At 64.3% G+C, this 113094-nt stretch carries 105 protein-coding genes and 10 pseudogenes (2 of these 115 cut by a window edge); 41 read left to right on the forward strand and 74 right to left on the reverse strand.

Annotated features, from left to right (window positions below; genetic code table 11):
* A protein-coding gene (locus ABS761_RS06780; RefSeq protein ID WP_350407402.1) for a 23S rRNA (adenine(2030)-N(6))-methyltransferase RlmJ crosses the window boundary here: on the forward strand, positions 1–290 show its end. 589 nt of this gene lie to the left of the window's left edge; 290 of the gene's 879 nt are visible here — the last part of the coding sequence; the start codon falls outside the window, past its left edge; it ends in the stop codon at positions 288–290.
* On the opposite strand, the gene ABS761_RS06785 is transcribed toward ABS761_RS06780, so the two are convergent.
* Positions 263–994, reverse strand: coding sequence for a pseudouridine synthase (locus ABS761_RS06785; protein ID WP_350407403.1), 732 nt, complete (start codon positions 992–994; stop codon positions 263–265). The genes ABS761_RS06780 and ABS761_RS06785 overlap by 28 nt on opposite strands.
* Positions 995–1002: 8 nt before the next feature.
* On the reverse strand, positions 1003–1341 hold the full coding sequence (locus ABS761_RS06790; protein ID WP_350407493.1) for a P-II family nitrogen regulator: 339 nt from the start codon (positions 1339–1341) through the stop codon (positions 1003–1005).
* 100 nt (positions 1342–1441) lie between these two features.
* On the opposite strand from ABS761_RS06790, the gene argH reads away from it, so the two are divergent.
* A complete protein-coding gene (argH, locus tag ABS761_RS06795) occupies positions 1442–2860 on the forward strand; it encodes an argininosuccinate lyase (RefSeq protein ID WP_350407404.1) in 1419 nt (472 codons plus the stop codon).
* On the opposite strand, the gene ABS761_RS06800 is transcribed toward argH, so the two are convergent.
* From ABS761_RS06800 to surE, 6 genes are read right to left on the reverse strand one after another with little or no spacing between them, the layout of a single operon-like run.
* Positions 2857–4068, reverse strand: a complete 1212-nt coding sequence (locus ABS761_RS06800; RefSeq protein ID WP_350407405.1) for an MFS transporter — start codon at positions 4066–4068, stop codon at positions 2857–2859. The two genes, argH and ABS761_RS06800, sit on opposite strands and share 4 nt — an antisense overlap.
* 23 nt (positions 4069–4091) lie before the next feature.
* Positions 4092–5414, reverse strand: a complete 1323-nt coding sequence (rlmD, locus tag ABS761_RS06805) for a 23S rRNA (uracil(1939)-C(5))-methyltransferase RlmD (RefSeq protein WP_350407406.1) — start codon at positions 5412–5414, stop codon at positions 4092–4094.
* Positions 5407–6186 carry a 3'-5' exonuclease gene (locus ABS761_RS06810; RefSeq protein ID WP_350407407.1) on the reverse strand — a complete coding sequence of 260 codons (780 nt, stop codon included), beginning with the start codon at positions 6184–6186 and terminating at the stop codon, positions 5407–5409. The genes rlmD and ABS761_RS06810 overlap by 8 nt, the downstream gene beginning before the upstream one ends.
* A complete protein-coding gene (locus ABS761_RS06815; protein ID WP_350407408.1) occupies positions 6183–6998 on the reverse strand; it encodes a peptidoglycan DD-metalloendopeptidase family protein in 816 nt (271 codons plus the stop codon). The genes ABS761_RS06810 and ABS761_RS06815 overlap by 4 nt, the downstream gene beginning before the upstream one ends.
* Positions 6999–7008: 10 nt before the next feature.
* On the reverse strand, positions 7009–7797 hold the full coding sequence (locus ABS761_RS06820) for a protein-L-isoaspartate(D-aspartate) O-methyltransferase (RefSeq protein WP_350407494.1): 789 nt from the start codon (positions 7795–7797) through the stop codon (positions 7009–7011).
* Between the two features lie 35 nt (positions 7798–7832).
* The gene (surE, locus tag ABS761_RS06825; protein WP_350407409.1) at positions 7833–8579 is read right to left on the reverse strand and encodes a 5'/3'-nucleotidase SurE; all 747 of its coding nucleotides are present in this window, start codon (positions 8577–8579) and stop codon (positions 7833–7835) included.
* Positions 8580–8699: 120 nt separating this feature from the next.
* Between surE and plsY the strand changes: the two genes are divergently transcribed.
* Entirely contained in the window at positions 8700–9338 is a 639-nt protein-coding gene (plsY, locus tag ABS761_RS06830) for a glycerol-3-phosphate 1-O-acyltransferase PlsY (RefSeq protein ID WP_350407410.1), read from the forward strand.
* A gap of 64 nt (positions 9339–9402) precedes the next feature.
* Here plsY and tsaD read toward each other — a convergent pair whose 3' ends face one another.
* Positions 9403–10446 (reverse strand): tRNA (adenosine(37)-N6)-threonylcarbamoyltransferase complex transferase subunit TsaD, encoded by a 1044-nt coding sequence (tsaD, locus tag ABS761_RS06835; protein WP_350407411.1) that lies wholly within the window; start codon positions 10444–10446, stop codon positions 9403–9405.
* Between the two features lie 91 nt (positions 10447–10537).
* Here tsaD and ABS761_RS06840 point away from each other — a divergent pair, with 91 nt between their 5' ends.
* Together ABS761_RS06840 and trxA are read left to right on the forward strand one after the other, a co-directional pair.
* Positions 10538–11830 carry an NCS2 family permease gene (locus ABS761_RS06840; RefSeq protein WP_350407413.1) on the forward strand — a complete coding sequence of 431 codons (1293 nt, stop codon included), beginning with the start codon at positions 10538–10540 and terminating at the stop codon, positions 11828–11830.
* Between the two features lie 211 nt (positions 11831–12041).
* Entirely contained in the window at positions 12042–12413 is a 372-nt protein-coding gene (trxA, locus tag ABS761_RS06845) for a thioredoxin (RefSeq protein ID WP_350407414.1), read from the forward strand.
* 43 nt (positions 12414–12456) lie between these two features.
* Here trxA and ABS761_RS06850 read toward each other — a convergent pair whose 3' ends face one another.
* The 10 genes and pseudogenes from ABS761_RS06850 to recC all read right to left on the reverse strand — a co-directional run bounded on the left by ABS761_RS06850 (position 12457) and on the right by recC (position 29729).
* On the reverse strand, positions 12457–13059 hold the full coding sequence (locus ABS761_RS06850; protein ID WP_350407415.1) for an IMPACT family protein: 603 nt from the start codon (positions 13057–13059) through the stop codon (positions 12457–12459).
* 7 nt (positions 13060–13066) lie between these two features.
* Entirely contained in the window at positions 13067–14668 is a 1602-nt protein-coding gene (locus ABS761_RS06855; protein ID WP_350407416.1) for an ABC-F family ATPase, read from the reverse strand.
* 125 nt (positions 14669–14793) lie between these two features.
* Entirely contained in the window at positions 14794–15771 is a 978-nt protein-coding gene (locus ABS761_RS06860) for an LD-carboxypeptidase (RefSeq protein ID WP_350407495.1), read from the reverse strand.
* A 126-nt stretch (positions 15772–15897) separates the two neighbouring features.
* Positions 15898–16413: pseudogene (gene tadA / locus ABS761_RS06865) on the reverse strand (tRNA adenosine(34) deaminase TadA); the annotation flags it as partial.
* Positions 16406–17254 (reverse strand): HAD family hydrolase, encoded by an 849-nt coding sequence (locus ABS761_RS06870; protein WP_350407417.1) that lies wholly within the window; start codon positions 17252–17254, stop codon positions 16406–16408. The gene ABS761_RS06870 and the pseudogene tadA, both read right to left, overlap by 8 nt.
* Before the next feature lie 5 nt (positions 17255–17259).
* Positions 17260–18750 carry an NAD(P)H-hydrate dehydratase gene (locus ABS761_RS06875; protein ID WP_350407418.1) on the reverse strand — a complete coding sequence of 497 codons (1491 nt, stop codon included), beginning with the start codon at positions 18748–18750 and terminating at the stop codon, positions 17260–17262.
* On the reverse strand, positions 18747–20393 hold the full coding sequence (locus ABS761_RS06880; RefSeq protein WP_350407419.1) for an acyl-CoA synthetase: 1647 nt from the start codon (positions 20391–20393) through the stop codon (positions 18747–18749). Before ABS761_RS06880 ends, ABS761_RS06875 begins: the two co-directional genes overlap by 4 nt.
* A gap of 74 nt (positions 20394–20467) precedes the next feature.
* Positions 20468–22507 (reverse strand): exodeoxyribonuclease V subunit alpha, encoded by a 2040-nt coding sequence (gene recD, locus ABS761_RS06885; protein ID WP_350407420.1) that lies wholly within the window; start codon positions 22505–22507, stop codon positions 20468–20470.
* Positions 22504–26166: an exodeoxyribonuclease V subunit beta gene (gene recB, locus ABS761_RS06890; protein WP_350407421.1), complete on the reverse strand. Its 3663-nt coding sequence runs from the start codon at positions 26164–26166 to the stop codon at positions 22504–22506. Before recB ends, recD begins: the two co-directional genes overlap by 4 nt.
* Complete coding sequence (recC, locus tag ABS761_RS06895; RefSeq protein WP_350407422.1) at positions 26163–29729, reverse strand: exodeoxyribonuclease V subunit gamma; 3567 nt, start codon at positions 29727–29729, stop codon at positions 26163–26165. Before recC ends, recB begins: the two co-directional genes overlap by 4 nt.
* A 175-nt stretch (positions 29730–29904) precedes the next feature.
* Here recC and ABS761_RS06900 point away from each other — a divergent pair, with 175 nt between their 5' ends.
* The gene (locus ABS761_RS06900; RefSeq protein WP_502881394.1) at positions 29905–30699 is read left to right on the forward strand and encodes a YggS family pyridoxal phosphate-dependent enzyme; all 795 of its coding nucleotides are present in this window, start codon (positions 29905–29907) and stop codon (positions 30697–30699) included.
* A gap of 31 nt (positions 30700–30730) precedes the next feature.
* A complete protein-coding gene (locus ABS761_RS06905) occupies positions 30731–31240 on the forward strand; it encodes a C40 family peptidase (protein WP_350407424.1) in 510 nt (169 codons plus the stop codon).
* Positions 31241–31361: 121 nt separating this feature from the next.
* On the opposite strand, the gene ABS761_RS06910 is transcribed toward ABS761_RS06905, so the two are convergent.
* The 3 genes from ABS761_RS06910 to ABS761_RS06920 all read right to left on the reverse strand — a co-directional run bounded on the left by ABS761_RS06910 (position 31362) and on the right by ABS761_RS06920 (position 34101).
* Entirely contained in the window at positions 31362–31856 is a 495-nt protein-coding gene (locus tag ABS761_RS06910; protein WP_350407426.1) for a Spy/CpxP family protein refolding chaperone, read from the reverse strand.
* Positions 31857–31996: 140 nt separating this feature from the next.
* Positions 31997–32713 (reverse strand): response regulator, encoded by a 717-nt coding sequence (locus tag ABS761_RS06915; RefSeq protein WP_350407427.1) that lies wholly within the window; start codon positions 32711–32713, stop codon positions 31997–31999.
* Entirely contained in the window at positions 32710–34101 is a 1392-nt protein-coding gene (locus tag ABS761_RS06920; protein ID WP_350407428.1) for an ATP-binding protein, read from the reverse strand. The genes ABS761_RS06915 and ABS761_RS06920 overlap by 4 nt, the downstream gene beginning before the upstream one ends.
* 35 nt (positions 34102–34136) lie before the next feature.
* Here ABS761_RS06920 and ABS761_RS06925 point away from each other — a divergent pair, with 35 nt between their 5' ends.
* From ABS761_RS06925 to tenA, 3 genes are read left to right on the forward strand one after another with little or no spacing between them, the layout of a single operon-like run.
* Positions 34137–35069 (forward strand): ABC transporter ATP-binding protein, encoded by a 933-nt coding sequence (locus ABS761_RS06925; RefSeq protein WP_350407429.1) that lies wholly within the window; start codon positions 34137–34139, stop codon positions 35067–35069.
* Entirely contained in the window at positions 35066–35827 is a 762-nt protein-coding gene (locus ABS761_RS06930) for an ABC transporter permease (protein WP_350407430.1), read from the forward strand. The genes ABS761_RS06925 and ABS761_RS06930 overlap by 4 nt, the downstream gene beginning before the upstream one ends.
* A gap of 58 nt (positions 35828–35885) precedes the next feature.
* Entirely contained in the window at positions 35886–36572 is a 687-nt protein-coding gene (tenA, locus tag ABS761_RS06935; protein ID WP_350407431.1) for a thiaminase II, read from the forward strand.
* Between the two features lie 33 nt (positions 36573–36605).
* Here the strand turns inward: tenA and ABS761_RS06940 are convergent, their stop codons facing one another.
* From ABS761_RS06940 to ABS761_RS06950, 3 genes are all read right to left on the reverse strand, one after another.
* Complete coding sequence (locus tag ABS761_RS06940; RefSeq protein WP_350407433.1) at positions 36606–37547, reverse strand: DMT family transporter; 942 nt, start codon at positions 37545–37547, stop codon at positions 36606–36608.
* Positions 37548–37583: 36 nt separating this feature from the next.
* Positions 37584–38711, reverse strand: a complete 1128-nt coding sequence (locus ABS761_RS06945) for an aminotransferase class V-fold PLP-dependent enzyme (protein ID WP_350407434.1) — start codon at positions 38709–38711, stop codon at positions 37584–37586.
* A 73-nt stretch (positions 38712–38784) separates the two neighbouring features.
* Positions 38785–39720 (reverse strand): LysR substrate-binding domain-containing protein, encoded by a 936-nt coding sequence (locus tag ABS761_RS06950; RefSeq protein WP_350407435.1) that lies wholly within the window; start codon positions 39718–39720, stop codon positions 38785–38787.
* Between the two features lie 120 nt (positions 39721–39840).
* On the opposite strand from ABS761_RS06950, the gene ABS761_RS06955 reads away from it, so the two are divergent.
* Positions 39841–40452: an FMN-dependent NADH-azoreductase gene (locus ABS761_RS06955; RefSeq protein ID WP_350407436.1), complete on the forward strand. Its 612-nt coding sequence runs from the start codon at positions 39841–39843 to the stop codon at positions 40450–40452.
* 97 nt (positions 40453–40549) lie between these two features.
* Here ABS761_RS06955 and ABS761_RS06960 read toward each other — a convergent pair whose 3' ends face one another.
* Positions 40550–40975 carry a VOC family protein gene (locus ABS761_RS06960; RefSeq protein ID WP_350407437.1) on the reverse strand — a complete coding sequence of 142 codons (426 nt, stop codon included), beginning with the start codon at positions 40973–40975 and terminating at the stop codon, positions 40550–40552.
* Positions 40976–41152: 177 nt separating this feature from the next.
* Between ABS761_RS06960 and ABS761_RS06965 the strand changes: the two genes are divergently transcribed.
* Positions 41153–42451, forward strand: a complete 1299-nt coding sequence (locus ABS761_RS06965; protein WP_350407438.1) for an amidohydrolase — start codon at positions 41153–41155, stop codon at positions 42449–42451.
* Positions 42448–43257, forward strand: a complete 810-nt coding sequence (locus tag ABS761_RS06970) for an outer membrane protein (RefSeq protein WP_350407439.1) — start codon at positions 42448–42450, stop codon at positions 43255–43257. The genes ABS761_RS06965 and ABS761_RS06970 overlap by 4 nt, the downstream gene beginning before the upstream one ends.
* Before the next feature lie 38 nt (positions 43258–43295).
* Here the strand turns inward: ABS761_RS06970 and ABS761_RS06975 are convergent, their stop codons facing one another.
* A complete protein-coding gene (locus ABS761_RS06975; RefSeq protein WP_350407440.1) occupies positions 43296–43862 on the reverse strand; it encodes an NADPH-dependent FMN reductase in 567 nt (188 codons plus the stop codon).
* Positions 43863–44019: 157 nt separating this feature from the next.
* Here ABS761_RS06975 and ABS761_RS06980 point away from each other — a divergent pair, with 157 nt between their 5' ends.
* From ABS761_RS06980 to ABS761_RS06990, 3 genes are read left to right on the forward strand one after another with little or no spacing between them, the layout of a single operon-like run.
* Complete coding sequence (locus ABS761_RS06980; protein WP_350407441.1) at positions 44020–44919, forward strand: EamA family transporter; 900 nt, start codon at positions 44020–44022, stop codon at positions 44917–44919.
* Positions 44920–44954: 35 nt separating this feature from the next.
* Positions 44955–45101, forward strand: coding sequence for a cupin domain-containing protein (locus ABS761_RS06985; RefSeq protein ID WP_350407442.1), 147 nt, complete (start codon positions 44955–44957; stop codon positions 45099–45101).
* 17 nt (positions 45102–45118) lie between these two features.
* Positions 45119–46036, forward strand: a complete 918-nt coding sequence (locus ABS761_RS06990) for a DMT family transporter (RefSeq protein WP_350407443.1) — start codon at positions 45119–45121, stop codon at positions 46034–46036.
* 55 nt (positions 46037–46091) lie between these two features.
* Here ABS761_RS06990 and ABS761_RS06995 read toward each other — a convergent pair whose 3' ends face one another.
* Both ABS761_RS06995 and ABS761_RS07000 read right to left on the reverse strand, forming a co-directional pair.
* The gene (locus tag ABS761_RS06995) at positions 46092–47960 is read right to left on the reverse strand and encodes a DNA/RNA helicase domain-containing protein (protein ID WP_350407444.1); all 1869 of its coding nucleotides are present in this window, start codon (positions 47958–47960) and stop codon (positions 46092–46094) included.
* 21 nt (positions 47961–47981) lie between these two features.
* Complete coding sequence (locus ABS761_RS07000) at positions 47982–48365, reverse strand: nucleotide pyrophosphohydrolase (RefSeq protein WP_350407445.1); 384 nt, start codon at positions 48363–48365, stop codon at positions 47982–47984.
* A 328-nt stretch (positions 48366–48693) separates the two neighbouring features.
* Here ABS761_RS07000 and ABS761_RS07005 point away from each other — a divergent pair, with 328 nt between their 5' ends.
* Both ABS761_RS07005 and ABS761_RS07010 read left to right on the forward strand, forming a co-directional pair.
* Positions 48694–49392 carry a glutamine amidotransferase gene (locus ABS761_RS07005; protein ID WP_350407446.1) on the forward strand — a complete coding sequence of 233 codons (699 nt, stop codon included), beginning with the start codon at positions 48694–48696 and terminating at the stop codon, positions 49390–49392.
* 41 nt (positions 49393–49433) lie between these two features.
* Positions 49434–50312, forward strand: a complete 879-nt coding sequence (locus ABS761_RS07010; protein WP_350407448.1) for a lipid A biosynthesis lauroyl acyltransferase — start codon at positions 49434–49436, stop codon at positions 50310–50312.
* A gap of 54 nt (positions 50313–50366) precedes the next feature.
* Here ABS761_RS07010 and ABS761_RS07015 read toward each other — a convergent pair whose 3' ends face one another.
* The 4 genes from ABS761_RS07015 to ABS761_RS07030 form a co-directional block, all read right to left on the reverse strand.
* Complete coding sequence (locus tag ABS761_RS07015) at positions 50367–51269, reverse strand: LysR substrate-binding domain-containing protein (protein ID WP_350407449.1); 903 nt, start codon at positions 51267–51269, stop codon at positions 50367–50369.
* Between the two features lie 131 nt (positions 51270–51400).
* On the reverse strand, positions 51401–52753 hold the full coding sequence (locus tag ABS761_RS07020; RefSeq protein ID WP_350407450.1) for an FAD-dependent oxidoreductase: 1353 nt from the start codon (positions 52751–52753) through the stop codon (positions 51401–51403).
* Positions 52754–52931: 178 nt separating this feature from the next.
* Complete coding sequence (fdxA, locus tag ABS761_RS07025) at positions 52932–53291, reverse strand: ferredoxin (protein ID WP_350407451.1); 360 nt, start codon at positions 53289–53291, stop codon at positions 52932–52934.
* A gap of 130 nt (positions 53292–53421) precedes the next feature.
* Entirely contained in the window at positions 53422–54621 is a 1200-nt protein-coding gene (locus ABS761_RS07030; protein WP_350407452.1) for a cytochrome P450, read from the reverse strand.
* 245 nt (positions 54622–54866) lie between these two features.
* On the opposite strand from ABS761_RS07030, the gene ABS761_RS07035 reads away from it, so the two are divergent.
* Complete coding sequence (locus ABS761_RS07035) at positions 54867–55550, forward strand: DNA-3-methyladenine glycosylase I (RefSeq protein WP_350407453.1); 684 nt, start codon at positions 54867–54869, stop codon at positions 55548–55550.
* Between the two features lie 72 nt (positions 55551–55622).
* On the opposite strand, the gene ABS761_RS07040 is transcribed toward ABS761_RS07035, so the two are convergent.
* The 8 genes from ABS761_RS07040 to ABS761_RS07075 all read right to left on the reverse strand — a co-directional run bounded on the left by ABS761_RS07040 (position 55623) and on the right by ABS761_RS07075 (position 62748).
* A complete protein-coding gene (locus ABS761_RS07040; protein ID WP_350407454.1) occupies positions 55623–56084 on the reverse strand; it encodes a methyltransferase family protein in 462 nt (153 codons plus the stop codon).
* A gap of 12 nt (positions 56085–56096) precedes the next feature.
* A complete protein-coding gene (locus ABS761_RS07045) occupies positions 56097–56807 on the reverse strand; it encodes a Crp/Fnr family transcriptional regulator (protein ID WP_350407455.1) in 711 nt (236 codons plus the stop codon).
* A 112-nt stretch (positions 56808–56919) separates the two neighbouring features.
* Entirely contained in the window at positions 56920–58824 is a 1905-nt protein-coding gene (locus tag ABS761_RS07050) for a heavy metal translocating P-type ATPase (protein ID WP_350407456.1), read from the reverse strand.
* A 72-nt stretch (positions 58825–58896) separates the two neighbouring features.
* Positions 58897–59118: a heavy-metal-associated domain-containing protein gene (locus ABS761_RS07055; RefSeq protein WP_350407457.1), complete on the reverse strand. Its 222-nt coding sequence runs from the start codon at positions 59116–59118 to the stop codon at positions 58897–58899.
* Positions 59119–59292: 174 nt separating this feature from the next.
* Positions 59293–60123 carry a GntR family transcriptional regulator gene (locus tag ABS761_RS07060; protein ID WP_350407458.1) on the reverse strand — a complete coding sequence of 277 codons (831 nt, stop codon included), beginning with the start codon at positions 60121–60123 and terminating at the stop codon, positions 59293–59295.
* A gap of 258 nt (positions 60124–60381) precedes the next feature.
* Positions 60382–61644 carry a 3-isopropylmalate dehydratase large subunit gene (locus tag ABS761_RS07065; RefSeq protein ID WP_350407459.1) on the reverse strand — a complete coding sequence of 421 codons (1263 nt, stop codon included), beginning with the start codon at positions 61642–61644 and terminating at the stop codon, positions 60382–60384.
* Entirely contained in the window at positions 61641–62141 is a 501-nt protein-coding gene (locus ABS761_RS07070) for a 3-isopropylmalate dehydratase small subunit (RefSeq protein WP_350407460.1), read from the reverse strand. The genes ABS761_RS07065 and ABS761_RS07070 overlap by 4 nt, the downstream gene beginning before the upstream one ends.
* Positions 62142–62151: 10 nt before the next feature.
* Positions 62152–62748: a carboxymuconolactone decarboxylase family protein gene (locus ABS761_RS07075; RefSeq protein ID WP_350407461.1), complete on the reverse strand. Its 597-nt coding sequence runs from the start codon at positions 62746–62748 to the stop codon at positions 62152–62154.
* A 158-nt stretch (positions 62749–62906) separates the two neighbouring features.
* Between ABS761_RS07075 and ABS761_RS07080 the strand changes: the two genes are divergently transcribed.
* The 4 genes from ABS761_RS07080 to ABS761_RS07095 all read left to right on the forward strand — a co-directional run bounded on the left by ABS761_RS07080 (position 62907) and on the right by ABS761_RS07095 (position 65505).
* The gene (locus ABS761_RS07080) at positions 62907–63791 is read left to right on the forward strand and encodes a fumarylacetoacetate hydrolase family protein (protein WP_350407462.1); all 885 of its coding nucleotides are present in this window, start codon (positions 62907–62909) and stop codon (positions 63789–63791) included.
* Positions 63788–64504, forward strand: a complete 717-nt coding sequence (locus ABS761_RS07085) for a molybdate ABC transporter substrate-binding protein (RefSeq protein ID WP_350407463.1) — start codon at positions 63788–63790, stop codon at positions 64502–64504. The genes ABS761_RS07080 and ABS761_RS07085 overlap by 4 nt, the downstream gene beginning before the upstream one ends.
* A gap of 41 nt (positions 64505–64545) precedes the next feature.
* Positions 64546–64944: a RidA family protein gene (locus ABS761_RS07090; protein WP_350407464.1), complete on the forward strand. Its 399-nt coding sequence runs from the start codon at positions 64546–64548 to the stop codon at positions 64942–64944.
* Positions 64945–65058: 114 nt separating this feature from the next.
* Complete coding sequence (locus tag ABS761_RS07095; protein WP_350407465.1) at positions 65059–65505, forward strand: hypothetical protein; 447 nt, start codon at positions 65059–65061, stop codon at positions 65503–65505.
* A gap of 439 nt (positions 65506–65944) precedes the next feature.
* Here ABS761_RS07095 and istB read toward each other — a convergent pair whose 3' ends face one another.
* From istB to ABS761_RS07125, 6 genes and pseudogenes are all read right to left on the reverse strand, one after another.
* Positions 65945–66745 carry an IS21-like element helper ATPase IstB gene (gene istB, locus ABS761_RS07100; RefSeq protein ID WP_350407466.1) on the reverse strand — a complete coding sequence of 267 codons (801 nt, stop codon included), beginning with the start codon at positions 66743–66745 and terminating at the stop codon, positions 65945–65947.
* Positions 66742–67770, reverse strand: a pseudogene (gene istA / locus ABS761_RS07105) (IS21 family transposase). Before istA ends, istB begins: the two are co-directional and overlap by 4 nt.
* 72 nt (positions 67771–67842) lie before the next feature.
* The gene (locus tag ABS761_RS07110; RefSeq protein WP_502881395.1) at positions 67843–68151 is read right to left on the reverse strand and encodes a TrbJ/VirB5 family protein; all 309 of its coding nucleotides are present in this window, start codon (positions 68149–68151) and stop codon (positions 67843–67845) included.
* A 191-nt stretch (positions 68152–68342) separates the two neighbouring features.
* A complete protein-coding gene (locus tag ABS761_RS07115; protein ID WP_350407467.1) occupies positions 68343–68768 on the reverse strand; it encodes a type II toxin-antitoxin system VapC family toxin in 426 nt (141 codons plus the stop codon).
* Positions 68765–69013, reverse strand: a complete 249-nt coding sequence (locus ABS761_RS07120) for a FitA-like ribbon-helix-helix domain-containing protein (protein ID WP_350407468.1) — start codon at positions 69011–69013, stop codon at positions 68765–68767. Before ABS761_RS07120 ends, ABS761_RS07115 begins: the two co-directional genes overlap by 4 nt.
* 294 nt (positions 69014–69307) lie before the next feature.
* Positions 69308–69484: pseudogene (locus ABS761_RS07125) on the reverse strand (conjugal transfer protein TraJ); the annotation flags it as partial.
* Here ABS761_RS07125 and ABS761_RS07130 point away from each other — a divergent pair.
* Positions 69483–69608 (forward strand): annotated as a pseudogene (locus tag ABS761_RS07130) (IS3 family transposase); the annotation flags it as partial. The pseudogenes ABS761_RS07125 and ABS761_RS07130 overlap by 2 nt on opposite strands.
* Here ABS761_RS07130 and ABS761_RS07135 read toward each other — a convergent pair.
* The 4 genes and pseudogenes from ABS761_RS07135 to ABS761_RS07150 form a co-directional block, all read right to left on the reverse strand.
* Positions 69605–70604 (reverse strand): annotated as a pseudogene (locus ABS761_RS07135) (tyrosine-type recombinase/integrase); the annotation flags it as partial. The pseudogenes ABS761_RS07130 and ABS761_RS07135 overlap by 4 nt on opposite strands.
* A gap of 321 nt (positions 70605–70925) precedes the next feature.
* Entirely contained in the window at positions 70926–71210 is a 285-nt protein-coding gene (locus tag ABS761_RS07140; RefSeq protein ID WP_156173867.1) for a hypothetical protein, read from the reverse strand.
* A 12-nt stretch (positions 71211–71222) separates the two neighbouring features.
* Complete coding sequence (locus tag ABS761_RS07145) at positions 71223–72167, reverse strand: nucleotidyl transferase AbiEii/AbiGii toxin family protein (protein ID WP_059412797.1); 945 nt, start codon at positions 72165–72167, stop codon at positions 71223–71225.
* The gene (locus ABS761_RS07150; protein ID WP_050449712.1) at positions 72160–72771 is read right to left on the reverse strand and encodes a hypothetical protein; all 612 of its coding nucleotides are present in this window, start codon (positions 72769–72771) and stop codon (positions 72160–72162) included. Before ABS761_RS07150 ends, ABS761_RS07145 begins: the two co-directional genes overlap by 8 nt.
* 232 nt (positions 72772–73003) lie before the next feature.
* On the opposite strand from ABS761_RS07150, the gene ABS761_RS07155 reads away from it, so the two are divergent.
* Together ABS761_RS07155 and ABS761_RS07160 are read left to right on the forward strand one after the other, a co-directional pair.
* Complete coding sequence (locus ABS761_RS07155) at positions 73004–73837, forward strand: WYL domain-containing protein (protein ID WP_050449711.1); 834 nt, start codon at positions 73004–73006, stop codon at positions 73835–73837.
* The gene (locus ABS761_RS07160; protein ID WP_350407469.1) at positions 73819–74778 is read left to right on the forward strand and encodes a Wadjet anti-phage system protein JetA family protein; all 960 of its coding nucleotides are present in this window, start codon (positions 73819–73821) and stop codon (positions 74776–74778) included. The genes ABS761_RS07155 and ABS761_RS07160 overlap by 19 nt, the downstream gene beginning before the upstream one ends.
* 1092 nt (positions 74779–75870) lie before the next feature.
* Here the strand turns inward: ABS761_RS07160 and ABS761_RS07165 are convergent.
* From ABS761_RS07165 to ABS761_RS07265, 21 genes and pseudogenes are all read right to left on the reverse strand, one after another.
* On the reverse strand, positions 75871–76791 hold the full coding sequence (locus ABS761_RS07165) for a nucleotidyl transferase AbiEii/AbiGii toxin family protein (RefSeq protein WP_054666124.1): 921 nt from the start codon (positions 76789–76791) through the stop codon (positions 75871–75873).
* Positions 76788–77525 carry a type IV toxin-antitoxin system AbiEi family antitoxin gene (locus ABS761_RS07170; RefSeq protein WP_054666126.1) on the reverse strand — a complete coding sequence of 246 codons (738 nt, stop codon included), beginning with the start codon at positions 77523–77525 and terminating at the stop codon, positions 76788–76790. Before ABS761_RS07170 ends, ABS761_RS07165 begins: the two co-directional genes overlap by 4 nt.
* A gap of 127 nt (positions 77526–77652) precedes the next feature.
* The gene (locus ABS761_RS07175) at positions 77653–77880 is read right to left on the reverse strand and encodes a DUF2274 domain-containing protein (protein ID WP_054666128.1); all 228 of its coding nucleotides are present in this window, start codon (positions 77878–77880) and stop codon (positions 77653–77655) included.
* Positions 77877–79145: a TraB/TrbI/VirB10 family type IV secretion system protein gene (locus ABS761_RS07180; RefSeq protein ID WP_350407470.1), complete on the reverse strand. Its 1269-nt coding sequence runs from the start codon at positions 79143–79145 to the stop codon at positions 77877–77879. The genes ABS761_RS07175 and ABS761_RS07180 overlap by 4 nt, the downstream gene beginning before the upstream one ends.
* Positions 79146–79147: 2 nt before the next feature.
* Positions 79148–80152: a P-type conjugative transfer protein TrbG gene (gene trbG, locus ABS761_RS07185; protein ID WP_350407471.1), complete on the reverse strand. Its 1005-nt coding sequence runs from the start codon at positions 80150–80152 to the stop codon at positions 79148–79150.
* Positions 80149–80853 (reverse strand): conjugal transfer protein TrbF, encoded by a 705-nt coding sequence (gene trbF, locus ABS761_RS07190; RefSeq protein WP_054666135.1) that lies wholly within the window; start codon positions 80851–80853, stop codon positions 80149–80151. The genes trbG and trbF overlap by 4 nt, the downstream gene beginning before the upstream one ends.
* Before the next feature lie 17 nt (positions 80854–80870).
* Positions 80871–81812 (reverse strand): annotated as a pseudogene (locus ABS761_RS07195) (type IV secretion system protein); the annotation flags it as partial.
* Positions 81812–82363, reverse strand: a pseudogene (locus tag ABS761_RS07200) (conjugal transfer protein TrbE); the annotation flags it as partial. The pseudogenes ABS761_RS07195 and ABS761_RS07200, both read right to left, overlap by 1 nt.
* Before the next feature lie 15 nt (positions 82364–82378).
* Positions 82379–82651: a VirB3 family type IV secretion system protein gene (locus ABS761_RS07205; protein WP_054666156.1), complete on the reverse strand. Its 273-nt coding sequence runs from the start codon at positions 82649–82651 to the stop codon at positions 82379–82381.
* Complete coding sequence (locus ABS761_RS07210; RefSeq protein ID WP_350407472.1) at positions 82648–83040, reverse strand: TrbC/VirB2 family type IV secretion system protein; 393 nt, start codon at positions 83038–83040, stop codon at positions 82648–82650. The genes ABS761_RS07205 and ABS761_RS07210 overlap by 4 nt, the downstream gene beginning before the upstream one ends.
* On the reverse strand, positions 83037–84092 hold the full coding sequence (gene trbB, locus ABS761_RS07215) for a P-type conjugative transfer ATPase TrbB (RefSeq protein WP_054666162.1): 1056 nt from the start codon (positions 84090–84092) through the stop codon (positions 83037–83039). Before trbB ends, ABS761_RS07210 begins: the two co-directional genes overlap by 4 nt.
* Entirely contained in the window at positions 84089–84553 is a 465-nt protein-coding gene (locus ABS761_RS07220) for a ribbon-helix-helix protein, CopG family (protein WP_123676506.1), read from the reverse strand. Before ABS761_RS07220 ends, trbB begins: the two co-directional genes overlap by 4 nt.
* Positions 84550–86559 (reverse strand): conjugal transfer protein TraG, encoded by a 2010-nt coding sequence (locus tag ABS761_RS07225; protein WP_350407473.1) that lies wholly within the window; start codon positions 86557–86559, stop codon positions 84550–84552. The genes ABS761_RS07220 and ABS761_RS07225 overlap by 4 nt, the downstream gene beginning before the upstream one ends.
* Positions 86560–86802: 243 nt before the next feature.
* Positions 86803–87030: an EexN family lipoprotein gene (locus ABS761_RS07230; RefSeq protein WP_013519655.1), complete on the reverse strand. Its 228-nt coding sequence runs from the start codon at positions 87028–87030 to the stop codon at positions 86803–86805.
* Between the two features lie 13 nt (positions 87031–87043).
* Complete coding sequence (locus ABS761_RS07235; protein WP_013519656.1) at positions 87044–87970, reverse strand: LysR family transcriptional regulator; 927 nt, start codon at positions 87968–87970, stop codon at positions 87044–87046.
* 191 nt (positions 87971–88161) lie between these two features.
* Positions 88162–90144, reverse strand: coding sequence for an esterase/lipase family protein (locus ABS761_RS07240; RefSeq protein WP_350407497.1), 1983 nt, complete (start codon positions 90142–90144; stop codon positions 88162–88164).
* 115 nt (positions 90145–90259) lie between these two features.
* Positions 90260–91294: pseudogene (locus ABS761_RS07245) on the reverse strand (bifunctional enoyl-CoA hydratase/phosphate acetyltransferase); the annotation flags it as partial.
* Positions 91227–91790 (reverse strand): universal stress protein, encoded by a 564-nt coding sequence (locus ABS761_RS07250; protein WP_013519659.1) that lies wholly within the window; start codon positions 91788–91790, stop codon positions 91227–91229. The gene ABS761_RS07250 and the pseudogene ABS761_RS07245, both read right to left, overlap by 68 nt.
* 68 nt (positions 91791–91858) lie before the next feature.
* Positions 91859–92605 (reverse strand): acetoacetyl-CoA reductase, encoded by a 747-nt coding sequence (gene phbB, locus ABS761_RS07255; protein WP_013519660.1) that lies wholly within the window; start codon positions 92603–92605, stop codon positions 91859–91861.
* A 10-nt stretch (positions 92606–92615) separates the two neighbouring features.
* Positions 92616–93059 (reverse strand): hypothetical protein, encoded by a 444-nt coding sequence (locus ABS761_RS07260; protein ID WP_350407474.1) that lies wholly within the window; start codon positions 93057–93059, stop codon positions 92616–92618.
* 107 nt (positions 93060–93166) lie between these two features.
* Positions 93167–94924 (reverse strand): PHA/PHB synthase family protein, encoded by a 1758-nt coding sequence (locus ABS761_RS07265; RefSeq protein ID WP_350407475.1) that lies wholly within the window; start codon positions 94922–94924, stop codon positions 93167–93169.
* Between the two features lie 322 nt (positions 94925–95246).
* On the opposite strand from ABS761_RS07265, the gene ABS761_RS07270 reads away from it, so the two are divergent.
* The 15 genes and pseudogenes from ABS761_RS07270 (at position 95247) to ABS761_RS07340 (ending at position 112235) form a co-directional block, all read left to right on the forward strand.
* Positions 95247–95855: a TetR/AcrR family transcriptional regulator gene (locus ABS761_RS07270; RefSeq protein ID WP_010792667.1), complete on the forward strand. Its 609-nt coding sequence runs from the start codon at positions 95247–95249 to the stop codon at positions 95853–95855.
* A gap of 68 nt (positions 95856–95923) precedes the next feature.
* Positions 95924–96343, forward strand: a complete 420-nt coding sequence (locus ABS761_RS07275) for a hypothetical protein (RefSeq protein ID WP_350407476.1) — start codon at positions 95924–95926, stop codon at positions 96341–96343.
* A 26-nt stretch (positions 96344–96369) separates the two neighbouring features.
* Positions 96370–97410 carry a secretion protein HlyD gene (gene hlyD, locus ABS761_RS07280; RefSeq protein ID WP_350407477.1) on the forward strand — a complete coding sequence of 347 codons (1041 nt, stop codon included), beginning with the start codon at positions 96370–96372 and terminating at the stop codon, positions 97408–97410.
* A gap of 1 nt (position 97411) precedes the next feature.
* On the forward strand, positions 97412–99184 hold the full coding sequence (locus ABS761_RS07285) for an ATP-binding cassette domain-containing protein (RefSeq protein WP_350407478.1): 1773 nt from the start codon (positions 97412–97414) through the stop codon (positions 99182–99184).
* Positions 99181–100350 (forward strand): ABC transporter permease, encoded by a 1170-nt coding sequence (locus ABS761_RS07290; RefSeq protein ID WP_013519667.1) that lies wholly within the window; start codon positions 99181–99183, stop codon positions 100348–100350. The genes ABS761_RS07285 and ABS761_RS07290 overlap by 4 nt, the downstream gene beginning before the upstream one ends.
* A 4-nt stretch (positions 100351–100354) precedes the next feature.
* Positions 100355–101473 (forward strand): ABC transporter permease, encoded by a 1119-nt coding sequence (locus ABS761_RS07295; protein WP_350407479.1) that lies wholly within the window; start codon positions 100355–100357, stop codon positions 101471–101473.
* On the forward strand, positions 101470–103119 hold the full coding sequence (locus tag ABS761_RS07300; RefSeq protein WP_024539902.1) for an efflux transporter outer membrane subunit: 1650 nt from the start codon (positions 101470–101472) through the stop codon (positions 103117–103119). The genes ABS761_RS07295 and ABS761_RS07300 overlap by 4 nt, the downstream gene beginning before the upstream one ends.
* On the forward strand, positions 103116–104267 hold the full coding sequence (gene yiaY / locus ABS761_RS07305) for an L-threonine dehydrogenase (protein WP_013519670.1): 1152 nt from the start codon (positions 103116–103118) through the stop codon (positions 104265–104267). Before ABS761_RS07300 ends, yiaY begins: the two co-directional genes overlap by 4 nt.
* Positions 104268–104320: 53 nt before the next feature.
* Positions 104321–104530 carry a YgaP family membrane protein gene (locus ABS761_RS07310; protein ID WP_013519671.1) on the forward strand — a complete coding sequence of 70 codons (210 nt, stop codon included), beginning with the start codon at positions 104321–104323 and terminating at the stop codon, positions 104528–104530.
* Between the two features lie 7 nt (positions 104531–104537).
* Complete coding sequence (locus ABS761_RS07315) at positions 104538–105950, forward strand: MBL fold metallo-hydrolase RNA specificity domain-containing protein (protein ID WP_066708194.1); 1413 nt, start codon at positions 104538–104540, stop codon at positions 105948–105950.
* Positions 105947–106813 (forward strand): LOG family protein, encoded by an 867-nt coding sequence (locus ABS761_RS07320; RefSeq protein ID WP_013519673.1) that lies wholly within the window; start codon positions 105947–105949, stop codon positions 106811–106813. Before ABS761_RS07315 ends, ABS761_RS07320 begins: the two co-directional genes overlap by 4 nt.
* Positions 106814–106866: 53 nt before the next feature.
* A pseudogene (locus tag ABS761_RS07325) lies at positions 106867–108009 on the forward strand (lipid A deacylase LpxR family protein).
* A 60-nt stretch (positions 108010–108069) separates the two neighbouring features.
* Positions 108070–108531 carry a cytochrome c gene (locus tag ABS761_RS07330; protein ID WP_024539904.1) on the forward strand — a complete coding sequence of 154 codons (462 nt, stop codon included), beginning with the start codon at positions 108070–108072 and terminating at the stop codon, positions 108529–108531.
* A gap of 39 nt (positions 108532–108570) precedes the next feature.
* Positions 108571–109779, forward strand: coding sequence for an acetate/propionate family kinase (locus tag ABS761_RS07335; protein ID WP_013519676.1), 1209 nt, complete (start codon positions 108571–108573; stop codon positions 109777–109779).
* 83 nt (positions 109780–109862) lie between these two features.
* Positions 109863–112235 carry a phosphoketolase family protein gene (locus ABS761_RS07340; RefSeq protein ID WP_350407480.1) on the forward strand — a complete coding sequence of 791 codons (2373 nt, stop codon included), beginning with the start codon at positions 109863–109865 and terminating at the stop codon, positions 112233–112235.
* Positions 112236–112326: 91 nt separating this feature from the next.
* On the opposite strand, the pseudogene ABS761_RS07345 reads toward ABS761_RS07340, so the two are convergent.
* Positions 112327–112717: pseudogene (locus ABS761_RS07345) on the reverse strand (DUF3363 domain-containing protein); the annotation flags it as partial.
* 30 nt (positions 112718–112747) lie between these two features.
* A protein-coding gene (locus ABS761_RS07350) for a hypothetical protein (protein WP_013519678.1) crosses the window boundary here: on the reverse strand, positions 112748–113094 show its 3' portion. 133 nt of this gene lie beyond the right edge of the window; only the last 347 of its 480 coding nucleotides appear in the window; its start codon lies beyond the right edge, outside the window — the gene reads right to left on this strand; its stop codon occupies positions 112748–112750.

Consider the following 113094-nt stretch of genomic DNA (forward strand, 5'->3'; position numbering starts at 1 on the left):
ATATGGTCTGGTACCCGCTGGTGCAGCGCACCCAGGCCCACGAACTGGCCCGCGCCCTCGAACGGCTGTCCGTGGACTGGGTGCACGCAAGCCTGACCGTACGCAAACCCGCCGCCGATGGCCTGGGCTTGCATGGCAGCGGCATGTTCGTCATCAACCCGCCCTGGACACTGTATGAGGAACTGCAAGCGGCGATGCCCTGGCTGCGCGACAGGCTGGCGCAGGACGAGCACGCACGCCACACGCTGACGCGCGGCGAGGCTCAGAAACGCTCGCCCTCGCGCAAGTAGCGCCACTGGCCCGGCGGCAGGTCGCCCAACACCACGCGGCCCATGCGCACGCGCTTCAGGCCGACCACCTTGAGGCCCACCAGCTCGCACATGCGGCGAATCTGGCGCTTGCGGCCCTCGCGCAAGATGAAATGGAGTTGATCCTGGTTCTGCCACTCTACCTGGGCGGGCCGCAGCGCCTGGCCGTCGAGGACCAGTCCGTGGTTGAGCTGGGCCAGTCCCTTGGGGCTCAGGCGCCCCTCGACGCGCACGAGATACTCCTTTTCCAGGTCGGAATCCTCGCCGATAAGCTGGCGCGCGATCCGGCCATCCTGGGTCAGCACCAGCAGGCCCTGGGAATCGATGTCCAGGCGCCCGGCGGGAGCGAGGCCCCTCAAGTGAGCGGGATCGAAGGCCGGACCGCCGCGCTCGGCATGGTGCTGGGTGCGCGCCTGGACCAGCGAGGCCGCCGTGCGGTAGCCCTTGTCGGACTGATGGGAAACATAGCCGACGGGCTTGTTGAGGATGATGGTGATCTTGCCGGTCTGGCGGCGTTCGGCCTGGCGCTCGAGCGAGATGCGGGCCGTGGGCGCGGCCTTGCTGCCCAGTTCGCGCACGATCTCGCCATCGACACGGACCCAGCCGCGCTCGATGTAGGCGTCGGCCTCTCGACGCGAACACAGGCCGCGCTGGGCCATCAGCTTGGAAATTCGGACGGGTTCCATGGCTGCGGCTACAGGGCTTCGATGCCGTTTTCCCCGGTGCGGATGCGCACCGCCTGCTCGACCGGTGTGACGAAAATCTTGCCATCGCCGATCTTGCCCGTGTGCGCGGCCTTGATGATGGCCTCGATCAGGGTCTCGACCTGGTCGGCGGCCACCACCACGTCGATGCGGATCTTGGGCAGGAAGTCGACGACATACTCGGCCCCGCGATAGAGTTCGGTATGGCCTTTTTGGCGCCCGAAGCCCTTGACCTCGGTGACCGTGAGGCCGTTGACGCCAAGCTCGGACAGCGCCTCGCGCACTTCGTCGAGCTTGAACGGCTTGACGATCGCGGTGATCTGCTTCATGTCGTACTGTGCCATCGTAGTACTCGCGCCCCTTTGGAAAACTTCAAATATAACGCACAGGCGCCCGGTCCCTGTCCGGGACCTTTATAATTCCGCCACTATGCAAAATACTACGCCTCCCGCCAACCAGAACCAGTTCGACAACAAATCGCAAGCCTGGTCCGCGCGATTCTCCGAGCCGGTTTCGGACCTGGTCAAGCGCTATACCGCCTCGGTCGGATTCGACCAGCGTATGGCTGCCTTCGACATCCAGGGTTCGCTCGCCCACGCCGAGATGCTGTCGTCCATCGGTATCATCGATGCCCAGGACCTGGCCGACATCCAGCGCGGCATGGCCGCCATTCTCGAGGAAATCCAGGCCGGACGCTTCACCTGGTCGCTGGACCTCGAGGACGTGCACCTGAACATCGAGAAACGCCTGGTGGAGCTCATCGGCGACGCCGGCAAACGGCTGCACACGGGCCGCTCGCGCAACGACCAGGTGGCTACCGACATCCGCCTGTGGCTGCGGCACGAGATCGATCTGTCCACCGGCCTGCTGCACGCGCTGCGCCTCAAGCTGGCCGAACTGGCCCTAGAACATGCGGGCACCATCCTGCCCGGCTTCACCCACCTGCAGGTCGCCCAACCGGTCACCTTCGGCCACCACCTGCTAGCCTACGCGGAAATGTTCGGCCGCGATGCCGAGCGTCTGGCCGATTGCCGCCGCCGCGTCAACCGCCTGCCGCTGGGCGCCGCCGCACTGGCCGGCACGAGCTACCCCATCGACCGCGAGCGTGTCGCCCGCGCCCTGGGCTTCGACGAGGTCTGCCGCAACTCGCTCGACGCCGTGTCCGACCGCGACTTCGCCATCGAGTTCTGCGCGGCCGCGGCGCTGATCATGACGCATATTTCGCGCTTGTCCGAGGAGCTCGTGCTGTGGATGAGCCCGCGCGTGGGCTTCATCGACCTGGCGGACCGGTTTTGCACCGGCAGTTCGATCATGCCGCAAAAAAAGAATCCGGACGTCCCCGAGCTCGCACGCGGAAAAACCGGCCGCGTCAATGGCCACCTGGTGGCCTTGCTGACCCTGATGAAGGGTCAGCCCCTGGCCTACAACAAGGACAACCAAGAGGACAAGGAAGGCCTCTTCGACACCGCCGACACCATCCGCGATACGCTGACGATCTTCGTGGACATGATCGGCGGCGTGCGCGTCAAGGCCGATGCCATGCGCAACGCCGCGCTGCAGGGCTATGCCACCGCCACCGACCTGGCCGATTACCTCGTCAAAAAGGGCGTGCCTTTCCGCGATGCGCACGAGACCGTGGCCCTGGCCGTGCGCACCTGCGAGGCGCGCGGCTGCGACCTTACCGACCTGAGCCTCGAGGAATTGCGCGGCTTTCATGCCTCCATCGACGAGGATGTGTTTCAGGTGCTGTCGCTCGAAGGCTCGGTGGCCGCGCGCAAACATATCGGCGGCACTGCGCCCGAACGGGTGCGCGCCGAGGCCCGGCGCATCTTGGACGCGGCCCCCTAGCCGACGGCCGGCCCTTTCGGCCGGCCCATGGCCACCAGGCCCAGCAGGGCCACGGCCGCAAAGGCGGCGCCCACCAAAAAAGTCGCGGTCGGCCCCCAGAATTGCCACAACCAGCCGGCGAGCACGCTCGCCAGCAGCATGCACACGCCGCTGGCGAGATTAAAGATCCCGAAGGCTGTCCCCTTGAGGCCCGCGGGCGTCGCATCGGCAACCAAAGCCGTCAGGATGCCCTGGCTGAACCCCATGTGCAGGCCCCACAGCGCGGCGCCGGCCAGCAGAAGCCACACGCCGCCCTCCCCGGCGGCGAGCGCAAGGTCTGCAGCCACCAGCAGCACCAGCCCGGCCGCCAGTACCGTGGTGCGCGGCACACGATCCGAGAGCCAGCCCGCCGGATAGGCCGACAGCGTGAAAAACAACGCCATGACGATCATGACGATCGGCGCCCAGGCGGCGCTCAAGCCCATGTCCAGGGCTCGCAGAACCAGGAAGGCCTCGCTAAAGCGCGCCAGCGTAAAGACGCCGCCAACGACCACGACCCGCCAGTAGGCCGCGTCGAAAGACTGGATGGCGCGCCAGTCGATGGGCGAGCGAAAGCGCCGCTGCGGCCGCGGCGCCGTGGCCGCGGCGGGCTCGCGCACGCCCCAGAAAAGCACGCCCATCGCAATGGCGGAAGGCACCACCGCGAACCACAGAACCCAGCGGATGTCGGACCATGCAAGCATCAGGAGGACGGCCAAGGCCGGGCCGAGCACGGCGCCCACCGTGTCCATGGACTGACGCAGGCCGAAGGCTGCGCCCCGGATGCCGGGCGGCGTCACATCGGCCATCAAGGCATCGCGCGGCGCCCCCCGGATACCCTTGCCGACACGATCGACGAAACGGGCCGCGAAGACCATCCCCGCCGTATCCGCCAGGGGAAAAAGCGGCTTACTCAAAGCGGCCAGGCCATAGCCCGCCAGCAGGAGGCCCTTGCGCCGCCCCAGGGCATCGCTGATCGCGCCGGAGAACACCTTGATGACCAGTGCCGTGGCCTCGGCCACGCCCTCGATCACGCCCACCGCCAGAACGCTGGCCCCCAGCCCGGATACCAGGAAGATCGGCAGCAAGCTGTGGATCAGCTCGGAGGACAAGTCCATGAACAGACTGACCAACCCCAGCATCCAGACGGTGCGCGGGATGGCTCCGTTTTTTGCATCCGAGCCACTCATCGGGCAATCCCCATCGGCATTCGTCAGGGTTCGAATACGGCGATCGATTCCACATGCGCCGTGTGGGGAAACATATTCACCGCGCCCGCGGCCCGCAGCGTCCAGCCGCCCACGTGATGCAGGATGCCGGCGTCGCGCGCCAGCGTGGCGGGATTGCAGGACACGTAAACCATGCGCCGGGGACGTTCTTGAGGCGCCAGCGTAGACAACGCCTGGGCCAAGGCCAGAGCGCCTTCGCGCGGCGGGTCGATCAGCATCCGCTCAAAATACCCCAGGCCGCGCAACCAGTCGGCATCGATCTCGAACAAGTTCAACTCGGCGAACGAGACCCGGTCCGCCAGGCCCTGGCGCGCCGCATCGTCGCGGGCGCGCCGCAGCAGCGCGGCGCTGCCCTCGATTCCGACGACCTCGCGGGCCGCCATCGCCAGAGGCAGGCTGAAATTGCCCAACCCGCAGAACATATCCGCCACGCGGTCGCCGTCGCGCACCTCAAGCAGGCTCAAGGCGCGCGAGACCAGGGCCTGATTGACGGTGGGATTGACCTGCGTAAAATCAGTAGGCTGGTAATGCATGCGCAGGCCATAGGCCGGCAAAGCATAGGCCAGCCGATCCCTATCGTCGGGGTCGAGGGGATGGGCCGACTCGGGGCCTTTGGGTTGCAGCCACCAGATCACCTGGTGCGTCCGCGCGAACGCGCGCAGGTGCTCGAGGTCCCGATCGAGGAGGGGTTCGAGGTGGCGCAAAGAGAAAACCGTCGCCTCATCGCCCACCGCGACTTCGATCTGCGGGATGCGGTCCGGGCGCGACAGGCTTTCGACGAGAGCACGTAAAGGCAGGAGCAGTGCGGACACGTGCGGCGGCAGCACCAGGCACTGCCGGATATCGGCCACGTAACTGCTGTTGCGTTCCCGAAACCCGACGAGCACGCCGCCTTTCTTGGGCACCAGCCGTACGGACAGGCGTGCGCGATGGCGATAAGCCAGGCTGGGCCCCTGCATGGCGGGCAGGATTTGATGCGCTCGGACCTTGCCGATATGCGCCAGGGCGTCCTCGAGGGCGCGCTGCTTGATCGCCATCTGGGCCGCGGGTTCGATGTGCTGCATGGCGCAGCCCCCGCAGGTTCCGAAATGCGGACAAGGCGGCTGGGCCCGCTGGGAGGAAGCCTTGACGACGCGCTCGATGCGCGCCTTGTCGAAAGAGGGCTTGCGGCGCACGACGCGGGCGACGACGCGCTCGCCCAGCAGGGCACCCTCCACGAAGGCGACCTTGCCCGCGTGGTGGGCTACCCCCTGCCCTTCGAGGTCCAGCGATTCGATGTCCAGCAACAAGGTCTGGGAGTCACGCATGATCCCAGGCCGCAAGGTATTCATCCCAGTGCGCGGCGCCGCTCTCGCGCAAGGTCTCGCGCACCAGGGCCAACTCGGCCTCATAGGCCGTGACATCGAGTTCACCCTTGATAAGGCGGTAGCGGCAATACACCAGCCAGGTGTTCACGACGTCGGTTTCACAGTAAGCGCGAACCTCGTCGCGGCGCCCCTCGTGCCAGGCTTGCCAGACTTGTCCGCCATCCATGCCGAGCTTGCCCGGAAAGCCGCAGAGCTTGGCCAACTGGTCCAGGGGCGCATTGGCGCGACCGTTGAACTTGGCCAGCACGTCCATCAGATCGATATGGCGATTGTGGTAGCGGTTGAGGTAATTGTTGAACTTGAACTCGCGATCGTCCTCGCCCGTGTCCCAATAGCGCGGCGCCGCCACCCCGTGAATGAGGCTGCGGTAATGCAGCACGGGCAGGTCGAACCCCGAACCGTTCCAACTCACCAGGGTCGGCGTGTAATGGCCGATGGTCTTGAAAAAACCAGTGATCAGCGCATCCTCGGGATCCTCGGCGCGACCCAGGGTCCTGACCCGGAAGCCCTGGTCGTCGCGGAATACGCAGCCCACCACCGCGATCTTCTGCAGATGCAGCGGCAGAAAGTCGTTGCCGTGGGATTCGCGCCTGGCCGCCAGAGCCTGCTCGATCAGGGCCGTGTCGTCGAGCTCAGACCATTGCGGATTCAGGCGCCGCAGGCCCTCGGCATCAGGGATGGTCTCGAGATCGAAGACCAGGGTCGGAATCATCGGGCCGGCAGATACGACAAGGGGTTGACCGGCGTGCCGCGTCGACGAATCTCGAAGTGCAGGCGTGGCGAACTGGTATCGCTCTGGCCGACTGTGGCGATCTTGGCGCCTTTCTTGACCACCTCTCCGGTCTTGACCAGCAGCGACTGATTGTGCGCGTACGCCGTGATGAAGCCGTTGCTGTGGCCGAGCAGAATCAGATTGCCCAGACCCCGCACGCCATTGCCCGCGTACATGACTTTGCCCTCGGCGGCCGCCTGCACCGGCGCGCCGATCGCACCCTCGATGTCGATGCCCTTGGTAGTGCTGTTGAAACCCTGGATGATCTTGCCGGTGGCCGGCCAGGCCCACGAGATGAGGCTGGCATCGCTCGCGCGCGCGGCCGTGCCGGCCGTGGCGGCTTCGCCCGCCGGCGGAGCCTCTACAGGCGTCACGGGGATCGGCGTGGCCACGCTGCCCTGGGATGCGCCCGCTGGCGGCATGGGCGTGCCGCCATCCAGACGCAGCACCTGCCCGATGGCCAGTTGCGACGGGTTGGTAATGTTATTGAGCTGGCTCAGCCGGGCGACCTCCATGCCATGGGCCTGCGCGATCTTATAGAGCGTATCGCCGGGCTTGACCACGTAGGTGCCGCTGGCCTGCTGCGAGGCGGCGGCCGTGCTGGACTGATCCGCAACCGGCGCACGTTCGGTCCGCGAGGCGCAACCGGCCAACAGAGCCGTTGCAAACAGCGCCGTCAGCACGAGCGGGCGAATGCCGCGGCGCCGGGTGTGGATGAGCGGAGCGCCTGTTGCAAACGTCCCTACATGCATAAAAATCTCCTTAGGTCTGCGTGCCAGGACGCAGCGGTACGAATCGGACATCCTCGAGCTCTTGGCGTCGCCATGCGGCCAGACCGGTGCGCTCGATCAGAATGAGCCTCTGCCTGGCCGAGCCCTCGGGTGCGATCAGGCGCGCGCCGACGGCCAGCTGGCTCAACAGAGTCTCAGGGATTTTAACCCCGGCGGCGGCCACGACAATGCCATCGAAAGGCGCATGGCGCTCGAGCCCCTGCATGCCATCGCCGAACGACAAGCGCACGCGGCCACGGGCGCGCGTATGCGCGAGGTTCAAGCGCGCCTGCTCGTATAGCCCGCGCACCCGCTCGATCGCAAAGACCTCGGGCACGAACTGGGCCAGCACCGCCGCCTGATAGCCGCAACCCGCGCCCACCTCGAGCACCCGGGCCGGTTCGCGCCCGAGGCACATCACCGACAGCATATACGCTACCACCCAGGGCTGTGAAATCGTCTGGCCGAATCCGATCGGCAAGGCCGCGTCCTCATAGGCTCGGCTGGCGAGGCCCTGGTCCACGAAATCGTGCCGCGCCACCGCCTGCATCGCCGCCAGGACCCGGGTGTCGGCGATGCCCTGCTCGCGCAGGCGCTGGACCATGAGGGCCCGCAGCCGCTCAGAATTGAGCCCGAGGTTCGGCGGCGGGGCGGTGGCGGACGCGGCCGCCGGCGCCGGCACGGGCAGCGTGAACGGCCGTGGCCCCTGAATCCGGGTGTTGCTGTTGGCCGGGGTATAGCCCGGGCCCGGCGCGGACCCGGCCGACGCCCGCCGCGGCATGCCTGCCGGTTTGCCGAGTGGGTGCTTGGCCTTGTTCATAGGCGCGATGTCCAGTCGCGGATCGCCGCGAGCTGTTCGTGGTGCGTCAGGTCCAGGCGCAACGGCGTCATCGACACGGCGTTGTCCTCGATCGCACCGAAGTCGGTGCCTTCGAGCCCATCGCGGGCACGGCCGACCGGCCCGATCCAATAGACCGGCTCGCCGTAGGGCGTGGTGCTGCGGATGACGGGCTCGGCCGGATGCCGGCGGCCCAGGCGGGTCGTCCGGAACCCCGCGAGCGCCTCGTAGGGCACCGGCGGGATGTTGACATTCAGCAGCAGAGGCTCGCGCCAGGGTTCGCGCTGGAAAAGCGCCACCACCTCGCGCGCGACGCGCGTCGCGCAGTCCAGGTGCCGCCATTCGCGCTGGACCAGCGAGAACGCGAGCGACGGGATACCGAACAGAAAGCCCTCGGAAGCCGCCGCCACCGTCCCCGAATACAGGGTGTCCTCGCCCATGTTGGCGCCGTTGTTGATGCCCGAGACCAGCAGGTCGGGACGGAAGTCCAGCAGGCCCGTCAACGCGACGTGCACGCAGTCCGAGGGCGTACCGTTGATGAAGTAGAAGCCGTTAGGCGCCTGCCGCACCGAAAGGGGGCGGCGCAGGGTCAGCGAGTTGGAGGCGCCGCTGCAATTCGTCTCGGGCGAAACCACGGTGACCTCGCCGAAATCCCGCAAGGCATGGGCCAATGCTTCGACACCCGGTGCGTTGTAGCCATCGTCGTTGGAAACCAGAATCCGCATTACGCCCTTCCATATTTATGAACTAGACCAGACGTAGCGGATTGTACCCGTGGATGATGGCGGTTTGGATGACCGCCGGTTAGAATGGCCGCGATATCCTAGACCGCCCGCCGCCCATTCATGTCCAGCCTTTCCGCCATTGCCGCCACCGCCATCGTCCTGATCCTGGCATACCTGATCGGCTCGACCTCCTTCGCGGTGCTGGTCAGCAAATCGATGGGCCTGCGCGATCCGCGCAGCTTCGGCTCGGGCAATCCAGGGGCCACCAACGTGCTGCGCAGCGGCAACAAGACCGCCGCCATCCTCACGCTGCTGGGTGACACCGCCAAGGGCTGGGCCGCCGTTGTGCTGGCCGCCTGGGCAGCCGGCGCGGGCCTCGCGCCCGAGGCGGCCGTGCCCTGGGCGGGCCTCGCGGCGTTCCTGGGCCATCTGTATCCGGTGTTCCTGCGCTTCAAGGGCGGCAAGGGCGTCGCCACCGCGCTGGGCGTGCTGCTGGCGCTGCAGCCCTGGCTGGCCGTCGCCACCATGGCTACATGGGGGATCGTCCTGTACGTCACGCGCTACGTGTCGCTCGCCTCGATCGCCGCGGCGGTGTTCGCGCCCTGCTACTACATCCTGGGCGGCAAGGTGGCCTGGCGCATGGACGCCATGACCACAGTGGTGATCGCCGCGCTGGCGGTGCTGCTGATCGTGCGCCACAAGGCCAACATCTTGCGTCTGCTGGCCGGCAAGGAAAACCGCTTGGGCCGCAAAAAATAGCAAATAGAGGCGGCCTGTCTCGCCTCGGCGGCTAGTGTCCTGTTCGGTGACTCCGTACAGGACACTAGGGCGCGCAGACTGCCCGCAAGTCCCAACGCGGATGCACTGCAAAGGACCCTTCATGCACGCTCAGGTCGGCCAGGCCGGTCCGCACCCGTTGGGCCGCCGCCCAGGCGATCATGGCGCCATTGTCGGTGCAGAGTTCCAGCGGCGGGAAAAAGACCTCGCCGCCCAGAGCCGGCATGGCGTCCATCAGGCGGCGGCGCAAAGGGCGATTGGCGCCAACGCCGCCGGCCACCACGAGGCGGCTCAGGCCCGTCTGGCGCAGTGCCGCCAACGACTTGGCGGCCAGGACATCGATGATGGCCGCTTCGGTGGCCGCGGCCAGGTCGGCGACGGCGCCCGGATCGGGCGCCCCCCCGCCAGCGCTCTCGATGGCCTTCATGCGTGTGAGGACCGCGGTCTTCAGGCCGCTGAAACTGAAGTCCAGGTCGCCGCTATGCAGCATTGGCCGCGGCAACGCCTGGGCACGGGGGTCGCCGCGCTCGGCCAGGCGCGAGAGCTCGGGCCCGCCGGGATAGCCCAGGCCCATGAGCTTGGCGCTCTTGTCGAAGGCTTCGCCGGCGGCATCGTCCAGCGTTTCCCCGAGCAGCTCGTAGCGCCCGACGCCATCGACCCGCATGAGCTGCGTATGCCCGCCCGACACCAGCAATGCGACAAAGGGGAATGCAGGGGCCGGGTCGGCCAGCAGGGGCGAGAGCAGGTGACCCTCGAGGTGGTGGATGGGGATCGCCGGCACGCCGCGCGCCCAGGCAAACGCGCTGGCAAAGCTCGCCCCCACCAGCAGCGCGCCTGCCAGGCCGGGCCCGGCCGTATACGCGACGGCGCCGAGATCGTCCATGCCCAGCCCCGCCCGTGACAAGACCTCGCGAGTCAGGGGCGCCACGCGGCGAATGTGGTCGCGTGAAGCCAGCTCGGGGACCACGCCGCCATATTCGCGGTGCATGGCGATCTGGCTGTGCAGGGCATGCGATAGCAAGCCGCTCTCGGTGCAGACGGCCGCCACGCCGGTTTCGTCGCAGGAGCTCTCGAATCCGATGATAATCATGCGCGCAGTGTACAACCGTTAGCCAAACGGTTTTAGAATCCAGACTGCGACAACAAGCAAACAACAACCACCCGCTAAAGGAAGGAGCATCATGCTAGAGAAACTGTTCCGGCTTTCAGAACACGGGACGACGACACGCACGGAAATCGTGGCCGGGCTGACCACTTTCCTGACGATGTCGTACATCGTCTTCGTCAACCCCGACATCCTCTCCAGCACCGGCATGGACCGCAATGCAGTATTCGTGGCCACCTGCCTGGCTGCCGCCCTGGGAACGCTGATCATGGCGTTCCTCGCCAACTGGCCGATCGGCATGGCGCCCGGCATGGGCCTGAACGCGTTCTTCGCCTTCACCGTCGTCGCCCAGATGGGCTATAGCTGGCAACAGGCGCTGGGCGCGGTGTTCATCTCGGGCGTGGTATTCGTGATCCTGACGGTGACCGGCATCCGCTCCTGGCTGGTGGCCGGCATCCCGCCCTCTTTGCGCTCAGCGATCGCCGCCGGGATCGGCCTGTTCCTGGGCATCATCGCGCTGGGCACCGCCGGCATCGTGGTCGCCAACCCGGCGACCAAGGTCGGCCTGGGCGACTTGACCCACGTCCCCACGTTCTATGCCATCCTGGGATTCTTCCTGATCGCGGCTCTGGACGCCCTCAAGGTGCGCGGTGCCATCCTGATCGGCATCCTCGCGATCACCATCCTGTCCATCCTGACGGGTTACACGGAATTCCAGGGGGTGTTCTCGGCGCCGCCCAGCCTGGGGCCGACCTTCTTCCAGCTCGATATCGCGGGCGCCCTGAATACCGGCTTCTTCCACGTGATCCTGGTGTTCGTCCTGGTCGAGGTCTTCGATGCGACCGGCACCATGATCGGCGTGGCCACGCGCGCCGGCCTGATCCAGCCCGGCAAGCCCAACCGCCTGGGCCGCGCCCTGCTGTCGGACAGCACGGCCATCGTCGCCGGCTCCATACTGGGCACCAGCAGCACCACCGCCTACATCGAAAGCGCCTCGGGCGTGCAGGCGGGCGGCCGTACCGGGCTGACCGCACTGGTCATCGCCGTGCTGTTCCTGCTGGCCCTGTTCTTGTCGCCGCTGGCCGCGATCGTGCCAGGCTACGCCACCGCACCCGCCCTACTCTACGTGGCCTGCCTGATGCTGCGCGAACTCGTCGACGTGCAGTGGGACGACATCACCGAGGCGGTCCCCGCCGCCATCACCGCCATGGCCATGCCGCTGACCTACTCCATCGCCAACGGCCTGGCCTTCGGCTTCATCAGCTACGTCGCGATCAAGATCCTGACTGGGCGCTTCCAGGAAATCCACTCCGCGACATTGCTGGTGGCCGTCCTGTTCATCATAAAATACGCCCTGTTTCCGGGATGAGACAGGACACGGAACAGTCCCTGCGGACTGTTTCGTGCCTGTCGAATCCGAGCCGCATGCAGGCGGCGAGGTGGGGAGGGGCCTGTCGAATCCGAGCCGCATGCAGGCCATTACTCCCCAAGCTTGCGGAAATCCGAAGCCGCCCCCATATGTCCTTCATGCGAGGGTGCGTCCGAAGGACACCCTGTCGTTTCCCAACCGAGGAGCCTCCATGAGCACCGTCGAACTGACCCAAGACACTTTCCAAGCCGCCACCCAGGCCGAGCAGCCCCTGATCGTCGACTTCTGGGCACCGTGGTGCGGCCCCTGCCGCAGCTTTGCACCGGTCTTCGAGTCCGCCGCCGCGCAGCACTCCGACGTCACCTTCGCCAAGATCAATACCGAAGAGCAACAAGAACTGGCCGCGGCGCTGCGCATCCGCTCGATCCCCACGCTGATGGTGTTCCGCGAAAACGTCTTGCTGTTTCAGCAGGCGGGCGCCTTGTCGGCATCCCAGCTCGAAGAACTCGTCACCCAGGTCAAGGCCGTCGACATGACCCAGGTGCACGCTGAAATTGCGGCCCAGGAAAGCAAGGCCGAATAAATCCGCGACTTCCGGGCGGCATCGCGGCCGGACACCGCGCGACTCAACCCCGCGAGTCCCCGTCCAGCAGTGTCCACACGCCACGTCCGCGCGTGAGGTTCATATAGAGGGTCTCCAGGTCCGCGCAGCGCGTCGCCTCGATGGCCAGCGTCCAGGTGACGCCATCGAGGCCGTAGGCTTCGTCCTCGATGCGGGCGCCGGCCTCGGACAAACGGGCGCGCACACGGTCCAGGTCGCCAAAGGCGCAATCACACCGGACCCGGCGCTCCTCGACCCACGGGGCCTTGTCCGCCAGGCGCAGGCATTGCGCCACCACGCCGCCATACGCCCGCACAAGACCGCCCGTGCCCAGCTTGATGCCGCCGAACCAGCGCGTCACCATCACGACGACCCGATCACAATCCTGTCCTTCGATCGCCTGCAAAATCGGCCGCCCCGCGGTCCCGCCGGGCTCGCCGTCGTCGTGGAAACGATAGGCCTGCCCGATGCGCCAGGCCCAGCAGTTGTGGGTGGCCTGGGGCTGGCGTGCGGTCTCTAGAAAGGCGGCCGCCTCGTCGGCACTGTGCGCCGGTGCCGCCACCGCGAGAAAGCGGCTCTTGCGAATGTCCTCCTCGTATCGCGCAACGCCGCCGAGCAGGAACGCCATGCCGTCCTCAGGTCTCAATGCCCCTGGACGACAGGTATTCCTCGTATGTCCCCGGATAATCGATGATCCCGCCGTCGGGCAGGATTTCGATCACACGGGTCGCCACACCCGAAACGAACTGCCGGTCGTGTGACACGAACACCAGCGTGCCCGGGTATTGCTCAAGGGCATATTGGAGGGATTCGATGGATTCCATGTCCAGGTGGTTGGTCGGCTCATCGAGCAGCATCACGTTGTGGCGGCCCAGCATCAAGCGGCCAAAACTCATGCGATTCTTTTCGCCGCCCGAGAGCACGCGCACCGCCTTCGAGATCTCATCGCCGGAAAACAGCAGGCGCCCCAGCACCGAACGGATGGCCTGGTCCTCGTCCCCGGCCTGGCGGTAGTCCGTCAGCCAATCGAACAGATCACGATCGGAATCGAACTGGTCCGACACATCCTGTGCCATGTAGCCGATATCGGCATTCTCGGACCAACGCACCTTGCCTGCGTCGGGCATCAGGTTCCCGGCCAGCAGGCGCAGCAGCGTGGTCTTGCCCACACCGTTGGCGCCGATGATGGCGACCTTCTGGCCCGCCTCGATCATGGTCGTCAGTCCGCCGATGATGGGCCGGTCGTAGGCCTTGGAAAGCTCCTCGACGTGTGCGGCCTGGCGGTGCAGGACCTTGTTGACCTCGAAGCGGATGTAGGGATTCTGGCGCGAAGAGGGCTTGACGACCACGGTCTCGGCCTTGATCCGGTCGATCTGCTTGAGCCGTGAGGTCGCCTGGCGCGACTTGGATTTGTTGGCTGCGAAACGCCGCACGAAGTCCTGCAGTTCGGTGACGCGTTCCTTGGCGCGCGTATTGGCCGCGACCTGGCGCTCGCGCGCCTGGGTCGACGCCAGCATGTAATCGTCATAGTTGCCGGGATAGACGCGCAACTCGCCGTAATCCAGATCCGCCATGTGGGTGCAGACCTGGTTCAGAAAGTGGCGATCGTGGCTGATGATGATCATCGTGCTGTCGTACTCGTTGAGCACATTCTCGAGCCAGCGGATCGTATTGATGTCGAGGTTGTTGGTCGGCTCGTCGAGCAGCAGCACGTCCGGATTCGAGAACAGCGCCTGGGCCAGCAGCACACGCAGCTTCCAGCCCGGGGCGACCTCGCTCATCGGCAGCCCGTGCTGCTCGACCGGAATCTCGAGCCCCAGCAGCAGCTCCCCCGCGCGCGCCTCGGCGGTGTAGCCGTCATACTCGGCGAAACGGGCCTCGAGCTCCGCCGCGCGCATGTAGTCGTCCTCGGTGGCCTCGGGATCCGCGTAGATCGCATCGCGCTCGCTCATGACCTGCCACATCTCGACATGGCCCATCATGACGACATCCAGCACGCGGATATCCTCGAAGGCGAACTGGTCCTGGCGCAACTTGCCCAGGCGCAGACCGGGCTCGAGAGAGACATTGCCCGCGGTGGGCTCGAGGTCGCCGCCGATGATCTTCATCAATGTGGATTTGCCCGAGCCATTGGCGCCGATCAGGCCATAGCGATTGCCGTCGCTGAACTTGACGCTGACATTCTCGAACAGCGGCTTGCTGCCGAACTGGATTGCTAGATTTGCAGTGGATATCACGGTTGAAGGTCGTACTGGGAGGGATCAGGATAACCTGCTAGTTTAGCAGGAGCGCCCGGCTTGCGACTCGGCGGGCCGACGCCCACAACCGGCCCGGCACGAGCGGGCGTGCTCAACCCCGCGCCTCAGTGACGCTCTTGCAGCACCAGATGCGCCATGCCGTCCTCAGTGGCGATCCCCACGCGTGCGCCCACCGGCAACGTCGCCTTGACGCGGACGTGGCCGTAAGGCAATCCCGTCACAACGGGCACCTTGACCGTGCCGCGCAACCAGCGGACCACCGAATCCAGGCCATAGCCGTTGTCATGCGCGGCGAGCCGGTATTCGGTGAATCGTCCCAGCAGGATGGCATGCTGTTTTTGCAGTACGCCCGCATGCCACAACTGGGTCAACATGCGCTCGACCCGGAAGGGGTGCTCGGCCACATCCTCGAGGAACAGAATGCCACCCTCGATGTCCGGCAGGTACGGCGTACCCACCAGCGAGGCGACCATGGCGAGATTGCCGCCCCACAGAATGCCGCGCGCATCGACCGGATCGGCCTGCGGGGATTCAAAACTGAGGATCTCGAGCTCGCCGCCGAGGGTTTCCTGGAACAGGGCCTGGGTCAGGTCATCGACGGTCTTGCCGCCAAAATCGAATACCGCGGTCGGTCCCGCCAGGCTTTGCGCGCCCGTGCGCGCCAGCAGCGCGAGATTGAACACCGTGAAATCGCTCTGCCCGATAAAAGTCTTGCCACTGTCGGCGACGGCCCGCCAGTCGATCAGCGGCAGCAACCGGCTCAGTCCATAGCCGCCGCGGGTCGCCATCACGATCGGGTGCTTTTGCTTGAGGGCGCGGGCGATGCCGGCGAGGCGCTGCTTGTCGGTGCCGGCAAAGCGCTCATGCACCGCAAGCGCCGTCCGGTCGATCGTCACGCGGTAGCCCAGGGCGCGCAGGCGCTGCTGGGCCAGCCGTACGGTCTCCGGATCGCTCACCGCTCCCGAGGGCGAAATCAGATAGATGCCGGAGGGCTGCGCATGCGACCCGTGCGTTTCGCAGGCGTGTCCCGCGTGTTGGTGGGCCTGAGCGCCGGAGGCGGCCGTCGGAGAGCCGTGGTTCATGGGTGAAAGATCCTGTATCTGAGAAGAGAAATCGCCCCTGGGGAGGACGGTGGGCCGTGGGCGCAATGTCGGGGCGCCCCGCGCATCTGGAGGCGGCCCGGTGGCGGCGGACACCTCCTGCGCGGGCGCTGCCTGGCGCCGGGCTCGAAAAAATGCCCGCAGCAACTCGCCGCCCTCCCGGGCGTGCACACCGGCGCGCACCTTCGTGTGGTGATTCAGCCGCGGCTGCGCGTGCAAAGCGATCGCACCACCGCAGGCACCGGTCTTGGGGTCGTCGGCGCCATAGACGACCTCGGCCAGGCGCGCATGCAGCATGGCGCCCAGGCACATGGCACAGGGCTCGAGGGTGACGTACAGCCGCGCACCGGCGAGGCGATAGTTGCCCAGGGTCCGGGCCGCCGCCCGCAAAGCGATGATCTCGGCATGCGCGCTGGGATCGCAATCGGTAATCGTGCGATTATGGCCCGCGCCGACGAGCATCCCCTTGGCGTCCAGCACCACGGCGCCCACGGGCACCTCGCCCAGCGTCGCCGCCTGGCGCGCCAGCGTCAACGCCAGCGCCATGGCGCCATCGTCATCCAGCGGACCGGATGTGGCCGAACGGGCGGCCGCGGCCCCCGGGCCATCGCGCGTTTCAGCCACGATACATCCGCGTCCGCAACACTATTTTTGAAGCCAGGCTTTCAACCGCAGCCTCCAGCAACTGATAGAGTTCGGCGTCCTCGCCGAAGCGGGCATGATTCAGATTGGACACCCGCCCGTCCTCGATGAAACCCCAGGCGCGGCTGCGCTTTTCCTTGTGGCGCGGATCCCAGACGCCGAACGCGACCCCGCCCGAGCGGCGGATCAGGGAAAAGCAGGGAATATCGGTGTAACCGTCGCCGACAAAGATCATCTGTTCGAAGGGCACGCGCAATTTGTCGGCGTCCACCTTGCGATTGACCTCGAAGGGCTTGTTGCGCGATTCCTGGCCGAAAATACCCTTTTGGATGTGGAACAGGTAGCGGGTCTTATCGGTGAAGCTGACGATGCGACGTGGAAAATCAATGGCATCCGCCGAGTCATAGGTGAACTCCGAGGCCCAGATGTCGGTGAAATGCCTTGCGACCGGCGTACGGCGCAACACATCGCCGATGCCGCTGGAGATCAGGTAGAACTCGAGCTGGACCTGCGGATGCGCCTCATGCAGCCGCGCCCGCAGGCGTTCGAACAAGCTGTCGACCCCTTCGTGCAAGGGCAGCCGCTCGCCCCAGTCTTGAAGCCGCGCGCGAGTGATGGCGCCATGGCTTCCGGCGCGCGAGAGCTCGATCATGCGATGGAGGTAGGCTGGGACCGGATCCCAATCCTCATGCTCGAGCAGAGGGCCGACCTCGTTCTTCCAGAACGATGCGGCGTCGACGCCGATATCCTCCAGGAAACCCGAGGTACTGTCGGGCGCCAGCGTATCGTCGAAATCGAAAACCAGGGCCACTACGTCCGCCATATGCCTCAATCCTCCACGCGCGAACGCGCGCGCAATGCGGCCAGCACGCCCGGCAGCTCGTCGGGCAGATCCTGTGCGATCAATCCCGGGCCGAAGCCGGCGGCAGCCTGTCCATGCAGGTACACGGCGGCGCATGCGGCCTCGAAGGGCGCCATGCCCTGGGCCAAGAGGCCCGCGATACAGCCAGCCAGCACATCGCCCGTGCCGCCGGTCGCCAGTTCCGGCGGCGCATTGTCGTTGAGCACCGCGAATCCATTCGGGCGGGCGATGACCGTATCGGCCCCCTTCAGGACCAGCACCGCGCCGCTGGCGTGCGCCGCGGCTCGCGCACGCGAGAGTTTGTCGCCCTCGAGGCCCGGAAACAGCCGCGCGAACTCCCCTTCGTGGGGTGTCAGCACGCATTCGCCGTACAGGGCCTCGACCAGCAGATCCGGTGCCGCCGCAAAGCTGCTGATCGCGTCGGCATCGAGTACGCAGGGCCTGCGCGCGGACAGGACGGCCAGGGTCTGCGCCCGGGTGCGCGCCGAAACACCCAGGCCAGGGCCGACCAGCACGGCATTGCGGCGTTCATCGGCCAGGGCTTCGCCCAGCGCACCATCCTCGGGCAGGCGCGCCACCATCACGCTGGTCAATGCCCCGGCCTGGATCGGCCAGGCCGAGGGCGGCACGGCCAGCGTCACCAAGCCCGCGCCCATGCGCGCGGCGGCCTGGCTCGCCAGGCGACTGGCCCCCAGCATGGTGTCGCCGCCAATCACCAGGGCATGGCCCCGCCGGTATTTGTGACTCTCGAGAGTGGCCCAGGGATAAGATCCGATCCAAAGATCGGGATGGTTGGCCCGGCACCCGGCAGCGATGGCGTCCAGCACCGTATCCGGGATGCCGATGTCGGCACACAGCAATTCCCCGCACAGGGCGCGCCCGGGCATCAGCAAGTGTCCGGGTTTGCGGCGAAAGAACGTCACGGTGAGATCCGCCCGCACGGCTGCGCCCAGCGCCCGGCCGCTGGCGCCGTCCAACCCACTGGGCACGTCCACCGCGCAGACCGGCAGTCCGCTGCGATTGACCGCCTCGACCATGGCGAGGGTCGCGCCCTCGAGCGGGCGCGACAGGCCGGCCCCCAGCAAGGCGTCGATCACCAGTCCTGCATCATCCAGCGCGTCGGGCTTCATTGTCTCGAGCGGCCCGCCCCACGCCTGCGCGCACGCGGCGGCATCGCCGCACAGGTCTTCGAGGCTGCCCAGCAGCGCGACGCGCACCGGCCATCCCGCCTCGCGCAGACGTCGCGCCACGACGAAGCCATCGCCGCCGTTGTTGCCCGGCCCGCACAGCACGCAGGTCGGCAAGACCGGCCAGCGATCCATCACGGCATCGGCCACAGCCTTGCCAGCCGCCTCCATCAAGGACATCCCGGCAACGCCGCTCTCGACCGCCAACCGGTCCGCGACGGCCATCTCGGCCGGCGTGAGGAGCACATGGGGTCGGGCGTGGACGCTCACGACTCGTCCGCCGCCCGCTTGCGCAGCTCGTATTTCTGGATCTTGCCGGTCGAAGTCTTGGGCAACTCTCCGAACACGATCGTCCGAGGCGCCTTGTAGCCTGCCAGGTGGCGTTTGCAGTGCGCGATGATGTCTTCGACCGTCGCCGAGGCGTCCTTTTTGAGTTCCACGAACGCGCAGGGGGTTTCCCCCCAACGCAGGTCGGGACGCGCCACAACGGCGGCCGCCAGCACCGCTGGATGCCGATACAGCACATCCTCGATCTCGATGGAGGAAATATTTTCGCCACCCGAAATGATGATGTCCTTGCTGCGGTCCTTGATCTGGATATAGCCGTCCGGATACACCACCGCCAGATCACCGCTATGGAACCAGCCGCCGCCCAACGCCTCGCGCGTGGCCTCGGGATTCTTCAGGTAGCCCTTCATGCAGATGTTGCCCTGGAACATGATTTCGCCCATGGTCCGGCCATCGGCCGGCACCGCCTGCAAGGTCTTGGAATCCAGTACCGCGGCGGCCCGCTGCAGATGGTAGCGCACGCCCTGGCGGGCGTTGAGCTCGGCGCGCCGGCCGATGTCGAGCGCATCCCACTCCTCGTGCCTGGCGCAGACCGTGGCCGGGCCGTACACCTCGGTCAGGCCGTAGACGTGGGTCAGGTCGATGCCAAGGGACTCCATGCCCTCGATCATCGAGGCCGGCGGCGCGGCCCCGGCCACCATGGCCTGGATGCCCGGAGGGATGCTGGCGCGCAAATCCTGGGGCGCATTGACCAGCATGCTGTGGACGATGGGGGCGCCGCAATAATGAGTGACGCCGTGCTCGCGCATCAGTTCTACCATGGCCGTCGCGTCGACGCGGCGCAGGCAGACATTCACGCCCGCACGCGCCGCCACGGTCCATGGAAAGCACCAGCCGTTGCAATGAAACATCGGCAACGTCCACAGGTAGACCGCATGCTTGGGCATGTCCCACTCGAGGATGTTGGACACGGCATTGATCGCCGCGCCGCGATGGTGGTAGACCACGCCCTTGGGATTGCCGGTCGTGCCGCTGGTGTAGTTGAGCGAGATCGCATCCCATTCGTCCTCGGGCATGCGCCAGGCCCAGGCATCGTCGCCGCCGGCTAGAAAATCCTCGTAGTCGGTCCCGCCGATGATGCCGCCCTCGCCTGTGTAAAAGGGGTCGAAAACCTCCACCACCTCGACCGGCTGGGCGTTCTGGCGCAAGGCCAGCGCCTCGCGCATCACCCCCGAAAATTCGCTATCGACGATCACCATGCGCGCCTCGCCGTGATCGAGCATGAAGGCGAGCATTGCGGGATCCAGTCGGGTATTGAGGGTATTGAGCACGGCGCCGGACATGGGCACGCCGAAATGGGCCTCGACCATGGCCGGCGTGTTGGGCAGCATCACCGCCACGGTGTCGCCTCGACCCAGTCCGCGAGCGGCCAGGGCGCTGGCCAGCCGGCGGCAGCGCGCATACAGCTGCGCCCAGGTGAAGCGCAGTGCCCGCTCGCCTGTGCCATGGACGACGGCCAGGCGCTCGGGATAGACCTCGGCGGCCCTCTCCAGAAACAGCAAGGGGGTCAGGGCTGCGAAATTTGCGGGGGTCCTGGGTAGGTCCTGCTCGAAAATATTGCCCATCCTGAGTCTCCTTGCCAGTCAAGTATGCCGCCATTTTATCCATGCCGCCCATTCCGCGGGCATCTGCACGGTTTTCAGTCGGCCAGCAGGCCGCCCGCGCGCCGCACCCTGCGCACGACGGCCGCGTCCACGCTGGGGGCGCCGCCGGGCGCCACCACCGCCAGCGCGCGGCGCGCCCGCGTGGCGCCGGTATACAACAACTCGCGGGTCAGGATCGGCCCGCCGCGCTCCGGCAGGACGAGGGCCACCTCGTCGAACTCGGAGCCTTGCGATTTGTGAACGGTCAGGGCGTAAACGGTCTCGATGTCGGCCACGCGGCCAGGCGCAATCCAGCGCACCTCGTCCGAGCCGTCGCCCCGTGCGAACGCGATCCGGATCTGGTGCTCCCCCGCACGGCCCGGCTCGGGCACGGCCAAGGCGACACCCATGTCGCCATTGGCCAACCCCAGCTCTCGCTGGTTGCGGGTCACGAGCACCGGCCGGCCCGAATACCACTCACCGTGGCCGGACGCGATCCAGCCTCGCGCACGCAAGCCCGCCTCGATACGTTGATTCAGGCCCTGCGCGCCCCAGGGGCCCTCGCGCACCGCACATAACACCTGAAACCGGCCGCGCGCCTCGAGCACGGCGCGGGCCCACCGGTCCACCGCCTCGGGCGTCGCCTCCTGCGGCGATGGCCCCGCGTCGACACAGTGGAGGTAGGCGCTATAGCCCCCAGGGGCGCCCTCGCCCGCATCCCGGTGTTCGCCGCAGAACAGGGCCTCGAGGCGAGGATCATCCGCCACGGACGGCATCAGGAACACGAGATCCGCCGGCGGGTCGTTCCGCAAGGCATGCACGGCGGCAACCGCCCCCCGATTGACGGCCACGGCAAACCGCCCGATGCCACTATCCACCGCGAAGCGACGGCTGGATCGCAGCATGACGACGGCCTGGTCCAGCGCTGCTCCGTGCGGGTCGCGCTGTGCGGCGGGAATATCCTGCCCGGTCAAGTCCGCGATGCGCGCGCAGCGCGCCGGCGTGTAGTGGCCCCGTTCGGCCCGGGCGCAGAGTTCGCCCAGAACCGCACCGGCCTCGACCGAAGCGAGCTGGTCCTTATCGCCCAGCAAGATCAGCCTCGCCCCCGTCGGCAAGGCCGCCAGCACCGCATCCATCATCTCGAGGTCCATCATCGAGGCTTCGTCGATTACCAGGACATCGGCAGGCAGAGGGTGGTCGGCGGTATGACGGAAGCCTCGGGTGTCCGGACGGCTGCCCAGCAGACGATGCAGGGTCTGCGCCTGGGCGGGGATCTCGGCCAGGACCGGCTGTACGAAGCCGGGCGCCGCCACGCGCAGGCGCGCCAGGGCCGAGCCGATCGAGTCGTTCAGCCGGGCCGCCGCCTTGCCGGTGGGTGCGGCCACGCAAACGCGCAATTCCGCCGCACCACCTTCCCGCGCCAGCCCCTGCAAGGCTGCCAACAGACACACGACGGTGGTCGTCTTGCCTGTTCCCGGGCCGCCGGTCACGACGCAAAAGGCGTGGTCCAGCGCGGTCGCGCAGGCGATCTTCTGCCAGTCCGTGCCACCTCCGGGCGTCGGCGGGAACAAGGCATCGAGCCAGGCGCGCGCGCGCGCCGGATCCGCGGCCATACCGCTGTCCACCGTCAACCGCTGGTCGATCTGTGCCCGCACACGGCGCTCCGCCCGCCAATAGCGGGCGAGGTACAAACGATGATCGCGGCGCACGAGCGGCTCGGCGCCCTCCCCCCCACCGGCGAAACCCGAGCGGTCCAGCGCCTGACGGCAGGCTGCCAGCCCGTCGCGCTCGAGCGCACGCGCCATGGCCGCCAGGCCCTGGGGGCGGGCATCGCCCAGGGCCAGCGTATCGACAGCGGCGTCGCATAGGGCCTGCATGTCCAGGCAGACATGTCCATGCCCGAGCTGGGCGCTGCACCAGATCGCCAGCCACACGGCCAGGTCCGGCGCCTCGGGTGCGCGCTCGGCCAGGAACCGTCCGAACGCCACGTCGAGGCCGCGCAGCGCCCCCGCCTCATGCCAGGCGCCCACCTGCGCCCAAAGTGCCGCGCGGTCCCCACCGGCCGCGCCCCACTCATCGAGTGAACCCCCCGTCACCGGTCCGCCTCCCGTCCGTCGAACAACGCGTCCAGCCGTTCGATCAGGCTGCGCGCCGGGCAATCGGCAAACAAGCCTTGCCCCGGCGCATCCAATCCACGCAGGAACATGTAGACCGCCCCGCCGACATGCCGGTCGTAATCGTAATCCGGCAGCCGCGCCGCGAGCTGGCGGTGCAGAGCGAGCACGTACAGAACATACTGCAGGTCGTAGCGGGCGGCCAACATGGCGGCATGCATGGCCGCGGGGTGATAGGCCGCGGCGTCCGGCCCCAGCCAGTTGGACTTGTAGTCAACCACGTAATACTTCCCGTCGTGCCGCAGCGTCAGGTCGATGAACCCCTTGAACATACCGTTCAGCCGCATCGCGGCCGCCGGTGGCCGGGGTGCGGCATCCAAGGTTGCGGCACTGACCAGCGCATCGAGGCGCCGGACGTCGACCCCCTCCACTGGCAGCCAGAACTCCATCTCTGGCAGCGTGACCTCCAGCTCGTCCAGGCGCAGCGCGGGAGCCTGCGCAAGCCCGGGTCGGAATTCGGTGCGCACATAGCGCAGCAGCCAGTCACACAGCGGATCGATCCAAGCCGACCAGCCCCGCACGGCACAGCGGCGCGCCACCACGTCCCGGACCTCGGCATGCTCCAGCGCGTCGAAACCGCGCCGCGCGGCCCATTCCAGCAAGCCGTGCAGGAAAGTCCCCGCCTCGCTGCCCCGGGGAAAGGCATGTAGGCCGGCAACATTGCCTTGGCTTGCGCTCGGCGGCATCCCGCCGTACGCGTCCGGCGCCCCGAGCGAATCGAACCGCCGGGCCTCCCGGTACACGTCCTCCTGCGCCGTGCGGGCCGCCGCCTGGGCCTCAGGCTCGAGCCGCAGGGCCGAGTAGCTGGAAATCCACCAGACGTGTTCGCGAGCGGCGCGGCGCGGCATGCGCGCCGCGCCCAAACCGCCCGGCGCCGCGAGCGGCGGGATGGCGGCCGCATCCACCGCCGCCTCGTCCCAGGCAATCGCGTCATGGGCCCGGGCCAGCGCCTCCAGGGCCTGTCGGGCGCCGCCGGGCACGGCACCCAGCACATGGCCCACGGCGCTGCCTTGATCGAGGTCGCGCAAGGGGCCCACGGCCATCCATACGGCGTGCCGTGCACGTGTCAGGGCCACATACAGTTTGCGCACATCCTCGGCCAGGCGCTCCCGCTCGAGCTGCGCCAGATCGTCCGGATCCGGCCACAGCACCCGCCGGCGCCCATCCGCCGCATGCAGATAGTAAGGTCCCCGGTCACCTCGCACGACACGCGCCCGGGCGGCAAACGGCAGGAACACCAGTGCGTACTCCAGCCCCTTGGACTTGTGCACGGTGACCACGCGCACCAGGTTTTCGTCGCTCTCCAGGCGCACACGGCGGGCATCGTCCCCACCGCCGGCCAGGGTGCCCTCGCATTGCTCGTCCAGGTGGCGCATCAAGGCCTGCTCTCCGTCCAGCCGCATGGCCGCTTGCTGCAACAGCTCGGCCAGGTGCAGGATGTCGGTCAGCACGCGCTCGCCTTCACGGCCATCGTTCAAGAGCCGCGCCGGGACACCGAAATCGTGCAACAGGCGCCGGACCATGGGCAGGACGCCGCGCTCGCGCCAGCAGGTGCGATAGTCCTGGAAACGCGTCACGACGTCCTCCCAGGCCCGCTCGCCGGCGACCAGGCGCTCGAGGGCTGGCCACGACAGGGCCAGCGACGGCGTGGCGAGCGCCGCGCGCACGGCGCGACCGTCCTCGGGATTGGCGCAGGCGGCCAGCCAATGGCGCAATTCCTCGGCCTGTGGCGTCTCGTATACCGACTCGCGCTCGGACAGATAGACGCTGCGCACGCCGCGCCGCGCCAACGCCTCGCGCACCCGGCCCGCCTCGGCGTGGGTATTCACCAGGACGGCGATATCCGCCGGCCGCAGCGCCTGCAGCTCCGATCCGCGCGCGAAACCGGCCATGCCACGAGCGCCCATCGACAAGAGACCGGCCACGCGATGCGCGCACCAGTCCGCGGCGCGCTCCTCGTAGTCCCCGGCGCCCAACGGCTTGTCGGGTGCCACGGCATCGATCCAGTAGATGCTCAGTGCCGGCGTCGGCGCGTCGGCGCGCCGCCAGTGCTCCTCGCGGCCTTGGGCACGGACCGGATGGAAAGCGATGCCTTCGGTTTCGCCCGGCGTCGGGAAGGCTCCGCCGGGCGCATGGGTGTCGGCATGGGCGAAGCAGGCATTGACCGCCGCCACCATGTCCAGCGAAGACCTGAAATTCCGGCCCAACGTGTGCAGCCGGCCCGCGCAGGCGCGCCGTGCACGCAGATAGGTATGAATATCGGCGCCACGAAAACCATAGATCGCCTGTTTCGGATCGCCGATCATCACCAGGCACAGCTCGGCGCGATTCTCGGCGATGCGATAGATTCTGTCGAAGATCCGATACTGGACCGGGTCGGTGTCCTGAAACTCATCGATCAGGACCACTGGATACTGCTCGCGCAGCACCTGCGCCAGGCGCTCACCGTCCGGCCCATCCAGCGCGGCATCGAGATGAGCCAGCAGGCCATCGAAGCCCATGCGGGCCTGGCGGACGAGTTCGCCGCGCAGGCGCTCGCCGATCCAGGCCAGTGCGTGGTCCGCAACCTCGGTCCGGCCGTCGGGCAGGCCGGACAGCGCGGTTTGCAGCCCCGCGAGGCGATCGCTCAGGGGATGGCTGGGTGCAGGCCCCGTCCCGCGCCATTTCTCGGCCATGTCCGCCGGGGACAGCCGCTCCCAGCCGGTCTTCAGGTCCAGGGCCTCGGCCGCGGGATCGCGCGCCCAGTCCCGCAAATCGCCAATCCAGCGCTGCCAGTTGCGTGCCGCCACCGGCCAATCCCGGCCCAGGGACTCCAGCCACAGTCCCAAGACATCGGCCCCTTCAATCCAGGGGGCCTTCAAGGCGGTGAGGCACCGGGCGCGGTGCTCGCGGGCCTCAGTCAGCAGCGGCCCGAGCGAGCCTGGCGCGGGCGCCTGCGGCGTCTCATCGTGCAGGGCGCCGCCCAGCGCCGCGTGCAGAGCGGCCGGGCCCGGCCACCAGGCGCGCACCTGGGCGGCTTGCGCCAGCTCGAGCGGCGCAACGAACAGGCGCCAGTAGTCCCATACGGCCTCCTGTTCGACTGCCCGCAGGTCTGCCTCCACTCGACGGTCGAAAAGGCTGCCGCTATCGAAAGCATGCTCCTGCAACATGCGTGCGCACCAGCCATGAATCGTGCCGATCGAGGCCTCGTCCATGGACTGCGCGGCCAGGTCCAAGACCCGGGCGCAAGCCGGCCATCGCGCCGGCTCGATGGCGGCGCGCAGCGCATGCAGGAAATCGTCGGCCGCCCCGCAGGCCGGCTCATCTTGGGTGCCGCCATAGAAATAGGCGGCCGCCTGCGCGAGCCGCGCGCGAATCCGGTCGCGAAGCTCGTGCGACGCCGCCTCGGTGAACGTCAGGACCAGAATCTCGGCGGGCAGCCGGGCGGCAAGGGGCGGATCGCCGTGCCCGAGAACCAGGCGCAGGTACAGGGCGGCGATGGTCCAGGTCTTGCCCGTGCCGGCGCTGGCCTCGATCACCTGGCTGCCGCGCAGGGGAAAGGTCAGCGGATCGACGGGCGGGATGTCCAGGGAGCGGCTCATGAGGCTTCCGTCCGATCCGGCATGGCCTCATGGACGGTGGCGATCGCATCGCTCAGGCCGCCGTACAGGCATCGTGCCCACCGTTCAAAGCCGCCATCCGCGCTGAACGCCGCGAAATCCGGATAGGCCCTGCGCAAGTAGGGGTCCCGTTCGAGCGCCCGGGCGTGGCAGGCCTCCGCCTCGATCCAGGAGCGATGATCCCGCCGGGTGGAGGCGCCGCGCCGCAGCCAGATCACCGCGCAGTCCGCCGTGACGGGCAGGGGCGCGCACATGCCACGGGCCCACCCCCGCAGCAGGTCGTCGAACCACGCCCTGGCAAGCACGGGATCCAAGGGCTCGAAGGCCGCGCTGCCCTGAGGACTGAAGACCAGTGTCGTCAAGGCCTGGCCATCGAGGTGACCTGCCAAGTGTGTCACCCACGCCTCGATCAGGGCGCCCGGCCGATAGGCGCGGTCCTTGACCAGGTGGCTGGCCTGCAGCCAGAGGCGCGCGCGTTCGCCGGCGGCGTTCCAGCGGATTCCGTCGAGAGAATCACGTATCTCTAAAGTATATCTATCATCGACTGTCGTCCGATGCCACAAGGCCAGGGCAGACCCATCGGTCAGCGGCCAACGCCGGCACGCCGCCTGGTAGCCTGACAGCAGGGTTTCGAACCCTTCGTACAGGTCACCGGCGGCCAGTACCCCCAGGCTGCCCGCCGCCAATACCCCGGAGCGGCGCATGGCCTGCACACGCGCCTCCAGGTCGGGAACCGGGTCTCTTTCCAGGCGTATGGACCGTGCGGCCGTCGTCAGCAGCGTATCACGCAGGCTCCAGGCGTCCAGGCCGTCGATTTCATAAGGCTCGCGATCATCGCTGCGGCGCGTATCGCGTTCGAAGGAAACCCCCAGGCGGTCCTGAAAAAATCGCCGGATCGGGTGGCGCAGGAAACGCCGCAGGCGATCGAGGGACAGCGGCTCCTCGCGCGCCGGAAAGTCGAGCATGCCGGCAGACGCCCACAGGCCCGACGACACCGCCTCGTCCCGCGCCTGCCGCCATTCCCTGGCGTAGGTGAACAGGGCACCCGCTCGGGATGGCGGTTCGACCGGAAAATAGCGGCTGCTGAACGGCTGCAGGGGATGCCGGCAAGTGAGCGCCTCGGACACCGCAACGCCCTCGCCTGCGACCAGCCGCCATCCCGCATCCAGATGATCCCTCAACTGCGCCACCAGGACGGACGGCGGCAGCGGCGTATTGTCTTGAATGCTCCGACCCACCCAGGATATGTAGAGCTGGTCGCGCGCCGACAGCAGGGCCTCGAGGAATAGGTAGCGGTCGTCTTCCCGACGCGAACGGTCGCCGGGTCGGTAGCGCCCGGCCATCAGATCAAAATCGGCCGGCACTTGGATGCGCGGATAGGCGCCATCCTGCATGCCCAGCAGACAGACGCGCCGAAACGGGATGGCGCGCATCGGCATCAGGGTGGCAAACGTCACCGCCCCGGCAAAGAAACGCTGCGACAGCGCCTCCTGGTCGAACTGGGCCAGGCAGTGCTCGGCGGGGATATCGGCAGGCATGGCCTCGTCCAGCCCGGCGGCCTCGCAGGCCTCGAACCAGTCCTGGGCCGACTCGCGAAAGCGTTTGAGGGTGTAATCGTCCTGCTCGTCCTCGGCGAGGAACAGATCGGCCTCCAGATCCAGGAACCGCCGCAGCCACTGGGCCGGCGTGCCGGGGGCGGCAAACATCCGCCAATGACGCTCGAGGGCGCCAACCAGCGCTTCGAGGGGCCCCAGCAGGGCCGCATCCAGGCCCGCGGGCTCGCCGTAGGGCTCAACCCCACGCCAGGCGGGCGCGTCCGGCCCGGTGGCATAACCCAGCAGCATGCGCCGCAGTCCGAACCGCCACGTGTGCGGCGCGGCACCCTCCTCGCCCAGCTCCTGGAACCCCCAGTCCGCGCGGTGTGCGGCGTTCAACCCCCAGCGGATGTTCGAATCGGCGATCCAGGCATGCAGAGTCGGCAGATCCTGCTCGCGGATCCCGAAGCGCGCGCGCACGGCCGGCACGTCCAGCCATTCGAAGACGTGACTCATCCCCACACGCAAGCCTGGGAGCATCAGCAATTGCTCAAGCGCGAGCACCAGAGGATCGGCCCGGCGCTGGCCCCGATCGGCCAGCGCATAGGGGATGGCGCGTGCATCATCAGCCTCGTAGAGGCCGAAGACGGCCTGGACGTGGGGTGCATAGGCCTCGATGTCGGGCACCATCACGATGATGTCCCGGGGCCGCAGCGTCGGATCGCGATCGAATGCGTCGAGCAGCCGGTCATGCAGAATCTCAACCTCGCGCTGGGGGCTGTGGGCGACGTGAAAGCACAGGGATTCGTCGGCAGCGGGATCGACCGCCGGCCAGCGCGCGCGGGTCTCGGGCAGGGGGCGCAGGTCGCACACATCGTCCTGCAATTGCTGCAGCACGGTCGCGCGCGCCAGCGCCTCGCCCTCCAGCCGCTCAAAGGCATCGATGCGCCGGTGCAGCGCCGCGAATGCGGGGCGGTAGCCTTCCCGAGCGTGCGGATCGTCGAAATCGTCGAGCATGCCGATGAAGTCCCGACCCTGCTTGCCCCAGGCGGCGAGCAGCGGATGCGCATGCTGGTGGATGACCGCCTCGTCCAGGATCTCGGGCATGCCTGGCCGGCGCGCCTGGCGCCGGTAGCGGGCCCGCAGCAGGTCGCGATCCGGCACGATATCGGCCCAGAAGTGGGCGCACGGATTGTGCACGCACATGAGGATCTGGGACCAGCGCGCCAGCGCCGCCAGGGCCTCCAGTGCCTGGCCCGGCATCGCCGATATGCCAAATACCAGTATGCGGCGCGGCACACCGACGGGCCGCGCATCCAGCGCATCTCCCGCGGCGCGTCCCATGAAGGCCTCGTGGACGGCCGCACGGCCTAGAGGCCCCACGCCGCCGTCGACATCGGCAATCAGCGTCCTCCAGAGCGCCGGCTGCCATGCTTGTCCCGCCGGCAACGGACCGGGCCGCCCGCGTCCGTCGGTGACCTCGTCCCGCCCCCGCGCCCATGCATCGAGCCAGTCCGCCCGGTAGACCTGGTACTGGTCAAACAAGTCGGCCAGCCTTTCCGCCAATTGGAAACGCTTGCGCATATCCGGATCGTCGGCCAGGAAGCGCGCCAGGGGCGCATACGCCGGTTGGCCGACGACCTGCGGCAGCAGGCGCATCAAGCGCCAGACCAGGGCCGGTTTGTCCAAGGGCGAGCGTTCCGGCACCAAACCGGGTCCAAGCACGGCGCGATAGGCGCGCCACAGGAAGCGCGATGGCAGCAGGAACTCGAGGCCCGCGGCGATGCCGCAGCCGGTGTCGTGCCGGGCCAGGGCGAGCCGCAGCCACTGCGCAATGCCGTTGCTGTGGACCAGCACGACCTCGTCCTCCAGAGGCGCCAGCGGTTCGTGCCGCAACCAGGCCACCAGCACGTCGCGCAATTGCTCGGCCCTATTGCCGTGCACCAGCATCAGGCCCGGTGTCAGTTCCTCCACAGGCTTCCCGTCGATGATCCTCAGACCTTGCATCATACCGCCGCACGGCCTCCCGCCCATGCGGTTCGACCCCCACCGCCCGGGGCGGAGCACACCCGCGGCAGCCACCGCATCCCTTTCGGGCATCCGGCTTAGCCAAACGGGGCACTAGGGGTATCCTATAGGGGCGAACGAAGGCGCCGCGCGCCGCACAACCCAGACCGAGATCACCGTGAACACCCCAAGCCCAGAAATCGTAAAGACCGGATATCCGACCGCCGCCACGCTGGCCGAGCTTCAGGCCAACCTCGCCGACATCCACATGCGCATCGCCGCCGCCTGCGAACGCGCGGGCCGCGCCACCGATACCGTGCGCCTGTTGCCCGTGAGCAAGACAGTGGACGAGGCGCGCATCCGCCTGGCTTATGCCGCGGGCTGCCGCGAGCTCGGGGAAAACAAGGTCCAGGAGGCCTACGGCAAATGGGAGGCCATGTCCGACCTCCAAGATCTGAAATGGGCCGTCATCGGGCACCTGCAGACCAACAAGGCCAAGCTCGTGGCCCGCTTCGCCCACGAATTCCAGGCGCTCGACAGCCTGCGCGTGGCCGAAATCCTGGATCGCCGTCTACAAGACGAGGGCCGAGCGCTGGATGTCTTCGTGCAGGTCAACACCTCGGGCGAGGCCAGCAAGTTCGGCTTGGCGCCCGACCAGGCCCTCGACTTCGCGCGCGCCCTGCCCGCCTTTTCCTCGCTGCGCGTGCGCGGCCTGATGACGCTCGCCCTGTTCTCGTCGGACGAGCGCCATGTGCGGCCCTGCTTTCAACGGTTGCGCGACCTGCGCGACCGCTTGCAGCAGGACGCGCCGTCGGGTGAACGCTTCCAGGAGTTGTCCATGGGCATGTCCGGCGATTTCGAGTGGGCAATCGAGGAAGGTGCGACGATCGTGCGTGTCGGCCAGGCGATCTTCGGCGCGCGCGCACTGCCCGACAGTCACTACTGGCCCGAAGGCAAGCGCGGTGCCGGCTGAGCCTTCAGCTCAACCGGCAGGGGGACGAGGCATGACGGCTCTGGCATGGCGGTTCCCCCGCTGGACACGCGGGCTGGCGGCCGGCGCGGCGCTATTGTTGGCCGCCTGTGCCGGACCGGGGACGCCGATGGGCGCCGCGCCTGGCCCGCGCATCGACCCGGCCAAGCGGACCGAGGTGGTCATGACCGCGCTCAGCCTGCTGCAATCCAATTACCACTACGGCAGCGCGCGGCCCACCCGGGGGTTCGACTGCAGCGGCTTGGTGAAATACGTGTTCGACACCGCCGCCGATACCCCCCTGCCCCATAACACGGCACAGATCGCACAGCTCAGCCGCCCGATCGCGCGGGATCACTTGAGGCCCGGGGATTTCGTTTTTTTCGATACCCTGGGGCAATCGAATTCGCACATGGGGATCTATATGGGGGACGGCCGCTTTATCAATGCGCCCTCGACGGGTGGCCGGGTGCGGATTGATACGCTGGACAATCCATACTACCGTCGACATTTCGAATCGGCCCGGACATTGTTCGTCGAGTAGAGCCCCTCAAGGCGGCACAAGGCGCTCTTGAGTCCATCAATCAACCGGCAGGCACTGCGACCTGGGGACGGCGTACAGCCCGCCCCTGGCGGGGCGGGCTGTCGAGGTGACGAGGGCGGGATCAGGAACGGGAGGACTTGTCGCCGCGATGCATGCCGCGAGGGCCGCGCTCGCGTAATTCGACGAGTTTTTCACGTTGTTCGGGGGTCAGCACCGCCAGGAACTTCGCGTGCTTTTGCGCCCGCAGCAGGGCAAGCTGCGCCTGTGCCTTGCCCAGATCCTGCGCCAGGCTCTGGGCTTGGGCCTCATCGAAGGCACTCGCGCTGCTGAGCTCGCGCAGCTTGGTCGCCGCGGCGCGCTCGGCCTTGCGCTGGTCGTAGAGCGCCTGGGCCTGATCCTGGCGGATCTTGAAAATCTGGTCGCGCTGGGCCTCGGTGAGGTCCAGGGCGCGCATCGCGTGGCCAGGCATACCATGCTCGCCTCGCGCGCTGTGATGCATGTGCTTGCCTTGCGGGGCGCAGGACGCATTGCCTGGCTGAGCGGACGCCGTCAGCGGCAGCGCGAGGGAGGCGGCCAGCGCCATGGAGGAAATCGCGAGGAAAGTTTTGGTCTTCATGTGGATGCTCCTTGTGTTGATCGGGACCGTAAACCCACCGATCCGCGATGGACACAGATTACGCACACACTGGGGCGGAAAAGTGAACGAAAGATGGAGAAACTGTGAACCCCACGCGGGCCGGTTCCGCATCCAGGGCATCAACGCGGGTCCGCGTCCTCGGCGGCCTGCAGGTCCAGGCGGTAGCCCACGCCATAGACCGAGCGGATCAGGTCGCTGTCCGGCCGGATGGCCGCGAGTTTGCGGCGCAGGTTCTTGACATGGCTGTCGACAGTGCGATCGGTCACCACCCGATGGTCGTCGTACAGGCGGTCCAGCACCTGATCGCGGGAAAAAATCCGGCCCGGCGCCGATGCCAGCAGAGCCAGCAACCGGAACTCGACGGGCGTCAGCTCGAGCGCCGTGCCATCGAGCAGCGCTCGGTAGGCATCCTCGTCGATGAGCAGCCCCGCCGCGCGCGCGGCGCCCTCATCGCCGGCCGCCGCGCCTTGGCGGCTGCGCCGCAGGACGGCCTTGACCCTGGCCACCACCTCGCGCGGACTGTAGGGCTTGCAGATATAGTCGTCGGCCCCGAGCTCCAACCCCAGCAGGCGATCGATCTCCTCGACCCGGGCGGTCACCATGATGATGGGCACCGCGCTGAACGCGCGGACCTCGCGGCATACGTCCAGACCGTCTTTGCCGGGCAACATGAGATCCAGCAGCACCAGGTCCGGCGACCAGTCCCGCACCTCGCGCGCCGCCTCGAGCCCGTCGCCCAGGCAACGCGCCTCGAATCCGCCAGCCTCGAGATAGACGCGCAGCAGATCGGCGAGCTTGGGCTCGTCTTCGATCACCAGCACCCGATTGGAATTCACAGCGGCCCTCCGGCGGGGAAATCGAACTCGAGGCGCAGACCACCCAGGGACGAGCCCATGGCACGCGCCGTGCCGCCATGGGCCTGGACGATGTGACGACAGATGGCCAGCCCCAGTCCGGCGCCGCCATGCGCGCGGCTGCGCGAACCCTCGACCCGGAACAGGCGGTCGAAAATCCGTGGCAGAACCTCGGCGGGAACACCCGGAGCGCTGTCCTCGACGATCAGGCGCACGCCCGCGCCATGCGCCGGCTCGACCACGATACGAGCCTGGCCGGGGGCATCGGTGTAGCGCAAGGTGTTTTCCAAGAGGTTCGAGAGCAGTTGCTCGAGGCGGTGCTGATCGCCCTGCACCCACTGCTCACTGACCGCTTCGAGGCGCAGGTCGATGCCGGCGCGCGCGAACCGGTCGCGCAGGCCATCGACGACGCCGCGCGCGAGCGTCGCCAGATCCAGCGCCGCCATCCGATAGCTGAGCGCCCCGGCATCGGCCAGCGAGAGATCGTAGAGATCGTCGATCAGCGAACTGAGCCGCAATACCTCGTGCTGCAGCGAGGCGAGCGTGGCCGCGTCAGGCGCACGCAAGCCATCCTGCAGCGCCTCGATCTCGCCACGCAGCACCGCCAGCGGAGTGCGCAACTCGTGCGAGACATCGGCCATCAGGTCGCGGCGTAGACGCTCGTTGCGCTCGAGGCTGTTGGCCAGGCGATTGAAATCCTCGGCGAGACGCCCCAACTCGTCCCGGGTGCCCACCTGGACCCGGGTGCCGTAATCGCCGCCCGCCAGGCGGTGCGTGGCCCGGGCGATGCGCCGCACCGGCACCAGCAAGATCCGCGCCAGCATCAGGCTGACCAGGGCAGCCAGCAGGGCCGACAGGCCGACGATCACCCAAGTCGCGCGCAACTGGCGCGACTGGAAACGCTGGTCGATCTCGTCGTCCAAAACCATGGTCGGCGGCGGGGGGGTCACCAGCCACCCGATCACCTGGCCGTCCACCTCGAGGCGATGGCGCCTCTCACCCGCCAGGCTGCGCGGCCCGGCCAGCCATTCGCCCTGGGCATCGATCAGGCCAATCCTCGATGGCGGACCCCCGTGCCGGCGGTGGCCGAAGGGATCCCGCTCGTCGTGGCCCCCACCCCGGCTCGACAGACGCAGGCTGCGCCACCAGCGGTCACGGTCCTCGGAGAGGAACCGCCAGCCGCCGGCACGCACATAGTCTGCCTCAAGGACATCGGCCAGGCTGGACAAGCGTTGCTCCTCGCGCTCATGGATATAGTCGACGAAATCGTTCTGGAAACTGAACCGCACGGCCATGCCCATGGCCAGCGCCACGATGATGCAGCTCGCCAGTATCGCGAGGAATAGCTTGAAGGTGATGCTGGACTGCAATTATCCTGTCCTATCGAAATCCACGAGAATTGCGCATGACGCCCATCATATCCGTTTCGGGCCTGGACAAGGTCTACGCCTCGGGCCTGCGGGCCCTGGACCGAGTCAACCTCGAGATCCGGCGTGGCGAAATATTCGCCCTGCTAGGCCCCAATGGGGCCGGCAAGACTACACTCATCAGCATCATCTGCGGCCTGGTCAACCCCACCGCCGGCACTGTCATCGCCGACGGTCACGACATCGCCCGGGACTACCGCGCAGCCCGCGCCGCCATCGGCCTGGTGCCCCAGGAGCTCACCACCGATGCATTCGAGACGGTCTGGAACACCGTGAGCTTCAGCCGCGGCCTGTTCGGCAAGCCCAGGAACCCGGCGCACATCGAGAAAGTCCTGCGCGACCTGTCCCTGTGGGAAAAAAGAGACCAGAAGCTGCTCTCGCTGTCCGGCGGCATGAAGCGCCGCGTGCTGATCGCCAAGGCCTTGTCCCATGAGCCCTCGATTCTTTTCCTGGACGAGCCCACCGCCGGTGTGGACGTCTCGCTGCGCAAGGACATGTGGGCGCTGGTGCGCGCGCTGCGCGCCACGGGCGTGACCGTCATCCTCACGACGCACTACATCGAGGAGGCCGAGGAGATGGCCGACCGCGTGGGCATCATCAACAAGGGCCGGATCGTACTGATCGAGGATAAGGCCACACTGATGCGCAAGCTCGGCCAGAAAAAACTGATCGTGCGCCTGCGCGCACCACTTGGGGAAATTCCCGAGGCACTCACAGCCTGGCCCCTGGTCTTGTCGGAGGACGGCGCGGCCCTCGTCTACAGCTACGGCGCGAGCGACGCCGGCAGCGACGGCGGCCCGGGGCCATTGATCACCGCGCTGGGCGACATGGGTCTGGCCATCGCCGACCTGGAAACGACCCAGCTCACCCTCGAGGACATCTTCGTCGATCTGATCAAGGAAGCCGCATGAATCTGCGTGCCGTCAGCGCCATCTACCTGTTCGAAATGGCCCGAACCTGGCGCACGCTGCTGCAAAGCATCGTCGCACCCGTCATCTCCACCTCGCTGTACTTCGTGGTCTTTGGCACCGCGATCGGCACCCGTATCCAGCACATCGGCGACGTCAGCTACGGCGCCTTCATCGTCCCGGGACTGATCATGCTGTCGCTGCTCACGCACAGCATCTCGAACGCCTCTTTCGGCATTTACTTCCCCAAGTTCACGGGGACCATCTACGAGCTGCTGTCGGCGCCGGTATCGTACGTCGAGGTGCTGATGGGCTATGCCGGCGCCGCCGCGACCAAGTCCATCCTGCTGGGCCTCATCATCCTCGCCACCGCCGGCCTGTTCGTACCGCTGCGCATCGACCACCCGCTGGCCATGATCCTGTTCCTGGTGCTCACCTCGGTGACCTTCAGCCTGCTGGGCTTCATCATCGGCATCTGGGCGGACAATTTTGAAAAGCTGCAATTCGTGCCGCTGCTGATCGTCACGCCCCTGACCTTTCTGGGCGGCACCTTCTATTCCATCGACATGCTCCCGCCCTTCTGGCGCACCGTCACCCTGTTCAACCCGGTGGTCTACCTGGTGAGCGGCTTTCGCTGGAGCTTCTATGGCCTGGCCGACGTGAATGTCTGGCTGAGCCTCGGAATGACGATGGGATTTCTGGTCGCCTGCCTGGCGATCATCGCCTGGATTTTCCGGACCGGCTACCGCCTGCGAGTCTGAACCCGGATACAGGCTACACTGCGTGGCGTGCCGCCAGGCTGACTATCCGGGAGACACCATGCCACACACCGACGACACCCCCTTCGGGACGCTGATTCGACGTTGCGAGCCGCAATGGCTCGCCTATTGCCAACACGACTTCGTGCGCCAGTTGGGCGCCGGCGTCCTGCCGCGCGAGGCATTTCGCCACTACCTGCGGCAGGATTACCTGTTCCTCGTGCACTTTGCCCGCGCCTGGGGCCTGGCGGTCTACAAAAGCCGCGACATGGCCGAATTGCGCCAGGGGCTCGACAGCCTCAAGGCCATCGTCGACATCGAAATGGGCCTGCACATCGCCTACTGTGCCGAATGGGGAATCTCCGAGGACGAGCTCGCGCGGCTGCCCGAGGCCCGCGAAACGATGGCCTATACCCGCTATGTCCTGGACGCGGGCCACCGCGGCGATCTGCTGGACCTGCACGTGGCGCTGGCGCCCTGCCTGATCGGCTATGCCGACATCGCAAACTGGCTGACGGCGCAGCCCTTTACGGTACGCGGCAAGACAAACCCTTACGACGCCTGGATCGCCATGTATGCCGGCCCTGAATTCCAGGCGGCCGCCCAGGCCGAACGCCAGTGGCTGAACCAGCGGCTGGCGGGCCAGACGCCCGAGCGCCTAGCCGGGCTCGTCGAGACCTTCCGCGACGCCACGCGCCTGGAGGCCGACTTCTGGCAAATGGGGTTGACGGCCGCTGATCGCCTCTAGGGCAGGGTTCGCCGATGCGGCGGGCGGCGCGGATCAGCCCGCTGGGCGTGCACGCAAGTGGCTGCGCAGCCACTCGTGCCCGCTGACCATCAGAATACCCGTCATCACCAGGATCGCGCCGATCACGAAGCCAGCATCCAGCGGTTCATCCAGCAGCCAGACACCGAACGCGACCCCGAACAGCGGGGTCATGAACGACAGCACCCCGAGGCGCGAGGCCAGATAGGTCCGCAGCAACCAGAACCACACCAGCAGGCTGCCGAAAGCCATCAGCAAAGTCTGGTACAGCATGCTGGCGACCACCAGCGGCGTGGAGCGAATGGCGGCCTGGTCGGAAATGGCGGCCGCCGCCACCAGGATCAGCGCGGCGCCGATCAATTGGTAGAGCAAGGTGTGCGTCGTGGGCGCGTGGGCCAGCCGGGTACAGCGCAGCACCACCGTGGTCGCACCCCATGCGGCCCCTCCCAGCAATCCCAGCAAGTCGCCGATCAGCATATCTGTCGAGACCCCGCCCGTCGACGGGCCTCGATCATAGAAGGTCACGACAATGCCCAGGAAAGCCACCAGGATGCCGAGCCATTGGATGGCGGACAGGCGCTCGGCGGGCAGCCTCCACTGCAACCCCAGGGCGGCAAAGATTGGGGCCGTATACAGAAAGACCGACATGTGCGAGGCCGTCGTGTAGCGCAGGCCCTCGCCCACCAGCAAATACTCGACCGCAAACAGGACACCCACCAGAATACCGGGGCGCCACGAGCCGCCCGCCCAGTCGATCCGCTCGCGGCGCCAGCGGATCAACAAGGCGACCAGTATGACCGCAACGCACGAGCGCAGGCCGATCTGCATGATGGGCGCGATGTCGGTTGCCACCGCCTTGATGGCGACTTGCTGCAGACCCCAGACCAGGCACAGAACGACCATCAGGCCGCTTGCGCGGCCATCGATGGGCAGCGGCGTCCCCACCGGGGAGCTCATGTCGCCAAGACCCCCGGGGGGAAGGGAATCACAGCATCATCGTATGGCATCCACGGCCCGCGCCAGCGTATCGACGGTGCGCGCCACGTTGTGGAGCTTGTCCAGACCGAACAGCCCGATCCGGAAGGTCTTGAAGCCCTGCGGTTCGTCACACTGCAGCGGCACCCCGGCCGCCGCCTGGATGCCCGCCTGCGCGAACTTGGCGGTAGAGTGGATCCCATCGTCCTGGGTGTAGCTGACCACCACGCCCGGCGCCTCGAAGCCCGGGGCCGCGACGCTCTTGAAACCCTTTTCACTAAGCATGGCACGCACCGCATCGCCGAGCGCCTGCTGCTCGCGACGCACCTTGTCATAGCCATAGGCTTCGGTCTCGGCCATCACGTCGCGCAAAATCCGCAGGGAGTCAGTGGGCAAGGTCGCATGGTAGGCATGGCCGCCGTTCTCGTAGGCCTCCATGATCTGCAGCCACTTGCGCAGATCGCAGGCGAAGCTGGTGCTGACGGTCGACTCGATTCGCTCGCGCGCCAGCGGGCCGAGCATCACCAAGCCACAGCAGGCCGACGCCGTCCAACCCTTTTGCGGCGCGCTGATCAGCACGTCGGCCCCCACCTCACGCATGTCCACCCAGATCGTTCCCGAGGCAATGCAATCCAGCACAAACATGCCGCCCACCGCGTGGACGGCGTCGGCGACCCGCCGCATGTAGTCGGTGGGCAGCATGATGCCTGACGCCGTCTCGACGTGAGCGGCGAAAACCAGATCGGGCCGGCCCTCGCGGATCGCCGCCTCGACGTCCTCGATGGGCGGCGGCGCAAAGGCCGCCTGCGCCCCCTCGTGGAGCGGCCGCGCCTTGAGGACCGTGGTCCGCGCCGGGATGTCGCCGGCATCGAAAATCTGGCTCCAGCGGAAGCTGAACCAGCCGTTGCGTATCACCAGGCAGTGTTTTCCGGTGGCGAACTGGCGGGCGACGGCCTCCATGCCGAAGGTACCGCTGCCGGGAATCACGATCGCCGACTGGGCACCGTAGACGGTTTTGAGCGTATGCGAGATGTCCTTCATCACCCCCTGGAAGGTGCTGGACATATGGTTGATGGCGCGATCGGTATAGACGACCGAATATTCGAGCAGGCCATCGGGATCGACGTCGGGCAGCAAACCGGGCATGGGGCTTCTCCTGAAAGAGGGACTTGCGGACGATTGTAGATCATCGAACCAGCGCGCCGCGCCGCGCGCGGCCTCAGCGCCGCAAGGGCGAGATTCCGATGATGCCGCCCTGCGCACTCTGGGCCAGCTTTTCCCCCAGAAAATCCAGAAACGAGCGGGGCGCGGGCGCCATCCCGCGCCGCGACGGATACACCGCATGCACGATGCCGGGCGCCAGGGACCACTCGGGCAGCACACGCTCGAGGCGGCCTCGCGCCAGATCCTCTTGGCACATGTAGTCGGGCAGCATGCCGAAACCGACGCCGCCCAGGACGGCGAAGCGCACAGTGACCAGATCGTCGGCCGCGAACACGGGCCGGCACGTGATCGCGTGGCGCTCGCCAGTCGGCTTGTAAAGCCGCAGCCGGAAACCGCCGTCGATTCCCGACATCCCGACCGCGGCCATTTCCGCGAGGTCCGAGGGCGCGCCCGGGCGACCGCCGCGGTCCAGCAGGCCCGGTGCGGCCAGCAGCAGGCCATGACTGAGCCCGAGCTGCTTGACGATCACGCTGCCGCTGTCGCCAAGGTCGCTGCGCACCCGCAAGGCGATATCCACGCCCTCCTCGACCAGGTCGACCACGCGGTTGCTGACCTGCATATCCAGTCTGACTTTGGGATGACGCGCCAGATATTCGGACAGCAGCGGGCCGATGACGGTCTGGGCGAGGGTGACCGGGCACACCACCCGCAAGGTACCGCGCGGCTCGGAACGAACCTGGGCGAGTTCGGCCCACGCCTGCTCGGCCTGGTCCCGCACCGCGACGCAATGCCGGAGATACTGTTCACCGGCGGCGGTCAGGGACAGCTTGCGCGTCGTGCGTTGCAGCAGCCGCATGCCCAGCTCAGCCTCGAGCCGGGCGATCCGCCGGGATAGACGGGACTTGGGCAGACCCAGTGCCCGCGCAGCGACCGCAAAGCCGCCGCGCTCGGCCACCTCGGCGAAGTAGCGCATATCGTTCAGATCTTGCATCGCTAATTACTGATATAAACAGAACAATGTATGTATTTTACTGCTACTTATCAAATATTTATGCCTAATGGATAATACCTATCACTCAATCATCGACGCTATTTCCAAAAGGAATTTTCCATGCAAGTGCTACACCTCGACTCCAGCATTACGGGCGCCCATTCAGTATCGCGCCAACTCTCGCGCGAGGCGGTCCAACAATGGATGGCCAGCCACCCCGACGCACAGGTGCAATACCTGGACCTGGCCGCCGAGGCACCCAGCCCCCTGACGCGCGACGCACTGGGCTTTCGCGCGCCGGCCGAGGGTGCGCCCTCCGACATCCAGGCGCGTGAAAACGCCGTTTCCGAGGCGATGGTGCGCCAGTTGCTGGCCGCCGACGTCGTGGTAATCGGCGCGCCGCTCTACAACTTCACCATCCCAGCCCAACTGAAAGCGTGGCTGGACCGCGTGGCGCAAGCCGGCCGCACGTTCAAGTACACGGAAAACGGTCCAATCGGCCTGCTGGGGGACAAGACCGTGATCCTCGCGCTCAGCCGCGGCGGCGTCTACTCGACCAGCGAAATCGGTACGGCCATGGAACACCAGGAAAGCTACCTCAAGACGATCTTCGGCTTTATGGGGGTAAAGGACATCCGCGTCGTGCGCGCCGAGGGGATGGACATGGGCGCCGAAAGCCGCGAGCGCGGCTTTGCGCAAGCCCGTCAGGACATCCTCGCACTGGCCGCTTGAGCGGCCTCGCCGGCCCGGCCCGCGCGCATGCGTCGGCCACCATGAAAAACGGCACGATCGCATCGTGCCGTTTTTCATGGTCGGGAATTGCGCCGGCCTACTTGGCGAACAACTGGCCGATATCCTTGAAGGCCTTGAATTCCAGGGCATTGCCACAGGGATCCAGCAGGAACATGGTGGCCTGCTCCCCGACCTGGCCCTTGAAGCGCACGTAGGGCTCTATCACGAACGCCGTGCCAAAGGACTTCAGGCGCTCGGCGAGCGCCTCCCACTGCGCCCATTCCAGCACAATGCCGAAATGCGGCACCGGCACCTCGTGTCCATCGACCGGATTGGTGTGGGCATTCTCTTGCGAGGCCGTCCTGGGGTGCTCGTGGATCACGAGCTGGTGGCCGTAGAAATTGAAATCGACCCACTGCGCGCTGGAGCGGCCCTCTTCGAGGCCGAACACCTCGCCGTAGAAGCGGCGGGCGGCGGGCAGGTCGTAGACGGGAATTGCAAGGTGGAAGGGGGACAGGCTCATCTGGATTCCATGGAGGCGGATGTTCGGCGCCAGCCGCCGCGCGACGCTCGCCACGGGAACCGGCCGGTGATCTTGTTTAATCTTAACAGGGCGAAGCGCGGGCGGTCACGACATACAATGCCCCTTGGCGGCGGCTCACATCGACCCGCCCGGCGACAGGCCACAGAGGAGCAAGCCATGAACCCGCTGACCGCGGCCCTGGACATCGAGGCCAGCGAGCTACTGCCAAAACTGGAGTCGATCTACAAAGATCTGCACCGCAATCCGGAGCTCTCCATGCAGGAAGTCCGTAGCGCGGACGTCACGGCCGATTACCTCCAGACCCAGGGCTTCGAGGTCGCGCGCCGGGTCGGTGTGACGGGCGTGGTCGGCCTCCTGAGAAACGGCGAGGGTCCGACAGTGATGCTGCGCGCCGATATGGATGCCCTGCCCGTGGTGGAGGCCACCGGCCTGCCCTATGCAAGCAGCGTCAGGGTCCGGGATGAGGACGGCGCCGAGGTCGGCGTCTCGCACGTGTGCGGCCATGACCTGCATATGACTTGGCTAATGGGCGTGGCCCGGATCCTGTCCCGCCATCGCGATGCGTGGGCGGGGACCGTGCTGGCGGTCTTCCAGCCTGGCGAGGAGGTTGGCCTCGGCGCGCAAAGCATGATCGACGACGGCATGTTCGAGCGCTTCCCCAAGCCCGACGTCGTCCTGGGCCAGCATGTCGTCGTCGGCGAGGCGGGCACCGTGGGCTATCGCAGCGGCGTCATCCTGTCCGCGGGCGACAGTCTGAAGGTCAAGCTCTTTGGCCGCGGAGCCCACGGCTCGCAGCCACAAACCGCCATCGACCCGGTCATCATGGCCGCAGCCACGGCAATGCGGCTGCAAACCATCGTATCGCGCGAGATCGCACCCACCGACAACGCGGTGCTGACCATCGGATCGCTGCATGCCGGGGTCCGAGAGAACATCATCCCCGAGGATGCCACGCTCCGGCTGAACATCCGCACGACCGACGAGGGCGTCCGCGCCACGATGCTTGCCGCCGTCCGGCGAATATGCTGCGCGGAATGCCAGGCCTCGAACGCGCCGCGCGAACCCGAGTTCACTACCATCAGCTCCTTTCCGGTGACCCGCAACGATGTCGAATCCACCGAGAGGATCGCACTGGCGTTCAAGGCGCAGTTCGGCGAGCGGGCCTACGAAACCGAGCCGGCGGGCGCGAGCGAGGACTTCAGCCTCTTCGGACGTGCCTGGCAGGTACCCTACGTCTTCTGGTTCGTGGGTGGCACAGACGCCGAGACCTACGCCCGAGCCAAGGCGGCCGGACAGCTCAACACCCTGCCCAACAACCATTCACCCAAGTTCGCGCCGGTGATCCACCCAACGCTCGGCGCTGGTCTGCAGGCCATGCTGACCGCCGCATCGGTATGGCTGTGCAACCCCGCCCGCGCCCGGCACGGCACCTTGAGACCGCGAGAGGAGACATGATGGATCGGCAAACGCTTGGGGCCCTGCTGATGGCCGGAGCGCTCGGTGCCGGGCCTTGTCTCGCGGCGGACACCGCGCCTGATTCCCCAGGCGCGTACATCGGCGTATTCGGTGGCACCGGCACGGCGATTGCGAGCAGCCTGCGGCAACGAGGCGCCGTCCTTTTGCCGGGCCCGCTGCCGCCGCTGCCGATCGATGCGCAAGGCTCCACCGGCAGCGGCGAGCGTGTGTCGCTGGGCGGCATCCAGGCCGGCTATGAATGGGGGCGCCGAAGCATCGGATCCACCCGCTGGGGGCTCAACCCCGCCACGGAAATCGAGGCTTTTCACCTGGGAGAACACACGCCAGTGGGCGAGATGCCCGTCACGCCCCGCGCCCTGGGCACACAATACGTCACGTTTCCCATGACGGCGGACGTCCTCCTGGCCAATGCGGTCTTCACCATCCACACGCCCTTCTCGGACACGATCCTGCCTTACGTGGGAGCCGGCGCCGGACTGGCCCGCTTGTCCGTCAAGGGATCCGATTCCGCCAATCCCTCCGAACCGGGCATCAATCACTTCAACTCGGACCCCGACGCCTCGGACACCGCCTTCGCCATGCAATTCAAAGTCGGCCTCAAGGCCAAGGCGAGTCGCCGGGTGCGCCTGTTTGCCGAGTATCGCCACCTCTCCATCGAGGCGACACGCTATACCTTCGGCTCGACGGACTATCCGGGCCTGCACCTCCCAACACGGACCTGGGACGTGGGCCTCGGCCGCCAGAACTACAATCTCTTCGTCGCCGGCCTGCAATACCGGTTCTGAGCCGCGGCGGCGGGCGCGTCGCACCGGCGCCCGCCGCATCACGCACGCATGGCCCTCAACGCCTCGGCCCAGCGCAGCAATTCATCCAGCATGGTCTTGGCCGACGCATCGATCGGTTCGTTGGAAGCGAACACGCCATCGTCGCCGATGTGGCTGGCTACCCTCGGCACCGTGACGCCTTCCGCCATCGGCATCATCTTGAGCGTGGTGACATGCAGCCTTTCCATCTGGACCGCTCGCAGCCCCCCCGAAACGCCGCCGTAGCCCACGAAGCCGCAAGGTTTATAGTTCCATTCCTTGTAGAGGAAGTCGAGGGCGTTGACCAAGGCCGGCGGCGGACTGTAGTTGTACTCCGGGCTCACGAACACATAGGCGTCGGCGGCGGCCACAATCGCGCTCCAGCGCCGGGTATGCTCGTGCTCATACTGCTGCATGCGGGGGTGCTCCGGCTCGTCGTATAGCGGCAGACCGACATCGGCCAGGTCGACGAGTTGCGCCTCGAAGGCGCCGTGCGCGCACGCAAATTCGTGAAACCAGCGGGCCACCGCCGGCCCGACCCGTCCGGGTCGCGTGCTGCAGACGATGGTTTGAAGCCTCAAGGCCATGGTTCTTCCTTTTATCGATGGGGACCCGCTATCGTACTGCGAACCCGAAGGCCGGCCCGGCACCCCAAGAGTCGCCACCGCCACAATGAAGTAAATTACCCATTGAACGCCGGCCCCCCGAGCGGCGCCACCCCGTTCAGGATGTTCAGGAAACTGCATGAAAACTCGGGCAAGCGACCTGCTGTCGACCGCCATCGCCCCCATTGTCTGGGGCAGCACCTATATCGTCACCACCGAGCTGCTGCCCGGTTTTTCGCCCTTGACGGCCGCCGCCCTGCGTGCGCTGCCGGCGGGGATTCTCCTGCTCCTGGTCTCCCGGCGGCTGCCGAGCGGCATCTGGTGGCTGCGCTGCCTGTTCCTGGGCGCCCTGAATTTCTCGCTCTTCTGGAGCCTGCTGTTCGTCGCGGCCTATCGACTCCCCGGCGGCATCGCCGGGACCGTCCTGTCGGCTCAGCCCCTGATCGTCGTTTTCCTAGCCTCGTTTCTGCTTGCCACCCCACTGCGTCCCTTGACGGTCTTCGCTGCGCTCGCCGGCATGGGCGGCGTGGGCCTGCTGGTGCTGACGCCCGACGCGGCGCTCGACGCCGTGGGCGTCGGCGCGGGCCTGGCCGGCGCGACCGCCATGGCGCTGGGAACCATACTGACCCGCAAATGGCAGCCGCCGATGTCGGCGATGACCTCCACCGCGTGGCAACTACTCTTTGGTGGCCTGCTCCTCGCGCCCGCGGCGCTGCTGTTCGACCCGGCGCCGCCGGCCCTGAACGCCGCCAACCTGCTCGGGCTCGCGTGGCTCAGCCTGATCGGGGCCGCCCTCACCTACGCACTCTGGTTCAAGAGCACCGCGCGTCTGGATTCGGCCGTGGTGTCATCGCTGCTGTTCCTGAGCCCCCTGACGGCCGTGTTGCTCGGCTGGGTCTTCCTGGACCAAACGCTGAGCGCGCTCCAGGCGATCGGCATCGCCGTGATCCTCGGCAGCATATGGCTCAGCCAGCAGGCGCATGCGCGGGCAAAAACGCCCAACCGCCCCATGCGGACAGGCACGGACCGGACGCTGTAAGATCGAGCCATCGTTCCCAACCCCCGTGTCACCTCATGGCCCTCATCAAACCCGTCAGCTCGCTGCGCAGCTACGATGGACAGGCGCACGTCCATGAGCATGATGACGTGCAGATCATGGTGCCGTTGGCGGGGCGCATGGACCTGGAGGTCAACGGGCGGCTGGAACGGGCCAGCCGGTGAGCTGCCACCATGATGGTATGAGCGCCCCGACCAAAACACCCTCCTCCTCTCCGGCCTCGTCCCTGCAAGGCGTGCTGCTGGTGCTCGGCGCCGCCGTGCTCTGGGGGACCACAGGCACGGCCCAGAGCTTTTCCTCCGCCGCGCTGTCGCCCTATTGGGTAGGCGCACTGCGCCTGCTGGTCGCCTCCCTTTTCTTCCTCGCCTATGCCGCCTGGGCCCTCGGACCCGTCCGCCTGGGCCGCGAGCTCGCCGACCTGCACTGGCAGCAGGCGATCTGGGCCGGCGCCTGCATGGCGGGCTACAACCTGACGTTTTTCGCCGGGGTGAAGGCCACCGGCGTGGCCGTCGGCACGGCGCTGGCGCTGGGCAGCGGTCCGATCTGGGCCGGGCTGCTGCAGATGCTGGCCGGCGCACGCCCAGGCGCGGGCTGGTGGGCAGGCACCCTGCTGGCCGTCGCTGGCGGCACGCTGCTGGTCTTTGGACGCGGCGGCGACATCCAGGCTGATCCGCTGGGCATCGCGCTCTGCCTGGCTGCCGGCCTGGCGTACGCGCTGTATGCCCTGCTCAACAAACGGCTCGTTCACCGCTCGGCACCCGCCGTCACGACGCTGGCCGTTTTCATGGTGGGCGCGCTGCTGGCCCTGCCGGCGGCGGGACTACAGGCCGGGCCGCTGCAGATCACGGGCCCGGGCTGGCTACTGGTCGGTTTCCTGGGCATCGCGGCCACCGGTATCGCCTACTTGCTGTTCAGCACGGGATTGCGCAGCATCAGCGCCGCCAGCGGCGTATCGCTGGCCTTGATGGAGCCGGTCACTGCGTTCCTGCTGGCGATCCTGGTGGTGGGCGAGCAGCCCGGCGCACTGGCCTATGCCGGCCTGGCGGCCCTGCTGGCCGGGCTGGTCATCGTCATCCGGGCCGAAACGCGCCCGACATAGACCCGCAACGCAAGATGCCGCGACGGTGACAGGCGGCGTAAAGGCGGCGGGCCGCTCATGGATGCGGCGCACGGCCGCTGAGCCGCCTCAAGTATGCCCTGACTTCCGGATCAGTCGCATAGACATAGCACCCCTTCATGCCTCGCGTCATCAGAGTACGGTATGTGTTCTTGATGATGCGGTCCGCCTTTTCCCGCGCCCACTCGGCATCGATGGCCAAATCCTTTTTATAGCCCTTAATGGATTTATCATGTCTGGCCCTGGCCTCGGGAACCGTCTTGAGCACGCCATTTTCCATGACAAGATCGGGCCCAATAATGACGCCGACATAGTCCACCTCGAGCCCCTGGCAGGTATGGATGCATCCCACCTCCTTGATGGATTCGGGTGCGATGATCCAAAGGCTGCCGTCCTGGGACAGATTCCATTGGCGGGCATAATCGCCGATCACGATGTCATTGGCCCGGGGATCCCTTTTGCTGCGCCAAGGCCAGCAATACCCTGCCACGACGCGTGCCTTGTTCCGATCATTCTTGGCCGCGATGGCGGCATGCATCTCTGCGGGATCGTCAAACACCTCGAACTCCATCGATGCCTCTTCGAGGGTCTGGTTTGCCGTCTGGCGAATATCCAGCACATGGTCGATCCAGGCCAGGTACCCATCCGATCCCGCACAGCGAAACTGCGACTCGAGCCGCATGACCTCCAGTCGCGCACCCCGCTCAGCGGCGAACTTGGAAATGATGGCCTTGGAGCCCACGTCCTTCCAGGTCACCTGCTGGCTTTCATCCAGAAAAAAGATCGCGCACGTCCCTGCCCGCACCAGGTCCCTGATGAGATGATCACCCTCGTTTCCGTAGAATCCGCCCTTTTCCGTCAAGCGATGGGATTCATCGACCACCAAAGTGCCGTACGCATTGGGCTCCGCTCCCATGAACCGATCCGGACCGCTGAAGAGACTGGCCAACTTCATCTTGTCCTGCTTGATTTTGCCCAGCTTTTCGACAAAAACGTGTCGAGGCGCGGCATTCTTCGACACATAGACCGCCAAATTCCGGTGCGACAGCAGGGCAGCGACCAGATGCACCGCCACCACGGATTTTCCGGTCCCCGGGCCGCCCTCCACGATGATGACGCGGGGCGCGGCCGGACTGGCGGTGCGCGCCGCTTCCAGACAGGTCTCGAATACTTCTTTTTGCTCGTCGAGCAGCACGAACTCCCGATGCCCCTGGACAATGCCTTTGACCGCGTCGGCCAGCGCCTTGGACGGTCGGATACGCCCGTTCTCCAACTCAAAAAGGACTTTCCCACCCCCGCCCCTGGGGACATGCGCGCGAATGAAGTCCCTGAGCCGATCGCGCTCGCCCTTGGCGAAAAGCGGCGCTTCCTCTAGATAGGCCCCATAGTGCGCGGCATCGATCACCCCGTCGCGCTTGTAATTGTGCAGATAAACGCAAGGCTGCAGCTTGACGCCATCCTTGCCATACACGGCTTCGTTGAAGCCTCGCAAGAAGGCGGCATACGACCAAGCCTGGTACGAGGGGTGAACCTCTCGGCGCTCGGCGCCGCCCACATAGGTCAGCACGATGCCGTCCCGATCGGTGCCTTTGGCGGTCTCCCATTGCTTCAGCTCGATGATGACCGCGTGCCGCTCGCCACCTCGGGCATGACCGGCGATTGTGACATCAATCCGCTTCAATGATTGAGGGAGCACAAACTCCACTGCAACGCCCAGGTCGTCATCCAGATTTTCATCGTCCAGCACGTTGGCGACATATTGAAGGGAATTTCCCCATGAGCGCTGCTCGCCCCTGGAGACGGATCGGCCGATCTTCGCCTTGAACCGGGCAAGAATGACCTCGTCGATATCCCCTTTCCTCACATCCTCCAGGAACCTGTGCTTCTCCGCCTGGTAAACAATCACCGATGTCTCCCTGGACCGCCTTCAAAAATCCGTGTATTTCCTGCTGGTCCCGCGCGCCTTGTCGACGGGATACTTTTCCGCATTCAGCCGCAATTTCTCATCGACAGCCTGCGCCAGATCCACCTCGAGCACGTCGGCCAGCCGGACCAAGTAGAGCAAGACATCGGCAAGTTCGTGACGAACCGCCTGTGCCGTCCGAATGTCGCGAGCAACATTCCGAGAATCATCCTCATTGAGCCACTGGAACAGCTCCACCAATTCCCCGACCTCGGCCGTCAGCGCCATCGCCAGGTTTTTCGGCGAATGAAATTGCGCCCAATCCCTCTCCTGCGCGAATCTGCGAAGCGCATCCGCAAGCGGGCCAACCTCGATCAGGCGGCTCGGAGAGCCTGTGTTCTTATTCATCTCTAACCGTTTTCCAGGCAACGATATCAGTAATTGTACGTACCCATTTTAACGAGCCATTCTCGTCACGCCCAGGATCATGCAACATGAGACCTCCGGCACCGCCCCCAGAGCGTCCGTCCAGCCGATCATCGGCCCCTCCGCCGCCTCAAACGCCGGCCAGGCCAGAAAGCCTGGAAATTCATCCCCTGTCGAGACAGTGCAAGACAGCGCAAGACGGCGGGCATAACATAGCGTCTATCACCGCAAGGGCACGCACGAGGGTTCCCATGGATGCAATGCAATCGCAAGCCCTGATCACCGCCACCCCGGAACTGGAGGCGGCATCATGACACGCACCGCCTGGGTCATCCGTCACCTCGCTTTCGAGGATCTGGGCATCCTGACGCCATTGCTGACTGAGCGCGGATACTCACTGCGGTACCTGGAGGCCGGCGTGGACTCCATCCATGCGGATGGCTTCGCGCAAGCCGATCTGGCGGTCATCCTCGGAGGCCCGATCGGCGTCTATGAAACGGACCGCTACCCGTTCCTGCTGGCCGAACAGCGCGCCATCGCCGCCCGGCTGGCACAGGACAGGCCCACGCTGGGCGTCTGCCTCGGAGCCCAGCTCATGGCCCAGGCGCTCGGAGCCGAGGTGGTGGCCACGGGATGCTCGGAAATCGGCTACGCCCCCCTCTCACTCACGGACGAGGGACAGGCCTCGGCGCTGGGGGGCATCGGCACTGTGCCGGTCCTGCATTGGCATGGCGATCAATTCTCGATCCCCGCGGGTGCCGTGCGACTTGCGCAAACACCCGGCTTCCCCAACCAGGCGTTCTCCCTCGGGCCCCGGATCCTCGGCCTGCAATTTCACCTGGAGGCCGATCACGCGCAAATCGAGCGATGGTTGATCGGCCATGCGCACGAATTGTCCGCTCGAGGGATCGACCCGCAAATCATCAGACACGATGCCGCGCGGCACGGCGCCGCGCTGGCACTGGCGGCGCGCGCGGTATTCGGAGCCTGGCTGGAGGGCGCGTGCTAGCATTGGGCTTCGGCCCGATGCGGGCGGCTCGCCCCGACTCCATGAAAAACAGCACACAGACCGCCCTCACCGCCGGCCTGCTTCGCACCCTTTCCTCCCTGCCGTACGGATTGGTCGCCCGACTGGGTGAAATCCTGGGATCCATGCTGTATCTGATCCCTGGAAAACGCAGACATATCCTGCACACCAACCTGCGCCTGTGCTTCCCTGAACAGTCCGAATCCGAACGCCGGCGGCTGGCGCGGGCAAGCTTCCAACACGTCATACGCAGCTACCTGGAGCGCGGCCTGCAGTGGTACGGCAGCGCGCACGCCATCACGAGTCTGGTGGAGCTGGACAGTGCCATCGATCTACGGGACCGTTACGACCAGCCGACGATATTCCTGGGGTTTCATTTCGTCGGGATCGAAGCCGCCTGCATGTACTACTCGATACGACACCCGGTCGCGTCCATCTATACCCCGATGTCGGACGAAGTGACGGACGCGATCTCCAAAGGCCAGCGCGCGCGGTTCGGCACGACGATGATTCCGCGCCACGGCAGCGCGCGCAATATCCTGGACGTGTTGAAGTCCGGCAAACCCATCATGCTGGCCGCGGACATGGACTTCGGCCTGCGCGACTCGGTATTCGTGCCGTTCTTTGGAGTGCAGGCCTGCACCCTGACTGCCGTGTCGCGCCTGGCGCAGCTAAGCGGCGCGCGCGTCGTGCCCTTTGTCTCGAAAGTGCTGCCCGGCTATCGCGGCTACAAGCTGCGGATCTATCCCGCCCTACAGGCATTCCCGAGCGGCGACGTACGGGTCGACGCGCTCGCGATGAACCAGTTCCTGGAGGCTCGCATCCGTGAAACACCCGATCAATACTACTGGGTGCATCGCCGATTCAAGCGCCGCCCGCAAGGCGAGGCTGCGATTTATTGAATGTCCCGAGCAGGGACAAGAGATACGCGGACACCCCCCGTTCGCTGGCCCGAACTACCGAGGGTGCCCGATGGTATCGCTCAGGGTGTCCACAAAACGCTGGACGCTTGGCGAAACGCTGTCGCTGCGCCAAACAGCCAGCGTTTCGACCGGGTGCTCGACCCCCTCCAAAGACCGGATGGTCAGGCCTTGGCGCTGGATACTGCGTACGCAAGAGGGATAGAGCGAGACCCCGATATTGGCCGACACGAGGCCAAAGATGCCGTCGCTGGTCGACGCTTCCTGAACGACATTCGGCGAAAAACCGGCCTCTCGGCATGCCTCGAACACCACATGCCGATAGGCCGCCCAACTGTCCTTGGACCCCAGGACAAAGGGTTCGTCCGCCAAGTCCTTGAGAGTAATGGCCTCTCGCCGGGTGAGCGGATGGCCATCCGGAAGCAACGCGACCAGGGGGTCGCGCATGACAGAGATGGAGTTGACGCCCTTGCTTTGAAACGGCCCGATCAACAAGCCCACATCGATGTGGCCGGCCAGGATTTCCTCTTTTTGGAATACCGTGGGTATGTAGCTGAGCTCGACCCGGATCCCCGGGTGATCGCGCCGAAAGGTTTCCAGTATGCGCGGAAGCGGGCCATTGATGGCGAAATCCGTATAGGCCACCGCAACATTTCCCGCATCGCCCAGGGCCGCGCTATGGGTCCGCATCACACCGCGCTCGAGCAGCCTCAGCACCTCTCGGCATTCCGCCAAAAACACTCGACCAGCCTCCGTGAGCTCGACGCTGCGGGTCGTGCGCAGTAAAAGCTCGACACCGATATCCTCCTCCAAAGAGCGGATCGTTCGGCTGAGGGCGGGCTGGGTCATGCACAGGCGCTCGGCGGCGCGCCGAAAGTGCAGTTCCTCGGCCAGCAGGACAAAGGCGCGGAGATGACGCAACTCAAAGCGCATAGCCATATAGGGCCTCACTCTGGTTTGAGCAACGATCATATCATTCTGTCAGCTCAACAAGAGCCGGCGCCTCATTTTGTAATGAATTCCCGATACCTCGTCGCGAGGCGCGCTTAATTTCGGGATGCTTCATGGATTTAATCCAGACAGTCCATCATGTCGTCCAAGCTTTGAAATTTGACGCGCGGCCTATTTTGCGCCCGACCTGCCGACAGCTCCTTATCGTCGATGCTCATCCAGTCATTCCAGGTGGTGAATTTGATATTCCGCTCTCTGAGAATTTCGGTAATATCCGCCTTGGTCGAGGCCGCATCAGGGCCGTCACCCGACGATGCCCAGCTTTTCAACAAGGTGGCGACTGTTTCCGCCGAGTCCTGGCGATTGGTGCCCACCGTGCCGGATGGGCCGCGCTTGGCCCAACCAGTCACGAACTCGTTGGGAAGCACAACCCCGTCTTTACCGGTAATTTGCCCATCGATATTCGGGACAATCGACCGGCGCTCGTCAAAGGGCACGCCGGAGACCGCGCCGACGACATTGCCGATAGCCGAAAATATGGCATCGACGGAAACCCTGCAGGGACTGTTTCCGGAGCCGGCACTCGGCGATGCATCACTCGGAGCCTTGTTGCTGCGCAGATCCAGCCATTCGACGGATCCGTTTCCACCAATGGACGCCACCGAGCGCCAGAATTTGACATGAATTTTCTTTTCATATCCAGCCTGCGGCCGCTCGGCAATGGTTTTCAAAATATTCATATTCAAGCGGCACTGCTGGTCAGCATCGACATAATCAGACTCATCCTGAGTAAGCTTCAAGTCCTCGGGATCAATGACAATGTCCACGTTCTTCAGATTGACGAGCCCCCGCAGTTCAACCGGCGTAAACTTCACCTGAGCGGGGCCCTTACGCACCAAGAGGTAAACCTCCCTGACGGCGTTGCGCTCGAGCTCGCGCAAAACCCGATCGGGCACATCGGTCGATCTGACGACATCCATCTCGTTGATCAGCATCCTGACCACGTCCAAGGCAACGTTGCCGCCCCCCACGACCGCCGCTTTGGAGAACGCCATCGAAAAATCGGAAATCCGCCTGAGAGGATGTCCGTTGTACCAATCCACGAAATCCATCGCACTGAAGCTGCCCGCCAGATCTTCTCCTGGGACACGCAGGTATTGCCTGCCCGCAGCCCCCGTCGCATATATGATGGCATCGTAATGCCTCAACAGGTCGTCTCTATGCAAATCGGAGCCGAAGTCGACATTGCCTATGAACCTGAGATTGTCAAACTGATCGATCAGGCCGGAAAACACCTTGGAGACCGATTTCATTCGCTGATTATCCGGAGCAATTCCGTACCGAACGAGGCCAAACGGCGTGGGCAGCCTGTCGATGATATCTATCTGGCCGGAGAAATGCTTGAGCAATTCGAGCGCCGCGTAAAACCCTCCGGGCCCGGCTCCGATAATCGCCACTCTTTTGGACTGCATATTATTCCCACCCGGCAAGTTGAATTTCAGAAGAACACATACCGAAAACGCCAATCCCAAAGCACAAGGGGTAATAGACCCGCAAACGAGGGGCCCGTGGAGTCTGCTTAAAGCGACATCAGGCCAACGACCTCCTTGACGAACTGGCCTGGCTCATCAAGCACCTCGCTGAACGATGTCAGTGGTCTTTAGAGGCGCTATGTCTTTCCGGAAATCCGGCCACCAGGCTGGTATCAACGCCATAGCTGCCAATCGGCGCGGCGGCGCCTGGGGATCCAAGCGGCTCAGGTTTTCCTATCAGGATTTCCGAAAAAAACCTGGAATTATCCGCAATATATTCCACCAGATTTTCCGGCACGTCCTCGTCAAAGAAAATGGCGTCTTCGGGGCACGCCGGAACACAGGCTCCGCAATCGATGCACTCATCGGGTTGAATATACAGCGATCGCACCCCTTCATATATACAATCAACCGGGCATTCCTTTACACATTCCTTGTGTATGCAGTCGATACACGCCTCAGTGATGATGTGGGGCATCTTTTCGTCTCCTGGCTTGCTTATAATTTGATGATAGATTCGGGGCTTACCGCTCTACTCGAGGCATATGAAAATTTTCCTCAAAAATGAAACCCAGCGATAAGCCCCACCGCACAATCTCCCTGCCGCGTTACCTCAGCAGTGTATCCAACGGGGCGATGGAATGATACATTTCACCGGCCCATTTCGGCTCGCGTCCCTTGGGATCCAACTCGAACGAGGTCGTTTCCTCCAAGAGCGCCTTTATTGTCTCCGCCGCCTCGACGCGGCCGACATAGCGGCCTACGCAGTAGCCTGCGCCAAAACCCAGGGCGAAGTGCGTGGCCTGCTCCCGTTCCGGGTTGAAGCTATAGGGGCATCCCCACTTTTCCTCGCTCCGGTTGGTCAGCGGCGTGATCACGTAGATTCCATCGCCCGCCTTCATCTTGGTTCCGTTGAGATCGACATCCTTGAGGACCGTCCGGCGGATAGTCCTGAAGGGCGTCAGATAGCGCAGCCCCTCCTCGACATAGTTTTGCACTTCCTGAGGATTCGCCCGTAATTTGGCTTGCAGTTCCTGGTCGCGTGCAAGGATATACAGCAGGCCCCTGAGCAGCGGCTTGGTTTCATTGTCCAGACAGCTCCAGCACAAGGTCATGACGTCTCTTTCATTCCAGTCGGAGAATACGGTCGGCCCCTCCGCCCAGAACTTGCTGATCAAATCATCCCGCGGATTGTCGCGTCGGTCCCTGATGGTCGGCAGAATGATCTGGGTGACCGCCTCAAGGGCCTTTTGCCCATCCTGCGCCGCTTTGCTGCTGAGCGGGATCCCTTCCCTGGCGTGTAACGCCTCTTTCCAGACGGCGCGAATCTGCATCTGTTGATTCAGACCATTCATCAAATCCGCATCGGAGGTATCGATACCAAGAAAGTTGCTGCCGACGTACATCGGCACCGTGTCCGCGTACTCCACCGCCAGTTCGGCCGATCCCCTCGCCACCAGTTCCGCGGCCAAGCGCTTCGCCATTCCAAAGGCCATCGGACGGATCAATTCCGCAAAATCCTCCCCGGTGAGGCGCATATGCATGGTGTGGAGGCGTCGATGATCCCGCCCGCTCAGATTCAATAGGTGCCGCCCCCAAAACTCGGTGGCGCCCTCCCGCTCGGGAATATCTCTCCAGAATGTTTCAGCCTCCTTGAGGATGCGGAACCCTTCCTCGTAGCCAGTCACGACCCAGGCATTCCTATCGGAATGCCAATACACCGGCGTATTGCCGATCCATTGAGAAAATCCTTCTCTGATTTCCTTGTCTAATTGGCTATCAATAGCTATCGCAGCGCCAACGGTCATCTCCTGCTCCTTTTCTGTGTCAAAACAACCTAAAAACGTCGTATAACCCACTGTGTGCGTGTGAATTCACGCCGCTTTCACCGCCCTTTCTTGCTTAGGGGTACTTATTCATGGAATTATTGACATCATGCTAGCATGGGTATAAGTTCATTTGATAATAATATGGCACTTATATATGCGTCTTATGGTATCAATAGTTCTGGTAACCCAGGGAGCCTCGGGTGACGGGATGCGGAGAAATGGCAATGGATCTGACTTATCAGTGGCTCTACGACGCAGCGCGCGACCGTTTCGACTCCGATGATGCAATGGAATTATTTCTGCCTCAGGCGCTCACACCCGATGAGTTGAAACGCAAAGGCGATGATCGATGCTTGTCCGCGATGACACAACGGATCTTTCAAGCCGGCATACAGCACGCGGTGGTCGACGCCAAGTGGCCCGCCTTCGAAAAAGCATTTTCCGGCTTCGTGCCCGAAGCCATGGCACGGATTGGCGAGGCGGATATCGAGGGCCACATGCAAAATGCGCGCCTCATCCGCCATCGCGCAAAATTGCAGACCATACCCAAAAATGCCCAACTCATTCTGGACATCCGCAGGGAACAAGGCGGCAGCTTCGTCGGATTCATCGCCGACTGGCCGGCCGCGGACATCATCGGTTTGTGGCGCCTGCTCGCCAAACGCGGAGCCCGCCTGGGCGGGCGTTCAGCAGCGGGGTTTCTGCGCCTGGTCGGCAAGGACACCTTCTTGCTGACCAGCGACGTCGTCGCACGCCTGGTGACCGCGGGCGCTATCGCCCAAGCGCCTACGAGCCAGCGCGACCTGCAAGCCGTACAGGACACGTTCAATGCCTTGAGACAGAGCTCCGGCCGGTCGCTATGCCAGTTGTCAGCCATGCTCGCATTGAGCATTCACCCGGCTTTCTAGGAATCCTCCGGGCGCGGCCCAAGCCGGACACCTCAAACGCGCTTGCAACGGGGCGGCCCCGCAGCCGGGCCGCTATAACCAGCGGCGGACGCGACCCTTATACGTCAGAAACGCCACCCCGAATTTTTCTTGCAACAGACGTTCCTCGGGAAGAATCTGATAGCGCGTGATATAGGCAATAAAAAAGAGTACGCAAAGGGCCGACAACATGTGGCTTAAATAAAATGCCCACCCGACAAGCACGAACAGCACGCCGAGATACATTGGATTCCGGCTATAGCGGTAAATTCCCACACTGACGAGGCTGGTGGCCTCCACAGGGTGCTTCGGATCGATCGTGGTGCCTGCGCGTTTGAAGGCGGCGACACCCGCCAGGCTGATGGCCACACCCAGCAAGCTCAGAACGAGCCCCGTCATCGCGCCGCCGGGCCAAGACAGGGTCAGCACAGGAAACGTTTTGGACAGCAGCCACATGAGCAGGCCCGTCATCAGCATGACGAGGGGTGGCGGGACAAGCAGTTCAAGTCGCCTCATGGCATATCCTTTCTAGTCAAGCAGCAAGAGCGCGTCGAGATCCAGGATGACGATCCGGCGGTGCCCGGTCTGCGCAATCCACCCGGCCTCCTCGAATTCCCCGAGCCTGCGGCTGACGGTTTCAGGCGTAGTGCCCAGAAAAGAGGCCAGGTGCCTGCGGCTCATGGGCAGGCTGAAGTGATGGGAGCCCTCTTGTTCCGCTTGATCCGCGAGATATCGCCCCAGCCGAGCATTGATCGATGCCGTGGCAATCGCCGCGGTTTGTTTCTCGCTGGTACCCAGGCGCCGGGCCAGTTCCGCCAGCACATGCAGGCTGATGTCGGGGTATTGAAGCAGAAGCTCGCGCACGTCCGCCTGATAGATCGTACAGACCTCCGACGATTGCATGGCCTCGGCGTAAGAATCCTGCTCGGCGGCCGAAAACAGGGCCAATTCCCCGGCAAAATCACCTGGATGCAGGATGCGCACAAGTTGTTCCTTACCAGCATCGGAGAGACGATAGACCTTGATTTTCCCCCGATGGACGATGAACAGCCTATCCGATGGATCGCCGGCACGGTGAATGAACTGCCCGCACCCATAAACACGCATGAAGGCCTTGCCGGCAATGACCGAAAGCGCTTCGTGGGGAAGATGATTGAAGATCGGTACACGCGAGACACACAGGCTTTGCACGTGTCCGGACCCGGTATCGGCCGCCGGGGCGGCGAGGTTGTCGCTCATTCGGACGACTCCTGTATGGGCGAATGGATCAAGGCGGATGCTCCGGCCACTATGTCGAAGCATCCCTTGTCGGGGCTAATCCCGATTCATGGAGCAGCGCGGGCGTTGCCGTTCAAGCGCCTTGGCGCGCAATATCGCCAGCCACTCTACCACGGTCATCCCGCCCGCTTTGCCCGCGTGCACGATAGCGTATGAGCCTGACCGCGTTGAGTGTCACCAGCAGCACGCTGAGTTCATGGACGAGCATCCCCGAGGCCAGGAATATCTTGCCCAGCAACACACCCGCCAGCAGCAGGACCACCGTACCCACTGCCACGATCGTATTTTGCTGCATATTGCGTACCGTCGCCTTGGCCAGCGAGTGGGCATGCGCGAACTGGTCGAGCCGATCGGACATCAGGACGATATCGGCGGTTTCCATCGAGATGTCGGTGCCGCCGATGCCCATGGCCAAACCCACGTCGGCCGTCGCGAGAGCGGGCGCATCGTTGATGCCATCACCCACCATCGCCACACGATATCCCTGACCCTGCAATTTGCCGACCCAACTCACCTTGTCCTGCGGCAACAGCTCGGCATGAACCTCATCGAGGCCGAGTTCGTCGCCGACCAGTTTCGCCGTATGCCGATTGTCGCCGGTCAGCATGATGGTTTTCTTGACGCCGGCAGCGCGCAATTGTCCGATGGCGGCCTTGGCTTCCGGCTTGATCTGGTCGGCAATCGAAATGGCGCCCGCCAAACGCCCGTCCACCGCGACCAGCACCGCGGTATTGCCCGCCTTCTCGCGGGCGGTGGCGTACGTCTCGACATGCGCGTCTACGGATACCCCCTGGTCCGCCATCAGCTTTCGATTGCCGATGGCCAGGAGCTGGCCGGCAACCGTGGCGACCATCCCGCCCCCCTTGACGATGACGACATCCTGTGGCTCCTCGTTGAGCGGCAGCTCGCGCCTCCGGGCCTCAGCCACGATGGTTTGGCCCAAATGGTGCTCCGAAACCTTCTCGGCCTCGGCCACGAGACGCAGCAGCGAACCCTCGTCCATCCCCCAGCTCTTGACTTCGGTGACCTCGGGCTTGCCTTTGGTGAGGGTGCCGGTCTTGTCGAAGATGACCAGATCGATCTTGGACAGCTTTTCCATGATCTCGCCGCCCTTGACCAGCACGCCATTACGCGCGCCGTTGCCGATGCCCGCCACCATCGACACAGGTGCGGAGATCACCAGCGCGCCTGGACAAGCAATGACCAGGAACGTCAGGGCCAGTTCGACGTTGCGCGTGAAGGCATACACCAGGACGGAAAGCACAACGATGGCCGGCGTATAAATATTGGCGAATCGATCCAGGAATTTTTGTGTCGTGGTCTTGGATTCCTGGGCTTCCTCCACCATCTCGATGATCTTGGCGAAGGTGGTATCGTCGCCCACGCGATCAGCGGCGACCTCGATGTACCCATTGTCGACGATGGTCCCGCTGAATACCCGGTCGCCCGCCGCCTTGCTGGCTGGAACGGATTCGCCGGTGATGGCGGCCTCGACAATCAGCGCCTGGCCCGAAACAATGGCGCCGTCCACCGCGATCTTTTCGCCCGAACGGATCAGCACGCGATCACCCTTGACGACCTCCTCGACGGGAACCTTGACGTGGCCTTCCGGACGAATCACCGTGGCTTCCGTCGGCGTCATATCGATCAAGTTGCGCAGCGACGCGCGCGTCTTTTCCAAAGTGCGCGATTCGAGATACGCGCCAAATATGAAGAGGAAGGTGACCACCGCCGACTCGACGTACTCGCCGATGATCAGGGCCCCGATGACGGCAATGGTCACCAGCAGTTCAATGCTGAAGGCTTTCATGCGCAAAGCCTTGAATGCCTTGACCGCAATGAAATAGCCAGCCACTACAGTGGAGGCGACAAGGACGCCGTCCTTATAGTGAGAAAAGCCCGTCAAGTGCAGCGTAAATGCAATCAACAGCATGAGGCCGGTGACACCGGCGATATGGGAATTTCTGATGCGGTTCATGTTCTACTCCAGCACATGCAAATTCAGTTCGTCAGATACCGGCCGCGCTTGACGGCCGCAACCCAAATCCATCTACGAGACTTTCTTTGACAACACTGGATAGCCCAGCCGCACGAGGGTGTCTTGCAATGCATCGGCGCTGGTTTTAGCCACATCGAATTCAACCCGGACACGCCCCGAATTGAACATCACCCGCACGTCCCGCACACCATCGACCTTGCCCACGGTTTGTTCGATTTTTTTTATACAGGACGGACAGGTGAAGGGCTCCATATTGAAAACAGCCTTTTGCATTTCTTTGCTCCTTGAGATTGAAGTGATGATTCAATCGTAAGGGGCCAAGGCATTCTCACGCATTGACGGGCGACAAGTTTGAGCAGCGCCGTGGCTCGACGGCGCTGCGGATCATTCTCATTGTTGTTTTTGCGGGCGCCGCCGCCAAAGTGACTCGCGGTGCGCTTGCCCGGCCTATTTCGCCCGCAACTCGACGGTCGATTGGAATCGAAGCTGGTATAAATCGGCCAGGAACGTCACGATCCCATACATCACAGGCGTTTTCTTATCGATGAAATATGTGGTTTCACGAATCAACGCCATGGAGTCCTTTTGCACACCAGCCAGCGAGGCATCATGCTCATTGAGCGCGGCCGCGCGGACGGCATTCATGGTTGTGATCTCATCGGCCTGGGTGCACAGCCTGAGAATCGCAAACACGTGGTCCTCCATCAACACCCTGGGCGTAATGAAATGCTTGAACCGCGTGGGCAGAAAGCGTTCTTCCAACCCCACCACCCGGCCTGCGACCGACCGCAAGCGCAGGAACCGATACAAGTGCTTGATCTCGCTTCCGAACACGGACCGCAAGGCTCGCGGGGCCGATACCTCGCCATGCTCCAGCAGACTGAATTCCACTGTCCGGCGAGCTGCGCGCATATCGTCTTCGAATATATGGCCAATGTCATGGACCATCCGGGGCTCGCAGATGAACGTCCCACGGCCGCGCTCTTTGCGAACCAGGCCCTGTGCCATGAGTTCGGAGATCGCCTGGCGCACCGTCGGCCGACTCACGCCGAACATGCGAATGCACTCGTTTTCCGACGGGAACAGGCGCCCGACCCCCTGCTCGCCAAGACTGGCAATATAGGCCGACAGGCGCGTTGCCAATTGCGCATACAAGGGCACCGGGCTGGATGGACTCAGCGGATCCGATTCAATGATTCTCTGGATATCCGCCAGACGCTGCTCCTCGCCGACGCGCAGGCCGCCAGCCTCCAGCACCTCCGTATCCTGATCGTTCAACGTCAGCCTCTCTTGTGTGTCATTGAGCCCTGACTGCCCAACAATAGAGTCAACTGGCTGAACACGCCATGGGCCCGCACGGTCGCGCTGTTCTCATCAATATTGATTTCTGCGCCCCCAAAGGCGGCTATTGTACCCCGCCACCAGGCCCCCAAGGGCCGAAGCCATGTTCAGGCAAGGCCCAACGGACGGCGCTCGGCCTGCGACGCGATTCCGCCGCGATAGAAAGTTCCGCGCGAATCCGCTGGCGCGCCGACCTTATAAATATCTCCTTGGGTCGGCAATGCAGCCTTCCAGGGCACTTGCCGCCGCCGTCGCGGGACTGCACAGCAGGATCTCGGCATTCTTGTTGCCCATCCGTCCCGGCATGTTGCGATTCGATGTGGACAGGCACCGCTCGCCATCGGCCAACACCCCTTGATGACCGCCGGCGCATACCGCGCAGCCGCTGGGCATCACGGTTGCGCCCGCGGCAATGATGGTGCCCATGTCGCCAGCCTGGGTGGCCTGCAGCATCACCTCGCGTGACGCGGGAACCACCAGCAGGCGGATCTTTGGATCAACCTGACGCCCGTGGAGGATTCGCGCGACGATCGCCAGATCATCGGCCCGCGCATTGGTGCAGGATCCGATGAAAACCTGATCGATCGGCTGCCCGGCCACCGCATCGACGGGTTCGCCCCGGTCTTCCATGCCCGGCAAGGTCACCATCGGCGGCACATCGCCCAAATCGATCGTCAGGACCCGAGAATAGTCCGCCCGGGGCCCGGGCTGCACCGCGTCCCAACCATAGCGGCCGCGATTACCGACATACGCCCGCGTGATCTCATCGGCCGGAAACACGGCGCCCTTGGCCCCCACCTCCGCCGACATATTGCACAGCGTGAACCGCTCTGAGATTGACAGCCGGGCGGCCGCGGGCCCGTGGAACTCCATGAACTCGTACAGCGCCCCCAGCACCCCGAGTTCGCGGATCAGATACAGCATCAGGTCTTTGGCATAGACCCCTGTGCCAAATTCACCCACCAGTTCGATCCGGATTGTCGTGGGCACCTTGAACCAGATGCGGCCGGTTGCCCATAAAAAGCCGATCTCCGTTTCCCCCGTCGCCAACGCCAGGGCACCGATGCCGCCCCCCGAACAGGTATGCGAATCATTGGCCACGCACAAGGCGCCAGGGAGAATCCAGCCCTGTTCGAGCATCACCTGGTGCGCGATGCCTGTGCCAGCCTCATAGAACCGGGCCAAGTCCATGTCGGCCGCGAAATCCCGTACCTTCTTGTGGTTATTGGCATCCTTCGCGTTATTCGCCGGAACGCCATGATCCAGGCAGATGCACACCCTCCCTGGATTGACGACGGCCCGGGCGCCCATTTCACGGAAAGCATCAATGGCGAAACTCGCATAATCGTGCGAATAGGAAAAATCGGGACGAACCTCGACGATCTGCCCGGCCCGGGCCGCAGTGCCGCTGCAGCGCGAAAGCACTTTCTCGACGAACGTCATGGTTTCTTGCGTCATGTCGAAACTCCCAGCAGAGTCCTGCCATACGGAATCAGGCCGCCGGCTGCGATAATCGCCAGGACTGCCGGCGCAATGGGCGGAAAGGGAAATACCGCGTCGCGGTGGCGGATCGTGGAATCATCCAGCGAGACCGCCACCGAATCGGCCTCCTGCACGCCCTGGGCGAGCAGGTCCGGGCACTCAATGGTCAGGATGCCATTATTCAGGCAGTTGCGGAAAAACATGCGCGCGAAGGGGCCGCCGATAATCGCCCGCACCCCTGCGGCCCTGAGTGCGCGCGCCGGGGATTCCCGTCCCGTCCCATAACCGAAGGCCGTGCCGACCACCAGGATCGGATGCGAGCGGACGCGCTCATTGACATCCGGACCGAGTTCGCCCAGTACGTTGGCAGCCATCTCCGCAGGCGGCAGAAAAGAGTGGCGGGCCGGCAAGATCACATCGGCGGATACGAAATCACCCAGTACCGCCACCTGCCCTTTGATCACGCTGTCCATGATGGCGTACCTAGCGATTGACGTTTTCGCCATAGAAGGCGGACGGCAGATTGGTGCGCGGCCAGGCGTCCCCGTCCTCGAACTGCGCCACCCCCACCGCATGGCGCGCCATCCCCGATTCCATCATGGCCATCGAAACGATTTCGGCCACCCCGCGATCGGTCACCCCGTTGTTCCGCAGCGCCTGGAAATCCTCGTCGACCAGGCCTTCGGTGAAAGCCATCTTGCGCGCAAAGCGCAGCACCGCCTTGGTTTTGGCATCGACCTTATCGGAATTCTCGAAATCCAGAATCTCGGCGACATCGTCCGCATCCATTCCAAAATGCTCGATCAGGTGGGTTTGATGATTATTGATGCAGCGCGGGCAATCGACTTCACTCGCGCAAATCAAGGAAATGGCATTGCGCAAAGTCTGCGGCAAGTCGCCATCCATCATCTGCAAGCGCTTGGTCAGCCCCCACCAATGACGCAGCAGGTCCACATCCAACGCAAAAAAGCCCCAGGTCGGCGTCAGATAGCGATCGCCTTTCACCCTTCGGATGTCCGCAAAGATCTCGGCAACTTCTCCGTGGGCCTGGTCCGGTTTCACGAGCGTGATCTTGTCCACTTTTCAGTCTCCTGTTTGCTACTGGCACTCACTGGCCACCCACTCTCGCAGGTGAGATTACACTCATCTTATGACACTAGACATCATGATGTCAACATGTCATAATAACTTTACATTTAGCTTATCACTCTCTTGTAGCACCAAATGAGGAGCCATTGATGAAAATCGGACGCTGCCTATGGAAAACCCAAATCCGGCTGGCAATGATCAACGAGGCTCAAGGGACCGCCACATTCCTAGCGCCCAGCCTGACCCAAGGGGCCAACCCCCTGTTGGATCTGATGACTGCGGGCAACACCACGGGCCTGCCTACGACAGACGTCGCTGCGCTAGACGAGGTCCAGTTTCTGGCCCCGTTTTCTCAACTGCAGCGCAACGTATTTGCCGTCGGCAAAAACTACCGGGACCACGCCGCCGAGTTCGACCGCAGCGGCTTCAACGCGACCACGGGCGCCGCCGCCATCCCGGAATACCCGCAGTTCTTTTCCAAGGCGACGACCACGCTCTCCGGCCCCCATGACCCGATCCGCTTCGACCCCAGCCACACGCAATCCGTCGACTATGAAGGCGAAATCGGCGTGGTGATCAGCAAGACCTGCCGCCAGGTGAGCCCGCACGACGCCATGGATCATGTCTTTGGCTATGTCCTGCTCAACGACGTCACTGCGCGCGACCTGCAAAAGCGCCACGTGCAGTGGCACCTGGGCAAATCGCTCGATACCTTTTGCCCTCTTGGCCCCTGGATTGCGACACGGGACGAAATCCAGCCACAAGACTGCCTGCTGCGCACCTGGGTCAACGAAGAGCAGCGCCAGGCCGCACAGTTTTCCGATCTGATCTTCGATGTGCCAACCCTGATTTCAACCCTTTCGCAAGCGCTGACCTTGCTTCCGGGGGATATCATCGCGACGGGGACTCCCGTGGGCGTGGGCATCGGTTTTTCGCCACCCCGCTTCCTGCGGGACGGCGATGTCGTCAGGATCGCCGCCACGGGACTGGGTGAACTGTGCAACCCGGTGGTCGCGCGGGAGGCCGGGAAATGAGTGCCTCCTCCCTCCCCCCGCTGCATATCCTGAGTGCCGGGGCCGCCAAAGGCCTGGTCGGCCAGATGAAAGACACGTTCAGGCGCCTGCATGCGTACGAGATCTCGGGAGATTTCGGCGCAGTCGGCCTGATGCGCGAGCACTTCATGGGCGGCGCGCCCTGCGACCTGATCATTCTCAGTCAGAAACTCATTGACGAACTCGCGGCGGACGGTCTGCTCCTGGCTGACAGCATCCGCCCCCTGGGCGTTGTCCGAACCGGGATTGCCCACCGGGCGGGCGACCCCGCCCCCCTGGCTACCGATGCGCAGACCCTTGCCCAGACGCTGAGAACGGCGCCGGAAATCTATTTCCCCGATCCGAAGAAAGCCACCGCGGGCATCCACTTCGCCAAAGTCCTGGCTGAATTGGGACTTGATGAATCCCTCGCACCACGCCTGCGACCCTTTCCCAACGGCGCCACAGCCATGCGGGAACTCGCCACTCACGGAGCACAAGGCGCCATCGGCTGCACGCAGGTCACCGAGATCCTGTATACCCCAGGCGTGTCCCTGGCCGGCACGCTGCCCGCCCGTTTCGAACTGGCTACGGTCTATGCCGCGGCCATCCCAGCACGGGCAGGCAACGCGGCAATCGCATCGAACCTCATCGCGCTGCTCACCAGCCCCGATGCCGCGCAACAGCGGCGCCAAGGGGGCTTCGAGCCCGCTTGACAACATCCCCATCCAGCCCTTCTTTGTCCCAGAGGAAAAACATGTCGATCACTCGAGGCAACCCGCCAGGCTTCAAAAATGTGCGAGCGAGCGTCTATAACCATTATGTGCGCGTCGATAACCCCAAGAGCCTGATCTTCGTATCCGGCCAGCTTGCGCGCAGCAGCGACGGCCACCAGGTCGGTGGCAACAGCATGCTGGAGCAGACCCGGCAATGCTTGCGCAACCTGGAGCTCAGCTTGCATGCGGCAGGCGCCACCATGGCGGACGTCGTGTGGACGACGATCTACACCGTGGATATCCGCGAATTCAAGGAGATCGTGGCGGCGCGCGAGGAGTTCAGCCACGCGGGCTGTCTCCCGACCAGCACCATGGTCGAAATCAGCCACCTGAGCGAACCGGGGCTGCTGGTGGAAATCCAGGCCATCGCCGCCATCTGACGGCACGCCGCGGTGCGCGCGCCCTTTGACGCGCACCGCAACGCCGCGGCGGCTCATGCGGTACGGCATCAAGGCCCCCGCCCCAGGGGGCAGCATCGCTATTTTTCTCGTATCATGCTGTCCATGCCTGCTGCCCGCCCAGCCAACGGAACAAAGCGCATCACGATATGGCAGGTCTTTTTCTGCCTGACCGCGATCGTGTTTCTGTTGCGTGCGCTGATCGCTCCCGACACCCTGGCAGGGCACGAAGCCCACGCCACACGATCGTCGCCGACCTTCTATGATGAAAAGAGCACGGTGGCATCTGGCGGGGCGTCAATCGATCTGGCAGGCCTGACAGATCGCTCTCGACACTCATCCCAGGATCACCCCGACAGCCAGATCTGTCCATTTTGTGCGGTGGCTGCACAAGCGGCGCTCCCATTACAACCCGCCTTATCGGTGGTGGCCGCTACACCGGGTTATCTGGTCTTTTTTGTCAGTAAAACCCCCACTCCCCGGTACAGCCCGCCGCTGGGCTCGCCGGTCGGCGCCCGCGCTCCCCCCCTGCGCCTCGCCTGATCCGCACGAGCGGCCACTCATCGCGTAGCCACCCTGCCGATTTGGCGGCGGGATTCACGTGCCGCCGTTTCTCATGGCCAAGGGCGCTAGCGTTTGCGGGCGCAAGAACACCTGTTCCACAATTGGATGACCCAAAAATTCTATGGAAACCATCAACCAGTCGCTCTTTCTGTGGCTCAACGCGCCAGGACACCCAGACCCCCTCATCCGTTCCCTCGCTCTCTTCCTGGCGCAGGATCTTATCTGGGCAGTACCGGCCCTGATCGGAATGATCTGGCTCTACGGCGGAACCCACACGCGCCAGATCCTGCTGGTGGCAACGGCCAGTGCGGCGCTAGGGCTCCTCACCAATCAACTCATCGGCCTTTTCTGGTGGCATCCACGCCCCTTCGTGATTCCTTGTCAAGTGCGAAGTAAATGTGAGCCACCCAGCGGCGGTTTACGCGACCGAATTCTGAGCCACTGCCTTGCCTGGTTTCCCCAGGAATCCTGCCCTTTTTTGCTTCCTTAGCCGGTAGCTGTCCCCCTTGATTTGCACGATGTGCGCGTGATGCAGGATGCGGTCGAGCATGGCCGCGGTGAGCGTCGGGTTCTCGCCAAAGGTGTCATCCCACTGCGCAAAGGGGAGATTGCTGGTCAGGATCATCGAGCCGCCCCGTTCATAGCGCTTGGAGACGATATGGAAGAAGTGGCTGGCTTGGTCGCCGGTAAAGGGCAGATACCCGATCTCGTCGATGATCAGCAACCGAGGCCCGAGCACCCGGTGGCGCATGACCGAGTCGTACCGGTCCTGCCGCTGTGCGGCAGCCAGCTGCAGCATCAGGTCGGCGGCGGTCACGAAGTGGGTCTTGATCCCCGCCTGCGTAGCCAGGTAGCCCAGGGCGATAGCCAAGTGGCTCTTGCCGACGCCGGACGGACCAAGGAATACGGCGTTCTCCCCACGTTCGATGAATCGCAGCGTGGTCAGTTCCTCGATCAGGTTCTTGGGTGTGCCAGTTGCGAACTCAAAGTCGTACTGCTCCAGCGTCTTGATGACCGGGAAGGAAGCCATGCGGGCCAGCGTCTGCCGACTGCGCACCAGGCGCGCGTCCCGCTCGTGGGCCAGGGCCTGCTCCAGGAATTCCAGGAAGCTCCAGTCCTGTTCGGCGGCCCGGCCGGCGATGGCTTCAAACCGCTGTGCCAGTCCATCCAGCTTGAGCTGGCGGCAGTAGGCCTCGATGCGTTCCGCTTGCAGGTTCATGCGCCCACCTCCGTCAGAATCTGCTGGTAGACCGAGAGCGGATGCTGCAACGAGTGGATCTACTCACGGATGGGTCGCACTGCTGGCCAGCTTGGCTGGAACTTCGGCACATGCTTGGGCAATGGCTGCAGCAGTACCTTCTCAACGTTCTCGTACAGGGCGTGGGGGGCATGTCCGGTGTGCGGATGCGCCCGACGGTTGCCGACATCACGCAGCCATTTGCCAACTTCCGCATTGGCGGTGGCGGCATCAACGACCAACCCGCTAGCCCGCATCCGGCTGTCCAGCGGCACGTAGAAGTTACCGCGCAGGTAGCGGTGGAAGCATTCCACCTTACCCTTGGTCCGCGCGCGATACGGCCGGCACAGGCGCGGCATGAAACCGTACAGTTTTGCCATGTCCAGAAAATCGTCGTTCCAGCGATGCTGGCCTTGGCCATAGCCGTCGCGCTTGATCACGATACTCTTGGCGTTGTCGTACAGGATTTCCTTCGGCACACCGCCCAGCACGTCAAACAGAGCATGGTGGCAGGCAACCAGCGTAGCCGCAGTCTCGTCGAATGTGAAGCGTACCCAACGCCAGCGGCTATACCCGAGGGTGGCTGTGAACGCATAGAGAGGGTCGCGTCCGCGCCGAAACACGACGAAGTCGCACTGCATCTGTTGGCCGGGCGCGGTCTCGAAACGCACGACAGGGTCATCCTTGGGAGCCGGTTTGCGGGACCGCATGAAGTCCTGCAACTGCCGGATCTGGCCGGGGTAACCCTGCGAACGCAGCTCCCGCAACATGGCCGGGGCCGGTATCCAGTCTGGCCGGGCTTGGGCAATGCGCCGCTCGATATAGGCCTTGAACGGCTCCAGCTTGGTTGGCCGCGGTTCGCGCATCTTGTACTTCGGCGCCTCGGGAGCGTCCAAATAGCGCGCCACCGTGTTCCGTGAAATACCCAGCTTACGGGCTATTTGACGCTCCGAGAGGCCCTGGGCCTTGAGCACATGAATTTCCATCCACTCTTCCTTGTGTAGCACTCGGATCTCGCGCAAAAGATCCGACTTTACGAAAAAGTGGCTCAGATTTACTTCGCGCGAAGTGGCTCATTTTTACTCCGCGCGTAACACCAGCATGTTGACTGCGTTCATCAGCCCATTGATGGTGGACTGCGCCTGATCCCAGATATAGGCCGCTGGCGCAGCCGTATTCTGGAGCTGGTTTTCGTACTGCTGAAGCTGGGTCTGGTATTGCTCAATCTGCTTGAGCGTCTGCGCCACCGACTCGATGGCCGTCATGACGTTTTGCGTCAGGTTGCCGCCGTCGATGACGGGCATGCCGGCGTGCGTGGATGTGATAATGCTGCCAGCCAGGACGGCGGCAAGCGCGGTTTTAGCCGCTAAAAAACGGACACGTTTCATGGCCGAGTACCTCTCGATGTGATGAGTTAGCTATTGCGGCTAATCTGCCCCACGTGTTTCTGTGGGGTTGGGCCATCACGTGGCAGTTCGCCAAAATCTGCCAAGGTACCCGCCCTTGCGACACCGTCACGCCGGGCTTACGTTTTTATTGAGGGGCGGTGTGTGTCGTGCGAGCCTGCACGATTACTGCTTTACTCTTGATCTTCCCAAGGATTAATGACTTTCACGCCGGCAGCCAGGAACGGGCTTACATCTCTCGTAGCCACGCTGAAACCGCTATCCAGAGCAATCGCCGCGATGACGGCATCAGCCGCCTCGATGCCGCTGCCGGACTTGCGGGCGGCTGCCAGCACATCGGCATAGGCGCGTGTGCAAGCCATATCAAACGACAGCACTCGGCCCACAAATACCGGCAACACCTGGTGTTCGATGCTGTCACTGAGCACTGTCCGGCGCTTACCTGCGGGCATCAGGGCAACACCAGCCCGCAGTTCAGCCACGGTCATGGATGCCAGATAAAGCGTTTCCAGCGGCTGACGATTCAACCAGTCAATCACCGTTTCATCGGGTACGGCTCGAAACTGCTCCGATAAAACGTTTGTATCCAGCAGAATCATTCAAAACTCGCTGCGCGGGCTGGTGAATGGTCACGCTCAAAAACCGCCATTTCTTCGTCGGTCAATTTCACCTTGCGTCCGATGTCTGCCAGCAGGTCGCCCAGCTTTACCCGGCCTTCCGGTTTCACAGCGGTAGCCAATATTTCGCACATCTCAGCTTGCAATGTACGGCCGTTCTGCGCCGCCCTAACCCGGATGGCACGATGCACCTCTTCCGGCACATTCCTGATCGTTACTGCTCTCATGTCTGCAACCTCCTATTGATTGCCGTGAAATCAATTATACAAAATGCATTCAAGTAGCTCAAGGACTACTGACTCCGCCCCTTGCGCTGGTTCAGCCTGTCTTTCTTTCGATGATGGCGTCCCTCCCCGACACAGCATCGCAGTTGGTGATCTGCACCTGACCCAGCCGATGATCCTTGGTTTGCTCGTCGGCGACGTAGTTCACCAGGACGGCAAAGTCGGACTTGCCCAGCGACGCAGAGGTACATCATTGGCGATCATCAGCCGGCCTCCGAATTTTCAGCGGCTTAAATTTCAAGGCTCGGCCCTTGGCCTCACCACGGCTTTCATGACGCGCCCCATTTCGTCCTGCGTGGCCTCGATCCTGCCCAGCAGCGCCAAGATGGTTGCATGGCCGAACCTGGCTGTGCGCTCGTCATCGGCAAGCCAGAGCTTCAGCAAGCCACCCAGGCGACCAAGGTCGCCATTGATCAAGCCGCGCAAACGCCTGGTGCGCCAGGCACCTGAACCGCTGACGGTGCCGACGGCCACGAATCATGTCTGGTCGATGGACTTCATGCACGATCAGTTGGCCGATGGGCGCAGCATCCGGCTGAACGGCTGCAGTGGCAGACCTTTGGCCTTGGCGCCTTCCGCCAGGAGCATCGTGATGCGATTCAGGGTCGCATTGGACATGCACTTCCGTGGATCGTAGCGAGAAGGGAAAACGAAGCTTGAACCCGCCGCGCAGGCGTGCAGCGTGACGAAGATGTCGAGCGCCTGAGTAGACAGGTAGACCACGTGTGGGTTGCGCCCCTTCATCCGCTGCTTCGGAATCGTCCAGGTCTTGCGCTCGAAATCGACTTCATCCCAGGTGGCCTGGATCAGTTCGCTCTTGCGCACCAGCGTCAGCAGGATCAGGCGCAGCGCCAGCTTGATGGTCGGGTACGTCGCCACGGACTCCAGCTGCTGCACCATCAGCCGGATTTCCAGCGGCGACAGGGCGCGATCCTTCGGGACAAAGGTGGCAATCGAGGACGCCCGCACGCTGTCGGCGGGGTTGTCCACCTTTTCACCGTGGGTGATGGCGTAGACATAGACCTGCTTCACGATGTCCCGAATCTGAACCGCCGTGGCTGGCGCCCCCCCGCTCCTTGAGCTTGTTGCACAAGGCCCGCAGGTCCTCGGGCTGGATTTCGGTCAGCAGGCGGTTCCGGAAGACCGGCAGGATGTCCCGGTCGATGATGTGCTTGCGCATGGCGCGGGTGCTGTCGGCCAACCTTGCATTGTCCAGCCATGTGTCCAACGCCGCCCCAAAGGTCTTGATGTCGGTCACCCGGCGTTTTGCACGCTGCTTTTCAAGCGCAGGCGATACGCCCTGCAGCACAGTCTTGCGCGCCTCCAGGAGCAGTTCACGCGCCATCGCGAGCGAGATACCGCCGGGGCCGTAGCGTCCGAGGGTCAGCGTCTCGCGGCGACCGTGCAGACGGTAGTCATAACGGAAGGTGACGGTACCGCTGGGCGATACCGTCACGTACATCCCATCCCGATCAGAAGCCTTATAAATCTTGGACTTAGGCTTCAGGTTGCGCAGTGCAGCGTCGGTGAGCATCGAGGTTTCCTCCGGCTTTTGACGGCTTTTACCGTCAGGTTTTACCGTCAGGGACCAGGAAACCTGTTGATGCCCGGAAAGCCGCATGACACCAGCATTCCAGAGGTGGCTTTTACCGTCAAAGACGGTAAAAGTCTGAATAGTCAACGAGCGGGTCTTAATTCGGCCTCGATTTTTACCGTCAGCGCTACCGCCAACTTGCTTTGCTGGCCGGCGATAGTCACCGATAGCTGCCATGACGTATTTATTTCTAAATCAACACGTTACGTCAGTTTTTCGATAGCTGTCGATAGTCCTCGAAGGACCTAAATTCATTCCAGATCATCTGTGTTGCTGACATTCACGCAGATAGTTGACTAACAGCGACATCATCTCGTTGGTAGACAGCTTGCCCGCCCGCCTCAGCGCAATCAGCAAATCCTGCACATGGCCTGACTGCACCTCGTCTCCCGAAAGGCAGGTCACTGTATTTGCCCAACTATCCATCGCGGTGGGGACATAAGTCACATTGCAGCGTCGGGCAAGATCTTCAATGAAATACGCTACGTCCGTGGTCGGGATAGCCGAAGCGAGATGAACTGGCGAGACTTCACTGAATTTAGTCATACACGGCGCGTCTCACATTACGTCGATGTATTGATGAATCCGAGCCACCAGCGCATCAAAATCTGGCTGACCCTGGTAATACAGCGCTTGCGTCTTGCGGTACTCCAACGCAAAGCGCTCACGTTGTGCAGCGTCAGCAAGGACAAAAGCCTGGTTTCGTGCAATCACCTGCTCATCACCGCTCCGAAAGCGCTGCGCCTTGCGCTCTTGGTAGGCCGGTTCCCGCATGAATGCCTGCACCTCCTCCAAACCCAGAAGGCAGTACACGTCATAGTAGTGCCGAAGGAAATTTCCCGGAAACGCCTCCGACTCACCCAAGCGACGGTACTTGGTGGAAATTGTCTGAAGCTTCTCGACGAAAGTGTGCGTCGGCGCATAGCAAGGTACCGCGACTGCACGGTTGTCGAACACGTCTACGCCGCGATCTCTGGCAACATCGAAAGCCCATGACGAGATCGTGACAGCTCGATTGGGCGCCGTGTCGTCAAACCCAAGCTCCAACAAAATTCCATCTTTGACGCCTACCAATGCCGATACGCGCGGCGTGTATATCAAGCGGATGCCGGCGCTGCGCATCTTGTCGTCGTCAAATTGCGTGTCGCGCTCAACGTTACCGATGCCTGGGATACGGATACGCGCCGCCAGTTCGTCGTAATACGTACGGCGCGAAAGGACGTGCGCTGGCTTGTCTTGATTGCGCCCCGTCTTCACATCCATGTCGGCGGGCGGCTCGATGCGAATGTCGATGTCTTCGGAAAAACGGTGGATAACGCCAAAGCCCTTCGAGAGCGACGTCCCTCCCTTTAGTTCGAACTGGAAGCCCTGTGCCTGCAAACCCCACAGGCAATGCATGATCCAGTAGTCCTTCTCGACCAACATAGGATCAAGCCCCCGTTCGTCAGCGACAAGAGCAAGCAACTGATCAAAGTCCTTCCGCGCGTGCAGGAAATCAGGCACTCATCCACTCCCGCAGGCGCTTGCGCGTCGCCACATTGCCAAAACTGTCTGCGGCCCGCTGCAGCCGGACTGAGTCGAACGAGGACAGCTTGCTGCGCGCTTGGCGCAAAACGGCATCACGATCCTCGGCCAACTCTTCAAGGTTGTTTAGCAGATCGACATACAGAAACTCGGGGGTCAGCTTCTTCGGGAAGCGCGGCTTCATTCGAAAATCGAACTGCCGGTTGCCAAGTTGGAAAACACCATGGCGCTTGTGGTTGTAGACCAGCGTGCGGTTATAGAGCTGAGTGGTACCAAGACCCACGGCGTTGTAGGCCGAGGGTGAAAACACCAAAAAGTCCTTGTCACGAAGAAAGCCCCCCACCACTTGGTCATCAGTTGGTGGCAGCGGGCCAAAGCTGGACTGCTTCGGCGCGTGGTAGAGGCCCTGAGCAAGTTTTTTCAGCTTTCCTGTGGCTACCAGCTCACGGAGATGCCTATCCACTGCGGTGGACAGACGTGCCAGGTCCTCGCGCCGATAGACACGACCGGCTTGCAACTCATCCGCAAGATGAGCTGCGGCCCCTCGAAGGGGCTCAACGGCAGATAGAGTAGCTGCAGGCACGTCTAATTTCTCATTGAAATTTCATGCATTTTATCGCATTCTGCCGACTACGTCAGCCCCAAAAAAGTGTCCAAAGGGTCACCGCCAATCTCTCGATGCGTCCTGTGGACGTACCCGCTGGAAGAGGTCTCTAGCGCATGACAATAATCATCGCTGGCTACGCCAAATCATATGGATTTACATATAATATGTTTTTTCATACCATATAGACATTCATCACAAGGCGACACCCATGCCTAACGCGGGCCGGCAGGAAAGAGATACCAAAGTTGGCCGAATCCTTCTCTGGGAGGGGCGGGTTAGCCGCGCTCGACTTATCTCCGAGTATGGGTTGAGCCCTATACGGGCCAGCGAGTGGCTGCGCGATTTCCGGGAGTCATACCCGGAGTGGGTAGCATGGGACAGCAAGCTTAAAGCAGATGTGGCCACCTCCATCGCGTATGCGGACGCCGAACAGGCGGCGAATACCTCGTGGCCGGGCGCTATCAGCGCCATGCTGGTCCCGTATGCGCTGAACGTCCCAGGCAAGCCGCTCTCCATCTCATGGGACTTCGCCCACATCTCGCCTCGCACCTTCTCCCGACTGAACTTGGCCATCGCAGATCGTCTCAGGGTGAGGTTCGTCTACTGCTCCATGAACAACCCGGAACCGCACGAGCGAACCGTCGAGCCGCACAGCCTGTTACGGGCAGGACGACGGTGGCACGTCCGCGGCTACTGTCTGCAGAGGCGAGCCTTCCGTGACTTCGTATTAGGGCGAATGAGCAAGGTCACACTGCTCACGGAGCCCAGCTTGGCAGACATCGCCGCCGATGCTGCCTGGTCCACAGTCCTCCAAGTCAGGATTACCGCTCACCCTGGCCTCAGCCCTGCGCAGCAACTGATCGTCAGAAACGAGTACTTCAACGGGGCATCAGCGCGCGTAGAAAGCTGTAGGGCTGCCCTCCTGAACTACATGGTGCAGGAGATCATGGCAGCCACGGACGTGAGTCGACAGGCTCCTCCCGACTATCAACTGGCGATTGAAAACACAGAGGAGTGCCGGCAATGGCTGTTCATGACTTAACAGACCAAATTCGCCAAGAGAAGGTGGCTGAACGCTATCCGCCGCTCTTCAAACGCCTGCCCGACCGCCTGTTCGCGCCGCTGGCTTCGGCCAATCGCTTCCAATATTGGTCACTGCTGTGTGTTCTGCACGCCAAACGCTTCGGCCCAGAGGCCCCGTTGCCGCCGAGTACCGGCTTCTTGATGCGCGAAATCACGGCCGACATAGCCGAAGAACTCCAGTACCAGGACTGGACTCCGGAAGGCGATGACGTGACGCCAGCCACACCGCTGGCAATCCGAGCCATCATGGTCTTCAATCGCTTGCGCGACGCGGGATGGATCCGCGTGGACCGAGTGGGCGTGCGCGAGATGGTGACGATGGCTCCCGCCGTCGCCCATTTCATGAACCGCCTCGTGGAGTTCGCTCACACCGGCCCGGAGTTCGTCTCCGGCAAGATCCGCAGCATCGAAGCCAACCTGAAGCTGCTTCTGGACGAGAGCACAGATGGTGCCTCGCTGCAGGAAGCAGCCCGCCAGTCGCGCGCCCTACTTGAACACGTCCGCATCGCCGGCACGAATGTGCGCGATCTAATGCTGGAGATCGGTCGCGTCGACGCCACCGGCGAGTTCGTGAGACGCTTCTTCGATGACTACGTCGAGCGCATGTTCATCGGTGACTACAAGGAATTGCGCACGCGCGAGCATCCCCTGGCCCGGCGTCAGGAGATCCTGCGCCTGGTGACCCATATCCAGCAGACGCAAGACCTGCGCGCTCGGTTAATCCAGTGGTACCTCGAGAAGCAAGCTGGCCGCGACCCTACCCGCGCTGAAGCCATGTTCGAGCGTGACGTCCAGAAGGTAGAGGATCTGCGCCGTATCGACGAATACCTGGACCGGCTGGACGACGAAATCCGGCGCGCCAACAAGCTGGCGTTGGCCTACCCAAAAGGGAATCGCTGAAGCAGCACGTGCGGTTGACGGTTACGACGCCGATTACGCATCGGACCAATGGGAAAGGCTATTGACACGCCAGGGTCTGTCTTTCAGTGAGATCGTCGCCGACTGCAAACACCGCAGCAACCGTGCTGAGACAGACTCCCGTCAGAAATGGTCCAGCGCCATGCAGAAGCTGTCGGCGTTCCTTGCCGCAGCATGAGCCGCCAAGACCAGTCCGAGATGGATCCGCTGGCCAGAAAGGCGTTGGAGCGACTACTGAAGTCTGCCGACAAGCACGAGGCTGGCGCCGCCGTGCGGCGGCCCTAGTGCCTTGCCTCGATGTGTTACTGGCAGGAAACATCGACGATGATGCACGCCCAGCTTCCGGCCGCCTGCCTCGTTCCTGGCCCCTGTCACCAGGGCTTCTGCCTCAACAACATGCATCGAGATCATCCGTCCTACTCTCGGTATCCCCTGTTCGGGCCTTCGCTGGCAGGTTCTCATCGGCTCACCACCTTCGCCACCAACTACTATGCCCTCTGCTGACTTCTGATCGGGCATCCCGCCGCCTCACGGCACCGGTAGCCGGTTATCCCGGCACCCAATCAGATCTCCCCGGGTATTGCGCACCCACTTTCACGCTTATGCCTGTCGGATCTACGTGGCAGCGTTCCGTACAAGTATTGGGCTTTGACGATTTTGGCCGCCTTACCCCGCTGCAACGCCTCATCCGCTTCCTGTACGTCAGGCCAGCGCTTTGCCCGCAGGCTTCCTTCAGACTCGCAGTCGCCCGCGAAACCCTTGCCTTAGGCTAACTCTTCCCCTTGTCGGGCGAGTAAGGGACTTGCACCCTCTAGTGAATGCGCCCTGCCGGGCGCACCAAAAAAATGGAGAGCCGCTAAAACAGGGGCTCTCCATCGTTCTGATGCCAGTTATCGCATCAGCCTGCCAGGCGGGAAATCACTCCCACTCGATCATCAACAGCTCACGCAAGTCCGCGTGGTTAAAGGGATTTGCTTTGATCGACATAGGCCGTTACCGTCGCTTTTACCGTCAGAAAAACAGGTCCTTTGCTGGCGCGGGTTTACGCGGCATCGGCTCATCATCAATCAGCGCTTAGGATACCGCAGCCAGTCGCGTAGCGAGCAAGTCGGCCTGCTCGGCAAACTTCTTCGCATCGGTCTTCTGCAACTGCGCCAGGTTGCGCAGCTTCCAGCGGATGCCAGGCAGATGTTCGAGGTGTGCGATGCCCAGCAGCGACCACTCCGGCGTGCCAGCGGCCAGCGACAGCAGGAAGCGCCGCTCGTCGTCGTCCAAGCCCTGCTGGATTTCGCGCACCATGCGCTCGCGGGCAGCAAGCAGCGCATCGAGCGGCACGGGCTCGGCCGTCATGCCTTGGAAGTTGTGCTCATAGTCATGCCGGATGTCCCGCAGGGGCGTGAATAGCACTTCATGGATCGGCCGATTGCTGCTGGCCAGGTAGACCACGAAGGCACGCCGGATGCCGGGCGTGATGCCCTCATGCGCAAAGAGCTGCATCACGTCGAACAGGTCACGTGGGTGCTGCCGATCCAGTGCCGCCACCAGCTTGCCGCCGTACACGTCCTCCAGCGACGCCACCGGGATCTCCAGATCAGCCAGCAAAGTGTCGCGGGCAATCGGCGTCAGCGAAGCGCGGCGCACCGGTTGCACCGTGCCGCGCATGACGAAGTTGACTTCGACCTTGACCTGAATCGAGCCGCGACGCACCAGCAACTTCGTCTCCCCTGCTGCTGCCGCTGGTGCGTGCGTCTGGAATCCCCGCTTCTTTAACCGCTCGGCGGCCTGCCGAACGGCCTCGTTGATACGCGCCAACGCCTCGTCACGCGGCAGCGTGTGATCGGGAAAGACCAGATCGAGATCGACCGACAGACGCGGCATGTCGCGCACAAACAGATTGATCGCCGTGCCGCCCTTCAGCGCAAAGGTGTCATCCGCGAACACCAGCGGCGCTACCTGCGTCAGCAGGCGCGCGGTATCGAGATAGGTCTGGTTCATGGCTTGAGCACCAGCAGGCCGTCGGACGACCGGGACACCCAGGGCCGGTCGCTACCCGTCGGAAGCGTGGCCGGATCGAGCTTGGCCGCCCAAGGCAGTGACGCCTCGCGGCCGAGTTGCAGGCACAGCCGCACGGTCTTGACGCTTGTGCAGTGCTGCAACAGTTCGCGCAGCACATCGGCGCGCAGGCCGTAGGCGCTCTCGACGAGTTCGCGGGCTTCCTGCAAGGGCTGGCGCACGCCAACCTCGCTCAACAGTTCCAGCAACGCGCGCTCCGGCGCCGACACCTGCGGCGCCCCGCTGCGCTTCTCGAACGGGCCGACGTGCAGCAAGGCGTCCGGCTGCTCATCGAACAGCCGCTTGCGGTGGTACTCGGCCGGGAAGCGTTCGGTGAACCATTGCGGCAAGCGCGCTGCCTTCCAGCCATACAGGTGCAGCACCGGCTGCTGCGACACGTACTGCCGCACACCGTACCAGTCCAGCGCCGACTTGCCGCCGACGTGCAACCCCTCGAATTGGCGCTGCAACAGCAGCAGGCTGGGATGGAGCGCCGGGACGTCGTTCGGACGGCAGAACACTCCCCGCGCCAGGCGCGTGAGCCACCCTGCCCGGACGTAGTGAACGGCCAGGTCGGCAGAGATGCCCAACGCCGCCAAGTCCTCAGAGGTCAGCGGCGTTCCCGGTGCCAGCCGGGTGTAGAGCGCGTTTAGCTTGCTTGAATTAGTCGTAGCCATGCTACGGTTTTTACAACTTTTCCAAGCGATAGTCAATTTAATATGGCGCACCCAGTCGTAGTTTGAATACGATGATGGCAACATATCCAAAATCTCATCCATTCGGCGCAGCGGCGCGGAAAGACGGTTACTTGTCGTCTCCCCTGCCCCGCTTGAATCCCCGATCCGCCGCCATGAACGCCTCCAGCATGTGCGGGATCAGCGTCATGGCATCGACCGTCTCACCATACGCCTGCGCGTGCAGCGCAGCGTAGCGGTCAAGGTCGGCTTTCAGGCTGGCCGGGCAGGCGAAGGTCAGCTTGATGCTCTCGGTCTTGGGCAGCGGCCCGAGCCGCAGCTTCTTGGTCATGCTCATTGCATCGCCCCCCGCTGGAAGAACATCGGCTGGTAAGGCCGCAACACCAAATCGCGGTTGACGATGATCCGCACCGGCAGGCCCGGCCGCTCGGTCAGCGTCGGCTGGATGTTCATGTTGCGCCGGGTCATCTCCTGGCCGACTTGATTGATGCTGTCCTGCGTGCTGTCGCGCCCAGCGATCACGATGCGGTTGCCATCCTGCCGGTTCTCCGGCGCGGCCAGCTCGGCACCCACGCCCAGCAGCGTGGTCAGCGCCGCACCCGCAAAGATGCGCCCCCAATGCCAATCGACGCCATCCTCCAGGCCGGAATAGCCGGCCGGATCGGTGCCAGCCAGGTTGTCGAGCTTCAGCGAAGACGTGTCCGGCAGGATGACCCGGTTCCACACCACCTGCACGCGGCTCTGCCCATAACTGACCTGGCTGTTGTAGCGCCCAAGGATGCGCGATCCCTGCGGGATCAGCAGGAACTTGCCCGTGGCCGTGTCATAGACCGGCTCCGTCACCGTGGCGATCACGTCGCCCGGAAGATCGGACTTGATGCCCGTCACCAGCGCCCCGGCGATCACCGTTCCGGCCATCACCTGGTACGGCGAGGACGGCATTTGCAGATTGCCGGAATTGCGGGTTTCCGTAGAACCGTCCTTCAGGAAGGCCTCTTTCTGGTCTTGCCGGTTCTGCACAGCGGTGGGGTCGGCGGGCTGGGCCGCCGTCGAGGCCGGGCCAGCCGCCAGCGGATCGAATCCCGCCAAGCCCGATGTCGGGCCGGTCGCAGCGACTTGCGCCGTGGCTGGCGCAGCGGCCTTGCCCTGGTTGCCGGAGCGAAAGAACACCGACGAAGCCGCCGCCGCATCGGCCTCCTTGCGCAGCGCGTCGGCCGGGTCGTGGCCCGGTGGCGCATAGGTGGGCGTCACCGGTTGCTGCGAATGCACGATGGCCGGCCCCAGATCGCCCGGCAGCGGCGGCCCCAACTCGGGCACCTTCGGCGGCAGCTTCGAGTAGTCGGCCGGCAGGCCATCCAGCCCTTCGGACTTCGAGACGCGATCCACGTTGTACAGCTCGGTCTGCTCGCCCGCGCCGCGCCGGTGCGGCTGCAACGACCAGATCGTGGCCCCGAGCACGGCGACCGACAGGCCGCCCGTGAGGATGGCCAAGGTGCGCCGATTCAGGCGCGTGACCGGGCGCGGTTGTGCGCGCAGCACCACCGCCTCGGGCGCGACCTTGCCCGCCTGCGGTGCAAGATCAGGGGAATCGTCCTGGCTCATGGTCAGTTCCTCCGCGTGCCACCCGAGACACCATCTGTGCGCTCGATCCGCACCACGTCGCCCTTGTCACCGCCCAGGCGCAGCTCGGCCGCGCCGAACAGGCGATCCACGATGTAGTACGGCGGGCGGAAGCGGTAGTTCACCAACTGCCCGTCACCCTGGGCACCGATCACGAACAGCGGCGGCAGCTCGCCCTGGGCGATGCCCGGCGGAAACTGGATGTAGACCTTCTCGCCATCGTCGAAAGCGCGCAGCGGCTTCCACGGCGGGTTGCTGCCACTGACCGCATAGCGGAAGCGGATCTTCTCCAGCGATAGCCCGGCATCGACCGGTGCGGCGGCGCTGGCCGCCTGTGCCTGGCGCTGCAAAGCCAGCATCTTGTCCTTGGGATATTCCCAGGAGGCCGACGCCATCCACGTCTTCTCGGTCGATGTCAGCTCCAGCAGGTAGGTACGCCGACTCGTGGTGATGACTAAATTGGTCTTGAGGCCCGAACGGATGGGCTTGACCATCACATTGACGCGCAGCGCATCGCCGCTGCCGCTCGATGTATCCCCGACGATCCAGCGCACGGTGTCGCCGGCGGCCACCGTCACCAGTTCCTCGCTCGGCTGGAGAGCGATCACGGTCACGCGGCCCACGGCCGCATAGACCTGGTACAGCGCACCATCGGTGAAAGGCCACACCTGAATCGCGTTGACGTAGCCTTCGCGCGTGGGCGCAATGCGCGCTTCGGCATTGGCGCGGGACACGCGCACGGTTTCATCGGCAGGTTCCGCGGCGGGCTTGGCATCCGGGATGGGTTTCATCTGCGCCGGCATCGGCAGCACCTGCGGCACGGCCACCACTTCCACCGGCTTCGGCGCCTCGGGCAGCGGCTGGGCTTGCACCGGCTCATCAAGCGAGATGGACGGCGGCGGCTTGCCCTGCGTGGCGCAGCCCGAGAACAGTACGGTCGAAGCCAACAGCATCACCAGCAAGGCGGATTTACGGAAAAGTGCATTCATGGCTTGGCTCCTTCGTTCGCTTCCAGTTCGCGGCTCCACGACAGGCCGTTGACGTAGATGCCCAAGGGGTTCTTGCGCAGGCGCTGCTCGGTGCGCGGAGCTTGCAGCACCGTGGAAATCACCGCGTTCCAGCGTTCGGTGCGATCCAATGCGCCGTTGACGAAGCGCGTCTCCGTCCAGCGCACGTTGAACGACGTGTCGCTGGCGCGAGTCACGCTGCTGATCTGCACCGTCACCGATTCCTTGCCGATGCGCGCGAACGGATCGTTCACACGGGCGTACTCGTTGAGCACCACGGCGCCTTTGTCGGTCGTGTAGTCGTAGGCATCGAGCCAGTTCTGTCGCACCACGATGGGGTCAATGGACAGCGAGCGCACCAGGCCGATGAAGCGGCCGAGGTGATAGGCAATCTGCGCATCGCTGGGCCGGTACGGCGTGGCGGCTTCGCCGACGGCGCGCACTTGGCCCGCGTTGTCCACCTCGATGACGTAGGGCGTGACGATGGACTGCGCCGAGCGCCACACCAGGCCGCCCGCCATCAGCACCGCCAGCGTGAGACAGCCGAAGGCCATGAAACGCCAGTTCTTCGCCTGCACGCGGGCCGAGCCGATGCGCTCGTCCCAGACCTGCGCGGCGGATTGGTATGGGGTGGCAGGTTGCGGCGTGTCGGCGTAGCGCACCTGTGGTCGTTTGAATCGCATGGGGTTCTCCTTGAAGATCAGGAATCGGAATCGCGCAGGCTCGGGCCTTGGCTAGAGCTGCCGCCGTCGCCACCGCGCAGCGTGTGGGCGGCGGTCGTCGCTGCATGGGTGAGCTGCTGCCTGCGATGCAGGCGCTTGGCCCAGGCGGGTTGCGCGGTGGATGGGGTTGGCTCGTTCGCAGTCTGTGCGGCACTGGCTCCCGACGCCGATCCGGCGTCGCCCGGCCGGAAGGCGGCGGCGACACGCTCCTTCATCGAGCGCGCCCCATCGGCCACCTTCTGCCCGGCCGCCTGCGCGCCGGTCTTGGCGACATTGCCCACGCCGGCGGCAGCGCCCTTGAGGCCTCCGCCGGCGGATGCAGAGCCAGCCTGGAACGCCGACCGTGCGCTACTGGCCGTCGAAGCGGCGGCACGCGCTCCGCTGCCGGCCAGCTTGGCGGCTGCGGGCGCCATACGCGCACCGGCAGCGACTGCGCCGCCGACACCCGTGGCCGCAGCGCCCACCGCAACGGCCGCGCCGGCTGCACCCAGCGCGGCACCGGCCATCGCGCCCGCGCCGAGCTGCGGCCCACCGGACACCAGCCCGGTTGCAATGCCCGGCCCGAAGATGCCCAAGGCCAGCAGCGTCAGCGAGGCCAGCATCACGACCACGGAGTGGTCGATGGATGGCTCGGCCGGCTGTACCTGAAACTCGGCGAACAGTCCCGAGCCGATGCCCACGATCACCGCCAGCACCAGCACCTTGATGCCCGAAGACACCACGTTACCCAGCACCTTCTCCGCGAGGAATGCGGTCTTGTTCCAGAGTGCGAACGGCACCAGCACGAAGCCCGCGAGCGTGGTCAGCTTGAACTCGATCAGCGTGATGAAAAGCTGGATCGCCAGCACGAAGAAGCACAGGAGGACGATCAGCCACGCCAGGAACATCACGACGATGGGCGTGATGTTCACGAACACCTCAGCGTCTGCCCGTCGTCGAGCCAGTCAATTTCCGGCATCACGCCGTCGAGCAGGTCAAAGACGCGATCCGTTTCCGCGACGAACGCTTGCAGCCGCTCGCGCCAGTCCACGCCATTCGTCGGCGTGTTCTCGTAGAGCATCTTGGCTGCACGGGCGCGGGATTCTTCCGGCGGCAGGTAAAGCAGCGTCAGGTGATAGCCGCTCTCAAAGTGATTGCCAGATTCCTCGAAGGTCGCGCGGCGTTCCTCGTCCACCAGCCAGGACAGCGGCTCGGGAAACTCCGAGTGTGGATAGTCGGCAGCGGGACGGCGCTCGGCTTCAATGAACAGCGCCCAGCCCGAACCCATGCGGCGCAGCGCGTTGTTCAAGCGTGCCGACGTAGCGATCAACTCACCCTGCGTCGCGCTGTCGAGGTCAGGCCCGCGAAACCGGGCCGTGCGCTGGAAACTGCCATCCTTGTTCAAGACGACGCCCGGTGCGACCAGCCCGGCCCAGGGCAGCCAGTCGGCAAGCAAGGCTGGGCGCTGGCGATATTCGGCGAGGTTCAGCATCGCGGCGTCCTCCCCTCACACGTCCAGCAGCGGGCGGTACTTGATGTGCCGGGCAAAGACCTGCATGAACTGCGGATCAACGCGCGCACCCCACACCGCCAGCGAATGGCCGACGATCCAGAGCACAACACCCGGAATCCACAGTTGCAGGCCCAGGCCGACGGCAGCGGCCAGCGTGCCGTTGGCAATCGCCACGGTGCGCGGCGCACCGCCCAGCAGGATCGGCTCGGTCAGCGAGCGATGCAGCGGCACCTCGAAGCCGTCCGCGAAGGTGTCCAGGGCACTCATACGACCGCCCCGCCGGAGAAGCTGAAGAACGACAGGAAGAAGCTCGACGCGGCGAACGCGATGGACAGGCCGAACACGATCTGGATCAGCTTGCGAAAGCCGCCCGAGGTATCGCCGAAGGCCAGCGCCAGGCCCGTGGCGATGATGATGATGACCGCGACGATGCGCGCCACCGGACCCTGGATGGATTCGAGGATGGATTGCAGCGGGCCTTCCCACGGCATCGAGGAACCGGCGGCCTGCGCCGTTCCGGCCAGGAACAGCAGCAGCGCGGCCAGCAGCAGCCCTTGCCCCGCAGGGCGTGCCAGGCTGCGCAGCCGTGTCAGGCCGGTCAGATGAGAAAGCGGATTTACGGAAATACGGAAAGCAGGAACGTGCATCTGCGTCATGGCAGTTCTCCAAGGTGGTTGAGGGACGGGGAAGAAAAGTCGGACTGCGATGGCAGCTCGGGAAACGGCATATCCATCGCGTCCGCCAGTTGGTAGCCCACGCCGTCAAAGCCGACGACGCGGGCAATGCTTTCGACGTGGCGATTGCGGCCACGGCCAGCGATGTGGATCACCACATTGACCGCCTCGGCGATCAGCGCACGGGGCGGATTCACCGCCACTTCGAGAATCAGTTGCTCCAGGCGCAGCAGCGCACCCAGCGCGGAGCCGGCATGGATCGTGGCGATGCCGCCGGGATGACCTGTGCCCCACACCTTGATGAGATCCAACGCCTCGGCGCCGCGCACTTCGCCAACGACGACGCGATCCGGGCGCAGGCGCATCGAGGAACGCACCAGCTCGGTCATCGACACCACGCCTGCGCGGGTGCGCAGCGGAACGTGGTCGCGCGCCGCGCATTGCAGCTCCACCGTGTCTTCGAGCACCAGCACGCGGTCGCCCGTGGCGGCGATCTCGGCCAGCAGCGCATTGGCGAGCGTGGTCTTGCCGCTGCTGGTGGCCCCGGCGATCAGGATGTTCTGGCGCTCGCGCACGGCGCGAACGAGAAAGCCCGCCTGGGCGCTGGTCATCATCCCGTCGATGACGTACCGCTCCAGCGGGATCACGCCGATGGCGCGCTTGCGCAACGCGAAGGCAGGCCCCGGCGCGGCGGGCGGCAAGATGCCCTCGAAGCGCTCGCCGGTTTCGGGCAGCTCGGCCGACAGCAGCGGCTGGCCGCGATGCACTTCCGCGCCGACGTGGGCTGCCACCAGCCGGATGATGCGTTCACCGTCCGCTTCGGACATCTCCACGCCCATCGGCGCACGGCCTGATGAAAGCCGATCCACCCATAGCGTCCGGTCGGGATTCAGCATGACTTCAACCACGTCCGGGTCTTCGAGCGCGGCGGCGATCAGCGGCCCCATCGCCGTGCGCAGCATCTGGATACGGCGATCCATCGAAGTCGCAGCGGACGAACGTGGTTCGGGCGGGATTTTCGGCACCGCGCTCATGACGCGCGCTCCTGCGCTTGCGTGGCCGCCGCCGCGTCCTCCATTCGCATCGGGTCGGGATGCAGTTCCTCCACCACGTCGCGCACCAGGCTGCGGCCCCGCAGCAGGTGGCGGCCAAGCTGCTCGGTGAACTGCTCGAAGCGCGCTTTGCCCTGCGCGCGTGCCGCGTCTTGGTGCGCCTCGGGAACCGGCGTGCTCACGGTCAGGTAGTAGCGGATGAACAGAGCCAGCGTCTCGATGGCGATGTTCTGGTCGCGCTCCATGCGCTCGGCCTGGCGCGACAGACGATCCAGCCGCTTGGCAATCGCCGCTTCGCGCTGGTCGGCCGCATCGGGCGACAGCCACGATGCGAGCGCCGCCGCGACGATGGACGACTTGGACACGCCTTTCTTGGCGGCCAGCTCGTCCAGGCGCTTGGCGTGCTCGTTCTGGATGAACAGATTGAGGCGGTATTGGCTCATAGGTCGATTCCGTCGTTGGGGTTCAGCGATGCCAGCCGGGCCGTGCGCTGCATGGCCGGATCGAGCTGGCGAGGAAGTGGAAGCGGAAGGTCGTCGTCGTCATCGAGCAGCCCAAGGTCGGCCACGGGCGCGGCCAGCCCGGGGTCGTAGGCGACGGCCTCAGTTAGCTCGGGCTGACGGCGTGGGCCGCCGTCGTCGGCCGAACCCAAGTTCTCCAGGCCATCGGCAGATGCCGTGGCAGACGCTGCGGGCACCGACGGAATCGCCAGCCCGCTCCAGTCGTCGGGCCGAGACGGCGGCGTGTCTGCGTACAGCCCGTCCGCCAGCGTGGGCGGGGGCAGCACGCGCCGCTTGAAATTGGCGTCCGCGTAATAGCGCAGCTTTTTGGCCTTGATCGGCGCCACACTGGAGACCATCACCACCGCTTCATCGGGTGGCAGTTGCATGACTTCGCCCGGCGTCAGCAGCGGACGGGCCGTTTCCTGGCGCGACACCATGAGGTGCCCCAGCCACGGCGCCAGCCGGTGGCCGGCGTAGTTGCGCTGCGCGCGCAGTTCGGTCGCGGTGCCCAGCGTCTCGGAAATCCGTTTGGCGGTACGTTCGTCGTTCGTGGCGAACGTCACGCGCACATGGCAGTTGTCGAGGATCGAATGGTTCTGCCCATACGCCTTGTCGATCTGGTTGAGCGACTGCGCGATGAGGAAACTGCGGATGCCGTAGCCGGCCATGAAGGCCAGCGCCGTCTCGAAGAAATCGAGCCGCCCGAGTGCCGGAAACTCGTCGAGCATCAGCAACAGCTTGTGGCGACGCTCGATGCCGTCGGAGCCATCGAGCGATTCCGTGAGCCGCCGCCCGATCTGGTTGAGGATCAGGCGAATGAGCGGCTTCGTCCGCGAAATGTCCGAAGGCGGAACCACCAGATACAACGACACCGGATGCTCGGCGGCGATCAGGTCGGCGATGCGCCAGTCACAGCGCGATGTGACTTCGGCCACCGTGGGATCGCGGTACAGGCCGAGGAACGACATGGCGGTGCTCAACACGCCGGAACGCTCGTTCTCCGACTTGTTGAGCACTTCGCGCGCAGCCGAGGCCACGACCGGATGCGTCCCATCGCCGAGATGCGGCGTGGTCATCATCCGATGCAAGGTCAGCTCGAATGGGCTGGCTGGATCGGAGAGGAAGTTGGCGACGCCGCGCAGCGTCTTGTCCTCGCCCGCGTAGAGCACATGCAGGATGGCGCCGACCAGCAGCGCGTGCGAGGTTTTTTCCCAATGGTTGCGCTTCTCCAGCGCGCCTTCGGGATCGACCAGGATGTCCGCGATGTTCTGCACGTCGCGCACTTCGTGCGCGCCGCGCCGCACCTCCAGCAGCGGGTTGTAGGCCGCCGACTGCGCATCGGTCGGGTTGAACAGCAGGCAATGCGAGAAGCGCGAGCGCCAGCCTGCGGTGATGCTCCAGTTCTCGCCCTTGATGTCGTGGATGACGGCCGATGCTGGCCAGCTCAACAAAGTGGGCACCACCAGGCCCACGCCCTTGCCCGAGCGCGTAGGCGCGAAGGTCAGGACGTGTTCCGGACCTTCATGCCGCAGGTACTGGCGGTCGTGCTGGCCGAGGAACACGCCGGCCGGCTGCGTGAGGCCCGCCTTGCGAATGTCCTGCGCGTTAGCCCAGCGCGCAGAGCCGTAGGTGGTGACGAGGCGCGCTTGGCGCGAACGCCAGACCGACATGGCGATGGCAACGCCCACGGCGGCCATACCGCTGGCGCCCGCAATGGTGCCGCCAGTGTCGAAGACCTCCGGCGCATAGGCGCCGAAGAAGAACCACCACTCAAACAGCTTCCACGGGTGGTAGATCGACGTGCCAAGGAAGTCGAACCAGGGCGAGCCAAGGCGTACTTGATAGCCAAGGGCCGCTGCTGTCCATTGTGTGGCGCCCCACACGCCGGCGATCACGGTGCCGAATACCACGGCGATCTGACCGAACAGCACGTTCGTCCCTTGCATGACCTGGCCTCCGATTCCTCCTACGCGGATTGCTCATAGAAGAAGCGGCACTAAGGACGTGCCACAGGCGTCAGGATCGGTGCCGGGTCAGTGCCGGTCAAAGGCCGTTATGGCGGGGATTGAGGCTGAAAGAGCCAGATTTCGCGCGGAAGCGAAAGCAATAGAAACACCACAGACGCGAGCGCGTTGCGGCGTGGTGATGTATCAGCGAGAACTTCGTGCGGTAAAACGACGACAAGGAAGTTACTTGGATTTTTGCTCAGGCCGATCACCGAAGAAGCGCCGGTTGGCGGCTTCTGCCGCACGCAAGCAGAGTTCGTCGCCGACCTTCGATCGATCTTCCCTGCATTGGCGCTGGATCTCCTTGATGCGGTCGGGATTGGCGGCGAGCGCATCCACGGTTTCCGAAGGTTGGGAGGGGCCGCATGCGGTCAGCGCAGCAACCACCATCAGCAGCATCACTTTGTTCATGGGGTCAATCCTTTCATCGAGTGGATCGTGGATTCCCGATGCTGCTCAGAGATTCTGCTGAATCAATGGAGGCCACCCGGTCGATGAATCGGGCCAACATCTCTGGAGCCTCTGTATCGCGACACAGTAGATAGGTCGTCAGCATTGGCGGTTTACCCGCCAACGGCCGAGCCACTACACCAAGCTCACGGCTGGACGCAACGTGTGCCGCTCCGGCCAAGCCCAAGGCCAGCCCGGCGGAAACCAAGGTCATCATGAGGTCAAAAGAGGCAACGTGCTGAACGATGAGCGGCTCTCGTTCGTACTTGCGCAAGATTCGATCGACCTGACGTGCATGTCCTTCGCAAATCAATGGGTCGCCCAGCACCAGCGGGTAGTGCAGAACCTCCTCCAGCGGAATCTGCTTGAAGGCCAGAACAGGATGGCGAGCGGGCACCGCCACCATCAACTCATCCTCCCAGGCAGGCGTAACCACGATGCCATCACCTACGTCTTCGGCCATCGAAAATCCTGCGTCGTATAGCTCATCGTGCAGACCCTTGATTTGTTGGGCCATCGAAACTTCGAACAACCGAACCTCGACCTCGGGGTCTTCTTCGCGGCACTGCGCAAGTAGCGCCGGCAAGCGGGATGGCGTGATGCCGTCGGACAAGGCAATGCGCAATTGCCCGTGATAGCCATTGGAGGCAGACCTGACGCTATCGCGTGCTTGCTCCAGCGCAGCGAAGATGCGCGGTACGTGCTCCAACAGCAACCGACCCGCACGGGTCAATTGCGTGCTGCGAGTAGTGCGAACGAACAGGCGCGCACCAAGGTCTTCCTCCAGTTCCTTGATGGTGCGAGACAGCGGCGATTGATCGATGTGTAACCGTTCAGCGGCCCGAGCAAAATGAAGCTCTTCCGCGACTGCGGTAAAACATCGAAGGTGGCGTAGCTCCACTTCTGTCCTTCCTAGCGTGTCAGATCATCCACGTTCCGTGGGATGCAGCCGGATGCTCCGCTCGTGTGTGAACACCAAGGACGCCGCCCTTCCAAACCGAAAATATCCACGGTGCGATGCAAGCGATTCAGCCAAGACCACATAGTAAGTGATATGTTACTTACTATGCTTCGAAAAATCAATGACTGAACTCATCGTTGGGGTGGGCAACTCCCTCTCCGGACGGAAGACGAATCAGCGGCTGTCAACCGATGCTTGGAAATATCTTTGCGCAGGATTCGCCGGATTTCGACGACGGATGCCGCGGTCTCCTGCACGCTGTGTCCGGACACGATGATTTTTTCCGACTCGGCGCCATCCAGATGCGCGCTTCGATAGGGAACCAAACCATCGTCCGATTCAGCGAGAGGGCCGTTAGCCTGCCGCCTGGCAATGATCGAGTGATAGGACACCTGATCCGAAATCGGAAGCTCGCTCGTAGCTTTGACGAAGGGATCGTTTTCGTCGAGTTGGTCAATGCTGTTGGGGATGTTCTGCAAGATCGTGGCCTGTGCCGTGGCCATGATCTCCGCGCGAGCCGGGAAGGCGTCGCCGAGGGTTGACAGCAGCGTCAATGGCAAGCGGATCAATCCGGCCACCCAACGCCCAAGTCCCTGCCCGGCAACCACGGTTCCACGGTGCGGTGTGGCAACGAATATCACGCGATCAACACCTGGAAATGGCTGAAAGCGCAAAAGAGGGTCAAGTTGAGAGCGGGTGCTCCCAAGACGGTCCAGATCGATCCTGGGATCCGATGCAGCCCACTCCCACAGCTGCTGGTCTGCCGTGGAAACCATCAGCCGCGCCAGCAGTCCTCCCATGCTGTGCCCAATCAACACCAGCCCGTGGGAAGCCAAGGTTTCCTCTTCAGGGTCGAAGTGATGCAAAGCTGCCGCCAGAACTTGGCGGATTGCTGCATGACTGGCTGGTACAGGCATATTCGTGGGGTAATAGATCTCCCACACTTGGAATTCGCATCGCAGCTCTTCATCGGCCAGAAGCTCATTGGCAACGTTGACCCATGCTTCGGGGCTGCTCGCCAGTCCATGCACCATCACGATGATGCGCCGCCGCGGGTCGAACGGCTGCATCAGATACAGATGCGGCTGATCGATGCCACGCTCACGCCCAAACAGCCCTCGCAAGGATTGCTGGTTGAATCCCGAACGCGCCAACCATAAGCCGTAGCCAGCCGTGAAGTTACCAGCCAGTGGAACGCGTTGGCCGTGGAGTTGCAGATAGTCCTGTACCAAGGGGTCATACACACCGACGACGAGTTCACGCGAGGCAAGCAGCTCATCGACGGTGAGTGCATCAAAACGAAGCACTACTGTCACGTTGGGCGTTGGCATTTCGCTCCAGGCGGGAAATACCCCCGGGCGCTCGTTACCGGCGGAAGATTCGTCTGATTCGTCCAGTGACTTCGGATCTGCCTCCGTTACGGCCACCAATTCCGCACCCAAGCCGTCCCTGCGATAGATGCCGCGCAGGCCTTGGAATGCCAGAGCGTTCGCAGGCAGCAACTCGCGTGGCGTGGTCGCATCGTTGGGCAGCCGGGCGTTCAAGTCGACTCGCAAAGCCCAGTCACCCAAGCGCAATGTCGCTTTGGTTTCGCCAGCATGTGCACGAAGTGCTTGGTGCTGTAGGCCAAACAATTGCGTGACCGTTTTTTGCACCGCATAGTTGTACCAATCGCGCACCTGCGTCTGCCGTTCCTCAAACGCGCGCTCGCCGGGCGAGCGCCTGGTGAAAAAGAGATACGCGTAAGCGTGCCGAGCCGTCTCGATCCAGGCGGAAGTAGAAACGATGCGACTATTTGGGACTGCCGTCGAGATCGACATGGCATGCTGCAACCAGAGTTCAGCCAGTGCCGACAGCCTCGTTTCGCCGTCCAAGTCCTTCATCATGGTCAACGCCTCGATGCAAGTGAGCGAGGTGTTCGTTGCGCAAACTCGCTCATCGAGCCCGGTCACGCGGATTGTCTGCAAGGTCGGTGCGCTGAGTTTGCCTCTGCCGAGGAGATCGCCGCGTCGTAGGGCAACGTATTCATCCGGCGTCATCGCGCGTACAGCGACAGAAGGTTTGAATTCACTGACGACCGCGCAACCACCAAGTGCAAACGCGGCGGTGATCACGATCAACCAACGCCAGAGAGATGCAAGGAGCATATGCCTCACGATCGAGAGCTGCGTACCGGCACTGCAGAATCATTACCTGAAACGAACGGAACATTGCCCGTGAAATTGCATTTCATACGCGGCTCCCTTCGCCCTGAACAAAAGCACGCTGGCGATGCGCCAAGATCAGTGCAATGGCGCATGAAGCTATTCGCGTGCGGCGCGAGTCCGAGCGACTGGTGAGCACAATCGGCACGCGCGCGCCCATCACGATCCCCGCGCTATCGGCTTGGCCCATGTATTCCAGTTGCTTGGCCAGCATGTTGCCGCTTTCCAGGTCGGGAACGACCAGGATGTCGGCTTGCCCGGCCACGGCGGACTTGATGCCCTTGACGCGCGCGGCATCGGGAGAGACGGCGTTATCAAAGGCCAGTGGCCCGTCGAGCACACCTCCGGTGATCTGGCCACGATCGGCCATCTTGCACAGTGCCGCAGCATCCAGGGTTGAAAGCATGCGCGGGTTGACAGTTTCGACCGCCGCCAGGATCGCCACCTTGGGCTCGGCAATGCCGATGGCGCGCGCCAAGTCGATGGCGTTGCGCACGATGTCGGCCTTGATTTCGAGCGTCGGAGCGATATTGATGGCGGCGTCGGTGATGATGAAGGGCCGTGGGTAGCTGGCCGTCTGCATGATGTAGCAGTGCGTCAATCGGCGCTCGGTGCGCAGGCAGGCTTCGGGCGCCAGGATGGCACCCAGGTACTCATCGCTGTGCAAGCTGCCTTTCATCAGCGCCTGCACCTCGCCCTTGCCAGCCAGCCGGGCGGCGGTGGCCGCTGCGGCGTGGCTGTGCGGCACATCGACGACCTCGCTGTCTCCCAGTTCCAACCCCGTGTCGGCCGCAACGGCACGCAACTTGGCGAGCGGCGCCACCAATACTGGCGAGATGACGCCGGCATCGCGCGCGTCCAAGGCACCCCCCAAGCTGAGCGCGTCGCAAGGGTGCACCACCGCGGTGCGAACCGGGGCCATGGTTTTGACATGGGCGATAAGACGCTCGACACCACTTGGAGGATCGGCGCGAACGCCCTCAGGGGCTTGTTCATTCATGTGATTTCTTTGCCTTGCTTGCGCCAGTTGAACGCCAGCCTGACGTACCGATGTTGTCGCTGGCCTTCACTGGCGCCCGTGCGGCTGAAGATGGCGGGCCACCATCTCGGCTCGACTGGCGCACCAGCATTACCGGAACTGGCGCGATGCGCGCTACTTGCTCCGCATCGCTGCCCAGCAGCAGCCGGTTCATGCCGCGACGTCCGTGGGTGCCCAGGATGACCAGGTCGCAATCGTTGATCTCGGTCTGATGCGCGATCTGTTCCGACACGCGTTCGGTGCCGCTTTCAAGCAGCACCGTCTCTGTGGCAATTCCTTCCCGGCGGAGCCGACTCGCAGCCTCATCCAGCAACGTCTGGCCGGCTTTGAGGAAGCGTGGGCGGACATCCTTGATGTAGACCTCGGGACGTTCGAAACCCGTGCTGTGGCGGGTTGGTTCGACGATATGCAGCAAGATCACGGTGGCGCCGCTCAGGCGTGCCAGTTCTGCCGCATGATCGAGCGCCAGGAAGGATGTGGGACTGCCGTCCAGCGGCACCAGAAATCGGGAATACATGGAACTCCTCCGGGAGGCGCTGACTGCCGCGCGGGAAACCGCCCGCAAGGGCTGCGGGCTCTCCCGACTCATGACATGTGCTGGCCACCGTTCATCGCCACGTTGCTGCCCGTCATGAAAGCAGCAGCGTCACTGGCGATGAAGGCCACCAGCGCCGCGATCTCATCCGGCTGGCCGAGGCGACCCACCGGAATCGCTTCGATGACCTTCTGGCGCACGTCCTCGCGCACCGCCATCACCATTTCGGTGGCCAGATAGCCCGGCGAGACGGTGTTGACCGTCACGCCCTTGCGTGCCACCTCCTGCGCCAGCGCCTTGGTGAAGCCATGCACGCCAGCCTTGGCCGCCGAGTAATTGGTCTGGCCGAACTGACCCTTGCTGCCGTTGATGGACGAGACGTTGACGATGCGCCCCCAGCCACGCTCCACCATCGGATCGATGAATGGCTTGGTGACATTGAACATGGAGTCCAGGTTGGTGCGCAGCACGGCGTCCCAGCCGGCCTTGTCCATCTTGCGCAGGGTCGCGTCGCGGGTGATGCCGGCGTTGTTCACCAGGATGTCAACGTGGTGGCCGTCCGCCTGAATCTGACGCGCCAAGGCCTGGGTCGATTCCCAGTCGCCGACATCGACGCCGTAGGCCGTGAACCGGTAGCCTTTGGTGTCCTGCGCGTCAAGCCAGGCGGCGACCTTCTCGTTGCCGGGCGTGTGCGTGATGATGACGCGGTGGCCCGCGTCGTCCAGCGCGCGGGCAATGGCCGCGCCAAGGCCGCGATTGCCGCCAGTGACCAGGGCGGTTCGTCCCGAACTGCTCATATGCGCCTCCTCACTTTTTGGTCTTGCCCTGAGACGCGGCGTCTGGCGCACTCCAGGGCTGCGTCCATTGCTGACAAAACTGCGCGAAAGAGGCTGTGCCACCGCTGGCGCCGAATACCTCGGAGACAGATGCCTGCCAGGTGGTCAGCGCTTCGCGCAGGCCATCGGCGAATGCCGCCTGGCTCTTGGCAGCAGCCCGGCCGACCGCCTGTGTGTCGCCCATACGGCCTTGGCACAGGCGCCAGAACACCTCGGACGGCAAGGTGGCAAGCGCCTGCCAGTCCGCTGCCTGTTGGAGGTTCTGGATGCGCGAGGTGGTCTCCAGCACGCCACCGGCACTGAGCTGCTGCATGGCTTCGAGCCAGTGGTGGCCGCTTTCTTGAAGCAAGCGGGTGATCTGAAGCTGCAACTCGGCATTGGCCTTGTAGAGTTGGATGGGCAGTTCGCTGTTCATGTCAATGCTCCACGGTCATGATGTGCCCCTCCGGGGCGGGTGTAGGCCATGGCTGCGCAACGGCCCGATGAAAGTTGAGGGTGTATTCTTGGCGGTGTTTTGTCCTGTCATCGCATGGCCACATAGGTTCCCGGCGCATCGCCAAGCGGTGCTTGCGTCCCGCCCATGGCAGGCGGCGCGACGCGCCCGGCAGAGCGCTGGGCCAGCCATTGCTGCCATGCCGGCCACCAGGAGCCTTCGTTCATCGGGGTCTCGGCACGCCACAGTTGCGGATCGATATAGCGATCGCCGGCCGCACGGGTCGCAATCTGGAAGCTGCGCCGGGGGTGTCCCGGCTCGCTGACGACGCCGGCGTTGTGCCCCCCGCTGGTGAGAACAAAGGTCAGTTCCGCATCGCTGAGCAGGTGCATCTTGTACACGGACGGCCAGGGGGCGACGTGATCGCGCACCGTGCCGACGATGAACATGGGCACCTCGATGTCGGCCAGCGCCACGGGTCTCCCGCCGACGCGGTAGCGCCCCTCGGCCAGGTCGTTGTCCAGATACAGGCGCCGCAGGTACTCGCTGTGCATGCGGTACGGCATGCGGGTCACGTCGGCATTCCAGGCCATCAGGTCATTGAAGGTCTGACGCTCACCCAACAGGTATTCGCGCACCCGTCGCGACCAGATCAGGTCGCGTGAGTTGAGCATCTGGAACGCGCCAGCCATCTGCTTGCCGTCGAGATAGCCCTTGTCCCACATGCCGGCTTCCAGCCATGCCAGTTGACTGTCGTCGATGAAAAGCGCGATCTCGCCCGACTCGCGGAAATCAGTCTCCGATGCCAGCAGCGTCAGGCTTTGCAGACGCTCGTCGCCATCGCGCGCCATCGCGGCGGCGGCGATCGCGAGCAAGGTGCCGCCCAGGCAATAGCCGACCGCCTGCACCTTGCGTTCGGGCACGATGGCCGTGACCGCATCCAGCGCGTCCATGACCCCCAGCCAGCGGTAATCCTCCAGGCCGAGGTCACGATCGGCCGCCGTCGGGTTCTTCCAGGAAAGGATGAACACCGTGTGCCCCTGATCGACCAGGTACTTCACCATCGAGTTGTGCGGCGACAGGTCGAGGATGTAGTACTTCATGATCCAGGACGGCACGATCAGTACCGGCTCCGCATGCACATCGGCCGTCGTGGGCGTGTACTGGATCAACTCAATCAGGTGGTTTCGAAACACCACCTTGCCCGGCGTGATCGCCACGTCCTTGCCTACCTCGAAGCCTTCGACCCCTGCGGGGGCATCGTCGAGTGCGAGACGCCGCACATCGTCGAGGAAGTTCATGGCGCCGCGCCACAGGTTTGCGCCACCGCTTTGCGTGATGGCGTGCAGCACCTCGGGGTTGGTCCAGATGAAGTTCGAAGGCGACCACATGTCCAGCCACTGCCGCCCGGCAAAAGTGACCATGTTTTCATGATGGCGCGACACGCCACGCACGCCCGTGGTGGCGTTGTGCCACCACTGCTGCTGCAGCAAAAAGCCCTGGTGAATCACGTTGAAGGGCCACTGCTGCCAAGCCGGGGCGGCAAAGCGCCGATCCTGCTCCAGCGGTTCGATGCAGGTCGGACAGTCGTGCGCACTGGCAACGCGCAAGGCATAGCGCGCAAGACGCTGCTGCTTGTGCAAGCCCTTTTCGATCAAGCTGCGTTGCTTGCCTGGGGAAAGACTCAGGTGCAAGGCCCAGTCGTACCAGGCCAGCAGGCCTGCCGCCGGTGACAACCCACCCGTGCTGCGCGCCCGCCAGGCGTTCGCAAGCGTATCCAGGGCGTCAGGGCGACAGACTTCAGGTTGTGTCAGATCGGCCTTGCCATGTGTTGCGACGATGCTCATCTCCAACCCTTCATTTAGCGAGTAACATATTACTATCTTATCGCGTACAGGAAAAGTTGCAAGCCTTCCGCAGGGGCACCAGATTTTCAGCCTCCTCAAACGTGATTCCTTCCGTTGCTCAAGCTGAAGGCCCAACGATCAAGCACCTTTCGATCTGCCTGGAAGGCGATACAGCTTCTTGAGTTGCATCAAGTTGACCGATCCGCTCTTCGTATGAAGGGCCTCGCAGTCCTGTCTCACCCAACAAGTTTTCCGTTCTTGCGTCATAGTCATTTTGCGTGTTACGATAGTAATAAGTCACTAACTACATGGAGTCTAAATCGTGAGTCAACGCCCCCAGTACCTGTCCGCCGAAGATCGGCGCGCGGCCACAGTGCAAGCCGTGGTTGATCTGGCAGCCGAGCAGAACCCGGCAGAGATCACGACCACGGCGATTGCCGACCGAATGGGCCTGACACAGGGCGCGTTGTTTCGCCACTTCCCCACCAAGGAAGCGATCGTGGAAGCCACGATGTCCTGGGTCGGCGAACGCCTTCTGGTCAGCGTGGACAAGGCGGCCGAGGGCGCCGCATCTCCCGCCGCTGCGCTCGAAGCGATGTTCATGACGCACATCGACTTCGTGTCCAAGCACCCGGGCGTGCCACGCATGTTGTTCGGAGAGTTGCAGCGCTCTGGCGAAACGCTCGCCAAGCGCATGGTGCAAACCCTGATCCGCCAGTACGAGCAGCGCCTGCGCCGCCTGATGGAAGCAGGCAAGGCGCAGGGCGAGTTGAGCGCGGAGCTGGACGTGGATGCCGCCGCCGTGCTGTTCATCGGCACGATCCAGGGACTGGTCATGCAGTCCCTGCTGGCCGGCAAGGTCAGCCGGATTCGTCGCGATGCGCCCGCCGTGTTCGCCATCTATCGCCGTGGCATCGAAAGCGGCACATGAAGCACCCGTCCAGTCCGCAAGCGGCACGACGATCCAGCGAACCCTCCAAAGAACCGGGAGCCATGAACATGACTGCACATAGCGGGCGCGGAATCTGGATGCGTGTGATCGCCTTGATTGCCATCGGTTTTGGCCTGCTGACCATCAGGGAAGGCGGCGCGGTCCTGTTTTTTGACGGCGCGGCGCGTGCCGCAGCCGGAAGCTATGTGCCGTTCGTGCTCTGGTTCAACTTTCTGGCTGGGTTCGCCTACGTCACCGCTGGCGTCGGATTGTGGATGCGCCGGCGCTGGGCCGCATGGATGGCGATGGCCATCGCGGTGGCGACGGCGCTCGTATTCCTGGCCTTCGGAGTGCATGTGGCGCTGGACGGCGCCTGGGAGCGGCGCACGCTCATTGCCATGACGCTGCGCACGTTGGTGTGGGTTGGCATCGCGGCCATGGCTTGGCGTCGATCAACAGCGCATGCACCTACCACGCGCGGGCACTGAGCATTTCTTTCTAGTGGAACCCATCAATGACAACTACTAACCTCCCTACAAGAAAAGCCCGCTGGGTCGTGATCATTCTTGCCCTGCTCGCCCTCGGCGGTGCACTGGCGTTCTGGTTCACGCGCAGCCATGACCAGCAAGAGGCATTGCGTCTCTACGGCAACGTCGATATCCGCGAGGTGCAACTGGCTTTCCGCCAGCCCGGGCGCGTCACGCAAATGGCTTTTGACGAGGGCGATGCCGTCACCGCTGGCGCGCGCCTGGCCTCGCTCGACGCACAGCCGTATCAAGACGCTCTTGCAGCGGCACAGGCCCAGGTGCAGGTGGCGCAGGTGGAGCTGGCCAAGCTGCGCCGCGGCCTGCGGCCGCAGGAAATCACCCAGGCACGCGAGGCGCTCAGACAAGCGCAGGCGCAGGCGCTTGACGCCGAGCGCAACTTTCAGCGCCAAAGCAGTTTGCTCGCGTCGGGTGCCAGCAGCCAGCGCACGGTCGATGCCGCGCGCACTGCAAGGGATCAGGCGGCCGCGGGTGTCGAATCCGCCAAGGCCGCCCTATCGCAGGCATCCGAGGGCTTTCGCAAGGAAGACATTGAGGCAGGAGAGGCGCGCCTGGCAGCCGCGCAGGCAGCCGCAGCGCAAGCCAGCACGGCCCTGGCGGACACCGAACTCACGGCACCCAGCAACGGCACCATCATCGCGCGGGTGCGCGAGCCCGGCAGCATGGTCGCCAGCCAGAGCACGGTCTACAGCCTGAGCCTGGACAAGCCCGTGTACGTGCGCGCCTACGTGGGCGAGCGGGATCTGGGCCGCATCGCACCTGGCACCACGGTGCATGTCAAGAGCGATTCCGGGGAAAAGGTCTATCGCGGCCAGATCGGCTTCATCTCGCCGCGCGCCGAGTTCACGCCCAAGACGGTGGAGACGACGGACTTGCGCACGGATCTGGTGTATCGCCTGCGCATCGTCATCGACGAGGCCGAAAGCGATGCCGCCCTGCGTCAGGGCATGCCGGTGACGATTGCGGTCGATGCCAAGCCGGCCTCTGGCACGCGCGTGGGGGAGCGTTGAGATGCAGGCAGACACCGCCATGGCCGCCACGCCAACCAGCGCGAACGCCGCTGCCGCCGTCGTCATCGAAGGCGTGGACAAGCATTTCGGCAAGGTGCAGGCCCTGCGCAGCGTGAGCGCGCACATCCACTACGGACGATTGACCGGCCTGGTCGGCCCGGACGGTGCCGGCAAGACCACGCTGATGCGCATCCTGACCGGCCTGCTGGTGCCCAACGCCGGTCGCGTCACCCTGGCTGGCTTTGACGTGGTCAAAGACAACGACGCCATCCATGTCGCCAGCGGCTACATGCCGCAGCGCTTCGGCCTGTACGAAGACCTGTCGGTGATGGAGAACATGCGCCTGTATGCGCAACTGCGCGGCATGGACGCGGATCGCAATGCCGATCTGTTTGCCGAGTTGCTGGACTTCACACGGCTCGGGCCCTTCACCAAGCGCTTGGCCGGCAAGCTCTCCGGCGGCATGAAGCAAAAGTTGGGGCTGGCCTGTGCGCTGATGGCGCGGCCCAAGGTGCTGCTGCTGGACGAGCCGGGTGTCGGCGTCGATCCGGTCAGCCGCCAGGATTTGTGGCGTATGGTGCAGGCGCTGACCGACGAGGGCATGGCCGTGGTCTGGTCCACCGCCTACCTCGACGAAGCCGAGCGTTGCGAGAGTGTGCTGCTGCTGAACCAGGGGCAGCTCTTGTTCGACGGCCCGCCACAGCAACTCACCGCACAGCTCGAAGGCCGCAGCTTTCGCCTGGAAAACGTCGGCGCCGAGCGCCGGGCGGTTCTGACCGAGGCACTCGATCTGGAGAGCGTGAGCGATGGCGTGATCCAGGGCGCCGGGGTGCGGGTGGTGCTGCGCGAAGGTGCGCAGGTCAGCCAAATCCAGTCGCTGGCTGATCGGGCGCGAGTAGCGCTGGCGCCGGTACCCGCCCGCTTTGAAGATGCCTTCATCGATTTGCTCGGCGGCGGGCCCGGCGGCACCTCAACCTTGGCCGAACGGCTGTCACCGGTCGAACTGGGCTCCGAAATAGCCGTCTCCTGCCGCAATCTGACCAAGCGTTTCGGTGAGTTCACCGCCACCGACCAGGTCAGCTTCGAGGTGCAAAAGGGCGAAATCTTCGGTCTGCTCGGCCCCAATGGCGCCGGCAAGTCCACCACCTTCAAGATGCTGTGCGGCCTGCTCAAACCCACCGCGGGCGAGGCGCATGTGGTGGGGCACGATCTGCGCCGCGCCACCGGTGCAGCCAAGGGCCGGCTCGGCTACATGGCGCAGAAATTCTCGCTCTACGGTCTGCTGTCGGTGCAGCAGAACCTGGAATTTTCGGCCGGCGTTTACGGGCTGGAAGGCAACACCCGGCGCGAGCGCATTGCCGAGATGATCGAGACCTTCGATCTGGGGGAGTGGCTGTCCGCCACGCCCGATTCCCTGCCGCTGGGGCACAAGCAGCGCCTGGCGCTGGCCTGCTCGCTCATGCATCGGCCACCCGTGCTGTTCCTCGATGAGCCTACTTCGGGCGTGGACCCGATCACCCGGCGCGAGTTCTGGACCCACATCAACGGCCTGGCGCGCAAGGGCGTGACCATCATGGTCACCACCCACTTCATGGACGAGGCCGAATACTGCGACCGCGTCGCCATGCTCTCGCGCGCACGCCTGATCGCGTTGGACACGCCCGATGCGCTCAAGCGCGCCGCAGCCAATGTCGAACACCCCGACCCGACCATGGAGGACGCCTTCATTCACCTGGTGGAATCTGCCGACCGCGAGATGGAGGCCGCCGCATGAACGCTGTAGCACAACGCAAGGAAGGGGCTGCTTTGGAGCCGAGCGATTTGCGCCGCTTTGACCTGCGGCGGCTGATGGCCCTGGTCACCAAGGAAAGCTATCAGGCGCTGCGCGACCCCTCGACGCTCTTGATCGCCTTCGTGCTGCCGGTGGTGTTGCTGCTGCTGTTCGCCTATGCGGTGTCGCTGGATGCCAAGGAGGTCCGCGTCGGCGTCGTGCTGGAGTCGCCCGGTGCATCGGCGCAGTCGCTGGCCGCTGCCTTCTCGGGCACCCGCTTCTTGAAGACGCAATTCGCCCACGACCGGCGCGAGGTGGCAGACCAGCTCGTCTCCGGTGCGCTGCGCGGCTACGTCGTCATTCCGCAGGATTTCGAGCAGCGCCTGGCCCAGCGCGGAGCAGAACCGCTGGTGCAAATCATCACCGATGGCTCCTATCCCAACACCGCCAACTACGTCGAGAACTACGCCCGCGGCGTGGTGCAGACCTGGCGTGCCGGGCTGGATGTCGCGGCACCCGCGCAATCCGTCGTGCTGGAGCCACGCTACTGGTTCAACCCCGAGCTGGAAAGCCGTCGCGCGCTGATTCCCGGGGCCATTGCCATCGTCATGACCATCATCGGCACCATGCTGACCGCGCTGGTGGTGGCGCGCGAATGGGAGCGCGGCACCATGGAAGCGGTGCTGTCCACGCCCGCGTCGGTGGCCGAAATCCTGATCGGCAAGCTGCTGCCGTACTTCGTGCTCGGCATGCTGTCCACGCTGGGCGCGGCGGCCTTAGCCGTGTTCGTGTTCGGCGTGCCGATGCGCGGCTCTCTGGCGGCGCTGCTGCTCTTGTCGGCGGTGTTCATGGTGCCGGCGCTGGGCCAGGGCCTCTTGATTTCGTCGCTGGCGCGCAACCAGTTCCTGGCGGCGCAGATCGCCCTGTTCACGGGCTTTCTGCCGGCCTTCATGCTCTCAGGCTTTCTGTACGAGATCGATGCGATGCCAGCGCCGATCCGCGCCATCACTCGGGCGGTTCCGGCGCGCTACTTCGTCGATTCGCTCAAGACCGTGTTCCTGGCCGGCGACATCTGGGCCGTCTTCCTGCCCAACCTGGCGGCCATGGCGGCGATTGGGGCGCTGTTTTTCCTGATCGCCAAGCGCGCCACGCGCAAGAACCTGGAGTGACGCGATGTTGACCTCTGCCTTCTCGTTCACCCGCCTGCGCGCCCAATTCATCAAGGAAGTGCTCAGCGTGCTGCGCGACCCGCGCAGCCGCATGGTGGTATTCGTACCGCCGATCCTGCAACTGCTGGTATTCGCCTTTGCAGCCACACTGGAAGTGCGCAACGTCGACATCGCCGTCTACAACCAGGACGCCGGGCGTTGGTCGCACGAGCTGGTGCAGCGCCTGGACAGCGCCCGCTTCATCACCCACGTGCGGCACGTGGACAGCCAGCGGCTGTTGCACGAGATGATCGACCGCGGCGAGGTGATCGCCGCGCTCGCCATTCCCGTGGATTTCTCGCGCACCATCGCCGCCGGCGACAGCGGCCGCGCCCAGGTTCTGGTCGATGGCCGGCGCAGCAACTCGGGCCAGATCACCGTCGCCTACCTGTCCACCATCGCCGCCGACGTTGGGGCCGAGGTCGTGCCCGACGCGCAGGCGCCGACGCCCGTGGTCGTGCGCCACTGGTTCAACCCCAACCTGGTCTACCGCTGGTTCATCGTGCCTGGGCTCACGGGCATCCTGGCGCTGTTCAGCGCGCTGCTCATCACCTCGCTGTCGATCGCGCGCGAACGCGAGCTTGGCACCTTCGACCAGTTGCTGGTATCGCCCACCTCCACACCGGAAATCATCATTTCAAAATCATTGCCGGCGCTGGCGATCGGCACCCTGCTGGGCTTGTTCATGATCAGCGCGGGCGTGTTCCTGTTCGGTATCCCGTTTACCGGCTCGTTCGCACTGCTGCTCGCTAGCCTGGTGCTGTTCATCGCCTCGGTGGTCGGCATCGGCCTGATGATTTCCGCAGTCAGCATGACCCAGCAGCAGGCCATCCTGGGGGCGTTCGCCATTGGCGTGCCGGCGGTGCTGATGTCGGGCTTTGCGACGCCGGTGGAAAACATGCCGCTCGTCCTGCAGTGGCTGGCCCAGGCCATTCCGCTGACCCACTTCCTCATCATCGTCGAAGGCAGCTTCCTCAAGGCCATGCCGCCCGGCGACATTCTCGCCAGCCTCTGGCCGCTGGCGCTCATCGCCCTCGCCACGCTGACGATGGCCACCGTATTCGTCCGAGGACGCCTGCAATGAAAACCAAAACCCGCCACCTCTCCTCGCGCACGCCAGCCGCACCGCCGGCGTCCAGGCGCTTGCGCCCGCTCGGGCTGGCCCTGTCCTGCGTGCTGCTGACCGCCTGTGCGGCCGTGGGCCCCGACTACCGCGAGCCGCCTCCTGTGGACATCGGCAGCGGTTGGACCTTGCCTCTGGCGAGCGAATCACAGTCCGCGGACCTGGCCCGCTGGTGGTCCGCGTTGGACGACCCCATCCTTGACCGCCTGATGGGCACGGCACTGGCACAGAACCTGGATCTGCGCCAAGCCGCGGCACGCATCGACGAGGCGCGCGCCCTGCGCGACCGCGTGGCTGGCGACCAGATGCCCACCGTGAGCGCGGGCACCAGCGTGAACCGACGCGGGCAAAGCAAGAACGGCCCCTTGCCCGTGGGCTCGATTCCCGGCATGGACGCCACCCAGACCATCTACGATGCGGGCTTCGATGCGGCCTGGGAGGCCGATCTATTCGGCGCCAAGCGCCGCGCCCTGGAAGGCGCCAGCGCCCGCCTGCAAGCCACCGAAGTCGAAGCACAGGGTGTGCGCATGCGCATCGTGGCCGAGGTCGCACGCACCTGGTTCACCGCCGTTGGTGCTGGATACGAACTGCATGCACAACAAGCCACGCTGGATACGCTGCAGCAGACCTTGGAGCTGGTGCGCCTGCGGCATGCATTGGGCGACGCATCCGCCGCCGATGTGGAGGCGGCTTATGCGCAGTGGACTGCCGTCAACGCACTGCTGCCGGACATCCAGGCCCGCCAGCGCGCCGCGGTGCTGGGCCTGGGCGTGCTCTTGGGCGCTCCACCGGAGCGTGAACTGGCATTGCTCGACGGCCCCTTGGCACCGTGCACGCTGCGGGCCCTGCCGGTGGGCGAACGTGCTGATCTTCTGCGCCGCCGCCCTGACGTGCTGGCCGCGGAACGGCGTCTGGCGGCGAGTTCTGCCGACATCGGCGTGGCCACGGCCGAGCTGTTCCCCAAGCTCTCCATCGGTGTCGGCGGCGGGTTTCAGGCGCTCAGCACGGGCAACTGGTTCGATGCATCCAGTTCACGGTTTTCCATCCTGCCGCTGATTTCCTGGCGTCTGTTCGATGGTGGCCGCGTGCGTGCCGAGATTCGGGCACGCGAGGCCGCCGAGCAGCAGGCGGCGCTGGCCTATGAGCAGGCGGTGTTGGCGGCGCTGGGTGACGCCGAGCGTGCGCTGGGCGACTACCACGGCGGGCTGGACACGTTGGAGCGCCGTGCCATGGCCCTGGATGCGGCACGAACCAGCTACGGCTACGCCAAGGCTCGCTACGCCGCGGGCGATGTTGCACTGGTGGAGCTGCTGGCCGCCCAGCGCAGCCTGCACGAAGCCGAGACTGCGGCCGCACGTGCGCATACCAGCGCCGCCGTGCAATTGGTGGCGCTGTACAAGGCGCTCGGGGGCGGCTGGGAGGTATCCAACATGACGCCAAGCGCCGCCCATTCGCCTACAGGCGCCGCCGCACCCACGCCTCGTGCAAGTCGCTCCGGCATGCCTGCAAGCGCCGCCGCGACGGAACACCTCACAAGCCAAAGCGCGGAACGCGAAACCCTTACTCACTTGATCATCAACAGGCCAACCGAAGGAGCCAAGCCATGACCACCACCGCCTTTTTCATTCCGCCCGTGAACCTGATGGGCGCGGGCTGTCTTCGTGATGCAGCCAAGGCCATCCAGTCCTATGGCTTCAGGAAAGCGCTGATCGTGACCGACCTTCCCTTGGTTCGTCTCGGACTGGTCGGCAACGTGCGCGACCTTCTTGCCAGCCACGGCGTGGATACCCTGGTTTTTCATGGAGTGCAGCCCAACCCGACGACCAAGAACGTGGCCGATGGGCTGAAGCAACTGCGCGACAACGATTGTGATTTCGTCATCTCGCTCGGCGGCGGTTCGCCGCACGACTGCGCCAAGGGAATCGCATTGGTCGCTGCCAATGGCGGAACGATCAAGGACTACGAGGGACTTGACCAGTCGGCCAAGCCGCAGCTGCCCTTGGTGGCGATCAACACCACGGCTGGAACGGCCAGCGAAATGACGCGCTTTTGCATCATCACCGACGAGGCGCGCCACGTGAAGATGGCGATCGTCGACAAGCACACGACGCCCATTCTCTCGGTCAACGACCCCGAGCTGATGCTGCTCAAACCCGCCAGCTTGACCGCCGCCACCGGCATGGATGCCCTTACGCACGCGGTGGAGGCCTATGTTTCAACCATTGCCACGCCGATCACCGATGCCTGCGCACTCAAGGCCGTGGCATTGATAAGCCAATGGCTGCGCAAGGCGGTGGCTGACGGGCGAAACGTCGAAGCGCGCGAACAGATGGCCTATGCGCAGTTCCTCGCCGGCATGGCCTTCAACAATGCCTCGCTGGGCTACGTGCACGCCATGGCGCATCAACTGGGCGGCTTCTACGACCTGCCGCACGGTGTGTGCAACGCCGTCCTGCTGCCGCACGTGCAGGCCTACAACAAGCAGGTCGCTGCGGGACGCCTCGCCGACATCGCCCGCGCGATGGGGGAAAAGACCGATGGCCTGGGCGACGAGGCCGCCGCGGATCTGTGCCTATTGGCGATTCGCCAATTGTCCGCCGACATCGGCATTCCCCACGGGCTGTCACAGCTTGGCGTTCAGGCCAAGGACTTTCCCACCCTGGCCACCAATGCGCTCAAGGACGCGTGCGGACTGACCAATCCAATACAGGCGTCGCACGAGGAAATCAGTGCCATTTTCGCGGCGGCCATGTAGCCGTCGGCGTGATTTCCCGAACCCGTTCTATCCCACCATCAAGGAGTGCCTCCATGCAAACGAACGTAGGAAACCTCGATCGCATCGCGCGCGTCGTCATCGGCCTGATCCTGCTCAGCTTGCCGTTGTGGCTGGATTCGCCATGGCGGTGGCTGGGGCTCATCGGAATCATGCCGCTGATTACCGGCCTGGCGGGTCGCTGTCCGGGCTATCGCCTGCTCGGCGTGAACACCTGTCCAATGCAAAAGAAGAAGCCCGAGTGAGCATCCCATGAAACTGAAATTTCTGGGTGCTGCGCGCGAAGTCACCGGGTCGTGCTTCCTGGTGGAGGCGGCGGGCCTGCGCTTCCTGGTGGATTGCGGCATGGTTCAAGGGGGCTCTGCGGCGGCGGCGCGCAACCGCGAGCCATTTCCGTTCGACCCGGCAGCTATCGATTTCGTGCTCCTGACCCATGCCCACATCGACCACAGCGGGCTATTGCCCAAACTCACCCGCGCCGGGTTCAAAGGGGCCATCTACACCACTCCCGCCACGGTTGATCTGCTGGGCGTGATGCTGCCCGACAGTGCACACATCCAGGAGAGCGATGCAAAACGCAGTGCCAAGCGGTTCCGCGGAAAGGACCCGCTGCCGCCGCTGTACACGCTGCAGGATGCGCGCGAATGCCTGCAGCAGGTACGAGGCATCGAATACGACCGGGAGTTCGCGCCCCGGGTCGGGGTGCGCGCGCGCTTTCGCGATGCCGGGCACATCCTCGGTTCGGCCATCATCGAAGTCTGGGTCACCGAGTACGGCTACCCGACAAAACTGGTATTCAGCGGCGACCTTGGCCAGCCGGGACGCCCGATATTGCGCGACCCGACACCCATCGAGGACGCCGACATCCTCGTCATCGAGTCCACCTATGGCAACCGCCAGCACAAGGACTTTTCGGCAACCGAAGAGGAGATGATCGGCATCGTCGAGAAAACCCTGTTCGAACGCGGTGGCAACGTCATCGTGCCGGCCTTCGCGGTCGGTCGAACCCAGGAAGTCCTGTACCACCTGCACCGTCTCACCAGCGAGGGGCGGCTGCGGCAACCGAGGGTATTCGTTGATTCGCCGATGGCCACGGAAGCCACGCGCATCACGCGCGAGCACCTTGAGCTGTTCGACGAGCAGGCCAAGCGCTTGGCCGGGTGGCACGCGCGCGGCGAAAACCTGCCGTATCTGCATTTCACGGAAAGCGCCGACGAATCCATGGCGCTGAACCAGATTCGTTCGGGCGCGATCATCATTTCCGCCAGCGGCATGTGCGACGCGGGACGCATCCGGCACCACCTGCGCCACAATTTGCCGCGCAAGGAATGCAGCGTCCTGTTCTCCGGCTTTCAGGCGCAGGGAACACTGGGCCGCCAACTGGTCGATGGCGCGGCGCGCGTGCGCATCTTCGGCGACGACATTCCGGTGCGCGCGGCGATCCACAGTGTCGATGGGCTCTCGGCGCACGCCGACCAACCAGCCCTGATGGCCTGGGCCCGAGGCTTCAAGCAAGCCCCCGAGCAAACCTTTGTAGTGCATGGGGAGCCGTCCGCCGCGCAGGCTTTGGCGGAACTCCTGCAACAGCAGCTTGGCTGGCAGGTCTCGGTGCCCGAGCGCGGCCGGGTCGTTCCGTGGCCGGATTTTCTGGTGGTCGAGCGATGACACCGCCCGCTGATCCTGACGAGCGCCTGCGCGCCATCCTCGATTCACCCACATACCGCCTTGCGTATGAAGACATCGATTTGCTTGGCCAGGACGATCTGCGCCCGCTGCGTCTCCAACTCGAACTGCTCAAGCCCGAACGCATCTTGCGTGAGCAAGGCGTGCATTCGACCGTGGTGGTGTTTGGCAGTGCGCGCGTAAGCGATGCTGCCACTGCACGCGACCGGCTCGCTGTGCTGGAGCAGCGAGCGGGCACCATGCCAGGGAATTCGACGCTTGGGCGGGAACTAGTCTTGGCCCGTCGCCGCGTGGAACAGGCACGCTATTACGAAGAGGCACAGCGCTTCGCTCAACTGATCTCTGCTCGTTTCCAGCAGGAGGGACGATGCGATTTCGTCGTCATCACCGGTGGCGGCCCCGGCATCATGGAGGCAGCCAATCGCGGTGCTTTCGATGCCGGGGCTCGCTCGATCGGCCTCAACATCACGTTGCCGCACGAACAAGCGCCGAACCCCTACATGTGTCCGGAGCTGGCGTTCCGGTTCCACTATTTCGCGCTGCGCAAAATGCATTTCTTGCTGCATGCGAAAGGTCTGGTGGCCTTCCCCGGTGGCTATGGAACGCTCGACGAACTGTTCGAGGTGCTGACCCTGATCCAGACCGGGAAGATGCAACGGATTCCGGTGGTTCTTGTCGGTCGCGACTTCTGGAGCCGAGCCGTTGATTTCGATCTTCTGCTCGACGAAGGCTACGTATCGCCGTCCGATCTCGACTTGTTTACCTGCGTCGACAAAGCCGAGGAAATCATGGGTGCCTTGGAACGCTTTTACGTCGATAGGGCAACAGATGGCGCGCCATCATGATGCGCATCGGCAGCCTTCACGCGCGGCTGTCCAAGGCCAATGCGCAATGGTCGATGCGCAGTATCACGCCGCTGATTGCGTGCGCGGTACTCGGCTCGACTGCCGCCCGTGGCGCGGAGCCCGCATCCTCGGATGGTATTTCCCGCTGCCTGCCAGAGCACGCCTTGCACTGGAGAGGTGGAACCCTGCGCCTGGAGAACGATTTGTTCACGGGCACCGACCGCAACTACACCAACGGTGTGGCGCTGAGCGTGGTTTCGCGCGATCTGCAAGGCGCGCTCCGCCCGGAGTGTCTGCCCCAACCGATTGCCTGGTACACCCGCTTCATCGGCTGGGCTGATCCCGAGTTCTGGCGCGACTCTGGCGCCCAATCGGCATCGCAAAACATCGTCGTGCGCTTCGGCCAGTCCATGTACACGCCCGAGGACAAGACGCGCACCGATCTGATTTCCGACGATCGCCCGTACGCCGGCCTGCTGTACCTGGGTTTGGCATGGAATCACCGCGTCCACCCACAGGCCGCCAGCTATGAAATACTTGATGTGCGCGAACTGACCCTGGGCGTGATTGGCCCCTGGTCGTTGGCGGAGCAATCGCAGGATCTGGTGCATCGGGTGCGGGGCATCGATCGTTTTCGCGGCTGGGACAACCAGTTGCGCAACGAACCCGCGTTCCAGATGGCGATGGAGCGCAAGTTCAAGTCGTACACAGAGGGTGCCGTCCGGCCGGGGTGGAGCGGCGACGTGATCGGCAGCTATGCCCTGCGGATCGGAAACATCGAAACCGCAGCCAGCACCGGCATGGAATTGCGTGCGGGCTGGAACATTCCGAACGACTTCGGCAGCTATCCGATTCGGCCCGGCGCGGAGAATCGCCCGCCCTCGGGCGTTTCCGACCTGCGCAGAACAGAGCCTCAATCAGCGCGCGCGCCCAAACCCGGAGCGCATGCATTCCTGAATCTGGAGGCCAAAGCCGTTGCCTGGGATTTCTCGCTCGACGGGAATCTGTTTCGGCACAGCCATCACGTCAGTCGATGACCCTGGGTCGCTCAGGCAGCCATTGGCATCAGCAGCCAATGGATTGTTGCCGGGCATGGCGTGCGGCTTGCCGTGATGCGCGTCTGGAGAACCCGCGAGTTCGACCAGCAGATCGGCCATCACGCCTTCGGATCGATTGCGTTGAGCATGGAATTTTGAAATCCCGAAGCCATGCGCCCGCCTGCGAAGCATTCACCAACAACCTCCATGGAGAATCCCGTGAGTTACCTCTTGAACCCTCGACAGCTTTTGACGATCACGTTGTCAGTAGCCTTGGCCACCGCCACCACGGGACTGGGCGCGCAGTCCGCTGACGCTGCAAAGCCGATGGCGCTTCGCAGCGTCATGGAGCGACTTGGCCGTGACATGCAAGCCGTCACCGGTGCGATTTCCAAGGAGGAATGGACACTGGTCGCCGAGTTGGCGCCCAAAATCGCCAAGCATGCCGAGCCACCTCTGGGCGAAAAGATGCGCATTCTTGGCTGGCTTGGCACGGATGCCGGGAAATTCCGGGGTTTCGATGGACAGGTCCAGGACGCTGCGAGCGCCATGGGGGATGCCGCCAAGCGCGGCGACGGCCAGGCCGTTATCGCCGCATTCTCCAAGACACAACAAAGCTGCCTCGCTTGTCACCAAAGCTTCCGACAATCGTTCGTGGAACAGTTTTATGGGAGTCGCTGACACGCATTTGTCCCAGGCCGGTTTGTATGGGGCATCACGATGAGCAACTCCCAGCCGAGCCTCATCCTGGTGCTCAATTGCGGCTCCTCAAGCATCAAGTTCGCCTTGTTCGATGCACAGGTGCGCCCGTTGCCGCGCGAGCCGCTCTGGCACGGCAAGGTGCAAGGGATTGCTGGGCCCGCGCCTGAGTACAGCGACAGTGGCACTGCACAGCAGCGCATCCATCTGGATCACGAACACCCTCACACCGCCGCTCTGGCGCTGATTCAAGCGCGCATCGTGGCCCGACTCGATGGCCGCCGCATTGTGGCCATCGCGCATCGTGTCGTCCATGGCGGCAGCAGGTACTTCGAGCCAACCGTGGTGACCGATGGCTCCATCGCGGAGCTGCGGGCCTTGATTCCTTTGGCGCCGTTGCACCAACCCTTTCCCCTGAAGGCCATGAGTTTGCTGTTCGAGCAGTGGCCCGGAATTGTTCAGGTAGCGTGCTTCGATACAGCCTTTCACCGCACGGCGCCGAAGGTGGAGCAGATCCTGCCGCTGCCGTACTCGGCCTGGGAACGCGGTCTGCGCCGCTACGGCTTTCACGGCCTTTCATACGACTACATGAGCCACGTCCTGCCCGAGCGCCACGGTGATCTGGCACGCGGCCGCACCATCGTCGCGCACCTCGGCAGCGGGGCCAGCCTGTGCGCGATGCAGAACCTGCAAAGCATCGCCACCACGATGGGATTTTCCGCGCTCGACGGCCTGATGATGGGCACCCGTACCGGCTCGCTCGATCCGGGCGCCCTGCTCTACCTGATGGAGATCGAAAAGCTCTCACTGGAAGAAGTAGGCCGCACGCTCTACAACCAGTCCGGCCTGCTCGGTGTTTCCGGGATTTCGGCCGAGCCGCGCGTGGTGGTGAAGCACGAGAGCGATTCCGGCGAAGTCGGCGAACGCGCCCGCATCGCGTTGGCGCTCTACGTGCGCCGTATCGTGCGGGAGATTGGCGCACTGATCGCAGTCATTGGCGGCCTGGATCTGCTCGTGTTCACTGCCGGTGTCGGTGAGCACAACGCCTTCGTGCGCGAGCGCGTCTGCCGCGACCTGGCATTTATCGGCATCAAGCTGGATGCCGATGCCAACGCCATCGATGCCCCGGTTATCTCCACCACCGACAGCCGGGTGCTGGCCGCGGTGGAGCCTACCAACGAGGAATGGATCACAGCGCGCTATACGCAGGATTTGATAGGCGGCGCGTGATGTCCCAGCCAGGCCGAGCGCGCTCAACTCAACTGACTCTGTAGCCACGCAGGGATTCATCGACATCAAAGAGGGGAAATCGCATGACCACCGCTTCCACCATCCGCCAGTGCTGGCTTGCCGGGCACGGCCCCATCGTCCATCGCGACGAGACCATCAAACGCATGGAAACCCTGGTGACCCGTTTGATCGTCGAGGGCCGTGTTGCCGACGAGACGACGGCCTACACCCTGCTTGCCGCCGCCGACCGCCTGAGCTGCGTGGCCATGAACGTGGTCGCGCACATGACCTATGCGCGCCGCATCGATCTTTCCGGCGCGGCGCTGTCAGCCGAGGACTTCAAGCCCACGCCCGAAGGCCACACCGGCGGCTCGCTGAATATGGTGCAGGCCTTCGTCGGCTACCTGCTGGCCAACGCGCTCACCGGCAGCACACGCGGCTGGATCATGGGCCAGGGCCATTGTGTCGCCGCCATCGAAGCCGTCAATGTGCTGACCGGCGATGTCTCGCCCGCGCAGCGGGGCCGCTACGACCGCAGCGAGCAAGGCCTGTCGCGCCTGTGTGCCGATTTCTATTCCTATGCCATCGATGCGCAGGGCCGCCCGGCCGTGCCGCTGGGCAGCCATGCCGGCCCCAACACCGCCGGTGCCGTGTCCGAAGGCGGCTACCTCGGCTTTGCCGAACTGCAGTACATCCACATGCCGCTGCCTGGCGAATCGCTGGTCGCCTTCCTCAGTGACGGCGCCTTCGAGGAGCAGCGTGGCCCGGACTGGGCGCCGCGTTGGTGGCGCGCGCAAGACAGCGGCTTCGCTGTACCGGTGATGATCCTCAACGGCCGCCGCATCGAGCAACGTACCCAGATCATGCAGGAAGGGGGTGCGCAATGGCTGGCCGACGACGTGCGCCACAACGGCTTCGACCCGGTGATCGTCGATGGCCGCGACCCGGCCGCGATCGCCTGGGCAATCGTCGAAGCCGAGGGCGCGCTGCGTGCGTTTGCCGCCGATCCGGATCGCCGCTATCCGGCGCCTCTGCCCTACGTGATCGCCGAGACCGAGAAGGGCTTCGGCTTTCCCGGTGCTGGCAGCAACGCCGCGCACAACCTGCCGTTGGGCGGCAACCCCCACACCGATGTCGCCATGCGTGGGCGGTTCAACGAAAGCGCGGCTGCGCTCTTCGTTGCTCCGGTCGAACTCGACGCGACGCTCACCGCCTTCGCAACCCACGCCGCCCAGCAGCGCCCGCTGGAAAGCGCGCATCCGATGGCGCACCGCCACCCCGCTGCGCCCAGGCTGCCCGAACCGCGCTGGGAAATATCAGGCAGCGAAGGCAGTGCGATGACGGCGCTGGATCAGTGGTTCGTTGAATTCGCCAAAGCCAATCCCGAGCTGCGCATGCGCATCGGCAACCCTGACGAATTGGCCAGCAACAAGATGGGCGGCACGCTGGCGCTGCTCAAGCACCGCGTCAACGAGCCCGAACCCGGTGTGCCTGAGGATTTGCACGGCGCCGTCATCACCGCGCTCAACGAAGAGGCCGTGGCCGCCGCCGCACTCGGCAACAAGGGTGGACTGAACCTGATCGTCAGCTACGAGGCCTTCGCCGTAAAAATGCTCGGCCTGATGCGGCAGGAAATCATCTTCGCCCGCCACCTGCGTCAGGTCGGCCAGCCCGCCGGCTGGCTGTCGGTGCCACTCATCGTCACCTCGCACACCTGGGAGAACGCCAAAAACGAACAGTCGCACCAAGACCCGACGATCGGCGAAGCCCTGCTGGGCGAGATGTCGGACACCTCGCGCGTGTTGTTCCCGGTGGATGGCAACACTGCGGTCGCCGCGCTGCGCGAAATCTATGCCGGACGCGGGCAACTGGCCTGCCTCATCGTTTCCAAGCGCGACGTGGAGAACCGCTTCGATGCCGAATCGGCGCAACGCCTGATCCGTGACGGCGCGGCCCATCTGATCGGTGACCCCGCCGAGGCCGAAGTGCAGCTCATCGCGCTGGGTGCCTACCAACTCGACGAGGCGATCAAGGCGCAGCAGCACCTTGCCGGGATGGGCAAGCGCGCCTGCGTCACCGTCATCCTGGAACCTGGCCGCCTGCGCATCCCGCGCGATGCCATGGAAGCGGAGTTCGTCGATGAAGACGCCACTGTCAGCACGCTGTTCCCGCAAGGCCTGCCGCGCGTGATCCTCACCCACACGCGCCCCGAGCCCATGCTCGGCATTCTGCGCCGCATCGACAACGGCCCGACCAGGACGCACGCCCTCGGCTACATCAGCCGCGGCGGCACCTTCGATGTCCCCGGCATGCTGTTCGCCAACCGCTGTACCTGGGCGCATACGGTGGATGCCGCAGCGGCCGTGGCCGGCTGGAATCGTGAAGCACTGCTCGACCCTGCGCAGCGCGCGGCTCTTGATGGCACCGGCGATCCCAAAGATTTATTGAGCCCGTGAGTCAGGTACGCGAATCCTGTGCCGGTCATGAAGTGCGCCGGCAGCTCCAGGCCGGTGGAGGCGATGTCCTCGCGGTCTGCGCCAGTTCTCAACTGCGCAACGTGCCCAGCAGGTTGCATGTCAGGATCACGCATCGCCTGCACCGCTTATCCAGTCCCTGTTCGTCCAGGGAGTCGGCGCGCTGCTGCATCGCCTGCTTGGTTCCCTCACCGGAGCCCAGGTTGCTCAGGCCCGCCCTGCTGCCATTCGAGCCGGGTGGCCCCGATCACGCGGGCCTGCCGCTCGATGGGCAGGTACGATTTCAGCTCAATGGCCACACCACCCAGACGCTGCACGTCATGGCGGCGGCCCTGCTCGGGCTGATCGTTCGGCACCTTCCATAGCCCTTCGACCACGCGCTCCATGGTGCTGGCACGGCGTGGTGCCTCCAAGTGCCCGAACGTGGCTAGACACTTTGCACGGGGGCGAATGGGCCTGCCTTGGGCATACCCTCACCCTGCTTGGCATGTCCTTCAATGGGGCAGCTTGACGGCCTTCCAGCCGCTGTGGCTGAAATACTTGCCGTAGGCGTTGGAGGCCTGCGCGACCTGCACCACGCCGGCGGCGCGCTTGCCTTCTCCGTGCTTGCCCTGGGCGGCCTCGGCGCCCGCCACCAGGTCGGCCACGATGATGTGCAGCTGGGCGTCCGCCTCGGGGGGCAACTTGCAGTTTTCCACCATGTAGGCGACCTGCTGGCCGACGGCGTTGCCGAAGGCGTCGTAGTCGGCCGCCGTGGCCTTGCCTGCATGGGCCGCGGGCAGGATTTTCGTCACCGATGCATGGACGGCCGTCATGGCCTGGCGCAGCGGCGCGTCGGTGT

This window comes from Castellaniella sp. GW247-6E4, assembly GCF_040276065.1.
Taxonomy (GTDB): domain Bacteria; phylum Pseudomonadota; class Gammaproteobacteria; order Burkholderiales; family Burkholderiaceae_B; genus Castellaniella.

What these genes read in the sequence shown, in the direction of transcription:
- ABS761_RS06785 (WP_350407403.1), bottom strand. Translation starts at nt 994, where the DNA reads ATGGAACCCGTCCGAATTTCCAAGCTGATGGCCCAGCGCGGCCTGTGT.
- ABS761_RS06790 (WP_350407493.1), bottom strand. Translation starts at nt 1,341, where the DNA reads ATGAAGCAGATCACCGCGATCGTCAAGCCGTTCAAGCTCGACGAAGTG.
- argH (WP_350407404.1), top strand. Translation starts at nt 1,442, where the DNA reads ATGCAAAATACTACGCCTCCCGCCAACCAGAACCAGTTCGACAACAAA.
- ABS761_RS06800 (WP_350407405.1), bottom strand. Translation starts at nt 4,068, where the DNA reads ATGAGTGGCTCGGATGCAAAAAACGGAGCCATCCCGCGCACCGTCTGG.
- rlmD (WP_350407406.1), bottom strand. Translation starts at nt 5,414, where the DNA reads ATGCGTGACTCCCAGACCTTGTTGCTGGACATCGAATCGCTGGACCTC.
- ABS761_RS06810 (WP_350407407.1), bottom strand. Translation starts at nt 6,186, where the DNA reads ATGATTCCGACCCTGGTCTTCGATCTCGAGACCATCCCTGATGCCGAG.
- ABS761_RS06815 (WP_350407408.1), bottom strand. Translation starts at nt 6,998, where the DNA reads ATGCATGTAGGGACGTTTGCAACAGGCGCTCCGCTCATCCACACCCGG.
- ABS761_RS06820 (WP_350407494.1), bottom strand. Translation starts at nt 7,797, where the DNA reads ATGCCGCGGCGGGCGTCGGCCGGGTCCGCGCCGGGCCCGGGCTATACC.
- surE (WP_350407409.1), bottom strand. Translation starts at nt 8,579, where the DNA reads ATGCGGATTCTGGTTTCCAACGACGATGGCTACAACGCACCGGGTGTC.
- plsY (WP_350407410.1), top strand. Translation starts at nt 8,700, where the DNA reads ATGTCCAGCCTTTCCGCCATTGCCGCCACCGCCATCGTCCTGATCCTG.
- tsaD (WP_350407411.1), bottom strand. Translation starts at nt 10,446, where the DNA reads ATGATTATCATCGGATTCGAGAGCTCCTGCGACGAAACCGGCGTGGCG.
- ABS761_RS06840 (WP_350407413.1), top strand. Translation starts at nt 10,538, where the DNA reads ATGCTAGAGAAACTGTTCCGGCTTTCAGAACACGGGACGACGACACGC.
- trxA (WP_350407414.1), top strand. Translation starts at nt 12,042, where the DNA reads ATGAGCACCGTCGAACTGACCCAAGACACTTTCCAAGCCGCCACCCAG.
- ABS761_RS06850 (WP_350407415.1), bottom strand. Translation starts at nt 13,059, where the DNA reads ATGGCGTTCCTGCTCGGCGGCGTTGCGCGATACGAGGAGGACATTCGC.
- ABS761_RS06860 (WP_350407495.1), bottom strand. Translation starts at nt 15,771, where the DNA reads ATGAACCACGGCTCTCCGACGGCCGCCTCCGGCGCTCAGGCCCACCAA.
- ABS761_RS06870 (WP_350407417.1), bottom strand. Translation starts at nt 17,254, where the DNA reads ATGGCGGACGTAGTGGCCCTGGTTTTCGATTTCGACGATACGCTGGCG.
- ABS761_RS06880 (WP_350407419.1), bottom strand. Translation starts at nt 20,393, where the DNA reads ATGGGCAATATTTTCGAGCAGGACCTACCCAGGACCCCCGCAAATTTC.
- recB (WP_350407421.1), bottom strand. Translation starts at nt 26,166, where the DNA reads ATGAGCCGCTCCCTGGACATCCCGCCCGTCGATCCGCTGACCTTTCCC.
- recC (WP_350407422.1), bottom strand. Translation starts at nt 29,729, where the DNA reads ATGATGCAAGGTCTGAGGATCATCGACGGGAAGCCTGTGGAGGAACTG.
- ABS761_RS06905 (WP_350407424.1), top strand. Translation starts at nt 30,731, where the DNA reads ATGACGGCTCTGGCATGGCGGTTCCCCCGCTGGACACGCGGGCTGGCG.
- ABS761_RS06910 (WP_350407426.1), bottom strand. Translation starts at nt 31,856, where the DNA reads ATGAAGACCAAAACTTTCCTCGCGATTTCCTCCATGGCGCTGGCCGCC.
- ABS761_RS06925 (WP_350407429.1), top strand. Translation starts at nt 34,137, where the DNA reads ATGACGCCCATCATATCCGTTTCGGGCCTGGACAAGGTCTACGCCTCG.
- ABS761_RS06930 (WP_350407430.1), top strand. Translation starts at nt 35,066, where the DNA reads ATGAATCTGCGTGCCGTCAGCGCCATCTACCTGTTCGAAATGGCCCGA.
- tenA (WP_350407431.1), top strand. Translation starts at nt 35,886, where the DNA reads ATGCCACACACCGACGACACCCCCTTCGGGACGCTGATTCGACGTTGC.
- ABS761_RS06940 (WP_350407433.1), bottom strand. Translation starts at nt 37,547, where the DNA reads ATGAGCTCCCCGGTGGGGACGCCGCTGCCCATCGATGGCCGCGCAAGC.
- ABS761_RS06945 (WP_350407434.1), bottom strand. Translation starts at nt 38,711, where the DNA reads ATGCCCGGTTTGCTGCCCGACGTCGATCCCGATGGCCTGCTCGAATAT.
- ABS761_RS06950 (WP_350407435.1), bottom strand. Translation starts at nt 39,720, where the DNA reads ATGCAAGATCTGAACGATATGCGCTACTTCGCCGAGGTGGCCGAGCGC.
- ABS761_RS06955 (WP_350407436.1), top strand. Translation starts at nt 39,841, where the DNA reads ATGCAAGTGCTACACCTCGACTCCAGCATTACGGGCGCCCATTCAGTA.
- ABS761_RS06960 (WP_350407437.1), bottom strand. Translation starts at nt 40,975, where the DNA reads ATGAGCCTGTCCCCCTTCCACCTTGCAATTCCCGTCTACGACCTGCCC.
- ABS761_RS06965 (WP_350407438.1), top strand. Translation starts at nt 41,153, where the DNA reads ATGAACCCGCTGACCGCGGCCCTGGACATCGAGGCCAGCGAGCTACTG.
- ABS761_RS06970 (WP_350407439.1), top strand. Translation starts at nt 42,448, where the DNA reads ATGATGGATCGGCAAACGCTTGGGGCCCTGCTGATGGCCGGAGCGCTC.
- ABS761_RS06975 (WP_350407440.1), bottom strand. Translation starts at nt 43,862, where the DNA reads ATGGCCTTGAGGCTTCAAACCATCGTCTGCAGCACGCGACCCGGACGG.
- ABS761_RS06980 (WP_350407441.1), top strand. Translation starts at nt 44,020, where the DNA reads ATGAAAACTCGGGCAAGCGACCTGCTGTCGACCGCCATCGCCCCCATT.
- ABS761_RS06985 (WP_350407442.1), top strand. Translation starts at nt 44,955, where the DNA reads ATGGCCCTCATCAAACCCGTCAGCTCGCTGCGCAGCTACGATGGACAG.
- ABS761_RS06990 (WP_350407443.1), top strand. Translation starts at nt 45,119, where the DNA reads ATGAGCGCCCCGACCAAAACACCCTCCTCCTCTCCGGCCTCGTCCCTG.
- ABS761_RS07000 (WP_350407445.1), bottom strand. Translation starts at nt 48,365, where the DNA reads ATGAATAAGAACACAGGCTCTCCGAGCCGCCTGATCGAGGTTGGCCCG.
- ABS761_RS07005 (WP_350407446.1), top strand. Translation starts at nt 48,694, where the DNA reads ATGACACGCACCGCCTGGGTCATCCGTCACCTCGCTTTCGAGGATCTG.
- ABS761_RS07010 (WP_350407448.1), top strand. Translation starts at nt 49,434, where the DNA reads ATGAAAAACAGCACACAGACCGCCCTCACCGCCGGCCTGCTTCGCACC.
- ABS761_RS07015 (WP_350407449.1), bottom strand. Translation starts at nt 51,269, where the DNA reads ATGGCTATGCGCTTTGAGTTGCGTCATCTCCGCGCCTTTGTCCTGCTG.
- ABS761_RS07020 (WP_350407450.1), bottom strand. Translation starts at nt 52,753, where the DNA reads ATGCAGTCCAAAAGAGTGGCGATTATCGGAGCCGGGCCCGGAGGGTTT.
- fdxA (WP_350407451.1), bottom strand. Translation starts at nt 53,291, where the DNA reads ATGCCCCACATCATCACTGAGGCGTGTATCGACTGCATACACAAGGAA.
- ABS761_RS07030 (WP_350407452.1), bottom strand. Translation starts at nt 54,621, where the DNA reads ATGACCGTTGGCGCTGCGATAGCTATTGATAGCCAATTAGACAAGGAA.
- ABS761_RS07035 (WP_350407453.1), top strand. Translation starts at nt 54,867, where the DNA reads ATGGATCTGACTTATCAGTGGCTCTACGACGCAGCGCGCGACCGTTTC.
- ABS761_RS07040 (WP_350407454.1), bottom strand. Translation starts at nt 56,084, where the DNA reads ATGAGGCGACTTGAACTGCTTGTCCCGCCACCCCTCGTCATGCTGATG.
- ABS761_RS07045 (WP_350407455.1), bottom strand. Translation starts at nt 56,807, where the DNA reads ATGAGCGACAACCTCGCCGCCCCGGCGGCCGATACCGGGTCCGGACAC.
- ABS761_RS07050 (WP_350407456.1), bottom strand. Translation starts at nt 58,824, where the DNA reads ATGAACCGCATCAGAAATTCCCATATCGCCGGTGTCACCGGCCTCATG.
- ABS761_RS07055 (WP_350407457.1), bottom strand. Translation starts at nt 59,118, where the DNA reads ATGCAAAAGGCTGTTTTCAATATGGAGCCCTTCACCTGTCCGTCCTGT.
- ABS761_RS07065 (WP_350407459.1), bottom strand. Translation starts at nt 61,644, where the DNA reads ATGACGCAAGAAACCATGACGTTCGTCGAGAAAGTGCTTTCGCGCTGC.
- ABS761_RS07070 (WP_350407460.1), bottom strand. Translation starts at nt 62,141, where the DNA reads ATGGACAGCGTGATCAAAGGGCAGGTGGCGGTACTGGGTGATTTCGTA.
- ABS761_RS07080 (WP_350407462.1), top strand. Translation starts at nt 62,907, where the DNA reads ATGAAAATCGGACGCTGCCTATGGAAAACCCAAATCCGGCTGGCAATG.
- ABS761_RS07085 (WP_350407463.1), top strand. Translation starts at nt 63,788, where the DNA reads ATGAGTGCCTCCTCCCTCCCCCCGCTGCATATCCTGAGTGCCGGGGCC.
- ABS761_RS07090 (WP_350407464.1), top strand. Translation starts at nt 64,546, where the DNA reads ATGTCGATCACTCGAGGCAACCCGCCAGGCTTCAAAAATGTGCGAGCG.
- ABS761_RS07095 (WP_350407465.1), top strand. Translation starts at nt 65,059, where the DNA reads ATGCTGTCCATGCCTGCTGCCCGCCCAGCCAACGGAACAAAGCGCATC.
- istB (WP_350407466.1), bottom strand. Translation starts at nt 66,745, where the DNA reads ATGAACCTGCAAGCGGAACGCATCGAGGCCTACTGCCGCCAGCTCAAG.
- ABS761_RS07110 (WP_502881395.1), bottom strand. Translation starts at nt 68,151, where the DNA reads ATGAAACGTGTCCGTTTTTTAGCGGCTAAAACCGCGCTTGCCGCCGTC.
- ABS761_RS07115 (WP_350407467.1), bottom strand. Translation starts at nt 68,768, where the DNA reads ATGATTCTGCTGGATACAAACGTTTTATCGGAGCAGTTTCGAGCCGTA.
- ABS761_RS07120 (WP_350407468.1), bottom strand. Translation starts at nt 69,013, where the DNA reads ATGAGAGCAGTAACGATCAGGAATGTGCCGGAAGAGGTGCATCGTGCC.
- ABS761_RS07140 (WP_156173867.1), bottom strand. Translation starts at nt 71,210, where the DNA reads ATGACTAAATTCAGTGAAGTCTCGCCAGTTCATCTCGCTTCGGCTATC.
- ABS761_RS07155 (WP_050449711.1), top strand. Translation starts at nt 73,004, where the DNA reads ATGCCTAACGCGGGCCGGCAGGAAAGAGATACCAAAGTTGGCCGAATC.
- ABS761_RS07160 (WP_350407469.1), top strand. Translation starts at nt 73,819, where the DNA reads ATGGCTGTTCATGACTTAACAGACCAAATTCGCCAAGAGAAGGTGGCT.
- ABS761_RS07165 (WP_054666124.1), bottom strand. Translation starts at nt 76,791, where the DNA reads ATGAACCAGACCTATCTCGATACCGCGCGCCTGCTGACGCAGGTAGCG.
- ABS761_RS07170 (WP_054666126.1), bottom strand. Translation starts at nt 77,525, where the DNA reads ATGGCTACGACTAATTCAAGCAAGCTAAACGCGCTCTACACCCGGCTG.
- ABS761_RS07175 (WP_054666128.1), bottom strand. Translation starts at nt 77,880, where the DNA reads ATGAGCATGACCAAGAAGCTGCGGCTCGGGCCGCTGCCCAAGACCGAG.
- ABS761_RS07180 (WP_350407470.1), bottom strand. Translation starts at nt 79,145, where the DNA reads ATGAGCCAGGACGATTCCCCTGATCTTGCACCGCAGGCGGGCAAGGTC.
- trbG (WP_350407471.1), bottom strand. Translation starts at nt 80,152, where the DNA reads ATGAATGCACTTTTCCGTAAATCCGCCTTGCTGGTGATGCTGTTGGCT.
- trbF (WP_054666135.1), bottom strand. Translation starts at nt 80,853, where the DNA reads ATGCGATTCAAACGACCACAGGTGCGCTACGCCGACACGCCGCAACCT.
- ABS761_RS07205 (WP_054666156.1), bottom strand. Translation starts at nt 82,651, where the DNA reads ATGAGTGCCCTGGACACCTTCGCGGACGGCTTCGAGGTGCCGCTGCAT.
- ABS761_RS07210 (WP_350407472.1), bottom strand. Translation starts at nt 83,040, where the DNA reads ATGACGCAGATGCACGTTCCTGCTTTCCGTATTTCCGTAAATCCGCTT.
- trbB (WP_054666162.1), bottom strand. Translation starts at nt 84,092, where the DNA reads ATGAGCGCGGTGCCGAAAATCCCGCCCGAACCACGTTCGTCCGCTGCG.
- ABS761_RS07220 (WP_123676506.1), bottom strand. Translation starts at nt 84,553, where the DNA reads ATGAGCCAATACCGCCTCAATCTGTTCATCCAGAACGAGCACGCCAAG.
- ABS761_RS07225 (WP_350407473.1), bottom strand. Translation starts at nt 86,559, where the DNA reads ATGCAAGGGACGAACGTGCTGTTCGGTCAGATCGCCGTGGTATTCGGC.
- ABS761_RS07230 (WP_013519655.1), bottom strand. Translation starts at nt 87,030, where the DNA reads ATGAACAAAGTGATGCTGCTGATGGTGGTTGCTGCGCTGACCGCATGC.
- ABS761_RS07250 (WP_013519659.1), bottom strand. Translation starts at nt 91,790, where the DNA reads ATGTATTCCCGATTTCTGGTGCCGCTGGACGGCAGTCCCACATCCTTC.
- phbB (WP_013519660.1), bottom strand. Translation starts at nt 92,605, where the DNA reads ATGAGCAGTTCGGGACGAACCGCCCTGGTCACTGGCGGCAATCGCGGC.
- ABS761_RS07260 (WP_350407474.1), bottom strand. Translation starts at nt 93,059, where the DNA reads ATGAACAGCGAACTGCCCATCCAACTCTACAAGGCCAATGCCGAGTTG.
- ABS761_RS07265 (WP_350407475.1), bottom strand. Translation starts at nt 94,924, where the DNA reads ATGAGCATCGTCGCAACACATGGCAAGGCCGATCTGACACAACCTGAA.
- ABS761_RS07275 (WP_350407476.1), top strand. Translation starts at nt 95,924, where the DNA reads ATGACTGCACATAGCGGGCGCGGAATCTGGATGCGTGTGATCGCCTTG.
- hlyD (WP_350407477.1), top strand. Translation starts at nt 96,370, where the DNA reads ATGACAACTACTAACCTCCCTACAAGAAAAGCCCGCTGGGTCGTGATC.
- ABS761_RS07285 (WP_350407478.1), top strand. Translation starts at nt 97,412, where the DNA reads ATGCAGGCAGACACCGCCATGGCCGCCACGCCAACCAGCGCGAACGCC.
- ABS761_RS07290 (WP_013519667.1), top strand. Translation starts at nt 99,181, where the DNA reads ATGAACGCTGTAGCACAACGCAAGGAAGGGGCTGCTTTGGAGCCGAGC.
- ABS761_RS07295 (WP_350407479.1), top strand. Translation starts at nt 100,355, where the DNA reads ATGTTGACCTCTGCCTTCTCGTTCACCCGCCTGCGCGCCCAATTCATC.
- ABS761_RS07300 (WP_024539902.1), top strand. Translation starts at nt 101,470, where the DNA reads ATGAAAACCAAAACCCGCCACCTCTCCTCGCGCACGCCAGCCGCACCG.
- yiaY (WP_013519670.1), top strand. Translation starts at nt 103,116, where the DNA reads ATGACCACCACCGCCTTTTTCATTCCGCCCGTGAACCTGATGGGCGCG.
- ABS761_RS07310 (WP_013519671.1), top strand. Translation starts at nt 104,321, where the DNA reads ATGCAAACGAACGTAGGAAACCTCGATCGCATCGCGCGCGTCGTCATC.
- ABS761_RS07315 (WP_066708194.1), top strand. Translation starts at nt 104,538, where the DNA reads ATGAAACTGAAATTTCTGGGTGCTGCGCGCGAAGTCACCGGGTCGTGC.
- ABS761_RS07320 (WP_013519673.1), top strand. Translation starts at nt 105,947, where the DNA reads ATGACACCGCCCGCTGATCCTGACGAGCGCCTGCGCGCCATCCTCGAT.
- ABS761_RS07335 (WP_013519676.1), top strand. Translation starts at nt 108,571, where the DNA reads ATGAGCAACTCCCAGCCGAGCCTCATCCTGGTGCTCAATTGCGGCTCC.
- ABS761_RS07340 (WP_350407480.1), top strand. Translation starts at nt 109,863, where the DNA reads ATGACCACCGCTTCCACCATCCGCCAGTGCTGGCTTGCCGGGCACGGC.